The following is a 113,738-nucleotide window of genomic DNA, read 5'->3' on the forward strand; positions in this document are numbered from 1 at the left end:
CAGACGAGCGTCGACTACCTGCGCACGCTCGGCGTCCGCACGGTAGTGCTGCTGCGCGGCCAGGTGGCCGGCACGCCGTGGGAGATCAACATCGACGCCCCGGTCGAGTCACTCGGCATCAGCCGGCAGGAAGTCGGCGACGCTGTCGTCTATCGCCTGTGAAGCTCTGGCGGCTTGTCGCGGCTGCTCTCTAAGGCGGGTTTTCGGGGGAGCCCGCCCGGCTCCGGGCGGTCAGGCTTGATCCCTGCGCCGGACGGGCTCCCCCGAAAACCCTGACGTGGTGCCGGCCGCGGTCGGCCTCAGGGTCAGGTCGTGGGCACCGGTACGGGTGCTTGTTCGCTGTTCGCCGTGGGGCGTCGCCAGCGGTCTGTCCACTGTGCGTCTGGGGCGCCGTCGAGGACGCCACCGTCCGGGTCGTCCGGGTAGGTGGCCCGCACCGCGTCCTGCTCGGGGTGCAGGATCTCCTTGACGACGAAGACGCAGAGCACCACCACAGTGGCCAGTCGCAGCGTCGAGGCCAGCACGAACACCCCCTCCGGGAAGACCGGACGGCTGGTCGCCGCGCCGAGCAACTCCCCGTAGAAGGCGACGAAGTAGCAGACCTCGGCGATCTGCCAGGCCAGGAACGCGCCCCACTTCGGCCGGGCCAGCACCACCAGCGGGAGCAGCCAGAGCACGAACTGCTGCGACCAGACCTTGCTGAAGATGAGGAACGCGGCGACCACCAGGAAGGCGAGCTGACCCAGCCGCGGGCGCCGCGGCGCCCGCAGCGCCAGCACGGCGATGCCGAGGCAGGCCAGCCCGAACAGCGCGTACGAGAGGGTGTTGAGGGTCGGGATGTTGGCGTTGAGCCACTCGAACGGGCCGAGGTTGGCGGGGTCGTTGCCGACCTTGCCGTCCAGGTAGCGCCCGATGTACCAGAGCGTGCCCCAGTCGATCGGCCGGGTGGTGTTCAGCTCGAAGAACCGGTCCCAGTTCTCCGGGTACGCGCGGGCGGCCGGCAGGTTCACCAGCACCACTGCCGCGATCGCCGTCCCGATGGCGACGAGTGCGGCACGAACCCGATCCGCCCGTAGCGCCAGGATGAGGATCGGGCCGAGCAGGAAGAGTGGCCAGAGCTTCGCCGCGCCGGCCAACCCGAGCAGCACGCCGGCCACCGCCGGTCGTCTTCGGGCCCAGGCCAGCAGGCCGAAGGCGGCCAGCCCGATGGCGAGCAGGTCCCAGTTGACGGTGGCGGTGAGCACCAACGCCGGGGCGAGTGCGAACATCGCCGCGTCCCAGGGTCGTCGGCGGCGCAACGCCAGGATCACGGCCACCGTGGCCACCGCGAGCGCGCCCAGCACCAGCGCGTTGAGGTTGTAGAACCACTGACCCTGGTTGATGCTCGGGTCGCCGTCACCGATGGCGTGCACCGGCAGGCCCAGTGCCCCCATGAAATAGCCGGTCAGGACCGGGTACTCGACCGGGTGGTCACGGTAGGGCACCTTGCCCTCGTTGAGCCCTTCGGCGTAGTAGAGGGCGAGGACGTCGGTGTAGCAGAACCGGGTGTACTGGACGTTGTTCTGCCAGGCGCCGTCCTGGCAGGGCGATTTCTGCACCCAGTGCAGCGCGAGCGTGAGGCACACCATCGCCAGCACGATCCGCACGGCGGTCCAGAAGCGACGCTCCCGACCGGCCGGCCGGTTCAGCGCGGTCGCGTGGTCGCCCACCGGCCCGCCGATGACGCTGGAGATGCCGCGGACGAACCCGTCGGAGCGGGACGGGTGATCGGTGGTTCCGGCGTCGTCGATGCCGGGCGTCGACTGGGTGCTCATGAAGAGGCATCCTGCCGTACGACAGGGGTGCCCGTCCCGTCCCGGCACGGAGTTCCGGGTACGAAAACGCCGCCGCCGGCCGGGACAGGTCGTCCGGCCGGCGGCGGCGTCGTGCGCTGGTGTGGGTCAGTCCCGGTTGGGTGGCAGGCTGGGCAACTGCCCGCCGCCACCGCCGCCTGTGCCGCCACCGCCAGGATTGCCGCCGGGGTTACCCCCAGGGTTGCCACCGGGGTTACCGCCGGGATTGCCCCCAGGGTTGCCACCGGGGTTGTTGCCCCCGGGGTTGCAGAGCAGATCGATCAGTGGGTTACAGAGAGGGCCCTGGCCCCCGGGGTTGGTCGGCGGTGGCGGCGGCGGCTCCTTGCCGTTGCCCTTCGTGACGTCACCCTCGCCGGTGACGCTGGGCAGGGGGATCTCCTCCTGGCCCTTGAGGGCGGTGTTCATGTACTTCTCCCAGATCGGGCCGGGGAGCGTCGAACCGCCGATGTCCTTACCGCTGGCGAGCTTGATCTGCGGCTTCCTCGGATCCCGGCTGCCCACCCACACGGCTGTGGCGTTCTGCGGGGTGTAGCCGACCGTCCAGGCGTGCGAGTTGTCCTTGTTGTCGTACTCCCAGGTGCCGGTCTTGGCGGCGGCCTGGCGGCCGTCTTCCAGCGAGATGTTGTTGGGGCGGGGGATCTGCTTCAGGACACCGGTGACCTCGTCGGTGATCTTCTTGGGGATCCGCTGCTCCGGCTTGATGCGCTCGCTGCCGACCACCTTCCACTTGCCGGTGTCCTTGTCCTGCTGCTCGATCTTGACGACGAAGTGAGCCTTGATGTATTTGCCGTCGTTCGCGAACGTGGCCATGGCGTTGGCGTGGTCGAACACGGTGATCGGGTACTTGCCGAAACCGGTGTAGTTGTCGAACGGTTTCGCCCCCTTCTTCGACAGGTCGAAGGCCTGCGGCGGGTCGACGCCCCACATGGTGGTCACGCCGGCCTTCCGGGCCATGTCGACGACCTTGTCGGCGCCGATCGTGTCGGCGACCCAGTAGAAGGGAACGTTGTACGACTGGACCGTGGACTCTTCGAGGGTGCAGTACTTGCCGCACTTGAGGTTGGTGCGGCCGGCGTTGCCGATCGTGTCCCTGGAGCCCTCGGGCTTGTACGGCGTGGGGTCCCAGTGCGACTTGACCGAGATGCCGGCCTCGATCGCGGCGGCCAGGGTGTACACCTTCATCGACGAGCCCGGCTGGTGCCCACCGGTCAGGTCGCCGTTCTTGTCGATGTTCTTGCCGGCGTAGTCGAAGTCGGCGCCGCTGTCACCGCCGTAGTAGGCGAGCACGCGGCCCTTCTTCGGGTCGATCGAGACCACCGCCGCCATCAGGTTCTTCGGCTGGTCGTTGAGCTCGGAACCCTTCTTCGACTGCATCGCGGTGTTCTCCGCGGCGGCCTGGAGCTTCGGGTCGATGGTGGTGGTGATCCGGTAGCCGCCATCGCGCAGCGCGTCGACGCAGCTCGTCTTGCCTTCCGCACCGCTGTCGGAGCAGATACCCATCTCGTCCATCTCTTGACGGACGTAGTTGATGACGTTGCCGCGCGGGCTGTCGACACCGAAGCCGACGCCGTCCTTCTTGAGCGGCAGCACCTTGGGGTACTCGGTGGGCGCCGCGGGGTGGTTGGGGGAGTCCAGCCAGCCCTCTTTCTTCATGCCGCCGATCACGTAGTCCCACCGCGACCTGGCATCGGTCGGGTTGACCCCCGGGTCGAACCCCCTGTGGGTCTCGCTCGGCTGCGGCTGCTTGATCACTGCGGCCAGCACTGCTCCCTCGGCGGGAGTGAGCTTGATGGCCGGCTTGCCGAAGTAGGTCTGTGCCGCCGCCTCGATGCCGTACGCGCCACGACCGAAGTAGATGACGTTCAGGTAGTGCTGCATGATCGTCGGCTTGTCGTACTTGTCGTTCAGCTTGGAGGCGAGGATCGCCTCCTTCACCTTCCGGCCGTACGTGTCGTCCTTGAGGTTCTCGAACGCGTTGCGGGCGTACTGCTGGGTGATCGTCGAGGCGCCCTGCTTGTCGCCGTTGGAGACGTTGTTCCATGCGGCCCGGACGATGCCCTTGTAGTCGACGCCGGAGTGCCGGTAGAAGTTCCGGTCCTCCGCGGCGGCGACCGCGTCCTGCACGTGCTGCGGGATCTGCTGGATGGTCACGAAGGTGCGGTTCTCACTGCCCAGCTTGGCGAGCTGCGTCTTGCCGTCCTTGGCGTACACGGTGGTGGACAGCGGCAGCGGCATCTCGTTCGGCATGACCACGTTTGTCGAGTAGTAGGTGAACCCGACCACGCCGATGCCGGCGAGCATGATGAAGACGGCGAACCCGGCGATCAGCAGGTTCATCCGCTTGCGCTTCTTGGCCCGGGCCGCGCCCGAGTCACCCGCACCGCGGCCGCCTCGACCGGGACCGCCCGGACCGCCCGGCCCACCTGGACCCCCAGGGCCGCCCGGCCCACCGGAGACCGGGGAGACGCTCGCTCGGGCGACAGCCGCACGACCCCCGACCGATGCGGAGCCGACGCTGGCCCGGCCCGCCGAGGCGGTGCCGACCGAGGCCGCGCCGACGGCGGCGGCACCGACAGTGGCCCGACCCGCCGGCGCCGGGGAGACGGGCACCGAGGCCCGGCCGGCGCCAGCGCGGCCAGCGGCCACACCAGGTGCCGGTGACACCGGCACCGAGGCTCGACCGGCCCGGCCGGTAGCTGCCGAACTCACCGAGGCGGACCCGGCGGCCGGCGGCACCGAGGCGGAGCCTCCGACCGTGGCGCGACCACCGGCGGCCCTCGGCGTCACCGAGGCCCGCCCTGGGGTTGCCGCGCCGCCCTCCGAGGCTGACCAGCCGCTCCCGCCGGAGTCACCGCCGGGTCGGCGGTACGCGTCGTCCGCGCCCGGTCCGGGGTCACCGTCCGGACCCGAGTACTGGGTCCGTCCGCGCGCAGAACTGGGATCGCCGTACGAGTTCATTCCTCACACCCTGCCGGTCGCGGTGGGGCGCGACTGCGCCGCCACCGGGTTGCCGTGAGTTGCTTCACCCGGGGCGCCGGCACGGGGGTGCCGGCCGACCGGGGTCATTGCCGTATCAATCGGGCCAATCGGGCCAACAAGCGGTCGGCCGTCCCGGGTTCCGTCTGCGGCCCCGGGGCCCGTCCAACCAGCTGAGATCACCGTTGCGCCTCTCGCCTCCGCCGACCGGCGCCTCCGGCGCCCGCCGCGTCCTGCTCAGTAGTGCCGTCGCTGTCGCCGGTCAGACCGTCCCGGCCGAGCAGGTACTGCTCGACGAGATGGTTCCAGTCACAACCGAGGCACACCTCCACGACGAAGACCTGGAACTCACGCAGCGTCATCGCCAGCACGGGCAACTCGGTAAGTGTCCGAGCCTGGCCGGCGGACTGCTTGAGTTCGTCACCGTAAATGTAGTGGACCAGGGTCAGGTTTTCGCTCCGGCAGATCGGGCAGCGCCGGTCGGTCGGCTCACCGTGGAACCGAGCGGCGTTCTTCAGGTACGGCGACGCGTCGCAGACGTCGTACGTGCCGACCCGGCCGGCCAGGAGCTCACGCAGCACTGCTCGCTTCTGAAGCGAGTAGTCGACGACCTGGCGCTGCGTACGCATGCGGAGAAGGGTACGCGGTCCGACCCGAGCAGGCGACCACGCTCACAATCCGTGACGACAGCATCTCGGAACGGGGGTTTGCCCTGGCCCGCGCGACCCGCTAACGTGCGATGTATCGGTCCGATACATCGCGGCGGTTACCACTCCACGCCGGAGGGTAAAGAGAGGGTGGCCAGTGCTTGAGTTCGCCATCCTCGGCCTCCTGCAGGAGTCTCCGATGCACGGCTATGAGCTGCGCAAGGAGCTGACTGCCAAACTCGGCGCGATCCGGGCGGCGATCAGCTACGGCTCGCTCTATCCCACGCTACGCAGGCTCCAGGCGGCGGGATGGATCACCGAAGCTGCTGAGACACCCGCCACTGCCGAGGAGGTTCCCGCGCTGACCAGCCGACGAGGTCGGGTGGTCTACAAAATCACCGCGGAAGGCAAGGAACGCTTCGCCCAGCTGATCGCACAGGCCGGGCCCGAGACGTATGACGACACGGGCTTCGGGGTGCACTTCGCGTTCTTCGCCCGGACCGACCAGGCGACCCGACTGCGCATTCTGGAGGGTCGCCGCCGCAAGATCGAGGAACGTCGCGAAGGGCTTCGTGACGTGCTGGGCCGGGCGGCCGAGCGCCTCGACGCTTACACGCTGGAACTGCAGCGCCACGGCCTTGATGCCTGTGAGCGCGAGGTCCGCTGGCTGGAGGAGCTCATCGCCAACGAGCGCTCCGGCCGAGCCCCGACGGTCCCGAACATCGGGACAGCCGGCGGCCGACGAGAAGACAACAGCCCGCCTCCGCCTGGAGAGACCAGGAATGAGCGGCCGTGACAGAAAAGAAGGAGGCAGACGCTATGGGCTCCGTCCGCGTCGCCATCGTCGGTGTGGGTAACTGCGCCTCGTCCCTGGTTCAGGGCGTCGAGTACTACCGGAACGCCAACCCGAACGACCGCGTCCCGGGTCTCATGCACGTCGCCTTCGGCGAATACCACGTCAACGCCGTGGAGTTCGTCGCGGCATTCGACGTGGACGCCAAGAAGGTGGGCATGGACCTCGCGGAGGCGATCGTCGCCAGCGAGAACAACACCATCAAGCTCTGCGACGTGCCGCCGACCGGCGTCAGCGTGCAGCGCGGTCCGACCTTCGACGGTCTGGGCCAGTACTACCGCGAGATCGTCGAGGAGTCGGACGCCACCCCGGTCGACGTGACGCAGGCGCTGCGCGACGCGCAGGTCGACGTCGTCGTCTGCTACCTGCCGGTCGGCTCCGAGCAGGCCGCCAAGTTCTACGCCCAGGCCGCGATCGACGCCGGCTGCGCGTTCGTCAACGCCCTGCCGGTCTTCATCGCCTCCGACCCCGAGTGGGCCAAGAAGTTCGAGGACGCGGGCCTGCCGATCGTCGGTGACGACATCAAGAGCCAGGTCGGCGCCACCATCGTGCACCGTGCCCTCGCGAAGCTCTTCGAGGACCGCGGCGTCGAGCTGCTGCGCACGTACCAGCTCAACTTCGGCGGCAACATGGACTTCATGAACATGCTGGAGCGCAAGCGGCTGGTCTCGAAGAAGATCTCGAAGACCCAGTCGGTCACCTCGCAGATCCCGCACGAGATGAGCAAGAGCGACGTGCACATCGGCCCGTCGGACCACGTGCCGTGGCTGGACGACCGCAAGTGGGCGTACATCCGCCTGGAGGGCCGCTCGTTCGGTGACACCCCCCTCAACGCCGAGCTCAAGCTCGAGGTGTGGGACTCTCCGAACTCGGCCGGCGTCATCATCGACGCGGTCCGGGCCGCGAAGATCGCCCTGGACCGGAAGATCGGCGGCCCGATCCTGTCGGCCTCGTCGTACTTCATGAAGTCCCCGCCGGTGCAGTACGCCGACCACGACGCCCACCAGGCCGTCGAGGAGTTCATCGCCGGTGAGGTCACGCGCTGACGCGCTGAATCACCAAGCTTGTCGAAGGGCCGGGTCCAAGCGGACCCGGCCCTTCCACGTGGGTCGGCTCCCGAGGGTGACTCCCGTGCCCGGTCCGACCTCCTCGGCCGCGCATCGTCGCGCTGGCCTGCCTGCTGCTGGCCCTGGCCGCCGTCGCGCAACTGGCCGCACTGCCACTCAGCTACTGGTACCAGGACTTCTTCCACACGGCCGCCGGGTCCTTCGAGCCAACGGGCGGGGTGGCCTTCGCCGCCCATCTACTCCGACGAGAACATGGACCGGATCACCGCGATGGCACGGGACGACATGCCGGTTTGGCTGGAGCCCCTGCTGCTCACCCTGGGCCTGGGCGTGCCGGTGGCGATACTCGTCGCGCTGGTCCTGCTGGCCCTGCCACCGGCCAACGCCTACTTCCAGCCGCGGACCGCGATCGACCCGCCATGGCCCGTCCGGGCCTCACCCGCCGCCGGACCGGAAGGGCCGCCCAGCGCCGGGTAACACCCCCAGCGGGAGCGGACGGCCGCCAGCGTGGGACGACTCAGGACCAGGCGTCTCGCAGCGCGACCCCGGCCTCCAACTCCAACAACGTGACCTTGCGAGGCAGGCCCCCGCCGAAGCCGACCAGCTTGCCGCCCGCGCCGACGATCCGGTGACAGGGCACGATCACCGGGACCGGGTTGCGGTTGCAGGCCACTCCCACCGCCCGCGCCGCTCCGGGATCGCCGACCAGGCGCGCCACCTCGCCGTACGTCAGCGTCTCCCCGTACGGGATCCGGGTCATCTCCCGCCACACGGCGCGCTCGAAGTCGGAGCCGCGCGGCACCGACACCGGAACGGTGAACGCGGTCAGCTCACCGGCGAAGTACGCCCGCAGCTCGTCGACGGCCTGCCGGGACAACGCGTGGTCGGGCTCCTCGGCGGCTGCCTCGACCCGGCCGAAATGGGCGCCGCAGACGCTCGTGCCGTCGGTGGCGACGGAGAACTCACCGATCGGCGAGTCGAGCACAGCCCAGCGCATCCCCCCATTCTCCCCGATGCGGACTCCTTCGCCAGCCCGGCCACCAGCGTCGGGCCGAGCGCCACTCCCAGCCCGCATCGGTAGATCATCTTCGCGTCCTGCCGGGCCGTTCGGCGTTGCGCGACGTCGATACCGTCAAGGTCGTGGCAACGGGGACGCTCATCTTTCTGATCATCGGTGGGGCGGGCATCGGAGTGCTCGCGCTCGCACTGCTCGGCACCGAGCTGCTCCAGTTCGGGCACGCCGACGTGGACGGGCCGATCTCGGTCGAGACGGTCGCCGGCTTCGCCGGGGCGTTCGGGTTCGGCGCGGCCATCGTCAACGAACTGCTCGGTGCGCGTACACCCGGCATGGTCGTCGGGGCGGTGGCCGGCGGCGTGCTCGCGGCCGTGCCCACCGGCTGGTTGGCGTCCCGGCTGAGCCGGGCGGCGCGGAACATGCGCACCGACCCCACCCCCACTCGCGACGACCTGGTCGGCGCGCTCGGCCTGGTCGTCACCCCGGTGCCGGTCAACGGGTACGGCGAGGTCCGCATTCGCCTCGCCGGCCAACCGGTCAAGCTCAGCGCCCGCGCGGACGAGCCGATCCCGATCGGCGCCCAGGTCTTCGTCGTGCAGGCGCTCAGCGAGACCAGCGTGCACGTAGAGACCTACTGACCTCCCCCTCATAGACGGGACTCCTCATATGGCCCTACTCATCGCCATCGGGGGCGCGGTCCTCCTCGCGCTCATCCTGGTGCTCTTCGTGCTCTCCCGGATCAAGGTGGCCGGCCCGAACGAGGCGTTCATCGTCACCGGTCGCAAGGGCCGCACCACCCAGACCGCCGACGGAGGGCGGTCCACCGACAACTCCGGGCAGAAGGTCGTGCTGGGCGCCTCGGTGTTCGTGCTGCCGGTGGTGCAGAAGCTCCAGTCGCTCGACCTGTCCAGCCGCCGGATCGACGTCGGCATCCGGGGCGCCGTCAGCAAGCAGGGCATCCGCGCCGACCTGCACGGCGTGGCGATCGTCAAGGTCGGCGGCACCGAGGACGCGATCCGGGCCGCCGCCCAACGGTTCCTGCACCAGCAGGACGAGATCGACAACTTCACCCGGGAGGTGCTGGCCGGCGCGCTGCGCTCGATCGTCGGTCGGCTCACCGTCGAGGAGGTCATCCGGGACCGGGCGGCGTTCGCCAGCGCGGTCGCCGAGGAGGCCGAGCACTCGATGACCAACCAGGGTCTGGTGCTGGACACCTTCCAGCTCCAGGACATCCTCGCCGAAGGCTCCTACCTTCAGGACCTGGGCCGGCCCGAGGCCGCCCGGGTGCTCAAGGACGCGGCGATCGCCGAGGCCCGGGCGCGGCAGCAGGCAGAGCAGGAGCGGCTGCTCGCCGAGGAGGCCATCGCCGAGGCGAACCGCAACCTGGCCCTCAAGCAGGCCGGCATCCAGGCCGAGATCGACGCGGCGAAGGCGAAGTCCGCAGCGGCCGGGCCGCTCGCCCAGGCCGAGCGCGACCAGGCGATCCTCTCCGAACAGCAGAAGGTGGCCGAGCGCAACGCCGAACTCAAGCAGCGCCAACTCGACACCGAGGTTCGCAAGCCGGCCGACGCGGCCCGGTACAAGGTGGAGCAGGAGGCCGAGGCGTCCCGCAACGCGGCGGTGCTGCACGCCGACGCGCAGCGCCAGTCGGTCATCGCCGCGGCGCAGGCCTCCGCCGAGCAGGCCCGCCTCACCGGTGAGGGCGAGCGGGCCCGGCGAGCCGCGCTCGCCGAGGCGAATGCCATCGAGGGCGCCAAGGAAGGTGAGGCCGAACAGCGGCGGCGCTCCGCCATCGCCGAGGCGGTCGAGCGGGAAGGTCAGGCCGAGGCCGCGGCCATCCTGGCCAAGGGCGAGGCCGAGGCGGACGCGATGGCGCGCAAGGCCGAGGCGTTCGCCGCGTACGGGGAGGCGGCCGTGCTGGACCTACTGGTCAAGGTGCTGCCGCAGGTCGTCGAGGCGGCCAGCGCGCCGATCGGGGCCATCGACAAGATGACAGTGATCTCCACCGACGGCGCGTCGTCGCTGACGAAGTCGGTGGCCGGCAACGTGGCCCAGGGGCTCCAACTCGGCAGTGACCTCACCGGGATCGACCTGCCCGGCCTGCTGGCACGGCTCGGCTCGGCCTCCACCCCGGCCGGCAACGGCGCCGCGTCAGTCGACGGGAAGGCAGTCGAAAGCCGCTGACGCCTTCGCGGTCTGTCGACCGAATCGAAAGACGGCTCCCGCCACCGGTAGAGGTGACGGGAGCCGTCGGTTCACGACACTGACCGAATCAGGCGGGAGGCGCCGGCACCGTGTGACCGGAGAACTTCCCCGCTGATGCGACCGACACACCAGACGAGGGAACCTGACGCTCGTAGACTCGCGTGGCGTCGTTGACGTTCCGGTAGACGATCATCCACCCGTTGCCACCGCTGTTGATGATCGGGCTGACAGTCGGGTCGGTTGCGGCCTGGTCGCTGTGGTCCGGATTGACGCGCGCCCAGTCACCCCAGGCACCCGAGCCGGGGGATGTCTCGAAGACCCGGTAGATCTCGTTGTCCGAACCCCGCGCCACCACCGCCGTCCGTCCGAGTACCGGGTCGAGGATCACGGCGGGTGGCCCGGCGGCGATCTGGGTGCCGATGCCGTTCCAACTGGATGACCACACACCGCTGAGGTTCTGCTGCTTCACCACGACGGAGCCGTCCACGGCACGGGCGAAGATGGCCGTACGGTAACCGGGGTAGACGAGCGCCGCAGGAGCACCGGTAACGGTGCCTCCGAGATCCACCCAGCCCGACAAGGAGCCGTCGTTGGTGTAGACGGCGGTCTTGACCGAACCGGCAGCGGTGGTGCCGATGATTCGCAGGCCAGTGTCGATGTTGACCGCCGTGACCGAACCCACGAGGCCGGCGGTACCCAGGCTCGCCCACGAGGGACTGGTGCCCGACTGTCGGTAGTGCCAGAGCCGCCCGTCGACGTCGGTGCCGAAGATGACACTCGTTCCGTCGCCGAGCACTGCTGACGTCGGCGGGCCAGCCATCGATCCACCGACTGTGGCAATCGGTCCCCAGGTCGCCGCGCCCTCAGCGGTCTGGCTGCCGGCCCAGATGGTGCCGTTGGTGTGCCGGGCGGCCACCTGGACGGGCTTGCCGCCAGGCTGATTCAGCGCCGGCTGCCCGGTAAGAGCCTCGAACCCGGAAGCGGCGGTCCACTGGATGTTGAAGAAATTGTCCGGATCGCTCTGGTGACCGATCCGCAGTTGCCCCAAGTTGTCCACGAAGGCGTACTCGATGGGTCCGACGGCGGTACCGGAAGGCTTGGCCTGGAGCACCGACGTTCGGGAGTACGTGGCGATCGGCAGGGGGGTCACCGCGTCGGCGAACCAGCCCTGAAGATCGACCACCAGATGCACGGTGCCACTGGAGGTGTTGCGGAAGCGCACCTTGCCCTCAGAGTTGACCTTCGCCACCAGGAGGCTGGATCGGGCTGACTGACCGGCGTTGAATCGAAGTACCGGGCCGAGGGTAGGGGGATCTGTCGACCAGGAGCCTTCGGCCACGCTGAAGGCCCCGCCTGCGGTAGGACTGACGGCTGTGGCGTTGAGGACAACGCCAGCGACACCTCGGACCGGCAGGCGATTGGTGCCGCCGACAGCGACCTCAAGAGTGGCACCGGCCGCGATCGGTACCCCGCCATTGATACTGCGGGTGTCGATCAGCCGGCTGGCATCCACCGGGCGCAGGCCGGCCCCCGTCGTCGGGCCGTCGGTGAAATATCCCTGCACCGTGATGACGACGTCGATCGCCGATCCCTCGTTGACGAGCTGGACTACCCGGCTGCCGTCACCCTTGAGCTTTACACTCATCCCCATCGAGGTATTGCCGGGACGATAGTCAATGCCACTGGCGGAAAGACTGTCTGAACCGATGGTCAGCCAGCCCCCGCTGGTTGCGCCGATGACGGCCACGTCCACCAACACTGCCTTGGCAGCGCTCGGGATTGTGATGAGCTCTCCATTCATCCTGCGCTGCGCCAGGGTGACGCTTAGAGTTTCGCCGCTGGCCAGCTTCCGCGGCGGCACACTCGGCTCATCCGGCAGACCCGGCCGGCCCGGCCCGCAGCAGTATGGGAAGCGGGTATCGGTCATCACAATATGATCCATCGGCACGAAGCCGGAGCCGATTCCGCCGGTGTTGGTGGTGAAGTAGCCCTGCACGTCCAGCTTCAGATTGACCTTGCCGGCTTGGTTGTGTAGGGCGATCTTGCCGTTGGCCCCGACCTTCACCACCACCGAATTCGAGATGACCTCACCGGTTGAGGCATTCAGCGATGAGGCCGCTGGCCTCGTGGTCTGGTCCGGGTAGACAGTCACAAAAGTGTTTACCGTCGGGCTGATCGCCGTCACGTCGACCAAGAGCGCGCTGACCCCGTTGGCTGGCACACTGCCAACCCCGAGCGCACTGACAGTGGCCACTGTATTTGCGTCCCGAGGACCGGTGTAGCCGCCAATACCGCTGCGCGTGTCCAGCAGCACAGTCTGATTGATCGGTACGTAGTCGCCGCCCTTGCCTGCGGCGTCGGCGTGTACAGCACCAGCCGGAACGACTACCGTTCCGACGGTCATGAGCAGAAGGACTGCCAATAGCCTTACAACTGTCGTTCGATTACTGACCGGATAATGCAACGGGTACCGCCTCTCTTGAATGTGGACCGAGTTCGCCCCCCGCATGCTTGAGCAGGGAGGCGCAGCACCGCAGCCCGGCACACCAACGGTGCGACAAGACAAACGGAGCCAGGGGAAGAGGAGGCTAGGCCAAAGAGATGCCGACGATCACGGCTTAAGTGCCACGGCCGATCAGCAATCGCCAGATGATTGCCCTCGCGAATGGGCCGGCCAGCAAGATTCCAGCGCGTAGATGGTCACGCGTCACACCCCCGTGTGCTGCTCATCATCAATGTGCCGCTGTACATTGGCAGCGCAGGCGACTCACTGTCAAGAGAAGGTTCCAGCCGGTAAGGTAATGCCCGGAATGACCTGGGGAAATTACCGTGAGTTACCGATAGCTGGTGCGACGCCAAGGCGTACCCCGAGTCGATCGACCCGAGCCGGGCCGGCGGACTAACCGATGAGACCCTCGGCGCGGGCCCAGCGCAGCAGCTCCGCCTCCGCGGCGTCGCGGTCCAGCGGGCCGTGTTCGAGGCGCTGCTCCTTGAGGTGCTTCCACGCCCGCCCGACCACCGGCCCTGGCGGTACGCCGAGCAGTTCCATGATCGCGTTGCCGTCCAGGTCGGGTCGGACCCGCGCCAGGTCCTCCTCGGCGGCGATCCGGGCGATCCGATCCTCCAGCGCGTCGTAGTCCGCCGCGAGCTGGGCGGCCTTGCGCCGGTTGCGGGTCGTGCAGTCGGAGCGGGTCAGCTTGTGCAGGCGGGGCAGCAGGTCACCGGCGTCGGCGACGTAGCGGCGCACCGCCGAGTCGGTCCACTCGCCCCGCCCGTACCCGTAGAAGCGCAGGTGCAGCGCGACCAGCGCGGTCACCTTCGCGGTGACCTCCTTCGGGTACCGCATCGCCTTCATCCGGGCCTTGGTCAGCCGGGCGCCGACCACCTCGTGGTGGTGGAAGCTGACCCGGCCATCGGACCCGACCGCCTTCGTCGCCGGCTTGCCCGCGTCGTGCAGGAGGGCGGCCATCCGCAGGATGAAGTCGCAGCCCTCCTCCTCGTAGGAGACCGCGTTCTCGACGACCGTCAACGTGTGCTCGTACACGTCCTTGTGCTGGGCGTGCTCGTCGATCTCCAGCTTCAGCCCGGTCAGCTCCGGCAGGAACCGCTCGGCCAGCCCGGTGTCGACCAGCAGCCGCAGCCCGGTGATCGGGTCGGCGCCGCAGAGCAGCTTGGTGAACTCGTCGCGGATCCGCTCGGCGGTGATCCGGTCCAGGTCCGCGGCCATCTCGGTCATCGCGAGGTGCACGTCCGGGTGCACGGCGAAACGGAGCTGCGCAGCGAACCGGGCGGCCCGCAACATCCGCAGGGGGTCGTCACCGAACGACTCGCCGGGCGTGCTCGGGGTACGGATCACCTTGGCCGAGAGATCGTCCAGCCCGCCGTGCGGGTCGGTGAACACGTGGTCCGGCAGGCTGACCGCCATCGCGTTGATCGTGAAGTCGCGCCGCTTCAGGTCCTCGTCGAGGCTGGTGCCGTACACCACCACCGGGTTGCGGCTGACCTGGTCGTACGACTCCGCGCGGAAGGTGGTGATCTCCAGCCGGAGGCCGTCGCGCTGAGCGCCGATGGTGCCGAACTCCCGACCGGTCTCCCAGATCGACTCGGCCCAGCCCTTGATGATCCGCAGGGTCTCGTCGGGGTGCGCGTCGGTGCAGAAGTCGAGGTCGTCCCCGAGTCGACCGAGCAGGGCATCCCGCACCGAACCGCCCACCAGGTGCAACTCGTGACCGGCGCGGACGAAGCGACGGCCCAACTCGTCGGCGACCGGGGACACCCGGAGCAGTTCGGCGACGGCGTTGCGCTGCGCGGCGGTGAGTTCGCGGCGGTCGGCGGCGTGAGGTGCGGAGGCTTCGGACATGGGATCGCCAGCTTATCGGGCCGGGGTGTGATCCGATCCGCCGGGCGCGGGTAACGGGTGAGGGGTGACTATGGTCTGTGGCGTGCGGGTCGCTGTCCGACTCGACGTACCCCTGGGAGGCTGGAGATGAGCGGCGGGCTCTACCGCAGCGCCAACGCCGCGAACGATGGCGGCCCTGGCATCCGTCCCGGGGACGGCGCCACCTTCATCTCCGCCGAGCCGCTGAACCAGCCGGCCATGGAGTCGACAGCGCCGCCGCAGGAGCAGGTGGGCGAAGCGAGCGCGGCGGCCAACAGCGCTGTCATGGCGATCGGCAGCCTGGTCAGCCGGGGTACCGGCTTCCTGCGCAACCTGGTGATCGCGGCGGCGCTCGGCGGCGCGCTGGTCGGTGACGCGTACACCACAGCGCAGATCCTGCCCGGCATGGTCTACGAGTTCCTGCTCGGCGGCGTGCTCACCAGCGTGTTGATCCCGGTGCTGGTGCGCCGCCGCAAGGTCGACACCGACGGCGGCCAGGCGTACGCCCAACGGCTGTTGACCCTGGCGATTCTTGCCCTCGGCGTGGCAGCGCTGCTCGCGGTCGCGTCCGCCTCGGCGCTGACCTGGCTGTACGGCAGCGGCGAGTCGACCGACGAGTACTCGAAGCTGGTCACCCCGTTGGCCCGGCTGATGCTGCCGATGATCTTCTTCTCGGGGCTGAGCGCGCTGATCAGCGCCGTGCTCAACACCAGGGGGCACTTCGCCGCCCCGATGTGGGCGCCGATCCTGAACAACCTCGTGGTGATCGGCACCGCCGGCCTCTACATCGCCATATTCGGCGCGGAGATCGTCCGGCCGGCGGACATGACCACCGGGCGGATCCTGCTGATCGGCGGTGGCACCCTGCTCGGTGTCGCCATCCAGGCGATGGGCCTGCTGCCGGCGCTGCGCAGGGTCGGCTTCCGCTGGAAGCTGCGCTTCGACTTCCGCGCGCTCGGGCTGCGCGAGCTGGGCCGGCTCGGCGCGTGGATGATCTGCTACGTCGCGGTGAGCCAGGTCGGCCTGATCGTGCTGTTCAATCTGTTGAACCGGGCCGGCAAGGAGAACGCTGCCGGCCCACTGATCTACAACAACGTCTTCCTGCTGCTGATGACCGCGCACGGCATCATCGCTGTCTCGATCATCACGGCACTCATGCCCCGGATGAGTGCGGCCGCCGCCGACGGCCGGTACGCCGACGTCGCCGCCGACCTGTCGCGGGGCACCCGCACGGTCACGGCGGTGCTCGCCCCGATCGCTGTCTGCTATGCCGTCCTTGCCACCCCGATCGCGTTCACTCTGTTCCGCTTCGGCGCGTTCAACGAGGAGAACGCCACAGCCACCTCCGTCGTGTTGCTCGCCGCCGCGCTGGCGCTGGTCCCGTTCGCGGTGAGCCAGCTCTTCACCTTTGCCTTCTACGCGCTACCGGACACCCGCACTCCCGCGCTGATCAACATTCCAGTGGTGGCACTGCGGGTCGGTGTGCAGATCGTGCTCTTCGTGGCCTTCTCGGCGAGCTTCGCCGGCGCCGGAATGATGATCGGCAACGCGGTCTCCTACCTGGCGGCAGCAATCGCGTCCGCCTGGCTGCTCCGTCCCCGCGTCGGTCGCATCGGCCTCGGCGAGATCATGCGGACCGGCGGCAGGGTGGCCGTCGCGGCGCTGGGTTCGGCAGCGGTCGGCCTTCTGGTGGTGAAGCTGCTACCGGGCGACGACACCCCGAGCCGCCTGGAGGCGATCTTCCAGTTGGTGATCGGTGGCGTGGTGATCGGTGGGACCTACCTGGGTCTGGCCATGCTGCTGAAGATCGGCGAGATCACCGAGGTGGTCGGGATGGTTCGCCGTCGCCTCGGTCGCTGAGCGCCAGCATCTGATTACAACAAGTTGGTATTCATACAGAACGTGACTACGGATCACCAGGCTGGGGATGTACCTGTGGATAACTCCGCGATTCGCCGGTCAACCACCGCTTCAGCCTGTGGATAACCAACCGTACGGCTGAGGGTGGCAACCCAATCGGTGGGAACGTACGAGGCAGCGCGAGCGCCACGCCAGCCCAGCCCCGGCGTCGGTCACTTGCGGTGAAGCCGTAGATTAGCTAGTACATGTGCCAGCAACGTGGCTGACAACGGTCGTAACCGGACGAGCTCTTCGACTGCCGGAACCCCGCCAGGTACGGCGGGAAGATGACATGTCGGAGTGACGGGCAACCCGGGTAAGGTCGCTCTCGACGGGTACGGCAGGGGCCGACGCTGGGCGTCGACACCGGTCGGCCGGTTCCTTCAACGGCAGAGCGGGAAGCCACATGCCCAGCAGTTCGGGTTCATCGATCGACACGATCACCGAGGGAGGACGGGTGACCCAGGTCGGCGAGGGTCAGGAGGCGGACGAAAGCGCTCCTCCGGTTATGACCTTCGGTGCTCCCACGGCCGGTGAAGTCCTCGCCGAGCGGTACGAGCTGGTTGAGCACATCAACAACGACAGCGCGGGTCGGCTGGTCTGGCGCGGGGTCGACGTCATCCTGCGCCGTCCCGTTGCCGTGGTGCTGCGTTACCCGGGTGGCGACTCCGCCACCGAGATGCTTCAGGCCGCCGTCGCGGCCAGCCGGGTCATCCACCCCAACCTGGTCGGCGTCTACGACGCTATCGACGAGGCCGACCGGGCGTACGTGGTGCGCGAGTGGGTCGACGGGCAGTCCCTGCGGGACCTGGCGACCGACGGCCCCCTGGACCCGGCTCGGGCCACCGCCATCGGCAACGCCGTCGCGAGTGCGCTCGCCGCGGTGCACGCCACCGGCATGGTGCACGGCAACGTCCACCCTGGCACCGTCATGATCAGCGATGAGGGCCGAGTGGTCCTGGCCGACGCCCGCACCGACGGCGCCGACAGCCAGGAGAACGACATCCGGGCGGTCGGCGGTGTCCTCTACTTCGCGCTGACCGGTTCCTGGCCGCACGCCGAGGCGCCACTGCACGGCGCCACCGCCGGCCACGGCCGCGCCGCCATCCCGGACGCTGTTCGGGACGCCGGGGGTGCCATCGCGGCACCCCGCCAGGTTCGGGCGGGCGTTCCGGCGTACCTGGACGACCTGACCATGGACCTGCTCGACGCCGAAATCGCGCCGCCGTCCTCCGACGTGCTCGCCGCCGAGTTGGCGCGACTGGACGTGCCGGCCGAGGACGACCACTACCTCGACAACAGCGGGCCGCTGCGGTTCGCCGCCGAAACAGGGGAAGAGCCGTCGCCGCTGGCCGCTGCCGGGGGCCGCAAGGTCGCCGTCGGCATCGCTGGTCTGCTGGCCGTCGCCCTTGTCGGTCTGCTGATCGGAATCATCGCGCTGGGCGGCGACGACAAGGACTCGCAGCCCACCCCGGCCGCCGCGCCGACCTCCAGTGCCCCGGCCGGCGATGCCACCCCGGCCGCCGTGACGGCCCGCAAGCTGACAGTGAAGAACGTCCGGATCATCGACCCGGACAGCAGCAATCGCAGTGAACTCGACGGCGCCGATAAGGTCATCGACGGTGACGAGGACAAGGCCTGGGAGACCGAGACCTACGACAACAAGCCCAACTTCGGCAACCTGAAGAAGGGCATGGGCGTCTGGATCGACCTCGGCGAGCCGCATACCGTCAAGTCGGTGCAGGCGGCGCTGTCGGCCACCGGCGCGTCCGCCCAACTGTTCGCCGGCACGACCAACCCGCCGTCCACCTCCAACGGTGACAAGCAGTTGGTCGCGAGCTACAAGACCGCCATCGGCCAGCCGTTCGAGGACCACGACGGCACCACAATGACGTTCAACGGCTTCGACGCCGACCAGAAATACCAGTACCTGCTGTTCTGGATCACCGAGTTGGCTCCGGCCGAGAGTGCATCCAAGTTCAAGCTGGGGGTGCAGGAGATTACGGTCCAGGGATCGTGAGCCGGGCACCACGATCCGGGCACCGCACGCGGTGATGGACGGGCGCGCCGCCGCAAGTGACCTGGAGTTGCTGCGCGCGCACGTCGCCGGAGACCGGGACGCCTTCGCCGAACTGTTCCACCGGCACCGCGACCGGTTGTGGGCGGTGGCCCTGCGGACGCTCGGCGACCGCGAGGAGGCAGCCGACGCACTCCAGGACGCCCTGCTGTCGGCGCATCGGGCGGCGGCCCGCTTCCGCGGCGACTCCGCCGTCACCACCTGGCTGCACCGGATCGTGGTCAACGCCTGCCTGGACCGGATTCGACGCCGGCAGGCGCATCCCACAGTGCCGCTGCCGGACGGCAACCGGGCCGACGACGGCACCGGCGGGCTCGAGCCGGCGGCACCGGTGACGGACCACGACACCGTGCTGGTGGTCCGCGAGGCGCTCGCCGCGCTGCCCCTTGAGCAACGCGCCGCGCTGGTGCTGGTCGACGTACAGGGCTATCCGGTCGCCGAGGTCGCCCGCATCCTCGGCGTCGCCGAGGGGACTGTGAAGAGCCGGTGTGCCCGGGGCCGGGCGCGGCTGGCCGTGCTGCTGGGGCATCTCCGCCCCGCCGCCGTCGCGACGCCTTCGGCCCGACCGGACCCCGCCGCCCCGATCACTGGCGTGCCCGGCGTCACGTCGGGGAACCCCGGCCCGGTGGAGGGCGTCGGATCGGGGTCAGGTCGATACCGGCGGGACGCCAACCAGGAGGACACGTGACGACCGAGGGGTTCGGGGAGGTCGACGCCGACCTCCTCGCTGACTACCTCGGCGGGGCGCTGGACGGCACCCCGCAGCAGGACGAGGTCGCCCAACTGGTCTCCGCTGACCCGTCCTGGGCCGAGGCGTACGCGCTGCTGGCCCCCGCCGTGACCGAGGTCCGGGCGGCCCTGACGCGCTGGGCCGAGCCGACCCCGGAGATGCCGTCGGCAATCACCGACCGCCTCCTGGCCGCGCTGGCCGCCGCGGAGCCGACGAACGACACCTCGACCGAGGAGGCGCCCGGCGTCGATCGGGACGGCGACGCGGCGACACCGTCGGTCGTACCGGCGCAGGGCGGGGCCGGCCGCCGGCCGCCCGTCCCCACGCGCGGCGGGTCGGAGGGCCGGGCATCCACCGGTCCGGGCCGCCGCCAGCGCGGCTGGGCCCGCCGGGGCGCACCCGTGGCCGCCGCCGCGATCGCCGTCATCGCCGTCGCACTGGGCCTCAACCAGCTCTCGATGCGGGCGTCGGACGACTCCGGTGCGACCAACGCCATGAATCAGCCGGCCAGCGCGCCGGAAGAAGCCGCGGGGGCCGGGACGGCCCGCACCACCGGGCCGGCGCTGCGCAGTGGTACGAACTACACCCCGCAGACCCTCGGCAACGCCTACACCGCGGCCGCGGCGAGCACGCCGGCTGCCAGCCGGGCGACCGGCGATTCCCCTATGCAGCCGGAGATGGATGCCGAGGGCGGACGCCGTCCCTCTCCCGACGGGTCGGACCAGCTGGCCCGGCTGACCGACGAGGCCGCGCTGACCAGCTGTCTGGCCAGCGTCGCTGCGGAACACGGGTCGGCCCCACTGGTGGTCGAGGTGATCGACTACGCGCGGTTCCAGGGCGATCAGGCGCTGGTCATCCACTTCACCGACGCAACCGGAGCGCGGTGGGCCTGGGTTAGTGGTCCGGAGTGCGGAGTGCCTGGGTCCGGCTCGGACAGCTGGTATTCGTCGCGGGTAGGGTGAATCCACGGTCAATGGCACGATGACCCCCCACGTGACCTGACCCACCGGATGCCCGGCTCGGGAATCCCCGGTTCGTACGATGACGTTCTGGAAGTCAGCTGCCGGCCCCACCCAGGCGTCGGCGACTCGGATCAGCATCGGTGCTCGCGCCGACGCCGAACACACACAACTCGGGAGACGGCAGTGGACGAGGTCCGCAACCTGATCATCATCGGCTCCGGGCCGGCCGGCTACACAGCGGCGGTCTACGCCGCACGTGCCAACCTGAAGCCGCTGATCATTGAGGGCGTGCAGTCCGGTGGCGCGCTGATGACCACGACCGAGGTGGAAAACTTCCCCGGCTTCGCCGACGGCATCCTCGGCCCCGAGCTGATGGACAACATGCGCAAGCAGGCCGAGCGGTTCGGCGCCGAGTTCCTCACCGACGACGTGACGCGGGTCGAGCTGGTGGACACCGGTGACGCCGGCTCCGGCGCGGTGAGCACCGTCTGGGTTGGCGAGACCGCCTACCGGGCGCGATCCATCATCCTCTCCACCGGTTCGGCCTGGCGTCCGCTGGGTGTGCCCGGTGAGCAGGAATACCTGGGCCACGGCGTCTCCGCGTGTGCCACCTGTGACGGCTTCTTCTTCCGCAACCAGCAGATCGTGGTCGTCGGCGGCGGCGACTCGGCGATGGAGGAGGCCACCTTCCTCACCCGCTTCGCGGAGTCGGTGACCATCATCCACCGCCGCGACTCGTTCCGGGCCAGCAAGATCATGGCCGACCGGGCGCTGAGCAACGAGAAGATCAAGGTCGAGTGGAACAGCACCGTCGAGGAGATCCTCGGCGAGGACGGCAAGGTCACCGGCGTACGCATCCGTAACGTGCACACCGGCGAGACCAAGGTGATGGACGTGACCGGCGTCTTCGTCGCCATCGGTCACGACCCTCGCAGCGAGCTGTTCCAGGGTCAGGTCGAGCTGGACGACGAGGGCTATGTGAAGGTCCACGCCCCAAGCACCAGCACCAACGTGCCCGGTGTCTTCGCCGCCGGCGACGTGGTCGACCACACCTACCGCCAGGCGATCACCGCGGCCGGCACCGGTTGTGCCGCAGCGCTCGACGCCGAGCGGTTCATCGCGACGCTCAGCTGAAACAAGTAACACATCCCGGAGGAGGGGCATAGTGGGAACAACCAAGGCGGTCACCGACAAGAGCTTCGTCGCTGACGTGCTGCAGGCCGACAAGCCGGTGCTGGTGGACTTCTGGGCGGAGTGGTGCGGGCCGTGCCGCAAGGTGTCGCCGCTGCTCGAGGAGATCGCCCGGGAGATGGGTGACCAGGTCACCATCGTCAAGCTCAACATCGACGAGAACCCGGAGACCGCCCGGGCCTACCGGGTGATGTCGGTGCCGACGCTCACCGTCTTCAAGAACGGCCAGCCGGTGCAGTCGATTGCCGGTGCCAAGCCGAAGGGCGAGCTGGTCCGGCTCATCGAATCGGCCCTCTGACCAGCAATAACATCAACCGAAACCCCGTACCCGCTCGCCGGGTGCGGGGTTCGGTGTCTTCCCGGCCGTACCGCCGACGTATTTCTCGGCCCCAGCCACCTCGCCGCCCCGGAACGCATAGCCTCAAGCCTGGGCCGCCCGGCCAGCCAGCGTCGTGCAGAGGGGGTCGTGCGTGCGTCCGATCCGACCCGGTGACCGGGGACCCGCGGTCACGGAGATCCGTACCATCCTGACCGGCCTCGAACTTCTGGCCGCCGCCGGCCCGCAGACCGACGAGTTCGACCTCGACACCGAGCGAGCGGTCCGCGCGTTCCAGCAGTCGCGGGGGCTCAGTGTGGACGGCCGGGTCGGCGCGGAGACCTGGCGTGCCCTGGACGCCGCCCGTTGGCGGCTCGGCGCCCGCACCCTCTACCACGCGGTCCCTGAGCCGCTCACCGGCGAGGACGTCCGGTCGCTACAGGAGCGACTGCTGGAGATGGGGTACGACGTCGGCCGCGCGGACGCCATCTACGGTGTCCGGACGTCGCGGGCGGTGGCCCAGTTCCAACGTGAAGTCGGGCTCACCCCGGACGGCTCCTGCGGCCCACACACCATGAACGCGCTCCGCCGGATCGGCCGCAAGGTGGTCGGCGGCCGCCCACAGTGGCTCCGCGAGTCCGACGCGATCCGGCAGTCCGGGCCGGCGCTGGTCGGCAAGACGGTCGTCATCGACCCGGGCCACGGCGGCACCGATCCCGGGATGGTGGTGCCCGACGGCTCGCTGCGCTGGACCGAGGCGGACCTGATGCACGACCTGGCCAGCCGACTGGAGGGGCGGCTTGCCGCCTCCGGGGTGCGAGTGCAGCTCACCCGGGGCCCGTCGCCCGACAGTTGCCTGCCGGACGCTGACCGGGCCCTGCTCGCCAACTCGCTCGGCGCCGACGTGTTCATCTCGCTGCACCTGGACGGCCACGCCAACCCCGATGCGGAGGGCGTCGCGACCTACCACTACGGCACCGACAACGGGGTGACCTCGGCGACCGGTGAACGCCTGGCCGGGCTGGTACAGCGGGAGATCGTCGCCCGCACCGGGCTTCGCGACTGCCGTACCCACGCCAAGACGTGGGAGTTGCTGCGACTGACACGGATGCCCGCCGTCCGGGTCGAGGTCGGCTATCTCACCTCGCCGACGGACCGCGCCCACCTTGTCGACCCCCGGTTCCGGGACCGGGTGGTGGAGGCGATCGTGGCCGCGGTGCAGCGGATGTACTACCCGATCGAACGAGACGTCCCGACGGGATCGCTCGATGTCAGCGAACTGCGTGCCGTGGTGACCGCCGGCACCGTGGTGGACTGATTCGCCGCCGGGATTCAGCCGTTGGTGGAGCGGGTGGCCGGAGCCGGACGGACCGGCCGGAGCAGGGTCTCCGGGCTCATCGAACCCAGCAGCTTCTCCAGCGCGTACTCGACGTCGGACTTCCAGCTCAGTGCCGTACGCAGCTCAAGGCGCAACCGAGGGAAGCGCGGATGCGGACGCACGGTCTTGAAGCCCACTGAGAGGAAGAAGTCGACCGGGGCCACGCAACCGCCGGCGGGGTCGTCCGCGTCGCCGAACTTGGCGTCGCCGAACGCCTCGATGGCCTTGATCCCACGCTTGGTCAGATCCCGGGCGACACCCTGCACCAGCATCCGGCCCAACCCGCCGCCGGAGAACGCGGCGACCACGTTGGCGGTCATCAACAGTGCCGCGTCCGCCGAGACCGGTGAGGTCGGGAACGCCATCGAACGGGGCACGTAGGCGGGCGGGGCGTACATCACGAAGCCGGCCGGCATGCCGTCGACGTACGCGAGTTTGCCGCAGGAGCCCCACTCCAGCAGCGTCTGGGAGACCCATGCCTCCTTCTCCAGGCCCGGATCGCCAGCGGCGCAGGCCCGGTCCGCGGAGACCGGATCCAGCTCCCAGTAGACGCACTGCCGGCACGGGCGCGGGAGGTCTTCCAACGTGTCGAGGGTCAGGCTGACCAGACGTCGCGACATATGGCGCATCCCCACAATAGGCTCGGTGGTGAGAGCGGCATGGAACGACAGCGCCGCCTTCCTGCCCCGACGAGCGATCGTACGCCGCCGATCGGCGATACGGGAGGGGACGCGCAGATGCCCACCTCAGCGGGGGACGCCGAGGACGGTCCGCCATGTGGTCGATCTGCCTCGGCACGGCGGCAGCACGACTCTGGCGGACTAGGATCGACAATCGGTGTGTCCGCCGCCATGGTCAGCGGTGTGCGGGGTACCCGGGGCGGGAGCCACTCGAGCAGTGATCGAGGTGAGGTCATGACCGGCACGACACTCGACGACTACACCGACCGGTACGCCCGGCGGGTACGCGGGATGACCGCCTCCGAGATCCGAGCTTTGTTCGCGGTGGCCAGTCGTCCGGAGGTCGTCTCGCTCGCCGGTGGCGCACCGTACATCGCAGCCCTTCCGCTGGACGCGGTCGGCGAGATGCTCGGCCGGCTCGGCTCCGAGCACGGCGTGACCACCCTCCAGTACGGCATCGGTCAGGGCACCCTCGAGCTGCGCGAGCGGATCTGCGAGGTCATGTCGCTCTCCGGGATCGACGCCGCGTGCGGGGCCTCCCCGGAGGACGTCGTGGTCACCGTGGGCGGGCAGCAGGCACTGGACCTCGTGGCCCGGCTCTTCCTCGACCCGGGAGACGTAGTGCTCGCCGAGGGGCCGACGTACGTCGGTGCGCTCGGCGTGTTTCAGGCCGCCCAGGCGCAGGTCGTCCACGTACCGATGGATGCGGACGGACTGATCCCGGAGGCACTGGAGACCGCCATCGCCGACCTGGCCCGCGCGGGCCGGCGGGTCAAGTTCCTCTACACGATCCCCACCTACCAGAACCCGACCGGCGTGACGCTCAGCGAGGAGCGCCGGGAACGGGTGCTCGACATCTGCGAGCGCGCCGGCCTGCTCGTCGTCGAGGACGACCCGTACGGCCAGCTGGGGTTCGAGGGTGAGGCCCCGGCTCCCCTGCGGGCCCGCCGCCGCGACGGCGTCTTCTACCTCGGCACGTTCTCCAAGACCTTCGCCCCCGGGCTGCGGGTCGGCTGGATCCTGGCGCCGCACGCGGTCCGCGACAAACTGGTCATCGCCAGCGAGGCGCAGATCCTCTGCCCCAGCGGTTTCGCCCAGGCCGCGGTGGCCACCTATCTGAGCACGATGCCCTGGCGGCAGCAGCTCAAGGTCTATCGCGAGGTCTACCGGGAACGCCGGGACGCTCTGCTCGACGCGATGGCGGACCTGATGCCCGAGGGCACCAGCTGGACCACACCGGCCGGCGGTCTCTTCGTGTGGGCCAGCCTGCCCGAGGGGCTCGACTCGAAGGCCATGATGCCGCGAGCGGTCGCCGCCCGAGTGGCCTACGTTCCCGGCACCGGCTTCTACGCCGACGGCACCGGCACCGACGCCATGCGGCTCAACTTCAGCTTCCCGCCGCCGGAGCGGATCCGCGAGGGTGTCCGCCGGCTGGCCGGTGTGATGGAGCAGGAGATCGCGATGCGCCGGGTCTTCGGTGCCGTGGGTGGCGCCGCCGGCCGACGCGGCCGGGCCGGCTCCGACGTGCCCGGGCCCGACTTGGCATGATGCCGGCATGGGTACGACCGCCGAGCACCTCCTCGTGACCGATTCCGCCATCTCGGCCGACCTGCGCGTCGTGGTGCTCGCTGGTGGGCTCTCCTACGAACGCGACGTGTCGCTGCGCTCCGGTCGTCGGGTGCTCGACGCGCTACGCGCCGTCGGGGTGGAGGCCGAGCTGCGAGACGCGGACGTGGCGCTGCTGCCGGCGCTCGCGGCCGACCCGCCGGACGCTGTGGTGATCGCACTGCACGGCGCGACCGGCGAGGACGGTTCTCTGCGCGGGGTGCTGGATCTGTGCGACATCCCGTACGTCGGCTGCGACGCTCGGGCCTCCCGGGTCGCCTGGGACAAGCCCTCGGCCAAGGCGGTGCTCCGCGAGGCCGGCATCCCCACCCCCGACTGGGTGGCGCTCCCGCACGATCGTTTCTCCGAGCTTGGCGCGGTCGCCGTCCTGGACCGGATCGTGGACCGTCTGGGCGTACCCCTGATGGTGAAGCCGGCGCAGGGCGGGTCCGGGCTGGGCGGGGCTGTGGTCCGGGACGCGGCCGCGCTGCCCGCCGCGATGGTCGGCTGCTTCGCGTACTACTCCACGGCGCTGGTGGAGCGGTACGTGCCGGGGATGGATGTGGCGGTCTCCGTCGTCGACCTCGGCGACGGCCCGCAGGCGCTGCCGCCGGTGGAGATCGTGCCGCGCAACGGCGTGTACGACTACGCCGCCCGCTACACCGCGGGGCGGACCACCTGGCACGCCCCGGCCCGGCTGGACCCGGAGGTGGCTGCCACTGTGGCTGACGTTGCCCTCGCCGCGCACACCGCGCTCGGTCTACGGGATCTCTCCCGCGTCGACGTGATCGTGGACGCGGCCGGTCAGCCACACGTGCTCGAGGTCAACGTTTCGCCCGGCATGACGGAGACGTCACTGCTTCCGCTCGCCGTGCAGGCGGCCGGGCTGGACTTCGGCCGACTCCTCGGCGCCCTGGTCGCCCGAGCGGCCGCCCGCCTCACCAAGCACTGACCCACCCGTCAACCCGTCGGACGACCATGAGGTTGGCCTGTCGGGGTCAACCTCATGGTCGCCAGATCAGTGGGTCGCGCGTACCTCAGGTGTGTCGCTGCCGTTGGCGCGCGCGGCTGGGCCCGGAGTGCCGGTGCCCCCGACGCCGCTCTCGGGGATGGCCTTGCTGACGGCCTCCCCGTTGACCGGCTCGGACGCGGCCGGGTTGGCGGGAGCCTCGTCAGCGCTTTCGCTTGCCGGGCTGACGTGGAGTCCGTCGGTGGCCGTCGCCGCAGCGCCGCCGGGTGCTGCGGCGGTGGGTGCTGTGGCGGTGGAGTCCCGGGCGGCGGAGTTCGGGGTGCCGGGCAGATCGGCGGCGGACGCCGTCCCACGGGGTTCAGCCGCCGGACCGGCGACCGTGCCGGACCGCGCGGGTTCAGCCGTCCGGTCGGTGACGGTGGTCGTCGAGCCGGCATCGGCATCCGGTTCCACGGCCGGATCGGCCGGGGGCCTGCTGTCGGCGTCGGTCGGATCGGGAGTGGAGTCGAGCGCTGGTTCCGGAATCTCCTCCGCCGCCTCGATGACCGAGACCGACTCCATCCCGGCTGCTGCCGCTGACGCGGCCTCCGCTGCGGCAGCGGCATCCGCGGCAGCGGACTGGGCCAGCAGACTGGACGGCGCCTGCCATTGGATGCGGGGCGGCTCGGCGAGCGGGCGGCCACCGAACTCGGCGAGCCAGGCGGCGACGAGCGCCAGATTTTCCCGCCACTGCGCCTCGGAGATCGGCGGCAGGATCGAGTCCCACAGAGACAGGAACGTGCCCCGCAGCTGAAGGCGGCCGTACGGGCGGGCGAGGAACCACATGTGCAGATGAGCCGAGCCGTCGCCCCAGCGATTGACGTGCACCCGCGCCACGCCGTCGAGCGACCGGATGGCCCGCTCCAGACGTACGGTCATCACCCCCAGCTCGGCGGCCAGTAGGTTCGGCAGGTCACCGAGGTCGAGGTGGGTGCGCGATTCCAGGATGAGCACCATGGGCAGGCCGGTGGGCCGGTCCATGGCGCGGACCCGCCACCGCTCGCCCACCCAGATGTAGGCGTCGTCGGGCGCGTTGCAGGCGGTGCATTCCCGGAGACCCTCGCCCTTCCGGGGCGGTTCGACCGGGACCGGATCATCGAGTTGCTTCACGTGGAGGTCACCCTCGAAGGGAAATGACGGCCACTGGGTGAAGTCCGGGACTGAGGGAGGGTTGTCGTGCACGACGCTGACCCTAACCGAGTCTGGCACCGCTGTCCCTACCTGTTCGAGCGGTCCCGGGCCACCGGATCGGTGCCCGCCGTCGATCAGGTCCGCGTGGTCGCGCGGGCACCGAGAGGCGATATCCACAGGCTGCCGAGATCCTGAACACAGGCCGTCATCCACAGGCTCACACCCGCTCCCACGCGCTGTTTCACGTGAAACGGGGGGTGCCTGTGGACAACGGGTGTGGATAACTTTTCGGCCGGTCGGTCGTTGTCCGCGGACCGCAAATGAGCGGAACCGATGGCCACCGGGGACGGAATTGGACGACGGCTCTCCGATCGGCACCGCATGCCGCCGCCGGGCGCCGTACCCAGCCGCCGATGGCGGCTCGTTGGCCCGTTTGGCACGCGTCTGCGGTGACGGCCCGGGTCCGTTTGCGGACCGTGTCAGCACAGACCTCGGGCCTTGCGGCCTGGACGCCCGGGCGCCCGGACGCCCAAGGACAGGGAGGTCGGTTCGCAGTACCGGCGTCGAGCGTCTGAAGACGGGGAGCGACTCCGCTTGACCGCTGCTCCGACCCTCGTGGTTTTGACCAGGGCCACCGAGGCGCTGGCTCGGTTTCACGTGAAACGGCGCGCCGGGCAGCGAAGTCGGTCCGGCGGTCCAGGGCCGGGCAGCGAGGGCGAGCCGGCAGTCCCGGGGCCGGGCTCCCGCTGGCCTATCGCTCGTACACCCCAGTTCTTGCGGTCCGACGGTTCAGCGGCGCCGGCGGCCCGGCGGACTCCCGTCAAGGTCGTTGTGAGGCTGCTCCGCCAGACTAGCCGCGAGGGTGAACCTCTGCCCGCCTGCGGATGACCACGGAGACGCCGTTTCGCGCCACTCAGCGGCTCGCTGGCGCCTTGATCGACGCAGGGGGTGGTTGCGGTCGAGTGGACCATTCCCGAGCCTTCTGCGACCCGTGTAGAGGATCCGCTCGGCGACCGCACTCACCTCAGCGGCCGCCACCAGTCGGCCGCCACCGCGTCCGCCCCCGCTATTAGCCGCTCGCCACGCCGGAGCTCGTCGCTGATGACCGCGCCCACCGTCACCCCATCGCCGCGAACACCGCCCGCCACGCCTGCTTGCGGCCAGGCGCCGGGTTGGCTGGGTGAGCCGAGGGCAACGACGATCCGCAGGGCATACCGATCCGCTGAGTCAGAGCCGCCGGCTGTTTCACGTGAAACGCGACGGCCCCGGAACGCAGAACGGCCGCGCCCCCAGTGGGTGGCGCGGCCGCGGGCGAGCGGGGGGTCAGTCCTCCCCGCTCGCCTCCTGTTGCACTCCGATGATCCCGACGATCCGCTCAAGGTCGTCCACCGTCGCGAACTCGATCGTGATCTTGCCCTTGCTCCGGCCGATGTCCACCTTCACGCGGGTGTCGAACCGATCGGACAGCCGATCGGCGAGATCGGTCAGGGCCGGCGCGTGCGCCTTGGGTCGCCGTTTCGCGGCCTGGCCCTTCGCCGGCCCGTCGTTGAGCGCCAAGGCCACGATCTCCTCGGTCGCCCGAACCGACAGTCCCTCGGCCACGATCCGCAGGGCCAACTGTTCCTGCGCCTCCGCCTCGTCGAGGCTCAGCAGAGCGCGGGCGTGCCCCGCCGAGAGGATGCCGGCGGCAACCCGGCGCTGCACCTGCGCGGGCAGGTTCAGCAGTCGGATGGTGTTGGAGATCTGCGGACGGCTCCGGCCGATACGGCGCGCCAGCTCCTCGTGGGTGGCACCGAACTCCTCCAGCAGTTGCTGGTAGGCGGCGGCTTCTTCCAGAGGGTTCAGGTTGGCCCGGTGGATGTTCTCCAGCAGGGCGTCGCGGAGCATGGCGTCGTCGCGGGTGTCCCGGATGATCGCCGGGATGCTCTCCCGCCCCACCGCCTGGGCGGCCCGCCAGCGCCGCTCGCCCATCACCAGTTCGTACTTCTCGTCGTCGAGCTGCCGAACGACGATGGGCTGGAGGAAGCCGACCTCCTGGATCGAGGTCTTCAGCTCCTCCAGCGCCTCCTCATCGAAGACCTGGCGGGGCTGCTTCGGGTTGGGCATGATCGCGTCGACCGGGATCTCGGCGAATCGAGCACCGGGCACCGGGCTCAGCACGGGCTCCGGGCTCCGCACGGGCTCCGGCTCGCGGACTGGCGCTCCGGCGGGCACAGCGGCGACGGCGTCGGTGCCGCCGTCGCCCAGGTGCTCGTTCTCCGGCTCGGCCGTCGCGGTGCCAGCGGCACCCGGCGCCGGCCCGGTCGGGATCAGCGCCCCCAGGCCCCTACCCAGACCGCCCCGAGGACGGTTCTTCATGCCACGCCTCCCAGCGACTCGTCCGCACTACGCATTCCGGCCCACCGGCTCCTTGACGCCCCGCTCGGCGATCTCCTGGGCGGCCTCGAAGTAACTCGTGGCACCCCGCGAACCGGGATCGTAGGTCATCACCGACTGGCCGTAGCTCGGTGCCTCGGAGACCCGGACGTTGCGGGGGATGACCGCCTGGAGGACCTTGTCGCCGAAGTGGTTCCGGACATCCTGCTCGACGGCGTCGGCCAACCGGGTGCGGCGGTCGTACATGGTCAGCAGGATGGTGGAGACGTCGAGCTTCGGGTTGAGGTGCTGGCGTACCAGGTTGATGTTGTTGATCAGCTGGTTGAGCCCTTCCAGCGCGTAGTACTCGCACTGGATCGGGATCAGCACCTCCTGCGCGGCAACCAGAGCGTTGACAGTGAGCAGGCCGAGCGAGGGCGGGCAGTCGATGAAGACGTAGTCGAACTCGCCCGGGTAGGCGGCGATCGCCCGGTCCAGGCGCGACTCCCGGGCCACCACCGACACCAGCTCGATCTCCGCGCCGGCCAGGTCGATGGTCGCGGGTACGCACCAGAGGTTGGGGATGCCCTCGACCGCCTGTGCCACCTCGGCCAGCGGCACGCTGTTGATCAGGCAGTCGTACACGTCGGGGATGCCGGTGTGGTGCGGGACGTTGAGCCCGGTCGAGGCGTTGCCCTGCGGGTCGAGGTCGACCACGAGCACCCGGTTGCCGTGCAGGGCGAGCGCCACCGCAAGGTTGACGGTGGTGGTGGTCTTACCCACGCCGCCCTTCTGGTTGGCGACGCACATGACCCGGGTCCGGTCCGGTCGAGGCATGGTCACCTCGCCACTGGGATTCAGGATCTGCACGGCGCGCATCGCCTCCATAGCCAACGGTGGGTCATCCTCTTCGCGCGTCGGGGTTTCACGTGAAACGTACGTGGGGTCGGCCGCCACGGCAGCCAACGACTCGGTCGAAGCGACCGGCGCGTCGGCGACCACCGGCACGGCGTCCCGAACGGCCGCCGCAGTGGGTTGGTGTGGGACGGCCGGCTCGAAGCGAACCGCCGCGGCGGTGTTGCGGCGACCCGAGGTCGGCCGCACCTCGGCGGCGTTGACCGGTCGACTCGACGCCTCCGGCGTTCGACGACCACTCGCCGGCTCCGGAATGGCCGAGCCCTCCGGTCGCCCTACGCCCGACGGCGGGTCGACCGCTGCCGGCGGATCGCCGTCGGTAGGTCGGGTCGATGGCCCGGTCGCACCGGGCGACCAGCTTGGGTAGTCGGTTTCACGTGAAACGGGATCGCTGGTCGACCCGGTCACGCGTGGATCGTCGTACCTGCCGTCGTCATGCACCTGTCATCCCTGCCCGCTTCGGATGGTCGGTCCGCGCCCCGGTCAACTTGCCGCATCCTCGCCCGCAACCCGGAGCGTACGGCCCGCGGGAGCGGTCGGAGACCCGCGACGTCCGTCACCCGCTCCACACTATCGACGCGCGGTCAGCCTACGGCGGACGGGCGCGGCCGGTCCACGTCGGGTTCTCATCCCCTCGTCCATCCGTACCGGTACAACGAGGCAACCCACCGGCCGGAAGCCCGATGGCGCGAAGTGTCAGCCTCGGCGGGAGCGTCCGCCCCGGGCGCGCTTCTTGGCCGCCGGGCGGGCCGGGCCGACCATCCGCTCGCGCACGATCTCCACGACCGTGGTGGGAGGGTCGATCACCCCGACGCCGCAGAGCTGCACGGCCGGCTCTCCGCCGCCGAGTCGCGTGACCACCTCGGCGTGCTCCTGGATCTCGGCGGCGGCGGACGAGCCCTTGAGCGCCAGCAGCCGGCCCCCGCGAACCGCCAGGGGAAGGCTCCAGCCTGCGAGCCGATCCAGGGGCGCGACCGCGCGCGCGGTCACCACGTCTCCGCTGATCGGCTCCCGGCCGCTCGACCCGCTGGCTGCCTCGTCGGCCCGGCCACGGAACACCCGCACCGACTTGGCCAGACCGAGTCGCTCGACGACCTCGATCAGGAACGAGGTCCGTCGGGCCAGCGGCTCGATCAGGGTGACAGTGAGGTCGGGGCGGGCGATGGCCAGGACGAGACCCGGCAGACCGGCGCCGGAGCCGACGTCGAGCACCGTCGCGCCGGACGGAATCCGCTCGGCGACCGCAGCGCAGTTGAGCAGGTGCCGATCCCAGATGCGGGGTGCCTCCCGGGGGCCGATCAGGCCGCGGACCACCCCGTCGGTGGCCAGCAGTTCGGCGTACGCGGCGGCCAGGTCGAGACGGTCACCGAAGAGGGTCAGCGCGGCCGGGGCCAGCTCGGGCGGCAACGCCGCGTCGGCCGGTGACGGGGCGGTGTCACGCCCGGTCGATTCGGCGTCGGCGTCAGCGTCGGCGGGAGCGGGACGGACAGCGGACGGCCCGGGCGGCGTGCCGCCCGGGCCGGACACGGCGTCGGCCGTGATGTCGTCGTGGGTCACCCGGTCAGTCCGCCGGCCGTACGACGATGCGCCGGTTCGGCTCCACACCCTCGGACTCGCTCGCCACGCCGGACATGGCGTTGACGACGTCGTGCACGCACTTGCGCTCGAACGCGGACATCGCATCCAGGCGGACCGGCTCGCCGTACTCCTTGACCTTCTCGACGGCGTTCTTGGCGACCGCGGCGAGTTCCTTGCGGCGGTTCGCCCGGTAGCCACCGACGTCGAGCAGCAGACGGCTCGGCGTACCGGTCTGCCGGAAGACGGCAAGGCGGGTCAGCTCCTGGAGAGCCTCCAGGGTGGCACCGCGCTGACCGACCAGATTCTGCAGCCGCTCGCCGACAACCTCGACCATCGGACGGCCGGCCGCGACCAGCTCGTCGATGTCGCCGTCGTAGTCGAGGATGTCGAGCAGGCCCTCTACGTAGTCGGCGGCGATCTCGCTCTGCCGGAACAGGTCGCCCTCGCCCACAGCCTTTTTCACCCGTGTGCCAGCGGCGGCGGTGTCGGTGTCGTCGTCCGCCTCGGTGTCATCGGCTTCGGTGTCGTCGCCGTCCACCGCGAGCGTGGCGGTCTCCTCCTCGTCCAGGGACTGCTCGGCGCGGGGGATGCTGGTCTCGGTCACGGTCTCATCTCCGTACTCGCTCGGCCGGACCGTCGGGTCCGACTGGTTTCCCGGGGCCGGCGGGAGGTCGCCGGTGCCCACAGGCACGTCTGTACGGGCAGTGTCGCCCGTGGCCGCGCGGTGCGCGGTCGGTTCCGCCCGGCGCCGGCCGTACGGCGGCTGCGCGGTGCGGAACGGGCCGCCGCCGGATCACCGGCGGCGGCCCTCGCAGGTCAGCCCTGCCGCTTGGCGGGGCGGCTCTTCTTCGGGTTGTTCACCGGCTTGGCGCCCGGCTTCGGCCCGGCAACCTTGGGCGCGGTCGCCTTGACCGGCGCCGGCGGGGCCGCCTTGCCGCGGCCGAACAGGCCACCGGACTTGGCGGGCTGCACCGGGTTGCGGGTGGCGGCGGGGGCGACGGCCTTCTTGGCGGTCACCGGCGGCGGGAACTTCCGCAGCACCCACTGCTGCTGGCCGAGGGTGAAGAGGTTGTTGGTGACCCAGTAGATGATGACGCCGATCGGGAAGATCGCGCCGGAGATCAGCAGCGACGCGGGGATGCCGTAGAGCATCAGTCGCTGGATCATCCGCTGCTGCGGGTCCTCGGCCCAGCCGGTCTTGAGGATCATCTGACGGCTGGTCAGGTAGGTGGTCGCGATCATGACCAGGACCAGGACGCCAGCAATGATCTTCACGGTGGTGCCGTTGGCGCCAAGGCTGGCCAACTCGTCGGCCGTGGAGCCGAACTTGCCGGCGATCGGGGCGGTGAAGAGCTTCGCCTGCGAGGCGCTCTGGAACTGGTCGACGGTCCAGCCGTAGAGGGTCTTGTTCTGCTTGTCCGGGTCGAGCCGGCGCAGCACGTGGAAGAGACCCAAGAAGACCGGGATCTGAAGGAACATCGGAAGGCAACCCATCAGCGGGTTGGCCTTCTCCTTCTTGTAGAGCTCCATCATTTCTTTCTGGAGCGTCTCCCGGTCACCCTTGTGCTTCTCCTGAAGCTCCTTGACCTTGGGCTGGAGCGCCTGCATCGCCCGCTGCGACTTGATCTGCTTGACGAAGACCGGGAACAGGATCACCCGGACGGTGACCACCAGGAAGATGATGGACAGGATCCAGGCGAAGTTGGTGCCGATCACCGCGCCGACGGGCACCCCGATGGCGTCCCAGGCAGAGTGCCAGGTCAGCAGGATCCACGAAATCGCGTAGTAGATCCAGTCGAGACTCAGACTCAATTCGGGGCTCCAGTCACATCAGCACGACGGCGGCCGCCCGGCTCCGGCACCGGGTCATATCCACCAGGGTGAAAGGGGTGGCAGCGCAACAACCGCCGGGCCGCCAGCACGGCTCCCCGGAGCGCGCCGTGCCGGACGACCGCCTCCTGGGCGTACGCACTGCACGACGGGTAGAACCGACAGCGAGCCGGCAGTGCCGGACTTATCCACCGACGGTACGCGATGATGGGCGCGATCAGCACCTTGGCACCTGTTGTCGACGGCCGTGGGCTGCTCTGCTCGGTGCCGGTCATCGGGACCGCCGTTCGCGGGGCGACCGGGCGACCGCGATGGCGGCGTCCAGGTCGGTGGCGAGCCGGGGGTACGACGCCTGCGCCGCGGCGGGGAGCGCCCGGACGACCAGGGTGCTGCCGGCGGGCAGGTTGGCCAACCGTTCCCGGACCAGCGCCCGCAGTCGGCGCCGGACCCGGTTACGGGTCACCGCGTTGCCGACCGCCTTGGACACGACGAAGCCGGCACGGGAGGGCACGGACGACTGCTCCGCACTGTTGTCCCGTACCGGCTCCGGCGAGGTCGGTGTGCTGGGGTCGGCGGTCACCGCCACGGCCAGGTGGACCACGACGGCACCACGTCCGGCGCGTCGGCCACCGCGAACCGCTGCGGCGAAGTCAGTGCTGCGCCGCAGTCGCTGTGCGGCGGCCAGCACGACTACCCACGTCCCCTGGACCGGCCCGGTCGGCTCAGGCCGACAGGGTGGTGCGACCCTTGGCGCGACGGCTCGACAGGATGGCACGGCCGGCACGGGTGCGCATGCGCAGCCGGAAGCCGTGGGTCTTCGCGCGCCGGCGGTTGTTCGGCTGGTAGGTGCGCTTGCTCACGTCAGGCTCTCCGTTTTCGTACGCGCCCCGCGCGACGGGATCGCCGGGGTCGTGTGGTGGTCCAGGCCACCTCGACGGTGGCCCACGATCGGTGCTGTCCAGCGGAGCGGGGACCTCGGCGATGCGGGGATGCGACCGCGGACAGCAAGCACCCATCACCCTAGCAGAGGGCGAGAAAGCAGCCGTTCCAGCCTACGCAGGGGGGCAATGACCGTCAAACACCCCGAGCAGCGCAGAACGGGACGCGCCCGAGGCCGAAGGGCGGTTTTCGCTGATGCCGACAAGGGCGCCGCCGCGTCGCCGGTTGATGGCGCAGGGACAACGCTGTTACCGTGCCCGATTGCGGTGAGCGTCGGAAGCTCCGGTCGTCGCGCAGGCAAGACCGGACAAGGCAGTGAATCGTTCGGCACGGTGAACCCGCTTCAGCGCCCGTTCAGGCAGGGGCAGGTCCCACCCGCGTCCGGCGGCGGCCACAATCGGTCGGTACACAGGCTGTGGATAACTTGTGGATGACCACCGGTCGACCGTCCGGGTGGGTGTTGTTCCACCCGCGAACGCGGCGGGCCCGGGACGGCCGGCTGGCAGACAGCGGCGGCCGGGAGCAGAAGCGAGGGGGTGGCACGACGGTGGCCGGTACGACCGACCTTGCCGCAGTGTGGTTAGCGGCGACCGACGAGCTCGCCGACGAGATCATCTCCGCCCAGCAGCGTGCCTATCTCCGCCTGACCCGGCTGCGGGCGATCGTCGAGGACACCGCACTGCTCTCCGTTCCGGACGCGTTCACCCGCGACGTGATCGAGTCACGACTGCGCCCGGCGATCACCGAGGCGCTCACCCGCCGGCTGGGCCGACCGATCCAGGTCGCGGTCACCGTCCGGGTGGCCGAGGACGCCACCGGCCGACCGGCCGGCACCGTCTACCGCAGCGCCCCGGAGACCGGGCAGCTCGACATCGACGGCCCCGGCATGGCGCAGTTCGACGACGACCAGGGCTCTCGACCGTCGGCCGACGCGATGATCCCTGAGCAGTCACCCGCGCCGCGTACGCCCGATCCGGTGGCGCCGCCCGCGCCGGCAGGTCCGCCGCTCGCACCGCCAGTGGACGCGCATCGCGCCGGGCTGATTCCCGCCAGCAGGGACGGACAGGAGGCGTTGTTCAGCGCCGCCTTCGCGGAGCCCCTGCGGCCTTCCCGCCCGGGCCCGGACCGGCGCGGCTACGACGAGCAGGCAGCCCGCCTGGACCCGCCCGGCCCGGACACCCGGCCCTACGAGCCCCGCTACCGGGACGACTCGGCGTCGCCGCGCGACCAGCACGTGATCCGTTCGCTCCCCCGGGACAGCGGAACGGACAGCGGGCCGGGTCGCAGCGCGGTGGACCATCGGACCGGTGGTCGTGACGACCGTCGGTTGCCCGGTGCCGACACCGGCGGCAACCGGCTCAACCCGAAGTACATGTTTGAGACGTTCGTCATCGGCTCGTCCAACCGCTTCGCCCACGCGGCGAGCGTGGCGGTGGCGGAGTCGCCGGCCAAGGCGTACAACCCGCTGTTCATCTACGGGCACTCCGGGTTGGGTAAGACACACCTTCTGCACGCCATCGGGCACTACGCCACGACACTCGGCAACGCCCGCTCGGTCCGGTACGTCTCGACCGAGGAATTCACTAACGACTTCATCAACTCGCTCCGGGACGACAAGACCAGCGCGTTCCAGCGGCGCTACCGCGACGTCGACATCCTGTTGATCGACGACATCCAGTTCCTGGAGAACCGCGAGCGCACCCAGGAGGAGTTCTTCCACACCTTCAACACGCTGCACAACGCCAACAAGCAGATCGTGATCACGTCCGACCGGTCGCCGCGCCAGCTCGCCACCCTCGAGGACCGGATGCGAACCCGGTTCGAGTGGGGGCTGCTGGCCGACATCCAGCCACCGGATCTGGAGACCCGGATCGCGATCCTGCAGAAGAAGGCGGCGCAGGAGCGGATGTACGCCCCGCCGGACGTGTTGGAGTTCATCGCCTCCCGGGTGTCGAACTCGATCCGGGAGTTGGAGGGCGCGCTGATCCGGGTGACGGCGTTCGCCAGCCTGACCCGGTCGACAGTCGAGCTGTCGCTGGCCGAGGAGGTGCTTCGGGACTTCATGCCCGACGGCGCCGGTCCGGAGATCAACGCCGACCAGATCATGGCGTCGACCGCTGACTACTTCGGGGTGAGCCTGGAGGATCTGCGCGGCCAGTCCAGGTCGCGGGTGCTGGTAAACGCCCGCCAGGTGGCCATGTACCTGTGTCGGGAGTTGACCGAGCTGTCCCTGCCCCGGATCGGGCAGGCGTTCGGTGGCCGGGACCACACCACTGTGATGCACGCCGACCGCAAGATTCGTCAGCAGATGGCGGAGCGCCGCTCGCTGTACAACCAGATCGCCGAGCTGACCAACCGGATCAAGCAGAACAGCTGAGGCGTACGACAGCCCTCACGGCGGCGCACAGCCGCGGAACACGCCCGACCGGATCTCCGGTCGGGCGTTCTTTTTGGGTCAGTCAGCTGGACTCTCGACATGGTGGAGACCACAGCATTGAGGCCGTGACCGCCTCGATCCCCACTCGTTGTCCACAGCTCGTTGTCCACCGTCGGTGGATAACTACGGTCCGTCCTCCGCCAGTTACCCACAGGCTGTGGAGAAACCCTGTGTACGAAGCTGTGGACGCCTGGGGACGACAGTCAGGTTATCCACCGATCATCATCAACCTGTGTACGAGCTGTTGAAGGTTCTGGGGATGACGGCAATGGTGATCTTCCCCGCGATCCACAGGCTTGGGGAGAAAGTCGGTGGATTACCGGTGGACAACCGGTGGACAACGGTGGACAACCGGTGGACGAGACCGGGCTGTGGACACGCAGGCCGGTTGTACCCCCGGTTCTCCACAGCTAAATCACCGGTGGATAACCTGTCTGACCTGCGCAGACCTCGGTTTTCCACAGTTTGCACAGGTGCGATGAAGACGATGAGTTATCTCTTCTAAGAGAACAAAAACCAATCATCACCGTTGGGCTTTCTGTGGATCGGGTCGAACGCTGTCGGATCAGCCGGTCAGCATCGACACGATCCATGGGGTCGGGCGCACAGCCGATGTCCCCGCGCCCTAAGGTGCGATGGGTACCCGCACGGTCGGGCGGGACGGTAGGCAGCGGTCGGCATGAGAGAGTTGTCGCTGACGTCGACGCGGAGGCATTGATGAAGTTCCGAGTGGAGCGCGACGCGCTCGCCGAGGCTGTGGCGTGGACCGCGAAGAGCCTGCCAAACCGGCCATCCGTACCGGTGCTCGCCGGGGTGATGCTCCGCGTCACCGACGGCAACCTGCGGGTCTCCGGGTTCGACTACGAGGTCTCCAGCCAGGTGACCGTCGAGGTGCAGGGCGACGCCGACGGCGCCGCGCTCGTCTCCGGCCGCCTGCTCGCCGAGATCACCAAGGCGTTGCCGGCCAAGCCGGTCGACATCGCCGCGGTCGGCGCGCACCTCGAGCTGGTCTGTGGGAGCGCCCGGTTCACCCTGCCCACCATGCCGGTGGAGGATTACCCCGCGCTGCCCGAGATGCCGCAGAGCGCCGGCACTGTCGACGCCGCCGCGTTCGCCACCGCCGTGGCCCAGGTGGCCATCGCTGCCGGTCGCGACGAGACGCTGCCGATGATGACCGGTGTCCGCGTCGAGCTGTCCGGCGACACCCTGTCGATGCTCGCCACCGACCGTTACCGGTTGGCGCTGCGCGAGATCCAGTGGCGGCCGGACGACCCCGAGGTGAGCATCAACGCCCTGGTGCCGGCCCGCACCCTGAACGACACCGCCAAGGCCCTCGGCCCGCTGGGCGGCGAGGTCACGCTCGCCCTGGCCCAGGGCGCTGCGGGCGAGGGCATGGTCGGCCTTGCCGGCGGCACCCGACGCACCACCAGCCGGCTGCTCGACGGCGCCAACTACCCGCCGGTGCGGTCGCTCTTCCCGGCCACGCACAACGCCGCGGCCCGGGTGCCGGTCAGCACGCTGATCGAGGTGGTCAAGCGGGTCGCGCTGGTCGCCGAACGCACCACCCCGGTGCTGCTCAGCTTCAGCGCCGACGGCCTGGTGGTCGAGGCCGGCGGTTCCGAGGAGGCACGGGCCAGCGAGGCGATGGAGGCCACCTTCACCGGTGAGCCACTGACCATCGGCTTCAACCCGCAGTACCTCATCGACGGTCTGGCAAACCTGGGCGCCCAGACGGCCGTGCTCTCGTTCGTCGACGCCTTCAAGCCCGCGGTGATCTCTCCCGCTGGCGAGGATGGCGAGGTCATTCCGGGGTACCGGTACCTCATCATGCCGATCCGCGTCTCGCGCTGATCGCGCCCAGCAACACCCAGATCCACGGAGGTAGAAACACATGCAGCTCGGGCTGGTAGGACTCGGCCGTATGGGCGGCAACATGCGGGAGCGGTTGCGTTCGGCCGGGCACGAGGTGGTCGGCTTCGACCACAACGCGCAGATCAGCGACGTCACGACCATCGCGGGCCTGGCAGAGAAGCTTGAGTCGCCGCGCGCGGTCTGGGTCATGGTGCCCGCCGGTGTCACCGACGCCACGATCGACGAGCTCGCCGAGGTGCTCGGCGAGGGCGACATCATCATCGACGGCGGCAACTCACGCTTCAGCGACGACGCGCCCCGCGCGGAGCGGCTCAACAAGCGGGGCATCGGCTACCTGGACGTCGGGGTCTCCGGTGGCGTCTGGGGCCGGCAGAACGGCTACGGGCTGATGGTCGGTGGCGCCCAGGAGCACGTGGACCGCCTGATGCCGATCTTCAACGCCCTCAAGCCGGAGGGTGAGTTCGGCTTCGTGCACGCCGGCCCCGTCGGTGCCGGGCACTACTCGAAGATGGTGCACAACGGCATCGAGTACGGCCTGATGCACGCCTACGCCGAGGGCTACGAGCTGATGGCCGCCTCGGAGCTGGTGACCAACGTGCCGGGTGTCATCAAGTCCTGGCGGGAGGGCACCGTCGTCCGTTCCTGGCTGCTCGACCTGCTGGACCGGGCGCTCGACGAGGACCCGGAGCTGGCCGACCTGAGCGGCTACACGGAGGACACCGGCGAGGGCCGGTGGACGGTCGACGAGGCGGTCCGGCTGGCGGTGCCGCTGAACGTCATCACCGCTTCGCTGTTCGCCCGGTTCGCCTCACGGCAGGACGACTCGCCCGCCATGAAGGCCGTCTCCGCGCTGCGTCAGCAGTTCGGTGGCCACGCCGTCCACAAGCGCTGAGCGGTATCCACAACCTGTGTACGTTCACCGGCTGGAACTGGTCGACTTCCGCTCGTACGAGCGGGTGGCCGTCGACCTCCAGCCGGGAGCGAACGTCCTGATCGGCGCCAACGGCGTCGGCAAGACCAACCTCGTCGAGGCGCTGGGCTATGTGGCGACCCTGGACTCGCACCGGGTCGCCACCGACGCGCCTCTGGTCCGGATGGGCGCCACGTCAGCGGTGATCCGCTGCGCGGTGGTGCACGACGGCCGCGAGCTCCTGGTCGAGCTGGAGATCGTGCCCGGCAAGGCCAACCGGGCCCGACTGGGCCGCTCACCGGCGCGGCGGGCCCGGGACGTGCTCGGGGCGCTCCGGCTGGTGCTCTTCGCCCCGGAAGATCTTGAGCTGGTCCGTGGCGACCCGGCCGAGCGCCGCCGCTACCTGGACGATCTGCTGGTCAACCGGCAGCCCCGGTTCGCCGGCGTGCGGGCCGACTACGAGCGGGTCGTCAAGCAGCGCAACGCCCTGCTGCGCACCGCGTACCTGGCCCGCAAGACCGGTGGGTCCCGGGGCGGCGACCTCGGCACCCTCGCGGTCTGGGACACCCACCTGGCCCAGCACGGGGCCGAGCTGCTCGCCGGCCGCCTGGAGCTGGTGGCCGCGCTCACCCCGCACGTGGCCAAGGCGTACGACGCGGTGGCCGCCGGTCGAGGCGCGGCGAGCATCACCTACCGGCCCTCGATCGAACTGGCCGAACCGACCACCGACCGGGCCGCGCTGGCCGAGGCGCTGACGGCGGCCCTGGCCGCGTCCCGCTCCGCCGAGATCGAGCGGGGCACGACCCTGGTCGGCCCACACCGCGACGAGTTGGCCCTGAGTCTCGGCCCACTGCCCGCCAAGGGGTACGCCAGCCACGGCGAGTCCTGGTCGTTCGCCCTCGCGCTGCGGCTGGCCGGGTACGACCTGTTGCGCGCCGACGGCATCGAGCCGGTGCTGGTGCTCGACGACGTCTTCGCGGAGTTGGACACCGGCCGCCGGGAGCGGTTGGCGGAGCTGGTCGGCGGGGCGAGTCAGCTGCTGGTCACCTGCGCGGTGGACGACGACGTGCCGGCCGCCCTGCGCGGCACCCGCTATCAGGTCGGCGAAGGGGCTGTACGCCGTGTCGGATGAGCCAGGCACCAAACGCCCAGCGGCCGGCGACGGCCCTGCTGCGCGTACCCCCAAGGCGGCGGAGGGATCGGCGGGCGGTGAGCCGGCGGCGGCCGCCAGCGGGCCCGAGCTGGCCCGGGCGGTCCTCGACGCGGCGCTGTCCCGCCGGCAGGCGGCGGCCCGCGCCCGGCGTACCCCCGGCGGCGGCGGCGACGCTGCCGGTGGCTCGGGGCGGCGGTTGCGCGGCTACTCCGGCCCCGGCCCCGACCCGCGCGATCCGCAGCCGCTCAGCGCCGTGCTGAACCGGCTGGTGAAGGCGCGGGGCTGGCAGCAGCCGGCGGCCGAGGCCACTGTGTTCGGCGCCTGGGAGCGGGTCGTCGGCGCGGAGGTCGCGCAGAACAGTCGCCCGGTGAAGTTGGAGAACGGCGAGCTGACCGTGGAGGCGCGCTCGACCGCCTGGGCCACCCAGTTGCGGCTGCTCGCCGGCTCACTGCTAAAGCAGATCGCCAGCGAGGTCGGTCACAACGTGGTGCGCAAGCTGCACATTCACGGGCCGGCCGCGCCCTCCTGGGGGAAGGGCCCACGCCGGGTACGCGGCCGGGGCCCGCGCGACACCTACGGCTGAGCCGGCTTCAGCCGCGCCGGTCGGCCGCGCGGGCTGCTCGCTTGCGTTCCCGCTGCTCCCGGGTGAAGCGCTTGCGTTCGGCCAGGTCGCGTTTCCACGCCTCGCGGGCCTCGGCGGAGCCGCCCTGCACCGCGCCCTGCACGCCCTCGGCCGGGCCGGCGAGGTGCCGGAAGGCCCAACGCATCAGTCGGCCACCCTCGCCCGGGGCCCTGGTGATCGCGCCGTCCTCGCTCATCTGCCGCCCTCTTCCCCGCGTCGCCTCGCCGGTTCTCGTCCGTGGCACGAGCCTACCTTTGGGGCACCAATGGTTGGTGTACCAATGATCGGTACGATAGTCACCGTGCGGAGAGAGGGCAACCGATGAGCGAACGACCGGACGGCGTCGACCCGCTGGCTCTGGAGCAGCAGGTCTGCTTCGCCCTCTCGGTCGCCGCGCGCAGCGTGGTGGCCGTCTACCGGCCGCTGCTGGAACCGATGGGGCTGACCCACCCGCAGTACCTGGTGATGTTGGCGCTCTGGCAGCACGCGCCGTTGTCCGGCCGCGACCTCAGTCGCCTGCTCCAGCTCGACCCGGGCACGCTGTCACCCCTGCTCAAGCGACTGGAGGCGGCCGGCTACCTGCGCCGGGAACGGGACCCGAGCGACGAGCGCAGCCTCGCCGTCACACTCACCGCCAGCGGTGCCGCGCTGCGGAGTCAGGCCGAGCTGATCCCAGCCGGGATCGTGCAGCGGCTCGGGCTGCCCGTCGAGGACCTGCAACACCTGCACGCTGTGCTCACGCAGCTGATCTCGGCCGCCAACCGGCCGGCCGCCTCGGAAACCGACGCGGCTGCTCAGGCGTCGGCGTAGACGGCGAACCCGCGCTCGGCGCAGCGCCGGTAGAACGCGGCCAGCACGCCCAGCTCGGCGCAGGTGAAGTTCCACTGCGGCGGGTCACCGCGCTCGTCGCGCAGCGCGTCGAGCCGACTCTCCAGCCAGCGCAACTGCTGCTCGGCCAACCGACCGTCGCCGAGCAGGGAGCGCAGCACTGTGCTCACCGACTCGAAGGTGACCGACTCGCCTGTCGCGCGGTGCGCTGCCACGAACCGCTCGATGCCGCTCGCGATCCAGGAGCAGCCGTCCGGGTCGATCACCGGGTCCTCGTCCTCGGCGGCGGCGTCTGTGGCGTACAACACACCTTCGAGGCCGAGCAGCAGATCCACCAACTCGGTGTAAGCGGTCGCCCGGATGGTGCCGGTCTTCGCGATCAGCTCGGCCAGCGCCGCCGTCGGCGCGGAGATGCGCGGCAGGTCGACGATCTCGCCGAAGTCGACGAACTCGGCCGGCGCGACCGGATCGTAGAAGCGGCCGGTCCGCGGCCAGTGCACCGCGACGTTGTCCAGCCCCATCTGTCACCTCTTAAAGAGCACGTGTCGGGTCGATCGGGTCGATCGTCCCGGTTCCAACCGGTAAAGATCAAGGTTGGTTCCGGGGCGCCGCAAACGTACGGCACGGACGCTTTGGCCGCGACCCCCGACCCGCCCGACCGCGGGTCAACCCGTTCCGGGGCGGCGCGTGCGATGGGGGCGTGGCGTGTGGGGGGAGTCGTGGGCGGCGGGGTTCTGCCGGCTACGGACTTCTCAGCCGCCTCTCTGAGGGTGCCGAGTGGTGGTTCTGTCCTCCGGGCACAGTAGGATTGACAGCGAGACGAAGACCCGGTGCGGGAGTGGGACGGGGCCGGTGGCCCCAGATTCATTCTCCACGTCGGGTCGAGCCGATCGCGATCCGCGGGCAACCGCGGCGACCGGCGCGTTCGACCCGCTGTCCGGAGTTCTCCGGTGCCGGTCCGCGCGCCGACGTCGCGTCCTGTCCGCCGAACCCGCGCCCGACGCGCCCTAGCGGCGCGGCTGACGCGAGAAAGTGGCCGAGGGTGGCAGCGCAGGACAAGCAGGAGTACGGCGCAGAGTCGATCACCGTTCTCGAGGGGTTGGAGGCGGTTCGCAAGCGGCCCGGTATGTACATCGGGTCCACCGGCGAGCGCGGTCTGCACCACCTCGTCTGGGAGGTCGTCGACAACGCTGTCGACGAGGCGCTGGCCGGATACTGCGACACCATCGACGTGGTGCTGCTCGCCGACGGCGGCGTCCGGGTCACCGACAACGGCCGTGGTTTCCCCGTCGACCTCCACCCGAAGCTCAAGAAGCCGGGTGTCGAGGTCGCGTTGACCATCCTGCACGCGGGTGGCAAGTTCGACGGCAAGGCGTACGCGGTCTCCGGCGGTCTGCACGGCGTCGGTGTCTCAGTGGTGAACGCGCTCTCCACCAAGATGTTCGTCGAGATCCACAAGTCCGGCTCCGTGTGGCGGCAGCACTACACCAACTCCAAGCCCGGCTCACTGGAGAAGGGCGAGACCACCGACCGCACCGGCTCGGCGGTCTCCTTCTGGCCCGATCCCGACGTCTTCGAGACCGTCGACTTCGACTTCCAGACCATCTACCGGCGCCTGCAGGAGATGGCCTTCCTCAACCGTGCCCTCCGCATCCACCTGCTCGACGAGCGGGTGGCCGAGGAGGAGGACGGCCGGCAGCGCGAGGTCACCTTCTATTACGAGGGCGGCATCGCGGACTTCGTCCGGCACCTCAACGCCTCGAAGAGCCCGATCCACAAGACCGTGGTCGAGTTCGAGGCCGAAGAGGAGGGCATGTCCCTCGAGATCGCCATGCAGTGGAACGAGTCGTACGGCGAGTCGGTCTACACCTTCGCCAACACGATCAACACTCACGAGGGCGGCACCCACGAGGAGGGCTTCCGGTCCGCGCTGACCAGCGTGGTCAACCGGTACGGCACCGACAAGAAGCTGCTCAAGGGCGACGAGAAGCTCTCCGGCGAGGACATCCGCGAAGGGCTCGCGGCGATCATCTCGGTCAAGCTGGCCAATCCGCAGTTCGAGGGTCAGACCAAGACCAAGCTGGGCAACACCCCGGTGAAGAGCTTCGTGCAGCGGGTCTGCAACGACCGGTTGGTCGACTGGTTCGACCGCAACCCGGCCGAGGCCAAGATGATCATCACGAAGGCCTCCCAGGCGGCGCGGGCCCGGATCGCCGCGCAGCAGGCGCGCAAGCTGGCCCGACGCAAGTCGCTGCTGGAGTCCGGCTCGATGCCGGGCAAGCTGGCCGACTGCCAGTCGACCGACCCCCGCGAGTCCGAGGTGTTCATCGTCGAGGGCGACTCGGCCGGCGGCTCGGCCAAGCAGGGTCGCGACCCTCGGACCCAGGCGATCCTGCCGATCCGCGGCAAGATCCTCAACGTGGAGAAGGCCCGGATCGACCGGGTGCTGAAGAACAACGAGGTCCAGGCGCTGATCACGGCGCTGGGCACCGGCATCCACGACGACTTCGACATGGAGAAGCTGCGGTACCACAAGGTGGTGCTGATGGCCGACGCGGACGTCGACGGCCAGCACATCCAGACGCTGCTGCTCACCCTGCTGTTCCGCTTCATGCGTCCGCTGGTCGAGATGGGCAACGTCTACCTGGCCGCCCCGCCGCTCTACAAGATCAAGTGGAACAAGAAGGGCGACGACGCCCAGTACGCATACTCCGACCGCGAGCGGGACGGTCTGATCGCGCTGCGCCAGCAGAAGAAGCCGAACGCCAAGCCGGACGACATTCAGCGCTTCAAGGGCCTCGGCGAGATGAACTATCCCGAGCTGTGGGAAACCACGATGAACCCGGCGACGCGTACCCTGCGTCAGGTCACTCTCGACGACGCGGCGACCGCCGACGAGTTGTTCAGTGTGCTGATGGGTGAGGACGTCGAGGCGCGCCGGTCGTTCATCCAGCGCAACGCCAAGGACGTGCGGTTCCTGGACATCTGACGGACTGCGCCGGGTCGGCCGGGCGATGCCCGGCCGACCCGGCGCAGTCCACAGAGTTATCCACAGCTTGGCCGGTATCCACAGCCGTTATCCACAGCACGAAAACGACTCTGAGTCTGATAAGGGTATACAGTGACCGATTCTCCCGAGTCCACACCGAACGAGCCCGAGGTTCCCGCCGAGGCCATCGCCGCGGTGGTCGCGCACGACCGGATCGAACCGGTCGGGCTCGAGGTGGAGATGCAGCGCTCCTACCTCGACTACGCGATGAGCGTCATCGTCGGTCGCGCGCTGCCGGACGTCCGGGACGGCCTCAAGCCGGTCCACCGCAAGATTCTCTACGCGATGTTCGACTCCGGCTACCGTCCGGACCGCGGCTACGTGAAGTGCTCCCGCGTCGTTGGCGACGTGATGGGTCAGTTCCACCCGCACGGCGACTCGTCGATCTACGACGCGCTGGTCCGGATGGCGCAGCCCTGGTCGCTGCGATACCCGCTGGTCGACGGCAACGGCAACTTCGGCTCGCCCGGTAACGATCCGGCTGCGGCGATGCGATACACCGAGTGCAAGCTCGATCCGCTGGCCATGGAGATGCTGCGGGACATCGACGAGGACACCGTCGAACTGCAGAACAACTACGACGGTCGGGCCAAGGAGCCCACGATCCTGCCGTCGCGGATCCCCAACCTGCTGCTGAACGGTTCCGAGGGCATCGCGGTCGGCATGGCGACCAAGATCCCGCCGCACAACCTGCGGGAGATCGGCGCGGCGGTGCAGTGGTGCCTGGAGCACCCCGAGGAGGACGAGGAGGCCACCCTCGAGGCGTTGCTCGGCATCGTCAAGGGTCCGGACTTCCCGACCCACGGTCTGATCGTCGGCACCACAGCAATTCAGGACGCGTACCGCACGGGTCGTGGCTCGATCCGGATGCGTGCCGTGGTGGAGGTCGAGGAGGACAAGCGGGGCCGGCCATGCCTGGTCGTCAGCGAGCTGCCCTACCAGGTCAACCCGGACAACCTCGCGGAGCGGATCGCCGAGCTGATCAAGGAGGGCAAGCTCGCCGGAATCGCGGACATCCGCGACGAGTCCTCCGGGCGTACCGGCATGCGCATCGTGCTGGTGCTCAAGCGCGACGCCGTCGCGAAGGTCGTGTTGAACAACCTGTACAAGCACACCCAGCTCCAAGAGACCTTCGGCGCCAACATGCTGGCCCTGGTCGACGGGGTGCCGCGCACGCTCAACCTGGCGCAGTTCATCCGCTACTACGTCGAGCACCAGATCGACGTGATCCGCCGGCGGACCGCGTTCCGGCTGCGGAAGGCCGAGGAGCGGGCGCACATCCTGCGCGGTCTGGGTAAGGCGCTGGACGCGTTGGACGAAGTGATCGCGCTGATCCGGCGCTCGCCGACGGTGGACGACGCCCGGCAGGGCCTGATCCGGCTGCTGGATATCGACGAGATCCAGGCGACCGCGATCCTCGACATGCAGCTGCGCCGGCTCGCCGCGTTGGAGCGGCAGCGGATCGTGGACGACCTGGCCAAGCTCGAGATCGAGATCGCTGATCTCAAGGACATCCTCGCCAAGCCGGAGCGCCAGCGGAGGATCATCTCGGAGGAGCTCGGCGAGATCGTCACCAAGTGGGGCGACGACCGGCGGACGCAGATCATCCCGTTCGACGGCGAGGTCTCGATGGAGGACCTCATCGCTCGCGAGGACGTGGTCGTCACGATCACCCGGACCGGGTACGCCAAGAGGACCAAGGTCGATCTCTACCGCTCGCAGCGGCGCGGCGGCAAGGGTGTCAGTGGCGCTACCCTGCGGCAGGACGACATCGTCAGCCACTTCTTCGTCTGCTCGACCCACGACTGGATCCTGTTCCTGACGAACAAGGGCCGCGTCTACCGGGCCAAGACGTACGAGTTGCCGGAGGCCAGTAGGGTAGCCAAGGGCCAGCACGTGGCCAACCTGCTCGCCTTCCAACCTGACGAGCAGATCGCGCAGATCATCGAAATTCCGAACTACCAGGTAGCCCCCTATCTGGTACTGGCCACGAAGAACGGCCTGGTGAAGAAGACGCGGCTCGAGGAGTTCGACTCCAACCGTTCCGGCGGCGTCATCGCGATCAACCTGCGCGATGAGGACGAGCTGGTCGGTGCTGCGTTGGTTGCGCCGGAGAACGACCTGCTGCTGGTCTCGAAGAAGGCACAGGCGATCCGGTTCAACGCTTCGGACGAGGCGTTGCGGCCGATGGGCCGGGCCACCTCGGGCGTGATCGGCATGCGCTTCACGGACGACGACGTCCTGCTCGCCATGGAAGTCGTGCGGGAAGGTTTGGACGTTCTGGTGGCCACGAACGGGGGATACGCGAAGCGGACCCCGATCGAGGAATACCCGGTGCAGGGCCGGGGAGGTAAGGGCGTGTTGACTGCAAAGATCACCGAACGGCGCGGTGGTCTGGTTGGCGCGGTGGTGATCGATCCGGACGACGAACTGTTCGCGATCACCAGCAACGGTGGTGTCATTCGGACTCCGGTGAAGCCTGTACGGCGTACGCGTGACCGGAACACAATGGGGGTCAAGCTGATGGACCTCCCGGACGGCGTGACTATCGTGGCGATTGCTCGCAATGCCGACGAGCCTGACGAACAGGACTAGTTGAATGACGGAGACACAGGCGAAGTCGGGGAACACGGGGACCTCGGCCAAACCGGTCGACGAGGAGGCCGCCAAGGGCGGCACACCAGCGACCGGCCGCGCGGCCGTGGGCCGGGCGACGGTCCCCGCCGACGCGCCTGCCCCGAAGTTCACCAGGGCTCCCGGAATGACACCCCCGCCGGAGCAGCAGGGCGACGATGGCGAGTCCGGCGACAAGACCGAGACGGCCAGCGCCGAGGCGCCGACGTCGGCCGCCGCCAATCCTCCGGGTCCGGCGGCGGCACCCTCGGCACGTCCGGCGACCACCCAGCCGATCGGTCTCCGGGCCGGTCAGGCGACGTCAACCGGGTCCACCGGCACTCAGCCGCGAATCACACCCGGGATGACCCAGCCGCAGCCGGACGCGGCGCGGGCGGCCGCCACTGCCGGCCGCCCGGCCAGCGGCGGTGGCCTGCCACCGGGGATCGGCAACGCGTCAGCCGTCGGGGCAGCCCGAGTCGGTGACGCGGTGCGTTCGGCGCGTACGTCGGTCAGTTCGGCCGCCTCCCGCGGACCGCGTCGGGCCCGGCTGAACCTCAAGCGGATCGACCCGTGGTCCGTGATGAAGTTCGCATTCGCGGTGTCGGTGGTGCTCTTCATCGTCGTGGTGGTCGCCACCTCGGTGCTCTACCTGGCGCTGGACGCGATGGGTGTGTTCCAGAGCGTCAACGAGAGCCTGAGTGACCTGGTCAACGCCGGCGGTGGGCAGAGCACCAGCGGCTTCCAGATCACCGCCAAGGGCGTGATTCTCAGCTCGGCGCTGATCGGTCTGGTCAACGTGGTGCTGTTCACCGCGCTGGCCACCCTGGGCGCGTTCGTCTACAACGTCTGCGCCGACCTGGTCGGCGGGATCGAGCTGACCCTCGCCGAGCGGGACTGAGTGACCGGGACGCCGGGGCACCGCGGAAAGCGGTCGCTCCGGCGTCCCGTACTCGGGTAGGTTTTGCAGGCGGCGACGGCCTGGCTCGCAAGCGCGGACCCCGATTTGGGGCCGGCGGAGCGGATGGGTTAATCTTGCTCGTCGCAACGCGGGGCTATAGCTCAGTCGGTTAGAGCGCAGAGCTGATAACTCTGAGGTCGATGGTTCGATTCCATCTAGCCCCACCGCATGTCGTCCGACGGTAGTCGAGCGCGAGGGGTCGCCCCATGTTCAAGAAGCTGCTGATTCTGGCTGGCGTCGTCGGTGTGGCCGCCGTCGTGTTCAACAAGATCAAGGCGTCGAACGACGAGCGTGCTCTGTGGCACGAGGCGACCACCGCGCCCGACCTGCGCTGACGTTCGGCCCGGCGCGAGCGGTCGTCGCCGCGGCACCTCACGGGGCCCTAGCTCAACTGGCAGAGCACTGCCTTTGCAAGGCAGGGGTTAGGGGTTCGAGTCCCCTGGGCTCCACCAAGCTCCGGTGCAGGTCACCGGGCATCTTTCCCTTCTGATTCGGGGCCATCGGATCGATGGCCATCGTTTTTCGTCAGCGGATCGTCAGCGGGGTCCGCGAAAACGCCTCGGATGACCCGGTGGAAGTCGGCCGGCGTGTGCGTGTAGCGATTGAGTGTTGTGGATGCCTGCTCGTGGCCCATGACCGCCTGTACGACGTTGACCGGTACACCGCTTGAGATCAGGTACGTCGCGTATCCGTGCCGCAGGTCGTGGAAGCGCAGCCCACCCGCCGCCTTCGCTGCGACGTGCGCCGCCGCCTCCCGATGCGTGGTGAACTCCGCTGACCACTCAACGCTTTCCCGGTCGCGCCAGGTGGCCCGGAAGCGGTGCGGGCCGGTCTCCGTGACCTTGCCAAGCAGTCCGGCCCGTACCAGCGACGGTCGCCAGACCTGGCGCCGGAAGTTGCTGCGGAGCATCGGGTCGCCTGCCTGGTTGGTGAACACCCGATCTGCCTCGGCGGGGCTCGTCCGCTTGCGGTGACGCGCCAGCTCGGCCCGCAGGAACGGCGGGACCGGGACGACGCGCCGGCTCTGCGCTGTCTTCGGGTACGGCTTGTCCGTCGCGTGCCCGTTGACCTCGATCACCACTCGCCGCACGGTCAACGTCGCATCCTGGTCGTCCTCGTCCGGCAGGACGATATCGGCCCACCGCAGCCCGAGGCACTCACCCCATCGCAAGCCAGCGCCAGCCGCCGCAGCGACCACCGGCCGATGCCAATCCGGAACGCTCGGCAACAGCAGTTCCGTCACCTGGTCGAGCGTGAGCGGGACAAGCCCTCCCGCACGCTTGCGCTGTGCTGGTAGCCGCACGCCCTCGCACGGGTTGAACGCGATCAGTCGGCCGCGCACGGCCGACGCGAGAATGGACGACAGCAACGAGTGGCACGAGGCGACGGTGGCCGGTGACAGCTCACGGCTCATCCGCGTTACCCACTCCTGAACGGCCAGGTGATCAATTCGCCCGACCTGCCAGGTGCCCCAGTGCGGCAGCAGTCGCGCCCGGAGACGCGATGTCCAGCCAGCGAGCGTCGTCGTCTCCACCGACCGCGATGCCAACCACCGTTCGGCGTAGGTACTGAACCGGATCTTTCCTGCTGCGGGATCGACGTAGGTGCCCTGACTGACGGTCGTCTCGGTGGCCGCGAGGTACGCGGCGGCTTCCTTGCGTGTGCGGAAGGTCTTCGCGCGCTGGCTGCCGGATGGGTCTCGCCAGTTGGCGCGGAACGTGCCTGCGGGTGTCTTGATGATGTGTCCCACGGTTGTGGATCTCCTTGCGTCGGTGACGGTGGGTTACCTGTGGCGCGGCCGGTGGTCGGCCGTGCTAGCAGGGCTTGCGGGGGTGGTGATTCGCGTTCTGGGCGGGGTTTCGGGAGTTGGTGCTGGTGGGCTGCTATCTGCTATGCCGCTGATGGGGACTGGGATTGGCTGCTAGCACATCTGCTATCGCTAGCAGGGCGGGGTGCTATCGATTGCAGCTCTGCTAGCCGGTCGCCGGCTGATGGGTTGGTGACGGAGCGTGTACCTGGCGGCTGAGTCGTCGCGGTCGCCTAGCGGCGCTTGCCCCTGGTCGGAAGTGCCGCTGGGGCGGGATTCGGGGGTTGGGGCTGTGGTGCCGCTAGGCCGCTAGGTGCCAGGTCGCGGCCGGGAATCAGGGGCTAGCGGGTCCGCTAGGCCTAGCGGGGGTGGCCGCTAGGCCTAGCGGCTGGTTGGCGGTTACGCGCCGTTGTCGTGGCGCTGCTGGCGTTGCTCCCGACGCTCGATCGCGGCCAGCTCCCGCCCGACGTCTTCGACGCTGGCGGTGGGCAGGTCGTCGAGCCATCGGTGAAGCCGGCCCCTCGGGATGACCCACCGGCCGCCGAGCTTGAGCGCGGGGATCTCGCCGGAGCGGACGAGGGCGTAGGTGGAGCCGAGGGACAGGCGCAGGATCTCGGCGGTTTCGGCGACGGTGTAGACGGCGCTGACGACGGGCGCGGTGCGGCCGGTGGAGATGCCCCCCGCCTCGGTGGGGGTGGTCGGGGTCGGTCGCTGTGGGAAGGGGATGACGGTGCTCACGTCGGTGTCCTCCGGGTAGCGGTAGCGGCTGGCGGGGGTCGGTGAGGGGCTGTAGAGCGGGTTTTCGGTCTGCGGTGGTGGTGGCCGCGACCCGCGACCTCGGGGTGTTGGTGCTGGCTGGGTCGGTCGCGGCGTGGGTCGCGTCGGCGCGACCGGTCGCGGTCGGGCCGCGACCCGGTGTGGTGACGGTTGCCGCCTGGCCGTGACGCAACGCCTGCGGTCGAGCTGGCGGCGCGGGTGACAACCGGGGTTGTCGCCAGGTGGCTTCCGTCGTCCGGGTTTCGTCACGCGGGTCGCGTTGGCCGTGACGAAGCGCCCGCGTGGTCGAGCTGCCGGCGCGGGTGACAACCGGGGTTGTCGCCAGGCAGCTAGGAGGTGCCCGGTCGTCGGGGTGGCCGCCAGGGCGGGCCGGGCGGGTGGCCGGCGGGGTGGTCCTAGACCGCTAGATCGCTGGTCGGCTGCCGTGTCGGCTCCTAGGGGTGCTCCTAGGTCTAGGAGGGTGCCGGTCCTAGGGCTAGGAGGGCTGGCAGGCCGGTCCCTGCCGGCCGTCCGCCGCTTGACCGTCTTTTGTGGAGGGTTGGTGGGTCGGTTCGGCAGAAGGGCGCAGGGCGGGCCGTTGAGAGGGCCGTAGGCGCATGATCTGGCTTGGGTGGGGGTTAGGCCATGCGTCGATGTGTCTGTGTGGCTCTGAGCGGGTCGGTTTTCGGTCGCCTGGCCGCGTCGTGCGGCCGGCGGGGGTGGTGGTGGCGCTGACACGTTGACACTCCCTCGTGATCGGTGGTGTTTGTGCTGGTCGGGGCCGGTGTCGCGCTGTCAGCGCCGGGTGTTGACAGGCGTTGACAGCGCTGACACCTGGCCGCGCCTAGTGGAGTGACGGACCGTGATCGGGGATCGGCAGTGACGCCACTTCGGGGCCAGTCGCGCCAGTCGCGCCACGTTCCGGAAGCTGGCGCGACTGGCGCGACTGTGGCGCGACTGGCGCGGCTGGTGACGGTCCGTGACTCGGGTTCAGACACCACACGGTGGTCGAGGGGAAGCCGTGCCGCTCGACGGTGACCCCGGCGCGGCTGCGAGCGCGTTGGATGGTCCGCTCGGCGATGCCCTCAGCGCGGGCCGCCTTGCGCACGTCGGCCCATGCCGCCTCGCCGCCCTGGGCGATCAAGAAGTCTTTGAGCCACGCGGCGGCCCCGTCGCGCTCCGAGCGGGTGTCGCCGTCGCCGGCCCCGTCGCCGAGGATGTCCGCGACCGACCGGTCAGACTCCCCGGTGATGGTCAGCTTCCCGACGAACGCCGGTCCCTCGTCGGTGGGGATCTCCACCGACTCCACGACGTAGCGCAGCGACGGCAGATCCAGCGGGCCGAGGTTGTTCTTCGCCTGGCTCATGACGCAGGAGCCGTCTCCGGCGTCGTCGTCGCGGGCGATGGCGATCACGGCACGGGCGACCGCTGAGAATGCCCGTGACCCGGTGATCAGGTTCAGGGCGTCAGGGCTGGCTGACTTGTTGAAGTGCGCCAGCCCGACCACGGCGCACCCGGTGCGGTCGGCCATGTTGACCAGCGGTTCCAGGGCGGTGCGTAGGTCGCGGTCGCGGTGGGTGTCGATCCCCGCGTGGATCAGCGACAGCAGCGGGTCAGCGGCCAGCAGCGCCACACCGAGACGGCTGATCTCCCGACCGAGCGCCGTGCAGTCGCGGGGCAGGGTGAGCGAGTCAAAGCCGCCGTCGTGCTGCACGTCGACCCGGTACACCATGTCCATGTCGGCGCCGGCCGCGAACAGTCGCGGGCCGATGGTCTGCGACCACGAATCCTCGGTGGCCGCGTAGATGACCGGGCGCGGCGTGCCGTGGTGCCGGCCCGGCAGGATGCCTCGGGTAATCTGCGCGGTCAGCCACGCCAGGGTGAGGGACTTCCCGATGCCCTCACGGCCAGGAATCACGGTCAGCGCACCGGAGGGAATGCGGTTGGTCCACGTCCACGCCACGGGGCGCATCCGGATCTGCGAGGCCGGGGTCAGCAGGATCGTGCGGCCGTGCTCGGCGTTCCCGCCGGGCTCAACCTGACCCGTGCTGGCCGGTTCATGGACCGGTTCACCATCCGGGGCGTGACCGGCGGCAACGCCGTCCAGACCACCCGAGGCGGGGGGCATCTCCGGGTCAGATCGGCTGAAACACTCGGCAGCGGGATCAGGTCCGCCCGTGACGCCGCTGCGGAGTGTTTCAGCCGGTTGTGGTGGTCGGACACCCGGGGCCGAAGATCCGCCCAGCGTGGTCGGTGGTGGTGGAGAGTCCGGCGTCAGCCGGTCCATTCGGCCCTTGTTCGTGGCGGTCACAGCGGGAACTCCCGTCCGTTGGTGCGGGTGGCGGTCTGGGGTTGCCGGACCCGGGTCCGGAACGTGTGCGGTGTGCCGGTTCGATCGCGTGACGCAAGCCGCCTGGTGGCATTCGTCGTCGCGTTGTGGTCGGCCGGGCGCAGCGGCGGCACCCGTCCGGCGTGACGCAGGTAGACCTGCGGGAGCTGACCGGACTTGCGCTGGTTGCACGGTCGGCACGCCAACACGAGGTTGTGCAGCGCCCACCCGGGCAGCACGCTCTGCGGGATCAGGTGATCTACCGTCGCCGTGATCAGGGCGGGAAACGGCAGAGCGCAGTAGAAGCACACCGCGCCGTCACGCTCGGCCAGCGCACGCTTGATCTGCCGCATCCGGGTCGAGTTCGGCCGCGCCATCACGCCACCGCCGTGAGGCCGTGACGGGTGAAGGTCTTACGCGCCCGGTCCCACGCGTTGGCGACCGCCGACGTGCTGCGGCCGGTGGCGCGGACGATGTCGCACGAGCGCATGCCGTCGAGCCGCATCAACGCCACCTCGCGCTGCGCGGCCGGCAGCGTGGCCGCCGCCGCGCGCAGCGCGACCAGGTCGCCCGGCGTCATCTCCTGCCTCGCGGCGGTGGTGAAGCCGGCCATCTCGTCGCGCATGGCGCGCTTGGCCCGCTCCCACGCCCCGCTGACCGCCTTCTTGCTGCGACCGGTGGCCCGCACGATGTCGCACTCGCGCATCCCGTCGAGCCGCATCAGCACCACCTCGCGCTGCGCGGCCGGCAGCGTGGCCGCAGCGGCGCGCACCGCGTCCCGGTCGGCGAACAGGTCGTCATCCCCACCGGTCAGGCGAGCGCGCAGGGCGTGCTGCGCGGCTTCCCACACCCGAGTCACCCGCCGGTAGTCCCAACCGGTCAGGCGGGCCACGTCGCACAACGCGGCACCTTCCAGCCGCAGCCGCAGCACCGTCTGCTGCTCGACCGGCAGATCGCTCACCCCGTCGCGCAGGCACGCCAGCATGCGCAGCTTCTCGGCCGTCTCCGGCATCTCGCCACTGTCGGCAACGGCGTGCCCCACCGCCGGCCGGTGATCCCACAGAGCCGTTTCGGTGTCGTCGCTGACCGGCGTTTCGACCCTGAGCCGGTCCATCATCCGGGCGCACTCGTACCGGGCGATGGTCAACAGCCACGCCTTGAACGGGTCACCATCGACCCGGGGTTGGTAGCGGCCGATCGCGCCCATGGCCTTCATCCAGGTCAGCGAGGCCACGTCATCCGCGTCGGCCGTGCGGCCCACGATCCGCAGCCGGTTCTCCGCGTAGACCCGCACCGCCCGGGAGTAGCGCCGGTACAGCGGGTCGAACGCGTCTCGGTGACCCGCCTGCGCCAACGCCACCAGGGCCGCAGTCGGCAGCTCCTGCCACCGCCGCACCGTCGCCGCGTCCGGCGGCACCTTCGCCCCGAACGCGGCTACCGCCGACGCCAGATCGGCCAGGTCCGAAACCTCGGCACTAAGCCGCTTCCAGTCAACCTCCGTACCGTTTCCGGGCAGCATCGAGCTACGCTTGACCAGCATCTTCGTACTCCCTCGCCTGGAGATCCGTTGATGTACTGGCCTCGGCGGGGTTGCACCCCCGCCGGGGCCGCTTTCATAGGTGATACGGTAACCGGCTAGCCGGTAGCTGTCTAGTCGTATCGCTGGTAGCTGTCTAGTAGCTAGACTGACCGCATGACGGCTCTTGAAGACCTTGAAAAGCTCGGTGCCCGCGTACGCGAGGCCAGTCAGGCGCTTGAAGACCTGCGGCAGCAGCGGGATCAGCTCATCCGCGACGTGCGCCGCTCCACTGACCACACCGTTCCCGAGATTGCCGACGCGGCCGGCGTGTCGCAGGCGACCGTGAAGACGGTCATTCGCGGTGTCCGTTGATCTCGCTGCCATGCAACGAGGAAACCTCGTGTTGGCAGTGGTCAGCACCATGTGAAGACCCGTGTGAAGTGCGCTAACCCATGTGGGCGTATCCCGGCGCGCCCTTCGGCCGGTACCGTCCGAGGCAGGCCCATGGGGAGGCGGAAACGTGAACGAACCGAATGACGCGCTTGCGGCGCTCGTTGTGGAGGCAGGCTTTTCGTGGGCCGGACTGGCGAGGCGAGTCAACGATCTCGGCGCACACGAAGGGCTAGCTCTGCGGTACGACTACACCGCCGTCAACCGCTGGGTGAAGCGCGGAGAGACGCCACGCTCGCCGGTTCCAACGCTGCTCTCACGGGCACTTACAGAGCGCGTGGGCCGGCGGATTAGCCCATCTGACTTCGGCATGACTGAGGAAGAAACCCTTGCCGCGCGAGGGTTGGAGTACGGAGACGATCCACACACGACCGTGGACACGATCATCGATCTCGGGAGAGCTGACGTGAAACGCCGCGACATCGTGAAAGCGCCGTTCGTGCTGGCCGCGCTGGGTGCACCTAGCCGAGACTGGCTCCTTGCCACGCTTGACGAGACGACGACCGAGCGCGGGCCGCGCCAGGTGGGCATGCGCCAGGTGGCCGGTATCCGGGAGATGTTCGCGCTCTTTCAGGACATGGACGTAATGCGCGGTGGTGGGCACGCACGGACCGCGCTGGTCGAGTACATGCAGAGCTACGTTCTGCCCTTGCTCAAGCGAGAGCACGAACCAGCCGTTCAGCGCGCGCTCTATGAAGCCGCAGCGGAGCAGTCGTACCTGGTGGGCTGGATGGCGTACGACGATGGCGAGCACGGGCTGGCGCAGCGGTACCTGATCCAGGCGCTACGCCTGGCGCAGGCGGCCGGCAGCGCTGCTCTCGGGGCGCACGTACTCGCCGGCATGTCCGATCAGGCGAACCTACTCGGCCACCCGCGTGAGGCGCTGATGCTGGCTCGCGCCGGCCGTCACGGTCTGACCGAAGGTGACTCACCTGCCTGCCTCGCTGATCTTCATGTCCTTGAGGGGCGTGCACTCGCAGCTCTCGGAGAGTCGTCCGCCGCCGCTGCATCGGTAGTCAGGGCCGAGCAGGTGTTTGGGCGGGTGGTTCACGACGATGAACCAGCCTGGGCGAAGTTCATCGACGCGCCGTACATCTTCGGCGAGGCTGCGCACTGCTTCCGCGACGTCGGCCAGCCTTCTGAGGTTGAGCGCTTTGCCAAGGAGTCGGTTGCTGGCGCTCAGCGGCAGGGGCGCGCCCGTCGGGGGGCGCTCAGCGAGGCAGCGCTCTCGATTGCTGACCTCGACCGGGCGAACGTTGAAGCCGCCGCGTCCCGGGCGACACGCGTTGTCGAACTGGCCGCGTCGGTCAATTCGACGCGCGCTATTGAGACAGTGCGCGATCTGTTAGGGCGTATGCAGCCGTTCGGCGCGGTTAAGGAAGTTCAGCGCTTTAATGCGCAAGCCGGAGCATTGTTAGGCCTTGCTGCCTAGCGCCGCTAAGTCTAGTTCCTAACTAGACTTCTCAGGGTTGGGCGGGGTGAAAGGTGATGGATATTTTTGTTCCGCCCAGGAGGGGATTGGCCGCCCTGCCTGCCTGAGGTACATCTTGAGAGACTTAAGGTGGAATTCTCGTAATTCTATGATGGGGTCGGGGTCGCTCAACTCGTAATTTGCTGAAGCAACGAAAGCACCTTCAAATGCTCTGAGTTCCGCCTTGTCGGCACCTCGTTCCCTGGCTTCGATCCAACACTGGCTGGCCTGCTGCATTCCAACCGAGCCCAAGAATATTATGTGTGTTAAAGCCTCCACCTGGCGTTCGGTCACCTTGGTAACTTCTTCTTTAGCCTCTTCAAGGCGCGCCGTTGCCACTTTCCTTTCTTGGGCATGTCCTTCATCGTCGGGGATATCGTTAAGAATTTTCTTTTGTTTTTCAACATTTCTTTTCTTGAGTGTGAGGTCATGACTTGAGCGCCAGAATTCGATGTAAGTATCTCGGCGAATGTCGTGTGTCCGATTCTCGCGCTCCCTCCTATGCTCCGCTTCCCGGGACTCCCGATCACGACTTAGCTGATCTTGTCGGGCCTTTTCGTTCTCGGAAGCCTGAATTCGGAGTAGTCGCTCTCCGTTCCGCTTCTGGTATACAGAGGTAATCCAGCCTGCCGAGATGGCTGCCGCCAAAGTTCCACCCGCTGGAATCGCTAGTTCCCACCACTGCGCCATATGGGCAACTTACCGATACCACGCAAGGCATTCCTAGATGAGCATGCAGCGCGGCCAGCCACCTCGGACCGGGCCGTGCCGGTCCGTTCAGAGGTGGCTGGCCGTCGTCAGCAGATAGTCAGCAAGACTGGCAACAGAGGTTGATAGTCGTTGACACGGGGCGGCAACGTCTTGGACGTAGACGCCACTCGCTGGCCTTGCAGAACAACCGTTGGTCAGCTTGAGCCGCCTTTGCAAGGCAGGGGTTAGGGGTTCGAGTCCCCTGGGCTCCACCAGCACTCCCCGGTTGACCTCCGTCCGAGTACAGCCATCCGTACAGTCAAGCCGGTCACGCTGGCCCCCACCTCCACCGCGAGTCCGGGCGAAGCCGTTCCACGATGTGTGGACTCACGGCGGAGATGGGCTTCAAGCGGGGGCCAAGGACGGCATCGATGTGGCGCAGGGCCGGCTAAGTGCGGGCCTGGCGGCGCAGGCCGAGGGCGCCGGCGGTTAGCAGGGCGATGGCCCCGATGACGACCGTCCAGAACCACGTGGCCTCGATACCCTCGGGTTGACCCCAGGCGCCCAGTGCTCTGAGTGACAGCATGGCGATGATCAGTGGGATGAGGAGCACGGCGGCCGCCATGGTCGCCCGGGCGTCGACGGCAACCCAGAGCAGAAAACCGGCCATGACGACGACAGTGGCCCCCGGCTGCAGGCCGATCGTCACGTCGTAATCCGTGGGCAGCAGAAACACCGCTACCGGCACGGCGGACAGCCAGGCCACAGGCCGCCGTGTGCCTGACGCCGGCCAACGGATCAACGGCACGATCAACAGCACGGCGAGCGGCAGCGGCCAGAGGGTCGAGTCGGTCATGGCGATGTCGCGGATGAGCTCAATCGGAGGGTAGTGGCGCTCGCCGGTGACGTTGTCTACGCCGACCAGGCCGAGGCACAGAACGACCAGCGCGGCGGCGAGCGCGCCGAGCGTGGCCAGTAGGCCCAGTACGTATCGGCCGCCGGCTACCGCGACGACCGCCAAGGCGGCAATGACGGTTACCAGTGGATAGATGAGTTCAGACGGATAGGCCACGCCGTCCGTGACCATGCGGGGGACGACCCTCCCGGTCTCGGCCAGGCTGCCGGCCGTGGCGTAGACCAGCAGGAGGAGCACAGCCAGGCGCAGCGACCCACGGAATCCACGGCTTGTCGAACGCGCGTCGTGCGTCCTGGCGCGGGTCTGCAATCCCCGCAGTACCAGCATCGCCGCCTCTCGCAGCGTCGGGCGCCGCTGATCAGGGCCGGCCGCCTCCATGAGTGTGCCGATCATTTCAGCGCCGCGCTCACGCCGGTAGCGCTTCGGGTACGCGGACAGCAGCAGCCGGTATCGCGCCTCCAGTGCCTCCTGACTCATGCCGGCCTCACCGCCCGAACGCGCAGAGCCGGTCGGTCGATCACGACGTGCGCAGCCTGAATCATCCGATCGGCCTCGGCCCGGAGCACGCCAACGCCCTCGTCCGTGAGGTTGTAGTAGCGCCGGGCCCGACCGTTGACCACCTCCTCGTCGACGACGCGGAGAAGCCCTTCGGTGCTGAGCCGGTCGAGTGCCGCATAGAGAGTGCCGGCCGCCATGCGTACCCGACCGCCCGACAGCTCCTCGGCGCGCTTGATGATCGCGTACCCGTGCAGTGGGCCGTCCATCAGCGCGGCGAGCGCAAAATAGCTCTGTTCGCGGATAGTCATGACAGCATAATACTCAGCCAAGGTGAGCATGGCTAGGCTGGCGTGGCAGGGTGGGAGCGCGATGCTTGCTGCCAACGAATGAACACCGGCCACAAGCCGGCGAGGAGGCGAGGCGGGTGACGGGGTCTGCCGGATGCTCCTACGGCTTCCGCGTCGGGGAATCGGCGGTCGCGGCGATTGCCTCCGCGACGCACTCATAGTCCTTGACCAGCCGGCCGACCAATCTTGGTTCAGGCTCGACTGCCTCGACCAACCCACGCACCAGGTCGCGAATCCTGGCCTCGCGCGATGGATCTCCATTGCGGGGGTGCCGCCGATGAAAGCTGTGCCACCGGCGTAGGCCGACGTCGACGAGCCGATCACGGCCATCGGGTGCGGCGACAGGGCAACCCTGCTCCCACAGCTCAGCCAACGCCGCCAGGGCGGCCGCACGAGTTGGTTCGGGCATCCTCGCCTCCACACTGCTTCCAGCAGATCAGTGACGCCCTGTCATCTGGCCGCCGGAACCGGCAGGCGGTCACCAGAGCACGCGCGTGGCTTCAGGGGTCGGCGCGTGCGATGCGGACGGCGATGCCGTCGAGGATCAACTCCAGCCCGAGTGAGAAGTCCGCGTCGGCGATCGCCGCGTCGGGGATGGCGGACGGCGGCGCTTCGAACAGCGTCGAGGAGAACAGCCTGGCTGCCTCGGGAAAGCGGTCGGGGTTGACGAGTCGCGCCAGCGCCCGGCCGTAGTCGCGTTCGGCGTCGGCCTGACCCTGGCCTTCGGCCCTGCCCTCGGCGAGTTCGCTGAACTGCCGTACCGACTGGACCACGTAGCCGCTGATCAGTGACATCGCGCCGACCTTGTGCGCCCAGTCCAGGAGGGTGCCGGACATGATTGCCAGCGCGGCCTCCATCCAGGCGATCTGGTGCGGCCCGGAGGGCGGTCCGGCGACGGGCACGCGCGTCAACCACGGCCGACGCTGAAGCACCGCGCGGTGCGCGGAGGCCCAAATGCGCAACCCTTCCCGCCAGTCGGGGGCATCGATGTTCGGCGGTGGGCCCAGTGCGGCGTCGGCCATGAGGGTGAGCAACTCGTCCTTGGAGCCGACGTGCCGGTAGAGCGACATGCTCGTGAAGCCGAGGCTCTTGGCGACCTTGGGAAGCGTGACGCCGTCGAGCCCGTCCTGGTCGGCGATCCCTACCGCCGCCTCGACGACCGCCTTGACGTCGAGGGACGCGGGCCGTCCGAGACGCGACGACTCCGACATCCCCCACAGCCGGCGCAGCGGCGCCGGAACGAAATCGTCGCTGGTCATGGGTTCCCACGTTCGCCCGGAAGGTTACGTCCACATCATGACAGACAGCATTAGTGTACGTCTGATACTTTCTCTCTAAAACTAAAGCTGAGTCACGGGGAGAGCCGACCATGAGCATTGACAGCGCAGTGCGGACATCGAGGGGGCCGGTGCTGCGCACCGAGCGTGCCCTCGCGCCGGACCTGGCCCGGGGAGCGATGCTGCTGATAATCGCGCTGGCCAACGTCGCCGGAGTCGTCTTCGCCGGCGAACCCGGCCTCGACGCCACGCCAGAAGGCGTCGACCGCGGCCTCAACTTCCTGCTCTTCGAACTCGCCCATGCCCGCGGCTATCCGGTCTTCGCCGTGATGTTCGGCTACGGGCTCGTCCAGCTTGCCCGCCGCCAGGACGCCTCCGGCGCCACTCCGAAGCGGGTCCGCTCGGTGTTGTTGCGTCGTAACCTCTGGCTCGTCGTGTTCGGGTTCGCGCACGCCACGCTGCTGTACTACGGCGACTTCCTCGGCGCGTACGGGGTCGTCGGGATTGCTATGACAGTGTTGTTGCTGCGCCGCGGCGACAGGTTCCACCGCATCGTGCTGGTGCTCTGGGCGCTGTCGGCGGTCGAGGTGCTGGCCATCGGTGCCCTGGTGGTGAGCGGCATTCTCGGAGGGTCGGGCGGCTCCGCGCCGCTGCCGTCGAGCCACGTCGACTCTCTCGCCGCGCCCGGTTACGTCGCGGCCCTGCTGGATCGCCTCGGCGAATGGCCGATGCACACGCTGACCGTCCTGCCCTTCATCATGATCGCCTGGCTGGGCATGTGGGCCGCTCGCCGTCGGATCCTCGAAGAGCCGGCTCAACACCGGGCCCTGCTCACCTGGACCGCCGTCCTCGGTCTCGGCGTCGCAGTCGCCGGCGGCCTCCCGGCCGCCCTGGTCAGTGCCGGCTGGCTGCACGTCGACGAGTCAGCCGCCAGCCTGATGATGCTGCTGCACGGGGCCAGCGGCATGTTCGCCGGGCCGGGTTACGTGGCCGTCTTCGGCCTGATCGCCATGCGGGCCAGCCGGTCCGGCAACGTCGTCGGCGCTCTCGCGGCCCTGGGCCAGCGTTCCCTGTCGGGATACCTGTTTCAGTCAGTGGCCTGGCTCGTCCTCCTGGCGCCCTTCACGCTCGCCCTCGGCGACCGGTTCGGCAACCCCACGGTGACCGGCCTGATCATCGCGGTGACCGTCTGGCTCGCCACCGTCCTGATCGCCCGTCGACTCGACAAGCGCAAGCAGCCCGGCCCGGCTGAGATCGTCCTGCGCCGCCTCACCTACGGGCCACGGACGTGATCGCCACCCCGGCCGGAGTCGCGGTCAACCCCCGGAGGCGCTGTCCATCGACGGCTGCCCGGCGTCCGCATCGGCGGATTTGGGTGGATGTGCCTCCGGGAGGTGTTCCATCAGTTTCGTGAGCGCGCCGTTGGCGAAGGTCGCGCCGAGCGCCGACCCGGCCCCGATGGTCCAGCCCACCGGCCCGAGCGGGGTACAGCCGAAGAACTGGCTCACCCCCGGCGTCTGCACCACCACGACCAGCACGCCCAGCGACGCCGCCGTGGAGGCCAGCACGGCCGGGCTGGTGCCGCCGGCCAGGATGGTCTGCCCGAGTTGCGTGCCGACCAGGGCGACCAGGGCGACAGTGCCGGCCCGCTGCCGGCGTCCGGTGTAGCGGGCCAACGTCCAGCCAGCTGTCGCGCCCAGCGTGGTGGCCGCCGCCCGCAGCCCGATCTCCCTGGTGAGGCTCTCGCCGAGCGCAGTGTCAGGGCCTTCCCGGAGCAGCGCGTCGGTGCGGTCAGACGCGGGTGGTCGGACCGCGATGGCCAGCGCCGGTGCCAAATCGGTGAGCAGGTTGACAAGCAGCAGTTGTCGTCCGGTGAGCGCGGAGCGGCCGGTCGCCGCGGCGGTGAGCACACTGAACGCGATCTCGCCGAGGTTGCCGCCGACCAGGATGCTCAGCGCGTGCCGCACCGACGACCACATCGCCCGCCCCTCGATCAGGGTGGCGATGATGGTTTCCAGTCGGTCGTCGGTGACCACCAGGTCGGCTGCGGCGCGGGCGGCCGGGGTGCCCCGTTGGCCGAGGGCGATGCCGACGTCGGCCAGCCGGATCGCCGGTGCGTCGTTGGCGCCGTCGCCGGTCATCGCCACGGTCCGCCCGCACTTCTGCAACGCCTGGATGATCCGCACCTTGTGCGCCGGGGTGCAGCGGGCCACCACGTCGGTGTTGGCCAACCGCTCGGCGAGCGCGTCGTCGTCGAGTTGGTCGAGTTCGGCGGCGGTGACCACCCGCTGTTCGTCGTGCTCGCTGATGGTGGCGGCGATCGCCTCGGCGGTGGCCGGATGATCACCAGTGATCATGATGGTGTGCACGCCGGCCTGCCGGATCCGGCGTACCGCCGGGGCGGCGCTCTCCCGAACGCCATCCGCGAGGGCCAGGAAACCCACGAAGGTCAGCCCTCGAACGTCCCCGTCGGTCACCTTCGGGTGGTCGACTGGGCACTCCGCGACGGCCAGGATCCGGTTTCCCGCCCCGGCCCGGTCGGCGAGCATCCGCTCCAACTCCGCGCGGCCGGAGTCGTTCAGTGGCTCCTGACGACCGTCGGTGCGTCGGGACGAACAGCGCGGCAACACCGTCTCCGGAGCACCCTTGACGCTCAACAGCAGGTGACCGTCGGTCTGTCCGATGCTCGCGTGGTAGCCGCGGGACGGTTCGAACGGCAGCCCACCGGCGGCCCGCCACCCGGCGGCACCGGTCTGCTCCACGACCCCGGCCTCGCCGGCACCCCGCCGGACCGCCCGGTCGGTCTGCAACGCCAACTCCTCCGGGTTCTTCGCAGCGGGGGTGGCCCGCAGCGCCGCGGCCAGCGTCATCCGGAGCCGGTCGTCCAACCGGTCCAGCGGGGCGTACCGGTCGCCCACGCCGTCGCCGACCCCGGCGAGCAGCAGCTTGCCCTCGGTGAGGGTGCCGGTCTTGTCGAAGCAGAGCACGTCCACCCGGCCCAGCGCCTCGATCGTGCGCGGGTTGCGAACCAACGCGCCGTGCTCGGCCAGCCGCCGGGCCGCGGCCAGTTGCGCCGCGCTGACCAGGAACGGCAGCCCCTCCGGCACCGACGCCACGGCGAGGTTCGCGGCGGTCGCCGCCGTTTCGGCCAGGGGTACGCCTCGAAGCAGGCCCGCGCCGGCCACCGCCACCGCGGATCCGGCCGCCAACGGGATGGCGGCGCTGGTCAACGAGCCGAGCCGAGCCTCCACCCCACTGGTGGGGGGTGCCTGCCGCACCAACGCCAGGCCACGCCCGGCCTCGGTGTCGTTGCCGGTCGCCACCACCACGGCGGTGCCGTGCCCGGCGGCGACGGTGGTGCCCTCGTAGAGCATCGAGTGTCGGTCGGCGATGGCGGCGGCGACCACCGGCCGGTTGGACTTGGCGACCGGCAGCGACTCACCGGTCAGCGACGACTCGTCGGCCTCCAGGCCCACCGACTCGAGCACCCGGCAGTCGGCGGGCACCGAGTCGCCCGGTTCGAGGGCGATGACGTCCCCGAGGACAAGGTCTTCGGCGGCGAGAACCTGCTCGGCACCGTCCCGGCGGACCCGTGCTGTCACCGCCGACCGCGACAGCAGCTCCGCCAGCGACTTCTCCGTGTTGCGCTCGTGCACCGCCCCGATCAGGGCTGACCCACCGACCACGCTGCCCACCAGCGCGGCGTCGACAAGCGAGCCGAACGACGCGGAGAGCACCGCCCCGGCGGCCAGCACCGGCGTGAGCGGGTTGGACAACTCGTCCACGAAGGCGCGCAGCAGCCCACCAGTTCCGGGCGCGGCGCCGTTGCCATCGGAACCGTGGCGTCGGTGCTGCGCCTCGGCGCTGGCCAGGCCGTCCGGGGTGGAGTGCAGGTGGTTTAGCACGGTGCCGACAGGCATCAGGTGCCAGGCGGTTGCCACCGGCGCCGGGGTGTCCGACTGGTCGTGCAACCGGCGGGCCTGCCAGACCCCGTTGGCGAAGGCCAGCCCGGCCGCGCCGTTGACCGCGACGAGCGCTCGGTGCGGCAGCTGGGCCGGTGGGGCGGTGAAAGCGCCAAGCGCCCCGAGGCCGGTACCGGCCATGGCCAGCCGGATGTTCTGCTGGGCCGTGCGCCGGGCCACCCCGGTTGCCTCGATCACCAGCGCCACCACCCGCAGGTCGGCGCCGACCAGCAGGTGCGCTCCCCACGGCGGCAGCTCCTCCGGCGCGGCGAACCCGAGGCCGCAGTCGGACGCACCGAGTGCCTTCCGGTCCGCGGAAACCAGCATCACCACAGCGCCGTCGCGCTGCAACGCGCGTACCGACTCGGCCAACTGGTCCCCGCCGGGGAGCATCGCGTCGGCGAAGCCGTACCGCTGCTCGTCACCGCCGGCGACGACCAGGCGCAGGCCGGCATGTCGGGCGGCGGCGGGCAGGCCGTCGACGCCGGGTGCGGGTTCCGGCTCGACCCGCAACAGGGCGGCGAGCCGGTCGCCGTGGGCGAGGCCGAGGAGTTGGCCGCCGGCGGAGCGCAGCCGGGCCGCGTCCGGGATGGCGTCCGGGTCGTTCGCGGGCATCCGGTCCAGCGGCCCGAGCCGCCAGCCGTCCGCCGAACGGGAAGCGGCCGGGTCGTCCGGGTCGAACAGCGCGAAGGCCCGCTCGGCCACCTGGTCGACGTCCGCGTCAGGCGCCGGCGCCAGATCGGCCAGTACGCCCCGGTCCGAGCCAAGCACCGCGGCGTCGAGCACTAGCGTGTCGATCCGGTCCAGTTCGCGCAGCACACTCCGGTCCATCGCGATCACACCACGCCGGGCCAGCATCCGGCCGAGCTGGGCCGCGTACCCCTCGCGACCGCTGCCCGGTGCCTTGGGTAGCGCGGACAGCCCCAGCGCGGTGGCCCGCTTCGGCCCGGCGAACGGCACTGCCGCCGCGCCGGCCGCCGTGCCCGCGGCGAGCATGCGGTTGATGTACCGCTCGACCGGGCCGTCCGGCTTCGGCCGCGGACGTTCGACCACCGGCCAGCGGGCGGTGGCCCGTTCGGCGTCGCCGGTCAGCCGTGGCTCGGCCTTCTCCCAGGCGGAGAGTTGGGCCCGATCCTCACCCCACTGCACGATCCGCTGGGCGCCGTCCAGGACGATCCCCGTCCAGCGGCCGGTCAAGCCCTGCACCACCGCCTCAGCCAGCGGAAACAGGACGTCGGCGCGCGGGTCGGAGCGCAGCCGCTTGCCGATGAACTGGTGCAGCTTCGGCTGAAGATCCACTGCGGAGAGCAGGCCGGCGACCTCACCGGGCAGCGGCGCGAACGGCAGGATCCGGGTGGCCGCCGAGATGGTCAGGCCCAGCGCGTCCGAGGCGAGCGCGCCGAGAGTGCGCGGGGTGCGCGGTCCTTCCTCCGGTGGGTGCGGCGGTGGGATCTCCGGGTCGGGCTCGTGGTCGCAGGTCCGCTCGATCCGGTCAATCGTGGCGATCAGGTCGCGCAACGTCGGCTCGGGGTCCTGGACGGCGACCACCACCCGACCGGAGGGTGCGTTGACCCGGGCCCAGGCCACCCCGGGCATCCGCTCCAGCGCGCCCTCCACCTGCCGGGCCAGCCGGTTTCCGCCGTCCTGGCAGACACCGTGAACCTCGATGTGGTGGCGGCCCGGCCGGGACCAGACCCGACGCCGCGTCAGCCCGGCCGTCCGGGCCAGCCGGGTCGCGGCCGAGCTCACCGACCGGGACGCCTCGCCGACGAGGTGCGGCACGCCGAAGGACGGCAGGATGCGGCCGGCAGCGCGACCCGCCGCCGTCATCGAGGCGTACGGCTGGACGGGCGCCGGCCCGGCTCCCTGTTGCCGCCCGTCCTGACCTTCGCCATGTCGTCCTCCCACCGCACTCACGTCCGGCGGCCTGGCTTCCCGACCTGCCATCCGTTATGCCCCTGAGCGGCGGAATTTTCCGCAGTCGCTCGGCGCATGGACAGGGTGGGCCGTGGAATCCGACGACCATCACCGGACATGGGGAGGCCGGCATGAGCACGCTGACGCGACATCTGAACGGTTCACGGGAGAACGTCACGATGTACAACCGGCGGGTGCAACTGCCGATGCTGGGTGAGGTGGCGGTGCCGCCACCGGACAAGGTCGTCTACTACGCCGGGCTCGGAGTGCTCGCCGCGCTACAGGTCATCGAGTGGCCGATCGCCGTGGTGATCACCGCTGGTCACCTGCTGGCAGACCAGCATTTTTCCGGACTGGTGCGCGGGGTCGGGGAGGCGCTGCAGGACGCCTGACGAGAGCCGGGTCACCGTACGGTTGACATGAATCCTGGTTGAAGTCGCATGCTCGGTCGATGCCGAGCACAACCGTCACCGCCGTACCCGCCGCACCGGGACTCTTCGCACCCCGGCTGCGCGCGATGACGGTGGGCAGCGTCGCGTTGATCTCACTCCTCGCGTTCGAGGCGTTGGCGGTCGGTACGGCGATGCCGACCGTCGCGCGCAGCCTGGACGGGCTGGCGCTCTACGGGATCGCGTTCGGTGGCCCGTTCGCCACCGGTGTGCTGGCCATGGTGGTCTCCGGCATCTGGTGCGACGCCAGGGGTCCTCGGGGGCCGATGTGGCACGGCGTCGCCTGGTTCGTGGTGGGGTTGCTGATCGCCGGGACGGCCCCCGTGATGAGCGCGCTGGTCGTCGGGCGGGTCGTCCAGGGCTTCGGCTCCGGGCTGCTCTCGGTGGCGCTCTACGTGATCGTCGCGCAGGCGTACCCGCAGGAGCTGCACCGGCGGATCTTCGCGGCCTTCGCGGCGGCGTGGGTCGTACCGTCGCTGGTCGGGCCGGCGGTTGCCGGCCTGATCGTGCAGTACCTGGGCTGGCGGTGGGTCTTCCTGGCGGTGCCGGCGGTGGCGGTACCGGCGGTGCTGCTGATCCATCCCGGCCTGCGGTCGCTGGGCCGGCGTGCGGCGACGAGCCCGCCGACGGGTGCCGCGGCACGGATCGGTTGGGCGTGCGGGGCCGCGGTGAGCGCCGCACTGCTGCACATCGGGGGACAGCAGCGCGGTGCCACAGCCCTGGTGCTTGTCGCGTTCGCCGTGGTCGGCCTGTTGGTCTGTGCGCCGCGCCTGCTGCCGGCGGGGTTCCTCCGGGCGGCGCGAGGGTTGCCCACGGTGGTGGGGCTGCGTGGTCTGGCGTCGGCGGCCTTCGTCGGCGCCGAGGTGGTCATCCCGTTGATGCTCTCCCGGGAACGGGGCCTCTCGCCGACTGCGGCCGGGCTGGTCCTCACTGTCGGCGCGCTGGCGTGGTCGGCGGGCTCGTGGTTGCAGGGCCGGATCCCGGTGCCGGCGTCGCGGGCCAGCCTGCCGCGCGCTGGGTTGACCTGCATCACCGTCGGCACCGCCACTGTGGCGTTGGCCGTCCGGCCCGAACTGCCGGTGGCCGTCGCCGTGCTTGGCTGGGCGATCGCCGGCCTGGGTATGGGGCTGCTCTATCCGTCGTTGTCGGTGCTCACCCTGGAGCTGTCCGCGCCCGGTGAGCAGGGCCGCAACAGCTCGTCACTGCAACTGAGCGACTCCCTCTTCGCGGCGACAGTGCTCGCGCTGACCGGGGCCGTGTTGGCGGCGGGGAGTGCGCCGGGCCCGGCCAGTTACACGACGACGCTCGTGGTGACCGCGGGGTTGGCGCTGTTCGGGGCGCTGCTGGCCGGCCGGGTCGTGGTGGGCGGAGGTGTGCGACAGGCCGGGTGATCCGCGGATTCGGCCGCGTCCCACCTGCTCGTGCCGGAAGGATGGCGGGCGATGAACCTCCTGACCATCCTGCCGCTGGCCGTGGTCATGGTCGCCGGGACGCAGTTGGTGGTGGCGGTCTTCCTGGCCTCGTCGGACCGGCCCCAGGCGGCGTCGCTGGGCTTCCTCGCCGGGGCGGGGCTGGTGGTCGCCGCCGGGGTGACGGTGGCCTGGTTGTTCACCCGCCTGGTCGGCGGAGTGGCCGCCGACGCCAGCGCCGTCGCCGGAACTGTCGATCGCGGTCCCGTCATCGACCTGGTGGTGCTGGCCCTGCTGGTGTGTCTGGCAGTGCTGATCTGGGTACGCCGGGACCGCTCCGGACCGCCGCGCTGGCTGGGGAGCATCGAGCACGCCGGTCCGGCGCGGGCGCTGCGGCTGGGTGCGCTGCTCTTCGTGGCGACGCCCACCGACGACCTGACAATGGCCACCGTCGGGGCGAGTGTGGCCCGCCACGACCTGCCGTGGTGGCACCTGGTGCCGTTCGTGCTGCTCACCGTGCTTCTGCTCGCGCTGCCTCTGCTGGCGTTGCTGCTGCTCGGGAGCAGGGCGTCGCGGGTGCTGACCCGGATGCGGGAGTGGGCCGAGGGGCACGCCTGGATCGTCAACGAGATCGTGATCGCGTTCTTCGCGCTGCTCACCGTGTTGGACCTGATCCGGTCGGGGTGACCCGCCGCGCGCTGTCACGGGTTGCCGCGCTGTTTCGCCGACACCGGGTAAGGATCGGACCGGTCAGCGGGAGGACGAGATGAGGGTTCTGGTCACCGGGGCGTCCGGCAATCTGGGCCGCGCCGTGCTGGGCCGGTTGCGCGACGACGGGATCAGCGTCCGGGCCGCCAGCCGCCGGCCGCCCGCCGGCACGGACGTGGAGTGGGCGGCGACCGATCTGACCACCGGCGACGGGCTGGTCGAGGCGGTGACCGGGGTGGACGCCGTGCTGCACCTGGCGTCCGCGCCTCGGGGTCGGCAGACCTACCAGGTGGACGTGCTGGGCACCCGCCGACTGGTGGTGGCCGCCGCCGCGGCCGGTGTACGGCACATCGGCTACATCTCGATCGTCGGGGTTGATCGGGTGCCGATCCCGTACTACCGCCACAAGCTCGCCGCCGAGCGGGTGATTGCGGCCGGTCCGGTGCCGTGGTCGGTGCTGCGGGCCACCCAGTTTCCCCAGTTCCTGGACGAACTGCTGACGGCCAGCGCGCGCCTGGGCCCGGTGATCGGGGACTGGGCGGTGCTCGCCCAACCGGTCGACCCGGGCGAGGTGGCGGGGCGGCTGGCGGCCCGACTGGTCGCCGGCCCGCTGGGCGGCATCGAGGAGCTGGGCGGGCCGCAGGTGCTCCGCTTCGACGAGGCCGCCCGGGCATGGCGGGCGGCCCGAGGCTCCCGTCGGCCGTTGCTGCCGGTACGGATTCCCGGCCGACTCGGTAGCGAGCTGCGCGCCGGTGGCCTGGTCACCGAGGCGCTGCCCCGGGGCGTGCGCACCTGGGCCAACCACCTGGCCGACACGTACGGGGGAACCGGCCGGAAATGAGAGCAACAACGGTTCACGTTCGTCTTACCGTGACGCCATGTTCGCTGTCGTCACCACTGTGATCCTCTACGTCTTCGGCTTCGTCTTCCTCTACGGCGTGATCCGGCTGGGTGTCCGGCACGCGTTCGAGGATCTGGAGCTACAACGGGCCAAGGCCCAGCGCGAGGAGGAGTTGGCGGCTGCCCGCGACCGCTCCTTCATGCGCGACAACGCTTTCCTCGCCGGCAGTTGAGCGCCGGATCGATCCGGCCCGGGCCGGTGGCGTCGCCGGGCGGTCGGGGAGCCGCCGGGCGGTTCAGCGTCGCGGATGCGAGGATCGCACCCGTGATGGGAACGCTGAAGACCGAACCGGCCCGCGCCCGCCTTGATCTGCTCGCCCCGCCGGTTGCGGAGGCCATCGCGCAGTGGCCGGCCGACGCGCCAGTGGACGTCAACGACGTGCTGGTCGCGCCGATCGACGCCGACCTCGCCGACACCGCGGCGTTCTGTGCGGCGTACGAGGTGGGGTTGGACGTGTCGGCCAACTGTGTAGTGGTGGCGGGCAAGCGCGAAGGCGTGGTCCGTTACGCGGCCTGCATCGTCCTGGCCACCACGCGCGCCGACGTGAACGGGGTGGCCCGCCGGGCGTTGGACGTCCGCAAGGCGAGCTTCGCCCCGATGACCGACGCCGTCGAGTTGACCGGCATGGAGTACGGCGGCATCACCCCTATCGGGCTGCCGGCGCAGTGGCCGATCCTGGTGGACGCGCGGGTCATCGCCACACCGCACGTGATCGTCGGGTCCGGCGTACGGCACAGCAAGATCGCGCTGCCGGGGCCGGCATTGGGCGCGCTGCCCGGCGCTCAGGTGGTGGAAGGCCTGGCCAGGCCCGCCTGACCAGGCATCGGCATCGATGTTGTTGCACGTGAAACATCGTGATCATCGATGCCGGACGCCCGACCGTTGGTGACTCAGTGTGAGTGGGCGGCCGACTCGCGCTGCTCGACCTCGGCGAGCGCGGCGAGCAACGTCTGCACCTCCTGCGCGCCGGAGACCGCGTACTTTCCGGCCAGCACGAAGGTCGGCACGCTGGTGATGCCCAGATCACGGGCGGCGGCCAGGCCGGCGGCGACGTCGGCGACGCGCTCGTCGGAGTCCAGGAACCGGCGCGCGTCGGCCGCGTCCAGACCGATCTCGCCGGCCAGGGTGGCCAGTGCCTCCCGTGACCCGACGTCGACCCCGTTGTTGAAGTGCGCCTGGTACAGCGCCTCCACCATCTCGGCCGCCCTGCCCTGGTCGGTCGCCCAGGAGACCAACCGGTGCGCGTCGAAGGTGTTGGCGATCACCGCGCGGTCGTAGTCGAGCCGCAGCCCGTCGGCCGCCGCGACCTGGGTCACGTGGTCGACCATCTGCCGGGCGCGCTCCGGGCCGCCGAACTTGCCGGCCAACGCCTGCACCAGTGGCAGGGGCTGCGGGACCGGCGACGGGTCGAGCTGGAACGGTCGGTAGCGGACCGTCACCTCGCCCTCGTAACTGGCCAGGGCCTCATCCAGGCGGCGCTTGCCGATGTAGCACCACGGGCAGATGACGTCCGCGTAGATCTCGATCTCCATGATCGGTGGCAACCTCGCGGTCAGGCCAGTTGTTCCCGGATCTGCCGCTTGAGGCGGCCCAGGATCGCCGTGCCGCCGCGAATCCGCAGCGGGCTGATCGCCTGCGCCAGCCCCATTCGCTGGTAGAGGTCGTCCGGCACGGCCAGCACCTGTTCGGCGCTCGCCCCCGCCAGCCCTTCGGCGAGGATCCCGGCGAACGCCCGGGTGGTGGGCGCCTCCGGCGGGCAGTCGAAGAGCGTCTCCACTGTGCCTTCCGGGGTCACCCGGGCGCGCAGGAAGAACGCCGTCTGACACTCGGGCACCTGCTCCATGCCCTCGCGCTCCGCGGTGCCCTCGGGCAGCGCCGGGAGCACGTCCGAGTACTCCAGGAGCAGCTCCAGCACCAGGTCGCGCGGCGCGGCGGCGAACTCGTCGACGATCTCGGCCAGTCGGGCCGGCATGTCAGCCATGCGTCGAGGCTACCGCCGTCGTGCGGAAGGCCCGGTCACACGGTGGGCGACTGCTCGCTGATCTCGCTGAGCGCGCTGGTGGGGTCGAGCTGCATGGCCAGGTCGCCGAGCGAGACGATCCCCACCAGCTTGCGGTCACTGTCACAGACCAGCACCCGTCGGATGCCCCGATCCCGCATGAGCGCCGCCGCCTCACCCGCCGTGCAGTGCTGCTCGATCATGACGACCTCGCGGGTGACTATCGAACCGATGGTGGTGGCCGCAGGGGAGCTGTTCTCCGCCACGGCCCGCACCACGATGTCCCGGTCGGTGAGCATGCCGGCGAGGCTGGCGCCGTCGGTGACCACCACATCACCGATGTCGGCCTCCTTCATCACCCTGGCCGCCTCGTCCAGGGTGGTCTCGGCCGGCAGGTACACGACCTGCTTGGTCATCACGTCACTGACCCGGTAACCGGTCATGAGAGCCTCCGAAGACGTTTCCACCCGATCCGACAGCACTACCCAGTGACGCGGCAGCTACACCAGGCTTGCACGAACCTGGCGTACCTCGTGGACGAGTCGCTCCACCAGACCGTCCAGCGGCAGCTCGGTGCGCCCGTCGCCGGCCCGCTCGCGCAGCTCGACGTACCCGTCGGCGAGTCGGCGGCCGACCACGACGGCCCGGGGGATGCCGATGAGCTCGGCGTCGGTGAACTTGACCCCGGCCGAGACGTGCGTGCGGTCGTCGACCAGCACCCGCAGGCCGGCGGCGGCGAGACGCCCGCCGAGCTCCAGCGCCGCATCGAGTTGCGGGCCCTTGCCCGCAACCACCAGGTGTACGTCACACGGCGCGATCGCCGCCGGCCAGACCAGACCCCGGTCGTCGTGGTGCTGCTCGGCGACGGCCGCCACCGCCCGGGAAACGCCGATGCCGTAGCAGCCCATTGTCGGCCGGACGGGCTTGCCGGCCGGCCCGAGCACGTCGACCGCGAAGGCGTCGGTGAAGCGGCGGCCGAGCTGGAAGATGTGCCCGATCTCGATGCCCCGCCGGATGGTCAGCTCGCCCGCCTCGCACTCCGGGCAGGGGTCGCCGGCGCGGACGTCGGCCGCCTCGATGGTGCCGTCGGCTGTGAAGTCCCGTCCGCACACCACGTCGGTGGCGTGTCGACCCGGCTCGTTCGCCCCGGTCAGCCAGGCCGACCCGGTCACCACCCGAGGATCGACCAGATAACGGATGCCCAGCTTGTCGAGCAGTTGCGGCCCGATGTAGCCGCGAACCAACTCCGGATGGTCGGCCCAATCCTCGAAGACTGTCACCTGTGCGGGGTGCAGTGCGGCACCGACCCGCTTCAGGTCGACCTCCCGGTCACCGGGCAGCCCGACGACAAGGGGTTCGGCCCGGTCGGCACCCGGCTGACGGACGGACAGCACGACGTTCTTCAGGGTGTCGGCGGCGGTCCAGCCGTCCCGACCGCCCAACCGACGGGCGTTGGCCAGCTCCACCAGGCTCGCGATCGTCGGGGTCTCCGGAGTGTCGTGCACCTCGACGGCCGGCTTCGTGCTCGGGTCACCGGCGCTCGGCGCCCGGGTGGCCACCGCCTCCGTGTTCGCCGCGTAGTCGCAGGAGGTGCAGCCGACGAAGGTGTCCTCGCCGACCGGCGTCGCCGCCAGGAACTCCTCCGACGCGGAGCCGCCCATCGCGCCGGACATCGCCTGCACCACCGCGTAGTCCAGCCCCAACCGGTCGAAGATCCGCCGGTACGCGGCCCGATGCCGCCCGTACGCCTCCCGCAGCCCCGCCTCGTCCAGGTCGAAGGAGTACGCGTCCTTCATCAGGAACTCCCGGCCGCGCAGCAGCCCGGCACGCGGCCGCGCCTCGTCGCGGAACTTCGTCTGCACCTGGAACAGCGTCACCGGGAAGTCCCGGTACGAGGTGAACAGGTCCTTGACCAGCAGCGCCGCCATCTCCTCATGGGTGGGCGCCAACAGGTGCTCGGCACCGCGCCGGTCGGCGAGGGTGAAGATGTCGTCGCCGTACTCAGCCCACCGCCCGCTGGTGCGGTACGGCTCGGCGGGCAGCAGCGCCGGGAAGTGCACCTCCTGGTCGCCGATCGCCATCAGCTCGGCCCGCACCACCTCGGTGATCCGATCCAGCACCAGCTTGCCCAGCGGCAGCCAGGTGTAGCCGCCCGGTGCGGCCCGACGGATGTAGCCGGCGCGCAGCAGCAGCCGGTGGCTCGGCACCTCCGCGTCGGCCGGATCCTCGCGCAGGGTCCGCAGCAACAGGGTCGACATGCGTAGCAGCATCCGCGCAGCCTAGAGCGGGCGCGCCCGGCCCGGCGATCCAATTCGCTCCGAGGCGGGCGTCACTGTCGGAAGTTGGCGCCCAGGGCAGACTGACCGACCGGGCGGAGGCCCAACCCGCTACTACGCCGGACGATCTGGCCCCGCCAATGACCTCCGCCACGTCGCCGGATCGGGGCACCGTCCGCAGCGCCTGCGGTGACAGACTGGTCGCCGCAGGCAACGATGGCGTGAGGGGGCGCGGTGCGCTGGGGCAGTTTTGTCGCGGTCGGGGACAGCTTCACCGAGGGCATGGACGACGCGTACCCGGATGGCACCTTCCGGGGGTGGGCGGACCTGGTGGCGACCCGGCTCGCCGCCGACGCGGGCCCCGACTTCCGGTACGCGAACCTGGCCATCCGGGGCCGGCTCTTCCCGGGCGTGGTCGCCGAGCAGGTGCCCTCCGCAGTGGCGATGAAACCGGATCTGATCAGTTTCGCGGCCGGCGGCAACGACGTGCTGCGGCGCACCTTCGACCCGGGCACCCTGGTCGCCCGCTTCGACGAGGTGGTTCGGCAACTGCGCTCCGGCGGCGCCGACGTGCTCCTCTTCCGATTCGCGGACGTGATGGCCCGCCTGCCCGGCCAACGCCTCGTCGCCCCCCGGGTGCAGCTGCTCAACCAGGCGGTCGGTGAAACCGCCGAGCGGCACGGCGCCATCATGGTCGACCTGTACGCCGACGACACGTTCCTCAACCCGATGCTCTGGAGCACCGACCGGTTGCACCTCTCCCCGGCCGGGCATCGCCGGGTCGCCGGGCAGGTGTTGAACGCCCTCGGGGTCGGTTGCGACGAGGAGTGGCTGATGGTTCCGCCGCACCCGGCGCCGTCGCCGTGGCTGGCCGCCCGCGCTTCCGACCTGCGGTGGGCCGGTCAGTACCTCGCCCCCTGGGTAAAGCGTCGGCTGACCGGTCGGTCGTCCGGCGACACTGTCACGGCGAAGCGCCCGCAACTCGGCCCGCTCGTCGACTGAGCGTGCTCACCCTGCACTCGGCGGCCCTGCTGCGCCGCGACCCGGACGGCGAGCCGCTGCCCGAGCACGCCGTGCTGGTCAGTGGCGACCGGATCGAGGCCGTCGGTCCGCTGGCCGAGCTGAGGTCCGTGTACGCCAACGCCCGGGTTCGCCGCTGGCCCGGCACGCTGGGGCCGGGTCTGCTGCACGACGGCCCGCTGCCGGCGGCGCCCACCCCACGTGAGCGGGTGCACGCGCTGCTGCGAGGCGGCGTGACGGCGGTGCTGGTGGAGCACCTGGCCGATCCCGCCCTGCGGGCCGCCGCCGAGCGCAGTGACCTGCTGGTACTGGCCACCGCCGTGGCACCGACGCTGCGGCCGGCCGGGCGGGCCGACCTCGCGGTGCACGGCGTCGACGGGGCCTGCCTGGTGACAGTGGTCGCCGGTCGGATCGCCCACCGTCGCGCCTGAACGGCGTACCTTGGGGATCATGTCTGTGCCGAACGATCCCGATCCCCGCCTCCAGTCGTACGCGGACCCGCAGCGGCTGGTCACCACCGAGTGGCTGGCCGAGCATCTGGGCGACGAGGGCCTCGTCGTCGTCGAGTCCGACGAAGACGTGCTGCTCTACGAGTCCGGTCACATTCCCGGTGCGGTCAAGGTCGACTGGCACCTGGAGCTGAACGATCAGGTGACCCGGGACTACCTGGACGCCAAGAGCTTCGCCGAGATGTGTGCCGCGAAGGGTATCGGCCGGGGCGACACTGTCGTCTTCTACGGCGACAACTTCAACTGGTGGGCCGCGTACGCCCTCTGGGTCTTCTCGCTCTTCGGCCACGCCGATGTGCGACTGCTCGACGGTGGCCGGCAGAAGTGGATCGCCGAGGGACGCGAGGTGACCCGCGACAAGCCGGCTCGCCCGCGCGCCGACTATCCGGTACCGCTCCGCGACGACGCCCCCCTGCGGGCCTTCCGCGAGCAGGTCATGGCGCACATCGCCTCCGGCCGGCCGCTGGTCGACGTCCGGTCGCCGGGTGAGTACACCGGCGAGATGCTGCACATGCCGGACTACCCGCAGGAGGGCGCGCTGCGCGGCGGGCACATCCCGGGCGCGGTCAGCAAGCCGTGGAAGTCCGCCGCCAACGAGGACGGCACGTTCAAGTCCGCCGACGAGTTGAAGGCGATCTACGCCGACCAACTCGGGTTGAGCCCCGACGACGACGTGATCGCCTACTGCCGTATCGGCGAGCGGTCCAGCCACACCTGGTTCGTGCTGCGGCACCTGTTGGGCTACCCGCAGGTGCGCAACTACGACGGCTCGTGGACCGAGTGGGGCAACCTGGTCCGGGCGCCTGTCGTCCAGGGTGACCAGCCCGGCGGCCTGGCCGTCTGAGCGGCACGACAGTCCCCGCGTGACGGTGAACGTCGCGCGGGGACGGTGTTTCAGCCAGCCAGCGCGAACACGCCGCGCAGGTCGCGGACGATACCGGTGATCTCGCCGGTCTCCGGGTGCCAACGGGCCAGGTCGGCCGGTTCCAGTCGGAGCAGCACCGCGCCCTTGTTGTCCCAGCCCAGCACCTCGCAGCAGCCCTTGCTGCGCTCCCGGCCGAGGTCGAGCAGGTGGAGCACGGCACCGGTCCGCGAGTCCAGCACCGCCGCCCCCTCGGCGCCGTCGATCTCGCTGTTGATGATCCAGGCAGCCCGCGCCAGGCGCTCGCCATGCAGCCAGCCCCGGCCGTAGAACTCGTTGACCTGGTAGGGCGAGGGCAGCGCCGAGGCGTTGACCGGCTGTTCGGAGCGGAGTTCGCCCTTCCGGGCGGTCAGGCTGCGTAGCTTCAGGCCGGTCCGCTCGCCGTACATGTCGATCAACGGGGCCTCGCGGCCGGCGGCTGGGTCGGGTGCGATCAACTCCCAGGTCGACACGTCGATCGTGCTGGCCGCTCCGGTGACCCGATCTACCGCGTACGTCCGGTCGTCGCCCCCGACCAGCACCCGGTCGTGCGCCCACACCACCAGCTCCAGGTAGCCGTCGAGCGGTATCCGGCGGACGGCTGCCGTGGTGAGGTCGATCATGATCAGCTCTTTGGTCTGCGCGAACGCGGCCGTCCGGCCGTCCGGCGACAGCATCCCCGGCTTCAGCGCGGGCGCCTCGTTGCCGCTCGCGTCCCGAGTCGGCGCCAGCGTCACCACGTCGAGGCTGCGTACCACGCCGTCGTTGCCGAGCACCCGGACCGGGCCGTTCGCGTGATACTCCTCGTCTATTGGCTGGAACAGCGCCAGTGCCCGCTGGACCGGTCGCTCGGAGAGCGGCACTGTCGCCGGGTCGCCGAGCCGGGCCAACGGATCGGGAGGATAGGTCAGCTCGGCGGGCGGTTTCTGCACCGGACCCGCGTGGGAGGGCTCGACGGTCGGGGTCACCGTCGGGCCGACCGGAGGGGCCGGCGACGGGTCGGCGGGCGGTCGCAGCGCCGCCACCGTGCCGCCACCGACCAGCAGCACGGCCAGGGCGACCAATCCGACGGCCCGCCGGGTACGCCGGGTACGCCGAGCCCGCTCCCATCCGGCGGCGGCCGGCTGGCTGGGGAGCACGTCCTCGACGCTGACGGTCAGCAGTCGACGCAATTCCTGCTCGTTCACGGGTTCACCTCCAGGCCGCTGGCCAGATCGGCCGAGCCCCGGCTCGGTCGGGCATCGCGGGCGAGGTCCGGGGCGACCTCGCGGAGTCGGCGCAGCGCCGCGTGGCACTGGCTCTTTACGGTGCCGACGGTCACCCCGAGCGCCTCGGCGGTGGCGACTTCGGTCAGGTCCTCGTAGTAGCGCAACACCAGCACGGCCCGCTGCCGTGGTGGCAGCAGGCCCAGCGCGTCGTGCATCATCAGCCGCAACGCGCCGTCACGGTCGTGGGCGACCTGGTCCGGCGGCGCGGCGCTGAGCCATTCCCGCCGCCGGCGGCGCCACCACGACACCGAGTCCCGGTAGAGGATGGCGCGCACGTACGCGGAGGGGTCGCCGTCGCGGACCGAGGACCAGCGCAGCGCCAGCTTCAGCAGCGCGTCCTGGAGGAGGTCTTCGGCCTGATGCCGGTTGCCGCAGATCAGGTAGGCCGCACGGAGCAGCCGGTGCTGGTGGTTCTCCACGAAGGCGAGGTAGCCGTCGCGTCCGTCGTCCCTCGTCGGCGCCATCCGCCCCCCTCCCGGCCGTCGCGCTGTACGCGTCATCTGGCAGACGCACGGGAGGTGGGAAAAGGTTGGGTCAGCCCGGTGGCGTTCCGGTCAGATATCGCTGGAGGGTCGGCGCGATCCAGGTGACCAGCTCATCCGGCGGGGTGTCCACCATGGGCGGCAGGCGGACGATGTACCGGGTGAAGGCGAGGCCGAGGATCTGGCTGGCCACCAGGCCCGCCCGTCGGGCGGTCAGCGCCGGATCGCTGCCGAACGTGGCCACGGCGGCGGTGAGCTGGTCGGCGAAGATGCCGCGCATGCGTTCGGCAGCGCCGGGGTTGGTGCTGGCGGCCCGCAGCAGCGCCACCAGGGTCTCGTCGCCCTCCCAGCGGGCGAGGAAGTGCCGGACCAGCACCTCACCGAGCTGGGCGGGCGGCACCGGGGTCAGGTCGGGCAGGCGTAGGTCGAACTCGGCCGCCGCCGCGAAGAGCCCCTCCTTGCTGCCGTAGTAGCGCATCACCATCGACGGGTCGATCTGGGCGTCGGCGGCGATGGCCCGGATCGTGGCGCGCTCGTAGCCGTCCGCCGCGAACCGTTCCCGGGCCGCTCGCAGGATCGCCGCCCGGGTGGCGTCGGAGCGGCGGGGCTGGGTCGACGGGGCGGTCGGGGTCATGCCAACGACCGTATGCCAACAAGTGTTGACATGCAATCGAGCGGACCCTAGCGTTGCCAACAAGTGTTTGCCAACATGTGTTGGCAACGGTCTTCTGGAGGTGGCCATGCTGCCCACGAGCACCGACGTCCTGGTGGTGGGCGCCGGCCCCACCGGTCTCGCCACAGCGTTGACCCTGGCCCGGCGCGGGGTCGAGGTGACAGTGCTGGACCGGTTGGCCGCGCCGCCGACGACCTCCCGCGCCGCCGTCGTGCACGCGTACACCCTGGAGGTGCTGGACCGGATCGACGCCGCGGCGCCGTTGATCGCCCAGGCGGTGCGGACGCCGCGCTTCACAGTGCGCGACCGGGACAAGGTGTTGCTGTCGGTGCCGTTCCACGAGCTGCCGTCCCGCTTTCCCTACGCGCTGCTCGTCTCCCAGGCGGTCACCGAGGCCGTGCTCACCGAGAAGTTGGCTGAACTCGGTGTCCAGATACGACGGCCGTGCCAGCTCACCGGGCTGAGCCACGCCGGTGACGGCATGCTCGCGCAGGTCGACGGGGAGGCGCTGCGAGCCCGGTTCGTGGTCGGTGCGGACGGGCTGCACAGCACCGTCCGGAAGTTGGCCGGCATCGGCTTCACCGGCGGCAGCGACGAGGAGTCCTTCGTGCTCGCCGACGTGCGGGTACGCAGCGTGCTGCCCCGCGACGAGGCCGCGCTCTTCCTCGCCCGGCCCGGGCCGCTGGTCTGGGCGCCACTGCCCGGCGGGGTGGTCCGGTTGGTCGCCGCAGTGGAGAGCGCCCCGGCCGAACCGGATGCGGCCTACCTTCAGGCGTTGCTCGACGAGCGCGGCCCGGCGCGACGACCCGACCGGGTGATCGAGGTGCTCTGGGGCTCCCGGTTCCGGGTGCACCACCGGATCGCCGACACCTTCCGAGCCGGGCCGGTGCTGCTGGCCGGCGACGCCGGTCACGTGCACAGCCCGGCCGGTGGGCAGGGGATGAACCTCGGCATCTGCGACGCTGTCGCGCTCGGCACCGCCGTGGCGGACGTGCTTGACGGTGGTCCGGAGACACTGCTCGACGACTACACCGCCCGGCAGCGGCCGATGGCCGAGGACGTGCTCAGCTTCGCCGCCGGGCTGACCAGGTTGGCCGGCGTCTCCCCGGCTCGTCGGCCCGCCCGCGACGTGCTGCTCCGGCTGCTCGGTGCAGTTCCACCGGCCCGTCGGCGCATCGCGCTGCGCCTGTCCGGGCTGTCGCACCGGGAGCGGACGCCGGGCTAGCCCGCGCGGCTCAACACGGCGGGCGCGGCCGGCCGCAGTGAACGCCACGCGGCGAGGGTGACCAGCGCGAACGTCCCCGCCGCCGCGCCCGCCACCGGCGCCGTGCCGTACGCCGCGGCGGCCAGCCCGGCGAGCGCCGCCCCGAGCGGTGCGGTGAGCAGACCGACCATCCGCTGGGCCGCACCGACCCGGCCCAGCAGTTCGCTCGGCACGTGCCGCTGCCCGTACGAGGCCCACAGGCTGTTCCACACCACGGTGCCGGCGGCGAAGACGGCCAGCGCGATCCCGCCCGACACCGGATGCCGAGCCAGCGCGAAGCCGGTCAGCGCCACGGTCTCCACGGCCAGCACCGCGCGCAGTGCCGGCACCGTGCCGAGCCACGCGGCGAGCCGCCCCGCCCCGAGCGCCCCCGCCACGCCCCCGACGATGGCGGCGGCGGCGAACAGCCCGTACCCGGCCGGCGGCACCCGCAGCACGTCCAGCGCGTAGAGCACGAGCACCGCCATGATTCCGCTGATCGCCAGGTTGCTCGCGGCGGTGAGCACTGTGACCCGCCACAGGGTCCGGTGCGCCCGCAGCCACCGCAGCCCCTCGACGATCTCGCTCCACACCGAGCCGCGCCGGGCTCCGGGTCGCGTTGCCATGTTTGCTGCGGGAGCCGGGGCGAGGGCCAGCACGAGCAGGGCGGCCACCGCGAAGGTGACGGCGTCGAGGGCGAACGGGAGGGCCGGAGCCACTGCGAACAGGACACCGGCGGCCGGCGCTCCGAGGAAGCCACCGGCCACGGCGGACCCCGCCTGGAGCCGCCCGTTCGCCCGGGGTAGCGCGTCCGCCGGCACCAGCGCGGGGAGCAACGCGAACGAGGCGGAGTCGAAGAGAGTGCCCAACGTGGCGAGCAGAAACGCCGCCACCAGCAGCACCAGGACGCTGACCCGGTTGAGCGCGACCACCACGGCCAGTGCCGCCACCACTGCCGCGCGTACCCCGTCGACCACTGCCATCGTCCGACGGCGGTCCCAGCGGTCCGCGTACACGCCGCCGAGCAGGCCGAAGAGCAGCGGCGGCAACTGCCCGGCCACTGTGACCGCCGCGATGATCCGGGGATCCCGGGTCACCGTCGCGGCCAGCAGGGCCAGTGCCGGGGTACGCAGCGCATCCCCGAACCGGGACGAGACGGCCGCGGACCACAGGAGCCGGAAGTCCCGGCCCAGAGCGGAGGAAGTCATGCCGGCGACCGTGCCGGTTCGACCGGGTCGAGGGTCAAGCCGCCGGACGTAAAGGGGACCGCGCCTGTCGGTGATCATCGGTACGGTGAGCGCCGGCATCGGGACCGGGGAGACATCAGGCGTGGACCACACTTTCCAGGTCGACCTACGTGGCGTGGTCGACCTGCTCAGTCATCACCTCTATGGCAGCCCGCGGGTCTACGTCCGCGAGCTACTCCAGAACGCGGTGGACGCGATCACCGCCCGACGCCGGGTCGAGCCGGACGCGCCGGCGCTGGTACGCATCGAACCCCCGGAGAACACCGGCGACGGCACCCTGCGGGTGCACGACACCGGCATCGGCCTGACCGAGGCGCAGGTGCACGAGCTGCTGGCCACCATCGGGCGCAGCTCGAAGCGCGACGAGCTGGGCTTCTCCCGGCACGAGTTCCTCGGCCAGTTCGGCATCGGCCTGCTCTCCTGCTTCCTGGTGGCCGACGAGATCCAGGTGCTCACCCGGCACGGCGACAACCCCACCGTCCGCTGGACCGGGTACGCAGACGGCCGCTACGCGGTGACGGTGGCCCCGCCGGAGGCCGCCCGCGCCGAGCCGGGCACCACTGTCACGCTGGTGCCCCGCCGCGACGCGGACCAGTGGTTCACCACAGCGACCGTCACCGACCTGGCCCGGCTCTTCGGTGCGCTGCTGCCGGTCACCGTCCGCGTCGGCGACGTCGTCACCACCACCGGGGAGCCGCCCTGGCCGACCACGCCGGGTGCGCCACTGGACCGCGCGGCGCTGATCCGGTACGCCCGGGAGACGCTCGGCGTGGACCCGTTCGACGTCCTGCCGCTGGCAGTGCCGGAGGCCGGGCTGACCGGTGTCGCCGTCATCCTCCCGACCCCGGTGAACCCGGCGGCCCGGGCCGGGCACCGCGTCTACCTCAAGCGGATGCTGCTCACCGAGAACGCCGACGGGCTGCTGCCGGAGTGGGCGTTCTTCGCGCACTGCGTGGTGGACGCGACCGAGCTGCGCCCGACCGCCAGCAGGGAGGCCCTCTACGAGGACACACTGCTGACGGCCACCCGGGAGGCGCTCGGCGACCAGGTGCGCGGCTGGCTGGTCCGGCTCGCCCGGCACGACCCGCGCCGGCTGGCCGAGTTCCTCCAGGTGCACCACCTCGGCGTGAAGGCCCTGGCGCTGCACGACGACGAGATGCTCCGGCTGGTCGACAGGTGGTGGCCCATGGACACCAACGTCGGCACGCTCACCCTCGCCGAGTTCCGGGAGCGTTACGGCGTGGTCCGCTACGCGGCGAGCCTCGACGAGTTCCGTCAGCTCGCCGCGGTCGCCGCCGCGCAGGACCTGGCGGTGGTCAACGCCGGCTACACGTACGACACCGAGCTGATCGAGCGGCTGCCGGTGGTGGACCGCTCGGTGCTGATCGAGCGGCTGGAGCCGAGCGACCTGACCACCCGGTTCGACGCGCTCGACCCGCAGGTGGAGTTGGCGCTGCGACAGTTCCTCGCGGCGGCGCAGCGAGCCGTCGAGCGTTCCGGCTGCGAGGTGGTCATCCGGGCGTACGACCCGGTCTCGCTGCCTGCGCTCTACCTGGTCAGCCGGTCGGCCGCGTTCAACGACCAGCTCGCCGCCAGCCGGGACCGGGCCGACGAGCTGTGGGGCGGAGTGCTCGACGCGCTCGCCGCCACCGCCCCGCCGGACCGCCCGCAGTTGGTGCTCAACCACCGCAACCCGCTGGTACGACGGGTGGCCAACTTGAGCGACCCGGAGCTGGTCGGCCTCGCCATCGAGGCGCTGTACGGGCAGGCGCTGCTGCTCGGCCACCATCCGATCCGCGCGGCCGACGCGGCGCTGCTGAACGATTCCTTCCTCGGCCTGCTCGGCCGGGCTGTTCCGGGACGGGAGTGAGCATGAGCGACGAGGATCTGTGGCGGGTGCTGCACGGCATCGCCGACATGCCGTACGGGGCGGGGCAGATCGCCGCGCTGGAGCAGCTGCTGCGCCGGGTGGACGCCGCCGACGACAGGCACCTCGCGTTCGTCACCCGGATGCAGGCCACCACCGGCTACATCTACGGCGGTGAGCCGGCGAAGTCCTTCGTGACGTTCTCCTGGTGTCTGTCCGAGTTCGACCGGGACCCGCAGCCCTACCATCAGCGCCACCTGCACCAGTTGCTGTGGCACTTCAAGTACATGGCGTCCGGCCTGCTGAAGTTCCCCGAGGTGCCACTGGACCGCACGTACGCGGTGCTGGACGACATGGAGCGGCGCTACCGGGCCGGCGGGCACAGCCTTCAGGCAGTGCACAAGCACCGGTTCCGGGTTGCCGAGCACGTGGGCGACGTCGAGGCCGCCGCGCACTGGTACCGGCTCTGGCAGACCACCCCACGTGACGAACTGTCCGACTGCGCCGGTTGTGATCCGACGAGCCAGGTGGGCTACCTCGCCGACACCGGCCGGGACGCCGAGGCGGTGGCGCTGGCCGAGCCGGTGCTCGCCGGTCGGCTCACCTGCACCGAGCAGCCGCAGGCGATCCTCACCGCGCTGCTCCTGCCGTACCTGCGTACCGGGCGGGGTGACCAGGCACGGGACGCGCACCGGGAGGCGTACCGCCGGCTGCGCGGCAACCTCGCGGACCTCTGGGACATCGCGGACCACATCGAGTTCTGCACGCTGACCGGCAACGAGGCGCGGGCGGTCGAGCTGGTCGAGCGCCACCTGGACTGGCTGGACCGGCCGCCGTCGCCGGCCGCCGCCATGCACTTCGCCGCGGCGGCCGCCGCCGCGCTTCGGCAGGCCGGCCCGTCGACCGTCTACCGCCGGGCCGCCGAGGGCCGGCCCGCCGCCGAGGTGTCGGCGGCGTCGTTGGCGGACGAGCTGGCCGAAACCGCGACCGGTCTGGCCGCCCGCTTCGACGCTCGTAACGGCACCACCCACCAGTCGGAGTGGATCGCTCGCCGGCTGGCCACGCAGGCGAGCGGGGAGCACGTGCCGCTGTCGGCGAGCGTCCGCCGCCGCCCGGCCCGCCCGGTCGGGGACGAGCCGGTCGTCGAGCAGAGCACACCAGCGTCGTCGGCCGACCGGGCCCGGCGAGTGCCATCCGGCAGGGCTGAACCACAGGTCGTGACCCTGCCGGTCGACGCCGGCCCGGACGATCTGCTGGACCTCGCGGAGCAGAGCTGGGGCCGGCACGACCGGGCCACCTTCCGGGCGGCACTTGTCGCCTTCGACGACCGGTTCGGCTCCGCCGAGCTGCCCGCACGCACGTCCGCGCACCGGCTGGCGCTGCGCGCGTCGGAGCGCGGCGACGGGGACGACATCGATGGTGCGATCAAGCTGAATCGGGCCGCGTTGGAGCTGTACCGGGAGGCTGGCGAGGAGGTGGCCGCCGAGACGGTCGCCGGGCGGCTCGGCGTGCTGTTGACCCGGTCCGACGAGGACACCGATGAGGGTCTGCTGCTGGCCCGAGAGGCGGCCGAGGTCCTGGACCGGCTCGGCGACGCCGGGCAGCGGGCGGCCGGGCACGACCGGGTGGCATTGGCGCTGCTGCACCGCGAGCGTTGGGCGGACGCGCTCGCCGCGCTCGACCGGGTACCGGCCGACGCGGGCGGCGACCAGCACCTGGCGGCCCGGATCGCACTGCACAGGGGGCACCTGCTGGAGCAGTTGGACCGCGTCGACGAGGCACGCACCGTTGTCGACGAGGCTCGCCAAATCGGCCGGGAGCTGGGCGTCGGCGAGGTGGTCACGGGTGCCTGCCTGGCGTACGCGCGGCTCGTCGACGATCCGGCGGATGCCGTGGCCGCCTGCGACGAGGCGTTGGCGGCGGCACCGGCGGACGCGGAGTTGCCGGTCCGGGTCACCCGCGCCCGGGCACTGTTGGCGGCTGGCCGGGCCCCGGACGCAGTTGACGACTTCGTCGAGGCGGTGACGCTGTGCGTGGAGCGGGGCGCCGAGGGGGACGCGTTCCTGCGGTGGGAGCTGGCGAACGCGTACCAGATGGTGGGCCGGCTCGCCGAGTCTGCCGAGGTCGCCGAGGAGGCCGTGCTCGGTCTGGATCGGCTGGGCGCCCAGGCGGAGGCCGATCGCTGTCGACACCTGCTGGCCGGTGTCTACGCCGGCCTTGGTGAAATCGACCCTGCGTTGGCCCTGCTGGAGCAGTTGGCCAGCAATCTGGACGGACCGGACAACCTTCCGCACCGGGCGCAGGTGCTGGAGGAGGCCGGCGGGATCCTCTACGACGCCGACCGGGACGCGGCGGCGGGCGAGCGGTTCGCCGCCGCGGCCGAGGCGTACCGGCTCGGTGACCTGCCGCTGGACGAGCTGCGTGCCCACCGGCGGGAGGCGTACGCCTGGTTCTGGGCCGACGACCCGGACGCGGCATTGCGCGCCGTCGAGGTGGTGGACGGGCTGGCGGCGAAGCTGGCCGGGCAGGCCGAACCACCGGTGCTGTACGAGCTGGCGATGGCGGCCGAGGCCGGAGCACGCGTGCTCACCGGGCAGGACCGACTGGACGAGGCGCTGTCCCGCCTCACCGGGGTGCCGGACCGGTTGCGCTCGATCGAGGCGTTCGGCGAGGCCGCCCAGGTGGAAATCCTGATCGGTGAGCTGCTGCTGCGCATGGACCGGCCGGCCGAGGCGGAGCCGCTGCTGCGCCGCGTACTCGGTGGGTTGCCGGCCGCCTCGCGGCAGGTCCGCCAGACGGCCTGGCTGCTGGCTCGGGCGCTCGATCTGCTCGATCGACCCGCGGAGGCCGCCGCGCTGCGCGCGGAGCACGACCTGGACGAGGACGACTGACCTGGCTGGCCGCCCCTGGCCAGGTCAGGGGCGGCCAGCAAGGTCAGGTGCGAACGGAACTGACCGGCAACCATTGCGGGCTCCTCGCGGTCTAGGCTTGCCCGGTGACGGTGGAGCAGCAGGCACGGGGTGCGGCGGGTGCGGGCCGGCGCAGGTCCCGCAAGGACGAGATCCTGGAGATCGCGGTAGGTCTGTTCGCGGCGCGTGGCTATCACGGCGTGTCGATGGACGACATCGGCGCGGCCGCCGGGGTCACCGGTCCGGCGCTCTACCACCACTTCGCCGGCAAGGAAGCCATGCTGGCCGCCGCGCTGATTCCGGTCAGTGAGGGGTTGCTGGCCGGTGGGCGGGAACGCGCCGTCGGGCGCTCGGACGACCCGCGCGGCGTGCTGGAGTCGCTGATCGACTTCCACGTCGAGTTCGCGCTGGCCAATCCGGCGGTGATCGCATTGCACCTGCACGAGCTGGACCGCCTGCCCGAGGAGCCGCGGCGCCGGATTCGTCGCCTGCAACGGCTCTACGTCGAGGAGTGGGTAACAGTGCTCACCGCGCTGCACCCGGGCATGCCCGACGGTGAGGCGCGGGTGCTCGCGCACGCCGCGTTCGGCCTGATGAACTCGACGCCGTTCCTCGGTGGTGAGGTGGACCGGCGACGCCGCGCCGAGCTGCTGCGCGGCGCGGCCCTGGCCGCGCTGCTCGCCTGAGCCGACTCGTCAGAACCGTACCGGTCATGATTCCCTGACATCGTCCCACCATCCGGACGCCGGGAGGAAACATGATCGAGTCACTGCTGGTCGCCAATCGGGGCGAGATCGCCCGCCGGATCATCCGGACCGCCAAGCGGCTCGGCATCCGCGTGATCGCTGTGCACTCGGAGGCCGACGCGGACCTGCCGTTCGTCGCGGAGGCGGACGAGGCGGTCCTCATCGGCCCACCGAACCCGGCGCTGAGCTACCGCAACACCGAGGCGATCCTCGCCGCCGCGAAGTCGACGGGCGCGCAGGCCATCCACCCCGGGTACGGCTTCCTGTCGGAGAACGCCGAGTTCGCCCGTACCGTCGAGGCGAGCGGCCTGATCTGGGTCGGACCCGACGCGGACGCGATCACCGCGATGGGCGACAAGATCAACGCCCGAAACTTGATGGCGGCGGCAGGTGTTCCGGTCGCGCCCGGCACCACCGACCCGGCCGCCGACCTGGACGCGGCGGTGACGGCCGCAGCCGGGATCGGCTACCCGGTGATGGTCAAGGCCGCCGCTGGTGGCGGCGGCATGGGCATGGGCGTGGCCGTCGACGAGGCCGCGCTGCGCACCGAGTACGACAAGGTGCGCGCGTTCGCCGAGCGGATGTTCGGCGACGGCTCGGTGTTGATCGAGCGGTACTTCCCCCGGGTGCGGCACGTCGAGGTGCAGATCCTCGGCCTGGCCGACGGCCGGGTGGTGGCGCTCGGCGAGCGGGAGTGCTCGGTGCAGCGGCGCAACCAGAAGCTGGTGGAGGAGTCCCCGTCGCCGGCGGTGTCGCCGGAGCTGCGAGCCCGTCTCCTGGCGGCGGCGGTGCGGGCCGGCGAGGCGGTCGGCTACCGCAACGCGGGCACTGTGGAGTGTCTGCTCGACCCAACCACCGGCGAGTTCTTCTTCTTGGAGATGAACACGCGGTTGCAGGTGGAGCACCCGGTGACCGAGTACGTCTACGGCATCGATCTGGTCGAGGAGCAGCTGCGGGTGGCCTCCGGGCTGGCGCCGACGTTCGACCCGGACGCGTTGACCCCGAGTGGGCACGCCATCGAGATGCGGATCAACGCGGAGGACCCGAAGCGCTTCCTGCCCGGCCCCGGTGTGATCAGGACGTGGGTGGAGCCGACGGGCGAGGGCGTCCGGGTGGACTCCGGCTACACCGAGGGCAACACTGTCACACCGTTCTACGACAGCCTGCTGGCCAAGCTGATCGTGAGCGGCGCGACGCGTGACGAGGCGCTCGATCGCGCAAAGGCAGCCGTCGCGGCGTTCCAGATCGAAGGCCCGAAGAACAACGTCCCCTTCTTCGCCGAGCTGCTCACCAACGACGAGTTCCTCTCCGGCGCCTACGACACCGGCATCGTCTCCCGCATGCGCTAACCCCCACCCCACCCCACCCCGCTCCGCTTCGGTGATCAAGAGGTTTGCGTCAGGATTCGCGCTGCGGATGACGCAAACTTCTTGATCAACAGCGGGGTGGCATGCTGGGAGGAACCCCTAAGCACTGCTTTCGTCACAGTGAGGTGACCCCTTATGGCGGACCTGCCGAGTTTCGTCTCCATTCGTGAGGTTGGACCGCGGGACGGGTTGCAGAACGAGGACCCGATCCCGACCGACGCCAAGGTGCGGCTGCTCGACGCCCTCTCCGGCACCGGCGTACGCCGGATCGAGGCGGTGTCGTTCGTGCACCCCAAGGCGATCCCGCAGATGGCCGACGCCGACGAGGTGTGGCAGCGGGCGGTGAAGGCCGACGGGGTGCGCTACTCCGCGCTGGTGCCGAACACCCGGGGCGCCCAGCGGGCCCTCGCCGCCGGATTCACCGAGATCGAGGTGGTGGTTTCGGCCAGCGACACGCACAACCGGCGCAACGTCAACCGGTCCACCGACGAGTCGCTGGACGACATCGCCGAGCTGATCGACCTGCTGCACGGTGCGTCGGCGCGGGTCGAGGTGATCGTGGCGACCAGCTTCGGCTGCCCGTACGAGGGGGACATCGGCCCGCAGCGGGTGGCCGGGATCGTGGACCGGGTCGTTCGCGACGGCGCGGACCGGGTCGCGTTCGGCGACACCACCGGCATGGGCACTCCGCGTCGGGTCCGCGAGCTGTTGACAGCGGTACGCGACAGCAACGCGCACGTGCCGGTCCTGCTGCACTTCCACAACACCCGGGGTACGGCGTTGGCCAACCTGCTGACCGCGCTGGAGCTGGGGGTGACCGAGTTCGACGCCAGCGTCGGTGGCCTCGGTGGCTGCCCGTACGCGCCGGGGGCGAGCGGCAACCTGGCCACCGAGGAGGCCGTGCACATGCTGCACGACATGGGCATCGACACCGGCATCGACCTGCCGGCGCTCATCGAGGCGGCGGAGTTGGCCGAGGAGTTGCTCGGCAAGAAGCTGCCGTCCGGTGTGCTGCGCGCCGGTCCGCGTACCCGGCTGACGCCGCTGCCGAGCTGAGGACGCGACGAAGGGGCCGGCGCACGCGCCGGCCCCTTCCACGTGCCCGGTCGATCAGCTCACGGAGGTGAGCATGCTCGGCCAGCTGTCGCGGAAGATGTCAGCCCCGGCGCTGTCAGTGCTGCGCTCGGTGGCGATGCGGGTGCCGGCGAAGAGGTTGCTGACCCGGTTCGCCTCGGCGGTGCTCGGGTAGGCGTTGGTGCAGCTGGTGCCAGCGCTGCCGCCGGACATCAGCAGGGCGCAGTTGCCGTTGTAGTTGTCCGGCAGGCCGAGGATGTGCCCGATCTCGTGGGTCATGATCCGCAGGACGCTGTACTGGGCGGCCTGCTGGGTGTCGATGTAGACCCGGCCGTTGCCGAGGCTGGTCCGCTGGGCGTACGAACCGCCGCCGGTGATCCGGTAGATGCGCAGGTTGGAGCCGCAGTTCGCCGAGAGCGTCAGGTTGACGGTGGCGTTGTTCCAGATCGAGGCGGCCTGGTTGGCGACGCTGGCGTAGCTTCCCGCCTGGCTGGTGTTGTAGCAGATGGTCATGGCGGCGGACGCGGGCGACGGGTTGGCGACCGTGATGCCGAGGGTGGCGAGTGTCGTCGCGAGCAACGCGACGGCGAGCCGGTTGAGTCGTGAGGTCATCGCTGACTCCGATCTGGGAGGAGGGGTGCCAGGAGCCTAGCGATGTGTATTCATGTTTTTCAATGTCTTGCTCTCGGCTTAACTGTCTGGTTCGCTCGTAGGTCGCCGACAACCGCGCCGATGCGCTAGCCTAACGATCGTTCAGGTCAGTATGGCGGAGGAGTCGGCGTGACGCTCGACGGTGAAGCACTGGAGCAGCTGCGCAAGCGGGCCCGGTCCGGCGGCGCGGACAAGTACCACGCGGCCAACGCGGCCAAGGGCAAGCTCTTCGCCCGTGAACGGGTTGCGCTCCTGGTCGACGAGGGCTCGTTCGTCGAGGACGGCCTCTACGCCAACACGATGGCCGAAGGGCTGCCCGCCGACGGCGTGGTGACCGGCACCGCCACGATCGACGGCCGACAGGTCTGCCTGATGGCCAACGACTCCACCGTCAAGGCCGGCAGCTGGGGTGCCCGCACCGTCGAGAAGATCATCAGGATCATCGAGCGGGCATACGGCGCCGGGGTGCCGATGGTCTACCTGGTCGACTCGGCCGGTGCCCGGATCACCGACCAGGTCGACCTCTTCCCCGGCCGGCGTGGCGCCGGCAAGATCTTCTGGAACCAGGTCCGCGCCTCGGGCTCGATCCCGCAGGTCTGCGCGCTGTTCGGCCCGAGCGCCGCCGGTGGGGCGTACATCCCGGCATTCTGCGACGTGGTGGCGCTGGTCGACGGCAACGCGAGCATGTATCTCGGCTCCGACCGGATGGTCGAGATGGTCACCGGCGAGAAGACCACCCTGGAGGCGATGGGTGGGGCCAAGGTGCACACCGCCGAATCCGGCGTGGGGCACTTCCTCTGCAAGACCGAGGCCGACGCGCTCGACGTCGTGAAGACCTACCTGTCGTACCTGCCGGCGAACTGGACCCAGGCGCCGCCGACCGCACCGGCGGTCGCCGCGCCCGCGAAGGCCGACCTGGCCGCGCTGGTGCCGGCCAGTGAGCGGCAGGCGTTCGACATGCGGCGGTACGTCAAGGGCCTGCTCGACGAGGGTTCGTTCTTCGAGATCCAGGCCCTCTGGGCCAAGGAGCTGACTATCGGCTTCGGCCGTCTCGACGGTCAGGTCGTCGGCGTGGTCGGCAACAACTCGATGTTCAAGGGCGGCGTGCTCTTCGTCGACTCGGCCGACAAGGCCACCCGGTTCGTGCAGCTCTGCGACGCGTTCAACGTGCCGCTGCTGTTCCTCAGCGACGTGCCCGGCTTCATGGTCGGCAGCGTGGTGGAGAAGCAGGGCATCATCCGGCACGGCGCCAAGATGATCACCGCGATCTCCGAGGCGACAGTGCCGAAGATCTGCGTGGTGGTCCGCAAGGCGTACGGCGCCGGCCTCTACGCGATGGCCGGCCCCGGGTTCGAGCCGGACGCCACGATCGCGCTGCCGACCGCGAAGATCGCCGTGATGGGCGCCGAGGCTGCCGTGAACGCTGTCTATGCCAACAAGATCGCCGCCATCGCGGACGAGGACGAGCGGGCCGCCTTCGTCGCCGCCAAGCGGGCCGAGTACGAGCAGGACATCGACGTCGTCCGGCTCGCCAGCGAGCTGGTGGTGGACGCCATCGTCGAGCCGCACGACCTGCGCACCGAGCTGGTCCGTCGATTCGCGGCGGCGCGTACCAAGGATCGGCACTTCTCCCGCCGTCGGCACGGCGTCACCCCGGTCTGATCATCGAGTCAGGCCCGCACAGCGACCCGCCCCCGGCGTCACGAGCGCCGGGGCGGACCGTCCTTACAGGAGGATGAGATGGATTTCCGGCTCACCGACGAACAAGCGGCGCTGCGCGAGAGCGTGCGGGAATTCGCCCGCGAGGTGGTCGCCCCGGTCATCGCCGAGCACTACGAGCAGCACACCTTCCCGTACGAGGTGATCCGGCAGATGGGCAAGATGGGCCTGTTCGGTCTGCCCTTCGCCGAGGAGCACGGCGGCATGGGCGGCGACTACTTCGCGCTCTGCCTGGCCCTGGAGGAGCTGGCCCGGGTCGACTCCAGCGTGGCCATCACGCTGGAGGCGGCGGTCTCGCTGGGCGCGATGCCGATCTACCGCTTCGGCACCGAGGAGCAGAAGGCGACCTGGTTGCCCCGGCTGCTCAGCGGCGAGGCGCTGGCCGGCTTCGGTCTCACCGAGCCGGGCACCGGATCGGACGCCGCCGGCACGCAGACCCGGGCGGTGCTGGACGGCGACGAGTGGGTGATCAGCGGGTCGAAGGCGTTCATCACCAACTCGGGCACCGACATCACGGCCATGGTCACTGTCACCGCGGTGACCGGCACGAACCCGGACGGCTCCAAGGAGTTGTCGACGATCATCGTGCCGACCGGCACGCCCGGGTTCGCCGTCGCGCCCGGCTACTCCAAGGTGGGCTGGACCGCCTCGGACACCCACGAGCTGACCTTCGACGACTGCCGGGTGCCGGCCGCCAACCTGCTCGGCGCCCGGGGTCGGGGTTTCGCGCAGTTCCTGCGGATCCTCGACGAGGGCCGGATCGCCATCGCCGCGCTCGCCGTCGGCCTCGCCCAGGGCTGTGTCGACGAGTCGATCAAGTACGCGAAGGAGCGGCACGCCTTCGGCAAGCCGATCGGCGCCAACCAGGCCATCCAGTTCAAGATCGCCGACATGGAGCTGAAGGCACACACCGCTCGCCTGGCGTACTACGACGCCGCCGCGCGGATGCTGGCCGGCGAGCCGTTCAAGCGGCAGGCCGCCATCGCCAAGCTGCACGCCAGCACGATCGCTGTGGACAACGCACGGGAGGCCACCCAGATCCACGGCGGGTACGGCTTCATGAACGAGTACCCGGTGGCCCGGTTCTGGCGGGACTCCAAAATCCTGGAGATCGGCGAGGGCACCAGTGAGGTGCAGCGCATGATCATCGCCCGGGATCTGGGCCTCTGATTGGCCCAGCCGCACTGATCCGCCGGTCGTCCCGGACGGACTGTCCGTACGGCTGTCGGGTTTCGGCGAGCGGGCGTCAGTAGCCCGACGTTCGACTGCCGACGGTCGGAGTCCATCCGTACTCTTCGTGCCCATGACTCCGGATCATGACTGGTCGCGGAGCCCGGCTGGACGTACCACTCTGCCGGAGCTGCTCCGCGGGCATCGACGCGCAGCCGGCCTGACCCAGGCCGAGCTGGCGTCCCGGGCCGGGGTGGGTGTGCGGACGGTGCGTGACCTGGAGCGTGGCCGGTCGATCCGGCCGCAGCGCACCACTGTCGAGCTGCTCGCCGGGGCACTGGCGCTGACCGGCACCAGCCGGGCGGCGTTCCTGGCCGCGGCCCGCGGCGCCGGTGCCGAACTGGCCCCGTCAGACGCCACCTCGACGGCGTTCGCGGTCGGCGGCAACGCCACGTCGGCGGCCGCACCCGCCGACCCGTCGGTCGCGCTCCCGCCGCCGGTCGCGTTGATCGGCCGAGAGCGCGACCTCACCGAGCTGGCCGGAATGCTGACCGCGGAGCGAGGGCCCCGGTTGGTGAGCCTCGTCGGGTTGGCCGGCGTCGGCAAGACAGCCCTGGCGACGTCGGTGGCGCACCTGGTGGCATCCGCCCACCCGGCTGGTGTGGCCGGGGTGCTGGTGGGCGAGGGCGCGGACGGTCCGGACGTGCTCGCCGCCTCGATGGCCGTGCTCGGCGTGGCGCGCCTGTCCGAACTCGTGGCGCTGCTCGCCGGGCGGCCGACGCTGCTGGTGATGGACGCGGTGGAGCGCGCCCCGGGCCCGGTGGCCGCTACCCTGCACCGGCTGATCGGCGCACTGCCCTCGCTGCGGGTGCTGGTCACCGGGCGACACCCGGTCGGGTTGCCCGGTGAGCGGGTCTGGCCGGTCGCGCCGCTCGACGTGCCACCACCGGAGGCCGAACACTCCGGACTCGAATCGTGGCCGGCGGTCGCGTTGTTCACCGCACGGCTCGCTCAGGTCCGCCGGGAGCCACCCACCCCCGCCGAGCTGCCGGCGCTCGCCGCGTTGGTGCGCCGGTTGGGCGGGCTGCCGTTGGCCATCGAGCTGATGGCCGCCCGGGGCCGACTCCTCGACCTCACCGAACTGCTCGACCGGTACGGCGACCGGGTGCTCGACCTGGCCACTCCCGTCGACGCGTCCGCCCATCCGGCCTGGGACGCACCGGAGGCGCTCGGCAGCCGGACGGGCGGACCCGACACCCGTGCGGCCGTCTCGGTCGCCGTCACCCTGCGGGACGCGGTGGCGTTCAGCTACCGCCTGTTGGCGTCGGACGAGCAGGCCGCGCTGCGGCAGTTGGCAGTCTTCGGTAACCGCTGGTCGGTCGAGTTGGCCGAGGAGATGCTCGCCGACGAGGCCGATCGGGACGGCACCGTGGCGATCGACCCGGTTCCGCTGTTGGATCGCTTCGTCGAGTTGGGGCTGCTGAGCGTACGCGGAACCGGGTCGTTCCGGTTCCGGCTGCTCGACGCGGTCCGCGACTACGCCGTCGAGCAGGCGGCCGGTGCGGGTGAGCTGACCTGCATCCGGCGTCGACATGCGGAGGTCATCGCGCGCCTGGTGGCCCGGACCGCCACCGACCTGATCGGCCCACGGTTACCCGACGCGGTGCACCGGCTGGACGAGATGAGCAGTGACATCAGCTCGTCGCTGGCCCATGCGGCCACCGACGACCCGTTGACAGCGCTGCGGTTGGCGGCCTGCCTGACCCGCTGGTGGCGGTTCCGTGGACGCGATGTGGTGGGGCGGCAGTGGCTGCGGCGGCTGCTGGCGGACCCGCGGACCGCCGACGCCGATCCTCTCCTGCGTGCCTGGGCCGCCCTCGGGGTCGCTCGGCTGGCGGCGGAGCACGGCGCCGGCGCCGAGGAGTTGTCGACGGCCCGTGCGGCGTTGGACAGCTTCCGGCAGGCCGGCGACGTCACCGGGGAGTTGGAGGCGCGCAACGTGCTCGGCACCCTGCTGATCTCCGTCGGGCGGCAGGACGAGGCTCGCGAGCAGGCCGAGGCACTGCTGCGGTTGGCCGCCCGCAACGGGCGGACCCGGGACCTGGCGGTGGCGCAGAACAGTCTCGCCTGGCATGAGATCCGTACGGGTGACCTGGCTGCGGCCCGCCGCCGGCTCGCCGCCGTGGACCGACTCGCCGCCGAGAGTGGGGAGCAGCGACTGCGGGTGCTCGGCTGGGCCAATCGAGCCGAGGTCGCCCGACTGGAGGGCTGGTACGCGGACGCCATCGATCGGGGCCGGCGGGCGATCGCTGCGCTGTCCGAGCCGGGTGATCCCGGGCGTCGCCGTCGGGTGCTCGGGACCGTCGGGTTGGCGCTCGCCCAGGACGGGCGGGTCGCGGAGGCGACCGAGGTGCTGACCGAGTTGCGTGCCGGGGGCGTGGAGGCGCTGCCGGCGCGGCCGACAGTGCCGCGACCGCGCTCGGACGACGCTGGGCTGGCCTGGGGTGGCCCGGAGGCCGGGCTCTGTGCGCTGATCGAGGGGAACCTGGCGCTGCACCGGGGTGACCGGGAGTTGGCTGCCGAGTGGTTCGCGGCCGCCGCCGACCATGCGGGGCAGGAGCGCCGCGACGTGGTGGAGGCGCTGGTGGGGCTGGCCGCGAGCACTGCGGACCCGGCGGTGCTCGATCGACTGGACCGGGTCTGTGTCGAGGGCGGCATCCGGCTGTTGCCGCAGGAGTCGGGCCTGCTCTACGCGCTGATCGCCGCTCGGGGTGGACCGGCTCGGTAGCCTGCGCTTTTCCCGAGCGGATCGCACGGGAGAGTGGCGCGGGCGAAGAGCCCCCTTTGGTGCTACCCCTCGCTGATCGCCCGCGCCGTCACCCCCCGGTGATCCCCGGTGCGGGAAGCCTGCCACCGCTGCGGTGGCAGAAAGTCGGCTTGGACCGAATCCTCCAGCTTGGCTGGGTCAGTTCTGCCGGTCTTTCTGCCGCTGCCGCCGTCCGACAGCGGTGCTTGTCAGTGCCGCCGGGCGGCGTTGTCGGTGGCGGCGACCTGCTCCGGGCTGACGTCGTTACTGCCGGCGGTGGCGCACGGATGCGCGGCGTCGCGGACTCGGCGCAACCCGTCGAGAAGAGCCGCCAGCGCCTCGGGGTCGAGCTGACCGGTGAACCACTGCTCGATCATTTGCAGGTGGCCGGGCAGCGTCTCGTTCAGGCGCTGCATTCCAGAGGCGGTGACCACCGCGTACGAGCTGCGTCGGTCGTTCGGGCAGGCCCGGCGGGTGAGTAACCCGTCGCGCTCCATCCGGTCCACCACCCGGGTCACTCCGCTGGTCGACAGGGAGGTCTGCGCGGCGAGGTCGGTCATGCGTAGTTGGTTGCCCGGCGAGCGGGCCAGTCGGGTGATGACCTCGAACTCGACCGCGGAGAGGCCGTGCTCCTCGAGCTGGGCGTTGAACCGGGCGGACAGCCCGGCGTGTGCCTCGAAGAGCAGGCCGACGGCGGTGATCCGGGGATCGTCGAAGACGTTGGTCACCGGTTCATCATACCAGTGCTTGACACGGGGAATGTTGTTGCAGTTATAGTTGCTCAAGCAGTCGTTGGGCTATTCAACAATCCCCCTGGAGGGCAGCAGCATGACCAGCAGCATCGACACGGTTACCCGCGACTGGGACGGCCTCACCATCCCGGCGGCCGGCACCTACGCGCTCGACGTGGCGCACAAGCGGGTCGGCTTCGTTGCCCGGCACATGATGGTGAGCAAGGTTCGCGGTGAGTTCAACGAGGCGACCGCCACCATCACCGTCGCCGAGGACCCGCTGCAGTCGTCGGTCGTCGCCACCATTCAGGCCGCCAGCGTCGACACCACCCAGGCCGACCGGGACGCTCACCTGCGCAGCCCCGAGTTCCTGGACGCCGAGAAGTTCCCGACGCTCGAGTTCCGCAGCACCGGGGTCAAGTCCCGTCGCGGCGGCGAGTTCGTGCTCACCGGTGAGCTGACCATCAAGGACGTCACCCGCCCGGTCGAGCTGGAGGTGGAGTTCGAGGGTGTCGGCCGCAGCCCGTTCGGCCAGGACATCTTCGGCTTCTCCGCGAGCACCGAGATCGATCGCGAGGAGTTCGGCCTGACCTGGAACGTCGCCCTGGAGACCGGGGGCGTGCTGGTCAGCCGCAAGATCAAGATTGAGATCGAGGGCGAGGCCGTCCGTCAGGCCTGATCCCCGGGGATCGCCGGAGGGCCAGGGGGGATCCTCCCGGCGATCCGGTACGCAGGGCCCGCGCCGTACGTCGGCGCGGGCCCTGCGTCGTTCTCGCTCGTGGTAATTGTCACGGGTTGTTCGCACCGCCATCGGGTCCAGCCGGTCGACGACGGGGTACAGAAGGCGCCACGAGCGCGTCCGCGCCGGTCGACGTCGGATCACCGCCGTCGGCCTCTGGCCCCGGTCAGGTGGGCGCTCTTACCGTGGATGCTTCACAAAGCGCTTCCGGGACGGCAGGATCCCGACCGCGCCGGCCGTCGGGGAGGACACATGGGCAGGGACGTCTCAGGGGGCGCCTTCACCCGGGATGATCGCGTCCGATATCGGCAGAAGGTGCGGCGATGCCTGGACGTCTTCGCCCTGATGCTGGACGACTTCGGCTTCGACGCCGACCGGCCGATGACCGGTCTGGAGATCGAACTCAACCTGGTCGACTCGGCCGCCGAACCGGCGATGCGTAACGAGGAGATCCTCGCCGACATCGCCGACCCCCTCTTTCAGACCGAGTTGGGGCAGTTCAACCTGGAACTCAACGCCGAGCCCCGACTGATCGAGGGCGCCGGCTTCGCCGACTACGAGCACGACCTGCGCGGCAGCCTCTCCCGGGCCGACGAGCGTGCCGCCAGATCCGACGCGAAGATCGTCCTGGTCGGCATCCTGCCCACCCTCACCGAGGGGCACCTGGTCGAGGACAACCTCTCCACCAACGAGCGGTACCGGGTGCTCAACGACCAGATCGTCGGCGCCCGGGGCGAGGACATCGAACTGGACATCCGCGGCGTCGAGCAGTTGCGGACGCACACCGACTCGATCGCCCCCGAGGCCGCCTGCACGAGCCTCCAGTTCCACCTCCAGGTCGCCCCGGACAGCTTCGCCGACTACTGGAACGCGTCCCAGTCCATCGCCGGAGTGCAGGTGGCGGTCGGGGCGAACAGCCCCTTCCTGTACGGCCGCCAACTGTGGGCCGAAACGCGGATCGCCCTGTTCCAGCAGGCCACCGACACCCGCCCGGACGAGCTGAAGGCCCAGGGCGTACGGCCGCGGGTGTGGTTCGGCGAACGGTGGATCACCTCGATCTTCGACCTGTTCGAGGAGAACGTCAGGTACTTCCCGCCGCTGCTGCCGATCTGCGAGGACGAGGACCCGGTGGAGGTCCTGCACGCCGGTGGTGTGCCACAGCTCGGTGAGCTGCGGTTGCACAACGGCACTGTCTACCGGTGGAACCGTCCGGTCTACGACATCATGAACGGCCGCCCCCATCTACGCGTGGAGAACCGGGTGCTGCCGGCCGGTCCGACGGTGGTGGACATGCTGGCCAACGCTGCCTTCTACTTCGGGCTGGTACGCGGTCTGGCCGAGGCCGACCGCCCGATCTGGAGTCAGCTCACCTTCAGCTCCGCCGAGGAGAACTTCCACGCCGCCGCCCGACGTGGCCTCGACGCCGTGCTGCACTGGCCCGGGCTCGGCGACGTGCCGGTCACCAAGCTTGTCCTGGACCAACTACTGCCCACCGCCGCCACCGGCCTGGACGGGTTCGGTGTCGCCCCGGCGCAGCGGGACCGGCTGCTCGACATCATCGAGCAGCGCTGCCGTACCGGCCGCAACGGCGCCGTCTGGCAGACCGAGGCGGTCTGGGCGGCGGAGCGGCACCACGGCATGGACCGGTCGGCCGCGCTGCACCACATGGTCCAGCGCTACGCCGAACTCCAGCGCACCAACCAACCCGTCCACACCTGGCCAACCACCTAACCCACGCCCCACACTCCGCCCCGGACGCGTTGATCATGAAGTTGTTGCCATGACACGCCGATCGAGGTGGCAATAACTTCATGATCAACAGGGTGGGTCGGGGGCCGGGGGGCCGGGGGCGGGGCCGGGGTTAGTCGGTGGTGGGGCGGGTGGCGCGGCGGGCTGCTCGGGTGCGCCGGCTGGTGGGGGCCAGGTCCTCCGCCGCTGGTGCTTCGGTGGGACGGGCCGGATCCGCGAGGTCCGGGTCCGTACGCGGTGCGGGAACCTGCGGTGCGGCGGTGGCGTCGCCCGGCAGCGAGCCCGTCCGGGGCGTCTGCGGTGGGGCGTCGGCCCTCCTGCGCCGCGCCGCGGTTCCCGCCGTCGAGGCCGAGGTCCCGGCCGTCGAGCCGAAGGCCGGCGGCTCGGTCTCGGCGACCGGCGCCGGGTCGGCCACCGTGTCCCGAGCGACTGCACTCGGCTCGGCCGGGCGGCTCCCTGCGGCCGGGCGGTTCCGCTCACTTCGCTCGCCGAGGCGGGCGGCCAGCACCGAGCCGCCGAGACCGGCGATCACCGCGTACGGGGCGATCAGCTGGGTGGACAACTGCGCGGGGCCCAGCGTCGACCAGTGCGGCAGGGTGGTCAGGTAGGCGAGCGCGACGAGCACCGGGCCCGCCGCTCCGGAGGCCGCCGCACCCACGAGGTGCCCGCCCGAGCGGGCGGACCGCCGGGCGGCCAGTACGCCGATCAGCAGCGCTGGCACCAGTGCCAGCAGCGCGCCGGGCCAGTAGAGCTGGCCCCCGATCCAGTACCGGGCGTGGTCCGGGTCGAACTGCCAGGTGCCGAGTTGCGCGCCGGTCAGCCCTCGTCCGACGCGTACCCCGTCGATCACGGAGATCACCGCGAGCAGCCAGAGCCAGGCGGCCGTCGCTGTCACGTTGGCCGCGGCGGCTCGGGAGCGAAGCGCCCAGATCGCGACGAGGACGCCGATCAGGATGCCCAGCGTCGCCTGTACGGCGGCCGTCCGTTGCGGGGCGCCGGTGTCCGCGCCGGTCGCTACCCGCGCGGGTACGGCGATCAACAGCACCGTGACCAGCCCGCCCAGCCCGGCGCCAAGCGCCAGGGCCACCCGGCGCAGCAGGCCACCTCGGTCGTGGACCGGCGGCTCGGCCACCGGTGGTGGTGTGCCTGCCACCTCCGGCCGGGCAGTGTCGACGGCCGGTGGAGGCCCGTCAACCGGGCTTTCGTGCTCCGGCGCCCGATCGCCGAGCTGCGGGCCCTCGCGACGGGCAACACCGCCGGGCGGCGAGTTCACGGTCTTCGCCGGGGCGTTCCGTTGGTGCAGCCGCTGCGCGCAGACCGCCCCGAGGACCGTCGAGCTGGCGGCGAGCCAGGTGGCCCAGGCGAGGCCGTCCGCCCAGGCTGTGTCGGTCGCACCGGCGTCGGTGGGCGTCCAGGTGATGACGCCGAGCCCGTAGCCGAAGCCCAGTTGTGCGGCACCCGCGCCGGCAGCGACCCCGATCGCCGTCGCGATCGACACTCCCCAGCCCTGTCTGGCCATGCCGGGCAGCGTAACGTCCCGTCGTCGGCGCGGCGAGTCGCAATGACCCGCCGGTGTGGACCGCCAGTGCGGCGGATTGGGCGGCGGGCGGTACGGTCGCCGGTGATGAGGCGGTGGGCGTTATGACGGACACGAACACGGGCCAGCAGAATGCCGCCGGTGGCGGTGCGGGCCGGGCCAGCGTCGTGCTCGGTGGTGGGTTGGCGGCGGTGCTGCTCGCCGCCGTGGGCGCTACCGGTGGCTGGTTGCTGGCCGGCGAGGACGACACACCCTCGGGTGATCCGCTGGCCGTCGCGACCACGGCTGGCGCGTCGACCACCCGGGCCACCGCACCCCGACCGAGCAGCGGGCGGCCGACACCGTCGGCGGTCCAGACCTCCGCCACCCCGACCAAGGGCGCTGGCCTGACCGTGCCGCCGGTGATCGGCACCGACTTCGAGCAGGCCCGGGAGACGCTGCGCGAGAAGCGGCTGGGTTGGCGGCTGGTCTTCGGTGGCGGCGTCGGCCGCACGGTCGAGAGCACCACGCCGGACGTGGGCACCGAGGTCGCCCGGGGGACGACTGTGCAACTACAGGTCGCCGGGCCGGCGCCGGCCGCCGAGGTGCCGGACGTGGTCGGCAAGAGCTGCGCGGACGCCGCCGACGAGTTGGTCGACGAGGGCCTCTACCCGCGCTACGTCAGCGGACGCACTGGGAAGGTCAGCCGGCAGGAGCCCGCCGAGGACGGCCCGGCCCGGTGGAACGACCAGGTCAGCATCTGGTGTGGCTCCGACGGCCAGCCGACCGCGAAACCCACGCCCTGATTCCAGGCCGGCGGGTTCGAGCCTCCCGGCGCGTAACCGCCGTCCTGTCTCGCCGGCAGTCGGCGCGGCTCGGCACGCTGATCCCCACCGATGGCGGTGTGGGCGACTAGGTTGGCGGTCGAGGGGCCATGACGCCCGTCCGGTTCGGGAAAGGACGTGCGATGAGCGACGACCGTCAGGAGCCTCCCGCCGGCGAGCACGACGACGACCGGACCCGCCCCCTGCCCCCCGCCGCTGACCGGCCCGGGCCTACCGGGGCCGCCGCCAATCGGCCGGCCCCGACCGGACCCGCCGCTGACCGACCGGAGCCGACGCAACCGACCCCACCCACCAACCCGGACGACACGGCACCGATCGACCGTACTGTCCCGGCTCGTCCCGACCTGTCGCCCGACCAGACCATGGCGATCGACCGGCCCGCCGGCACCCGGCCGGGCCCGCCGGCCGATCGGACGGCGCCGATACCGCCGTCCTGGTCCGGTAGGGCCGAGGTGCGCTCGCCCCGACCGGACGACGCCGGCGGTGAGTGGTACGTCGAGGAGCAGGGTGGTCGGCGGTGGTGGTCGCCGATCCTCTGGGGCGTACTGGCGCTGTTGCTCGCCGGCCTGCTCGGGGGCGCGCTCTGGTTGGTGCTCGCCCAGCAGGACGACGACCGGGACGATCGTGGGCCCACCCCGTCCCCTCCGCCGACCAGTGCCCCCAGCGCCCCGCCGACCAGCGCAGCCCCCACGTCGGCGGCGCCCAGCAGTGAGTCGCCGAGCAGCTCGCCGACCACTGACGCGCCGGACGAGGTGCCTGTGCCTCCGCTCGCCGGCCTGCCGCAGGCCACCGCCGAGGGGCTGTTGACTCGGCTCGGTCTGCCCTACCGGGTGGTGTACCGCCCGTCGGAGCTGCCACCGGGGACGGTGGTGGGTACCGAGCCGGAGGCGGGCACGTCGGTGACCACCGACGACGAGGTGTTGTTGATCATCTCCCAGGCCCCACCCTTGACCGGTGTGAGCCCGACCACGCCGAGCCCTACTGTGACGAGCACGTCCTGACCGCTGGTCACCACATCCGGCGGCGGGTGCCGACGAGGCCGATGCCGGCGAGCGAGATGGCGAGGCCGAAGATGCCGGACCAGAAGAGGGAGCGGCGGATGTCAGTGGCGCTGTGCCCGGCCGGAGCTGCTTCGGCGAGGTCCTGACGGCCGTCGGACTGGCCACCGGCACCAAGGCCGGACACCGGCCCGGTCGGGTCGGCGCCACCGGCGTGGTCGGCCGGGGGGCCGGTGTCGACCCAGCCGGGCCCCTCGTAGATCGACCGACCGTCGCCCGTCTGCGGGTCGGAGTCGAGCACGGTGATCTCCGGTGCGGGCACCGGTGTGGTCAGCCGGGTGGACGACATCGCCGGGTCGCGGACGAGGACCAGGAGTGTCGCCATCGCCCCGAGGAGGGCGAGGAGTCCGAAGGCGTAGGCGGTACGGGAGCGGTGGTGCCGCCGCAGGGCGGGCTGATTGACCATGACCATCCCAGGGTCAGGGTCCTGGACGAGCGGGTGGAACGGTGCCGGGGTGGGCGTACCAATTCTATGGCGACGGCACGCCCACCGGCGGCGGATCGGGTCGGTCAGCCCACCCGGAGCGGAGTACGCGCGACCGGGCGGCGGGCCCGCACGGTGTGCGGACGGGGTTCGGGGGCGGCCTGCAGTTGCTGCAACCCTTCCCGCTGGACGAAGATCGACCGTCGGGTGACCGCGTCGCCCGCGGCGTTCAACTCGTAGCCGTCGAGCCAGAGCCAGCCGTCGTAGGTCGGCCAGTCGAGCACCCGGATCACCCGGAACTTGATCGGCCTGAGGAACTGGACACTCGCCGCGCGTGTCACGTGCAGTACGTCACCGGTGCGGGGAAGCACATGGGCTCCTGGGGAGGATCGGCCGGCGGCTGCGCCGGCGGTGCCTGAACGGGGGACGTCTCGGCCGGTGACGGGGTCGTGCCTCGTGAACCGGTGGTGCGGATGGCAGTGGTCGGGCCGTACCCGCTGGTGACGTGCCGCCACCCGACCACCACCCGGTTGCTTCCGGGAACCGCGCCCGCCGCCGCAGCTTGCCGGCTTGCAGCGGCGGGGTCCTTACCCCGGAGCAGGTCGCGTTGTCGTGGGCCGGGCCCGCGCCGTGCCCGGCTTCCCCAGCGCGGTGGGGTCACCACTCCGAGGGACCGAACGGAGACGCTGAGTGATCCGTGCCATACGGACAGAGTGCATCAGGGATGTGCTTCATGCAAGTTGCACGTCGACTTTTGCCGATACGTGAGCGTGTCGCGCGAAAGGCCTATTGAAGCCATCGGCGTCCGGGCGGCAGACTGAGGGCCGGTTTCGCCCGTCGCGGCCGGCCGAGGACCGGCACCACCCCCTTCGTCGCGAACGCTCGCCGGTCGACGGTCGCGCCCCCGGCGGGTGTCACCCAGTGGCGCGTTACCGGAGGTAGCCCGAGTGGGGTCGAGCAGCCAGCGGCGGGGACCAGTGGCTCACGGGTTGCGCCATGAGTGAGCGGCGCAGTCCCACCATCAGACGGCGGCGGCTCGGGGCCGAGTTGCGCCGCCAGCGGGAGTCCGCCGGAATCACCATCGAGGTGGTCGCCGAACAGTTGGAATGCTCGGCGTCGAAGGTCTCCCGGATCGAGACCGGGCACACCACGGCCACCCCGCGCGACGTGCGGGACATGCTGCGGATCTACGGGGTGGTCGGCGCCGAGAGCGACGAGCTCGTGCAGATCGCCCGGGAGGCCCGCCAGAAGGGCTGGTGGCACCCCTACAGCACCGTGCTCGTCGGCGCGTACGTCGGGCTGGAGGCGGCGGCGAGTTCGATCCGGGCGTACGAACAGCAGGTCGTTCCGGGTCTTCTGGAGACCGAGGAGTACGCCGGGGCCATGATCCGCGCCGCTCGGCCGGACTTCACCGCCGATCAGGTGCATCAAAGGGTGCGTGTCCGTTTGGGCCGTCAGTCGTTATTGACCCAGGACGATCCGGTCGATCTGTGGGTGGTGCTCGATGAGGCGGTGGTAAGTCGGCCGGTGGGCGGGGACGAGGTGATGCGCGGTCAACTCAAGCGGTTGGTCGAGGTGGCCGAGTTGCCGAACGTGACGCTGCAGATCCTGCCCTTCGAGGTGGGTGCGCATGCCGGCATGGACGGCACGTTCACGATCCTCAGCTTCCCTGAGCCCGGTGATCCGGATGTTGTGTACGCGGAGAACGCCACGGGTGGGCTTTTCCTCGAGAAGAGCGACGAACTACAGAAGTACAGCTTCATCTTCGATCACATCCGCGCTGCGGCCATACGTCCGGAGGAGTCCGTCGCACACATCGCAAAACTGGCAGAGGAGCCGTTGTGGAAATGGCGACCAAAGGGTTCCCCGTGGACCTGACGCAGGCAGCATGGTTCAAGAGCTCGAAGAGCGGGCCGAACTGTGACAACTGCGTGGAGGTGGCGTACGTGACGGGGGCGGTCGGAGTGCGGGACTCGAAGGACAAGGCGGGCCCCGCCCTGGTCTTCGCGCCGGGTAACTGGCACTCCTTCGTTGCCGGCACCCGGGGTGGTGTGTTCGGCGCGGTCTGACCGACTGGTCAGTGAAGTCCCCGTCCGGTTCGCCGGACGGGGACTTTGCCGTGTCAGCGGTAGGCGCGGCTGACTGTCGCGTCGCGACGTGGGCCGGCGAGGTTCCGTCGGGAATCCCGTCGCCAGAGCGTCCCCGTCTCGTTGAACCGGTCGGTACGGCGCTGGTCGACGACCCGCCGCACCGACCCGCAACCGAGCGAGTAGGCGAGACGGATGACGACGATCGGTTCAGACAACCTCACCACCGGTCCGGCAAAGCCGGAGCGGTTCGGTGGCAAGTACCGCGGCGCTCGTCGGGACACGGTTCTGACCGAGGTGGTCTCGACCGACCAGGAGTTGAGCGGGCGGGAGGGCTCTTCCGAGACGACGGATCCTCCGCTCTCGCTGCCCTCACTGGACCCGAACCCGCTGATCGAGCCGTCGTTCCCGCCGGCGGGCTGGCCGATGGAGCCGCCCGAGTCCCTGGCTGACCACCCGTTGCTGCGCGGTCTGCTGATGGAGTTGCCGCCGAAGGGCACGGTGCCCTCGCAGGACTGGCTGGACCGCTGGTTCGAGGCGACCAGGTCGATCCTGGAGTTGCTATACGTGCAGAGCGCCAGCCGTCCGCGTTGACCGTGTGACGGCGGCGGGCTGGGCCCGCTCCGCGAAGCGGTTGTGACGGAGCGCGTGCCGGACCCCGATGGCGACGACCGCGAGCGCGCCCACTGTGATCGCCGGCCCGGTGACGCCGGGGTCGGCCCCGAGGTCGGCACCGGCGGCGGCGATCAACGCCGGCACCGTGGCCAGAGCGGTGACCTGTAGTGGCAGCCCGACGAGCGGGTGAGCTGCGGCGGCGCGCAGACCGTGCGGCGCGGGGGTGGCGGGGGCACTGGCGAACGCGCCCGCACCGGCCCACAGCCGGCGGATCCGTCGTACCGAGCAGACCGTCGCCACGAGCGCCGGGCCGGCGGCCAGGGTGAGCCCGGCGGCGGCCCGGTCGACCGGCGCGGTGCCGGCGCTGAGCAGCCCGCCGCCGAGCACGACCGCGGTGAGCGCCACGCCGGTGAGGGCCAGCATCAGCAACCATCCGGTACGCCGACGCAGCATGCGGGTGTTGCGCAGCCGGGGAAGGCCGTCGGCAACGACGCCGGCGGCCAGCCAGACGGCGGCGACCGGGAGCAGGATGGTGAGCTGACTCTCCATGTTCGAAAGTCTTTCCCGAATCCCGGCGAGGCGAATCCGGGCCTGTCCCCCGTTCGCCCCGGACGCCGGGCCCGTAGGGGGCCATCACTCGAAGGTATGGCCGTTTCGACATGTTCAACTGCCCGACGGCTGACTTACCCTCAGCTAGATCGGCGCGTGTCGATTGATGTTGGGACCGGTGGTCTCGTTCCGCTGCCGGTCAGAGGGAGGTAGGAGATGGGTCTTCCACGAAGGTCCGTACTGATCGGGGTGGCCGCGGCGACAGTGCTGGCCGTCGGTACCCCGGCCCTGGCCGCCGAACCCGTGGGTGTGGTTCGGGCCGCCGGCGGAGCCACCGCCGTGCCGGACAGCTACATCGTCGTACTCAAGGACAGCGCCGTGGCCCGGGACCGGGTCGGCGACACCGCGAAGCGGCTCTCCGGCCGCCACGGCGGCACCGTGGCCCGCACCTACGGTGCGGCGCTGCGCGGCTTCGAGGTCACTGTGAACGCGAGCGCGGCGGCGCGGATCGCGGCCGACCCGGCGGTGGCGTACGTCGAGCAGAACCACACCGTCTCGATCTCCGGCACGCAGGCCAACCCGCCCTCCTGGGGCCTCGACCGGATCGACCAGCGCAACCTGCCGCTGGACAGCTCCTACACCTACCCGAACACGGCGAGCAACGTGCACGCCTACATCATCGACACCGGCATCCGGTTCTCCCACAACGACTTCGGCGGCCGGGCCACCTCGGGCTACGACGCGGTGGACGGCGGCTCGGCCGACGACTGCAACGGGCACGGCACGCACGTGGCCGGCACCGTCGGCGGGTCCGCGTACGGGGTGGCCAAGGCCGTCCAGCTCGTCGGCGTCCGGGTGCTGAACTGCTCGGGCAGTGGCACCAACGCCGGTGTGATCGGCGGCGTCGACTGGGTCACCGCGAACGCGATCAAGCCGGCGGTGGCGAACATGAGCCTCGGTGGCGGCGCGAACAGCTCCTTGGACAACGCCGTCCGCAACTCGATCGCCTCGGGCGTCACGTACGGCCTGGCGGCCGGCAATGACAACGGTGCGAACGCCTGCAACACCTCGCCGGCGCGTACCACGGAAGCCATCACTGTGGGCTCGACGACCAGCTCGGACGCCCGGTCGTCGTTCTCCAACGTCGGCACCTGCCTGGACATCTTCGCGCCCGGCTCGTCGATCACCTCGGCCTGGTACAACAGCAACACCGCTACCAACACGATCAGCGGCACCTCGATGGCCACCCCGCACGTGGTCGGAGCTGCGGCCCTGGTGGCCAGCGCCAACCCGAGCTGGACCCCGGCTCAGGTCCGCAACCAACTGGTGGCCAACGCCACCCCCAACGTGGTGAGCAACCCCGGCTCGGGCTCGCCGAACCTGTTGCTCTACGTGGGCACCGGCAGCACCCCGCCGCCGCCCACCGGCTGCACCGGCACCAACGGCACCGACGTGTCGATCCCGGACGCCGGCTCGGCGGTGACCAGCTCGATCACCATCTCCGGCTGCGGTCGCAACGCCTCCTCGGCCTCCACCGTGGCGGTGAACATCGTGCACACCTACCGCGGTGACCTGGTCATCGACCTGCTCGCCCCGGACGGCAGCTCGTACCGGCTGAAGAACAGCAGCACCTCGGACAGCACCGACAACGTCAACGCCACGTACACGGTCAACGTGTCCGGTGAGGCCGCCGACGGCATCTGGCGACTTCAGGTGCGGGACACCTACTCGGCCGACACCGGCTACATCAACACCTGGACCCTGACCGTCTGACCGGTCTCCTACGACCGAGGCCCCACCCGGCACGCCGGGTGGGGCCTCGCGTCGTACGGATCGGGCTCAGACCGAGAAGGTGGCCGGCCGCTCGGTGGCCGGGGCCGGCGGGCGGGCCTTCCACAGGCCGATCTTCTGCGCGGTGAGCCGGCTCAGGTAGGCCGGGTTGAGGATGACGTAGCGGCGCCAGAGCCGCTTCGGCTCCAGACCGAGGCGCCAGAACCACTCGAGACCGGCGCGCTGCATCCACGGTGGGGGCTGGCGCAGCAGCCCGGCGTGGTAGTCGAAGGCCGCGCCGACAGCCATCAACGGCATGTCGAGCAGCGGCCGCATGGCGTACGCGAAGACCTCCTGGCGCGGGCAGCCGAGCCCGACCAGGACCAACCGGGCACCACTGGACCGGATCCGGTCGGCGATCTCGGCGTCCTCACCGGGCTGGACGGCACGGAATTTGGACGGCTCCACCCCGGCGATCTTCAGCGCCGGGAACATCCGCTCCAGGGCCGGGATCAACCGGGTGAGGGTTTCCTCGGTCGAGCCGTACAGGTAGACCGGTAGCCCCTCGTCGGCGAAGCGCGACAGCACGTGCAGGGTCAGGGTCGGCCCGTACACCCGGTCGCTGAGCCCGGCGTGGTGCAGCAGGTTGAGTGCCCACCGCACCGGCTGCCCATCCGGCGTGACAACGTCGAAGGAGTTGAGCCGCGCGTTGTGCGCCGGGTCGAGCACCCCGGTCATCACACCGTGCACTGCCAACGCGGTCAGCGCGAGGGGACGCCGCTCGTGTGCTGCGGTGACCACCGCGTCGGTGGCCGTGGCGTAGTCGGTGGCGTCGACCAGGACGCCGAGCACGTTGCGCTTCGTCCGGGCGCTCATGGCTGGGCCATCCACTTGTCCACGTTGGCCTCGTAGATCTCCCGCAGGATCATCGGCACGTCGTATGTGATCGTCCAGTCCGGATACTGCGCCTCGAACCGGGCCATGCTGCTGACGTACCACTGGTGGTCGCCGGTGCGGTTCTGCTCGACGTAGTTGATCCGCGCCTCGCGGCCGGTGATCTCCTCGGCGATCCGGAACGCCTCGATGTGCGAGGTGTTGGAGTGCCGGCCGCCACCGAGGTTGTAGACCTCCGCGGATCGCGGGGCCCGGAAGAACGCCTCGAACGCGGTCAGCACGTCGTGCGAGTGGATCGCGTCCCGGACCATCTTGCCCTTGTAGCCGAAGAGGTTGTACGTCCGGCCCTCCATGACGCAGCGCATCAGATAGGCCAGGAACCCGTGCAGCTCGGCCGCGGAGTGCGCCGGGCCGGTCAGCGTGCCGCCCCGGAAGCAGGCGGTCTTCATGTCGAAGTAGCGACCGTACTCCTGGACCATCACGTCCGCGGCGACCTTGGAGGCGCCGAAGACCGAGTGCAGCGAGTGGTCGATCGACATCTCCTCGGTGATGCCCTGGTACCAGCGGTGGTCCTCGGGCAGCTCGTACCGGGTTTCCAGCTCGATGAGCGGCAGGCTGTTGGGCCGGTCGCCGTACACCTTGTTGGTCGAGCAGTGGATGAACGGCGCGTCGATCGCGTGCCGGCGGGTGTTCTCCAGGATGTTGAGCGTGCCACCGGCGTTCACGTCGAAGTCCGTGTACGGCTCCTTGGCTGCCCAGTCATGGCTCGGCTGGGCTGCGCTGTGGATCACCACGGCGATGTCCGAGCCGTACTTCTTGAACACCTGCTCCAGGCCGTCCCGGTCCCGGATGTCCACCGCGAAGTGGGTGTACGCGGTACCCAGGTCACGGCCGAGCCGTTCCAGGCTCCACGAGGTGGAGCCGTCCTCGCCGAAGAAGTACCGGCGCATGTCGTTGTCGATGCCGACGACGTCCAGACCGAGGCCGGCGAAATGCCGGACCGCCTCGGAGCCGATCAGACCACCCGACCCTGTCACCAACGCGACACTCACACGCCACTCCTGGTCCATCGGAGGCAGAATCCATCGGAGCATAGCGTGGCGTCCCGCACGCCCCGATATGACGGAAGGGCCCCGCGTGAAGCGGAGCCCTCGTCGGTGGTGGGGATGGGGGGAGTTGAACCCCCACGCCCTTTCGGGCACACGGACCTGAACCGTGCGCGTCTGCCATTCCGCCACATCCCCGTGGCACAACCCGGAACACTCTAGCTTCCCGGCCCCGCTGTCTCCAACGGGCCTCGGGAATACTACGCTGTCCCTGGCGCTCGCCACGAGCGATTACCGTTCGTGGCGGACGAAAGATTAGCACGACAGTCCCGGCCCTTCCGAACGGGCCGAGAGCGGCCGGCCGAGCGGCGTGTGAGCTGCGCGCGCGCCGGCCGGATACCATCATGTCCTCGGGACCCGAGGAGGAGCCGGTGAGCGTGCTGCAACGCTTCGAGAAGCGTCTGGAAGGCCTGGTCGAAGGGGCCTTCGCCAAGGTCTTCAAAGGGGTGGTCCACCCCGTGGAGATCCTCAACGCCATGCAGCGGGAGGCCGAGGCGCACAAGGCGATCCTGGCCGGTGGGCGCACGTTGGTGCCCAACCGCTACGTGATCGATCTCTCGCCGTTCGACCACAGTCGGCTGGCGCCGTACGCCGCCGCGCTGGCCCAGGAGTTGGCCCAGTCGCAGGCGGAGTTCATCGGCGAGCAGGCGTGGACGGTCTACGGCGACGTGATCGTCGAGATCGAGCGAGGCGAGGGTCTGGACACGGGCATGTTCCGTGTCACGGCCGAGGTCTACACCGGCGGCGAGGTCGCCCCGGTGTCGGCACCCGGCTACGACGCCGGCCCGCCCGCCTACCCCGCGTACGACCAGGGCGGTGGCTACGGCCCGCCGCCCGGGCACGGTGGCGGTCGCAACGTGCGGCTGGTCTCCGGCGACGGTCGTACCTACCCCCTCCAGATGGGGTCGACGGTGATCGGTCGCGGCGACCAGGCCAACCTGCGTCTGCCCGACGTCGGCATCTCCCGGCGACACGCCCGGCTGGATTTCGACGGGGGCCAGGTCGTGCTGACCGACCTGGGTTCGACCAACGGCACCATGGTGAACGGGCAGCGGGTCTCCGCCGTCGCGCTCAACCCTGGTGACATGGTCCAGCTCGGGACGACGACGCTGACCTTCCGCGTGGACGGCTGACCCGCCTTGCCGGAACTGGTCATCACCGTTGCCCGGTTCGGGTTCCTGATCCTGCTGTGGATCTTCGTGTTCACGGTGGTCGGCGTGATCCGCCGGGACCTCTTCGCGGGCGCCCGGTCTGGTCGTCTGGTGGCCGCGCCGCGCGCGGTGGGCGCCTCGACGGGGCAGGCGGCCAAGCCAGCGAAGGTGAAACGGGGCAGAGCGGCACATCAGCTGGTGGTGACGGCTGGTCAGCTGGCCGGCACCAAAATCACTCTCGGTGAAGCGCAGATCACCATTGGTCGGGCTGAGGACTCCACCCTGGTCATTACCGACGACTACGCCTCCGCGCGACACGCCCGGCTCCTGCCGCGCGACGGGCAGTGGTACGTCGAGGACCTCGGCTCGACTAACGGCACGTACCTCGATCGCGCTAAGGTCTCCGGACCAACCCCCGTCCCCCTCGGCGTGCCGATCCGGATCGGCCGCACTTCCCTCGAATTACGGCCATGACTCTGACCCTGCGCTATGCGGCCCACAGCGACCGCGGTCTGATCCGAGACGGCAATCAAGACTCCGTCTACGCCGGGCCGCGGTTACTCGCCGTTGCCGACGGCATGGGCGGTATGGCCGCCGGTGACGTCGCCAGCAACATCGTCATCGGTGCCATGGCGCCGCTCGACGAGGACGTCCCAGGGGACGCTCTCGTCGATGCGTTGCGTTCGGCCGTGGGCACCGCCAACCAACAACTCCGCGACACGGTGGACGCCAACCCACAGCTGGAGGGGATGGGCACCACGCTGACGGCGACCCTCTTCACCGGCAGCAAGCTGGGGATGGTCCACATCGGCGACTCGCGGGCCTATCTGCTGCGCAATGGCGAGTTCGCGCAGATCACCAAGGACGACACGTACGTCCAGATGCTTGTCGACGAAGGCCGGATCAGCGCCGAGGAGGCGAGCAGCCACCCGCAGCGGTCGCTGCTCACCCGAGCCCTCGACGGTCGGGACATCGACCCGGAATACTCGGTCCGCCAGGTCATGCCCGGCGACCGGTATCTGATCTGCAGCGACGGCCTCTCGGGCGTGGTCAGCGCCGAAACCATCGGCGAGACCCTGCGGGAGTACGCCGACCCGCAGCAGTGCGTCGAGCGGCTGGTGCAGCTCGCGCTGCGCG

103 protein-coding genes and 3 tRNA genes (2 of these 106 only partly in view) are annotated in these 113,738 nt (G+C 70.4%); 60 read left to right on the forward strand and 46 right to left on the reverse strand.

Features of this window, described 5'->3' with window-relative positions:
- On the forward strand, positions 1-162 hold the 3' portion of the coding sequence (locus ACLJOK_RS15745; protein ID WP_410819602.1) for a hypothetical protein. It extends 2,064 nt beyond the left edge of the window; only the last 162 of its 2,226 coding nucleotides appear in the window; its start codon lies beyond the left edge, outside the window; its stop codon occupies positions 160-162.
- Positions 163-305: 143 nt separating this feature from the next.
- On the opposite strand, the gene ACLJOK_RS15750 is transcribed toward ACLJOK_RS15745, so the two are convergent.
- Positions 306-1,814, reverse strand: a complete 1,509-nt coding sequence (locus tag ACLJOK_RS15750) for a glycosyltransferase family 87 protein (RefSeq protein WP_410819603.1) — start codon at positions 1,812-1,814, stop codon at positions 306-308.
- Between the two features lie 126 nt (positions 1,815-1,940).
- Positions 1,941-4,190, reverse strand: a complete 2,250-nt coding sequence (locus ACLJOK_RS15755; RefSeq protein ID WP_410819604.1) for a transglycosylase domain-containing protein — start codon at positions 4,188-4,190, stop codon at positions 1,941-1,943.
- Positions 4,191-4,389: 199 nt separating this feature from the next.
- Here ACLJOK_RS15755 and ACLJOK_RS15760 point away from each other — a divergent pair, with 199 nt between their 5' ends.
- Positions 4,390-4,869: a hypothetical protein gene (locus tag ACLJOK_RS15760; protein ID WP_410819605.1), complete on the forward strand. Its 480-nt coding sequence runs from the start codon at positions 4,390-4,392 to the stop codon at positions 4,867-4,869.
- A 139-nt stretch (positions 4,870-5,008) separates the two neighbouring features.
- Here the strand turns inward: ACLJOK_RS15760 and ACLJOK_RS15765 are convergent, their stop codons facing one another.
- The gene (locus tag ACLJOK_RS15765; RefSeq protein ID WP_410819606.1) at positions 5,009-5,458 is read right to left on the reverse strand and encodes a DUF5318 domain-containing protein; all 450 of its coding nucleotides are present in this window, start codon (positions 5,456-5,458) and stop codon (positions 5,009-5,011) included.
- 175 nt (positions 5,459-5,633) lie between these two features.
- Between ACLJOK_RS15765 and ACLJOK_RS15770 the strand changes: the two genes are divergently transcribed.
- The 3 genes from ACLJOK_RS15770 to ACLJOK_RS15780 all read left to right on the forward strand — a co-directional run bounded on the left by ACLJOK_RS15770 (position 5,634) and on the right by ACLJOK_RS15780 (position 7,873).
- Positions 5,634-6,272, forward strand: coding sequence for a PadR family transcriptional regulator (locus ACLJOK_RS15770; protein ID WP_030331823.1), 639 nt, complete (start codon positions 5,634-5,636; stop codon positions 6,270-6,272).
- Positions 6,273-6,295: 23 nt separating this feature from the next.
- Complete coding sequence (locus tag ACLJOK_RS15775; protein WP_410819607.1) at positions 6,296-7,375, forward strand: inositol-3-phosphate synthase; 1,080 nt, start codon at positions 6,296-6,298, stop codon at positions 7,373-7,375.
- A gap of 273 nt (positions 7,376-7,648) precedes the next feature.
- Positions 7,649-7,873: a hypothetical protein gene (locus tag ACLJOK_RS15780; RefSeq protein WP_410819608.1), complete on the forward strand. Its 225-nt coding sequence runs from the start codon at positions 7,649-7,651 to the stop codon at positions 7,871-7,873.
- A 40-nt stretch (positions 7,874-7,913) separates the two neighbouring features.
- Here ACLJOK_RS15780 and ACLJOK_RS15785 read toward each other — a convergent pair whose 3' ends face one another.
- Positions 7,914-8,393 carry a methylated-DNA--[protein]-cysteine S-methyltransferase gene (locus ACLJOK_RS15785; protein ID WP_410819609.1) on the reverse strand — a complete coding sequence of 160 codons (480 nt, stop codon included), beginning with the start codon at positions 8,391-8,393 and terminating at the stop codon, positions 7,914-7,916.
- A 98-nt stretch (positions 8,394-8,491) separates the two neighbouring features.
- On the opposite strand from ACLJOK_RS15785, the gene ACLJOK_RS15790 reads away from it, so the two are divergent.
- Positions 8,492-9,049, forward strand: a complete 558-nt coding sequence (locus tag ACLJOK_RS15790) for a hypothetical protein (protein WP_410821506.1) — start codon at positions 8,492-8,494, stop codon at positions 9,047-9,049.
- Positions 9,050-9,077: 28 nt separating this feature from the next.
- Positions 9,078-10,595 (forward strand): flotillin family protein, encoded by a 1,518-nt coding sequence (locus tag ACLJOK_RS15795; RefSeq protein ID WP_410819610.1) that lies wholly within the window; start codon positions 9,078-9,080, stop codon positions 10,593-10,595.
- 88 nt (positions 10,596-10,683) lie between these two features.
- Here the strand turns inward: ACLJOK_RS15795 and ACLJOK_RS15800 are convergent, their stop codons facing one another.
- On the reverse strand, positions 10,684-13,020 hold the full coding sequence (locus ACLJOK_RS15800; protein WP_410819611.1) for a hypothetical protein: 2,337 nt from the start codon (positions 13,018-13,020) through the stop codon (positions 10,684-10,686).
- 495 nt (positions 13,021-13,515) lie between these two features.
- Entirely contained in the window at positions 13,516-14,976 is a 1,461-nt protein-coding gene (locus tag ACLJOK_RS15805; protein ID WP_410819612.1) for a CCA tRNA nucleotidyltransferase, read from the reverse strand.
- Between the two features lie 126 nt (positions 14,977-15,102).
- On the opposite strand from ACLJOK_RS15805, the gene murJ reads away from it, so the two are divergent.
- From murJ to ACLJOK_RS15840, 7 genes are all read left to right on the forward strand, one after another.
- Complete coding sequence (murJ, locus tag ACLJOK_RS15810; protein ID WP_410819613.1) at positions 15,103-16,854, forward strand: murein biosynthesis integral membrane protein MurJ; 1,752 nt, start codon at positions 15,103-15,105, stop codon at positions 16,852-16,854.
- A 445-nt stretch (positions 16,855-17,299) separates the two neighbouring features.
- The gene (locus tag ACLJOK_RS15815; RefSeq protein WP_410819614.1) at positions 17,300-18,913 is read left to right on the forward strand and encodes a protein kinase family protein; all 1,614 of its coding nucleotides are present in this window, start codon (positions 17,300-17,302) and stop codon (positions 18,911-18,913) included.
- 34 nt (positions 18,914-18,947) lie between these two features.
- The gene (gene sigM, locus ACLJOK_RS15820) at positions 18,948-19,658 is read left to right on the forward strand and encodes an RNA polymerase sigma factor SigM (protein WP_410819615.1); all 711 of its coding nucleotides are present in this window, start codon (positions 18,948-18,950) and stop codon (positions 19,656-19,658) included.
- Positions 19,655-20,662, forward strand: coding sequence for a hypothetical protein (locus tag ACLJOK_RS15825; RefSeq protein ID WP_410819616.1), 1,008 nt, complete (start codon positions 19,655-19,657; stop codon positions 20,660-20,662). The genes sigM and ACLJOK_RS15825 overlap by 4 nt, the downstream gene beginning before the upstream one ends.
- 183 nt (positions 20,663-20,845) lie before the next feature.
- Complete coding sequence (gene trxB / locus ACLJOK_RS15830) at positions 20,846-21,796, forward strand: thioredoxin-disulfide reductase (protein WP_410819617.1); 951 nt, start codon at positions 20,846-20,848, stop codon at positions 21,794-21,796.
- Positions 21,797-21,827: 31 nt separating this feature from the next.
- On the forward strand, positions 21,828-22,151 hold the full coding sequence (gene trxA / locus ACLJOK_RS15835) for a thioredoxin (RefSeq protein ID WP_030331849.1): 324 nt from the start codon (positions 21,828-21,830) through the stop codon (positions 22,149-22,151).
- 172 nt (positions 22,152-22,323) lie between these two features.
- A complete protein-coding gene (locus tag ACLJOK_RS15840) occupies positions 22,324-23,487 on the forward strand; it encodes an N-acetylmuramoyl-L-alanine amidase (protein ID WP_410819618.1) in 1,164 nt (387 codons plus the stop codon).
- Positions 23,488-23,501: 14 nt separating this feature from the next.
- On the opposite strand, the gene ACLJOK_RS15845 is transcribed toward ACLJOK_RS15840, so the two are convergent.
- Entirely contained in the window at positions 23,502-24,167 is a 666-nt protein-coding gene (locus ACLJOK_RS15845) for a GNAT family N-acetyltransferase (protein ID WP_091396576.1), read from the reverse strand.
- Positions 24,168-24,461: 294 nt separating this feature from the next.
- Here ACLJOK_RS15845 and ACLJOK_RS15850 point away from each other — a divergent pair, with 294 nt between their 5' ends.
- Positions 24,462-25,775: a PLP-dependent aminotransferase family protein gene (locus ACLJOK_RS15850; RefSeq protein WP_410819619.1), complete on the forward strand. Its 1,314-nt coding sequence runs from the start codon at positions 24,462-24,464 to the stop codon at positions 25,773-25,775.
- 7 nt (positions 25,776-25,782) lie between these two features.
- Entirely contained in the window at positions 25,783-26,784 is a 1,002-nt protein-coding gene (locus tag ACLJOK_RS15855; RefSeq protein WP_410819620.1) for a D-alanine--D-alanine ligase, read from the forward strand.
- A 66-nt stretch (positions 26,785-26,850) separates the two neighbouring features.
- On the opposite strand, the gene ACLJOK_RS15860 is transcribed toward ACLJOK_RS15855, so the two are convergent.
- From ACLJOK_RS15860 to rpmH, 9 genes are all read right to left on the reverse strand, one after another.
- Positions 26,851-28,023, reverse strand: coding sequence for a hypothetical protein (locus ACLJOK_RS15860; protein WP_410819621.1), 1,173 nt, complete (start codon positions 28,021-28,023; stop codon positions 26,851-26,853).
- A 1,272-nt stretch (positions 28,024-29,295) separates the two neighbouring features.
- Positions 29,296-30,330 (reverse strand): ParB/RepB/Spo0J family partition protein, encoded by a 1,035-nt coding sequence (locus ACLJOK_RS15865; protein WP_410819622.1) that lies wholly within the window; start codon positions 30,328-30,330, stop codon positions 29,296-29,298.
- Positions 30,331-30,357: 27 nt separating this feature from the next.
- A complete protein-coding gene (locus ACLJOK_RS15870; RefSeq protein ID WP_410819623.1) occupies positions 30,358-31,683 on the reverse strand; it encodes an AAA family ATPase in 1,326 nt (441 codons plus the stop codon).
- 255 nt (positions 31,684-31,938) lie between these two features.
- The gene (gene rsmG, locus ACLJOK_RS15875) at positions 31,939-32,649 is read right to left on the reverse strand and encodes a 16S rRNA (guanine(527)-N(7))-methyltransferase RsmG (protein WP_410821507.1); all 711 of its coding nucleotides are present in this window, start codon (positions 32,647-32,649) and stop codon (positions 31,939-31,941) included.
- A gap of 154 nt (positions 32,650-32,803) precedes the next feature.
- Positions 32,804-33,424 carry a protein jag gene (locus tag ACLJOK_RS15880; protein WP_410819624.1) on the reverse strand — a complete coding sequence of 207 codons (621 nt, stop codon included), beginning with the start codon at positions 33,422-33,424 and terminating at the stop codon, positions 32,804-32,806.
- Positions 33,425-33,636: 212 nt separating this feature from the next.
- Positions 33,637-34,626 carry a membrane protein insertase YidC gene (gene yidC, locus ACLJOK_RS15885; RefSeq protein ID WP_410821508.1) on the reverse strand — a complete coding sequence of 330 codons (990 nt, stop codon included), beginning with the start codon at positions 34,624-34,626 and terminating at the stop codon, positions 33,637-33,639.
- Between the two features lie 2 nt (positions 34,627-34,628).
- The gene (gene yidD, locus ACLJOK_RS15890) at positions 34,629-34,925 is read right to left on the reverse strand and encodes a membrane protein insertion efficiency factor YidD (protein ID WP_354943817.1); all 297 of its coding nucleotides are present in this window, start codon (positions 34,923-34,925) and stop codon (positions 34,629-34,631) included.
- Positions 34,922-35,338 carry a ribonuclease P protein component gene (gene rnpA / locus ACLJOK_RS15895; RefSeq protein WP_410819625.1) on the reverse strand — a complete coding sequence of 139 codons (417 nt, stop codon included), beginning with the start codon at positions 35,336-35,338 and terminating at the stop codon, positions 34,922-34,924. Before rnpA ends, yidD begins: the two co-directional genes overlap by 4 nt.
- A 34-nt stretch (positions 35,339-35,372) precedes the next feature.
- Positions 35,373-35,510 carry a 50S ribosomal protein L34 gene (gene rpmH / locus ACLJOK_RS15900; RefSeq protein ID WP_007453904.1) on the reverse strand — a complete coding sequence of 46 codons (138 nt, stop codon included), beginning with the start codon at positions 35,508-35,510 and terminating at the stop codon, positions 35,373-35,375.
- A gap of 509 nt (positions 35,511-36,019) precedes the next feature.
- On the opposite strand from rpmH, the gene dnaA reads away from it, so the two are divergent.
- From dnaA to ACLJOK_RS15925, 5 genes are all read left to right on the forward strand, one after another.
- Complete coding sequence (gene dnaA, locus ACLJOK_RS15905; protein ID WP_410819626.1) at positions 36,020-37,966, forward strand: chromosomal replication initiator protein DnaA; 1,947 nt, start codon at positions 36,020-36,022, stop codon at positions 37,964-37,966.
- Between the two features lie 777 nt (positions 37,967-38,743).
- A complete protein-coding gene (gene dnaN / locus ACLJOK_RS15910) occupies positions 38,744-39,877 on the forward strand; it encodes a DNA polymerase III subunit beta (protein WP_210782097.1) in 1,134 nt (377 codons plus the stop codon).
- A gap of 40 nt (positions 39,878-39,917) precedes the next feature.
- The gene (gene gnd, locus ACLJOK_RS15915) at positions 39,918-40,790 is read left to right on the forward strand and encodes a phosphogluconate dehydrogenase (NAD(+)-dependent, decarboxylating) (RefSeq protein WP_410819627.1); all 873 of its coding nucleotides are present in this window, start codon (positions 39,918-39,920) and stop codon (positions 40,788-40,790) included.
- A gap of 16 nt (positions 40,791-40,806) precedes the next feature.
- On the forward strand, positions 40,807-41,940 hold the full coding sequence (recF, locus tag ACLJOK_RS15920; protein WP_410819628.1) for a DNA replication/repair protein RecF: 1,134 nt from the start codon (positions 40,807-40,809) through the stop codon (positions 41,938-41,940).
- Positions 41,930-42,544: a DUF721 domain-containing protein gene (locus ACLJOK_RS15925; protein WP_410819629.1), complete on the forward strand. Its 615-nt coding sequence runs from the start codon at positions 41,930-41,932 to the stop codon at positions 42,542-42,544. Before recF ends, ACLJOK_RS15925 begins: the two co-directional genes overlap by 11 nt.
- Positions 42,545-42,551: 7 nt before the next feature.
- Here ACLJOK_RS15925 and ACLJOK_RS15930 read toward each other — a convergent pair whose 3' ends face one another.
- Positions 42,552-42,779 carry a hypothetical protein gene (locus ACLJOK_RS15930; RefSeq protein WP_238677495.1) on the reverse strand — a complete coding sequence of 76 codons (228 nt, stop codon included), beginning with the start codon at positions 42,777-42,779 and terminating at the stop codon, positions 42,552-42,554.
- A gap of 125 nt (positions 42,780-42,904) precedes the next feature.
- Between ACLJOK_RS15930 and ACLJOK_RS15935 the strand changes: the two genes are divergently transcribed.
- Positions 42,905-43,393, forward strand: coding sequence for a MarR family winged helix-turn-helix transcriptional regulator (locus ACLJOK_RS15935; RefSeq protein ID WP_410819630.1), 489 nt, complete (start codon positions 42,905-42,907; stop codon positions 43,391-43,393).
- Here ACLJOK_RS15935 and ACLJOK_RS15940 read toward each other — a convergent pair.
- Positions 43,378-43,932 carry a hypothetical protein gene (locus tag ACLJOK_RS15940; protein ID WP_238677497.1) on the reverse strand — a complete coding sequence of 185 codons (555 nt, stop codon included), beginning with the start codon at positions 43,930-43,932 and terminating at the stop codon, positions 43,378-43,380. The two genes, ACLJOK_RS15935 and ACLJOK_RS15940, sit on opposite strands and share 16 nt — an antisense overlap.
- A 521-nt stretch (positions 43,933-44,453) precedes the next feature.
- On the opposite strand from ACLJOK_RS15940, the gene gyrB reads away from it, so the two are divergent.
- From gyrB to ACLJOK_RS15970, 6 genes are all read left to right on the forward strand, one after another.
- The gene (gene gyrB / locus ACLJOK_RS15945) at positions 44,454-46,400 is read left to right on the forward strand and encodes a DNA topoisomerase (ATP-hydrolyzing) subunit B (protein WP_238677498.1); all 1,947 of its coding nucleotides are present in this window, start codon (positions 44,454-44,456) and stop codon (positions 46,398-46,400) included.
- Between the two features lie 132 nt (positions 46,401-46,532).
- Positions 46,533-49,055, forward strand: coding sequence for a DNA gyrase subunit A (gene gyrA / locus ACLJOK_RS15950; RefSeq protein WP_410819631.1), 2,523 nt, complete (start codon positions 46,533-46,535; stop codon positions 49,053-49,055).
- 4 nt (positions 49,056-49,059) lie between these two features.
- Positions 49,060-49,974 carry a DUF3566 domain-containing protein gene (locus ACLJOK_RS15955; RefSeq protein ID WP_410819632.1) on the forward strand — a complete coding sequence of 305 codons (915 nt, stop codon included), beginning with the start codon at positions 49,060-49,062 and terminating at the stop codon, positions 49,972-49,974.
- 150 nt (positions 49,975-50,124) lie between these two features.
- Positions 50,125-50,198, forward strand: a tRNA-Ile gene (locus tag ACLJOK_RS15960).
- Between the two features lie 42 nt (positions 50,199-50,240).
- Entirely contained in the window at positions 50,241-50,369 is a 129-nt protein-coding gene (locus tag ACLJOK_RS15965) for a DLW-39 family protein (RefSeq protein WP_209444550.1), read from the forward strand.
- A gap of 41 nt (positions 50,370-50,410) precedes the next feature.
- Positions 50,411-50,486, forward strand: a tRNA-Ala gene (locus ACLJOK_RS15970).
- Positions 50,487-50,500: 14 nt separating this feature from the next.
- Here ACLJOK_RS15970 and ACLJOK_RS15975 read toward each other — a convergent pair.
- From ACLJOK_RS15975 to ACLJOK_RS15995, 5 genes are all read right to left on the reverse strand, one after another.
- Complete coding sequence (locus ACLJOK_RS15975) at positions 50,501-51,784, reverse strand: tyrosine-type recombinase/integrase (protein WP_410819633.1); 1,284 nt, start codon at positions 51,782-51,784, stop codon at positions 50,501-50,503.
- Between the two features lie 456 nt (positions 51,785-52,240).
- Complete coding sequence (locus ACLJOK_RS15980; protein WP_410819634.1) at positions 52,241-52,579, reverse strand: helix-turn-helix domain-containing protein; 339 nt, start codon at positions 52,577-52,579, stop codon at positions 52,241-52,243.
- Between the two features lie 862 nt (positions 52,580-53,441).
- Positions 53,442-54,725 (reverse strand): AAA family ATPase, encoded by a 1,284-nt coding sequence (locus ACLJOK_RS15985; RefSeq protein ID WP_410819635.1) that lies wholly within the window; start codon positions 54,723-54,725, stop codon positions 53,442-53,444.
- Between the two features lie 179 nt (positions 54,726-54,904).
- Positions 54,905-55,303: an HNH endonuclease gene (locus tag ACLJOK_RS15990; protein WP_410819636.1), complete on the reverse strand. Its 399-nt coding sequence runs from the start codon at positions 55,301-55,303 to the stop codon at positions 54,905-54,907.
- A complete protein-coding gene (locus ACLJOK_RS15995) occupies positions 55,303-56,466 on the reverse strand; it encodes an RNA polymerase sigma factor (RefSeq protein WP_410819637.1) in 1,164 nt (387 codons plus the stop codon). The genes ACLJOK_RS15990 and ACLJOK_RS15995 overlap by 1 nt, the downstream gene beginning before the upstream one ends.
- A 153-nt stretch (positions 56,467-56,619) precedes the next feature.
- Between ACLJOK_RS15995 and ACLJOK_RS16000 the strand changes: the two genes are divergently transcribed.
- On the forward strand, positions 56,620-56,817 hold the full coding sequence (locus ACLJOK_RS16000; RefSeq protein ID WP_410819638.1) for a hypothetical protein: 198 nt from the start codon (positions 56,620-56,622) through the stop codon (positions 56,815-56,817).
- 148 nt (positions 56,818-56,965) lie between these two features.
- A complete protein-coding gene (locus tag ACLJOK_RS16005) occupies positions 56,966-58,327 on the forward strand; it encodes a hypothetical protein (protein ID WP_410819639.1) in 1,362 nt (453 codons plus the stop codon).
- An 18-nt stretch (positions 58,328-58,345) separates the two neighbouring features.
- Here ACLJOK_RS16005 and ACLJOK_RS16010 read toward each other — a convergent pair whose 3' ends face one another.
- From ACLJOK_RS16010 to ACLJOK_RS16025, 4 genes are all read right to left on the reverse strand, one after another.
- Entirely contained in the window at positions 58,346-59,056 is a 711-nt protein-coding gene (locus ACLJOK_RS16010) for a hypothetical protein (protein WP_410819640.1), read from the reverse strand.
- Between the two features lie 448 nt (positions 59,057-59,504).
- Positions 59,505-60,449 carry a hypothetical protein gene (locus ACLJOK_RS16015; RefSeq protein WP_410819641.1) on the reverse strand — a complete coding sequence of 315 codons (945 nt, stop codon included), beginning with the start codon at positions 60,447-60,449 and terminating at the stop codon, positions 59,505-59,507.
- A complete protein-coding gene (locus tag ACLJOK_RS16020; protein ID WP_410819642.1) occupies positions 60,446-60,778 on the reverse strand; it encodes a PadR family transcriptional regulator in 333 nt (110 codons plus the stop codon). Before ACLJOK_RS16020 ends, ACLJOK_RS16015 begins: the two co-directional genes overlap by 4 nt.
- Positions 60,779-61,317: 539 nt before the next feature.
- A complete protein-coding gene (locus tag ACLJOK_RS16025; protein WP_410819643.1) occupies positions 61,318-62,076 on the reverse strand; it encodes a TetR/AcrR family transcriptional regulator in 759 nt (252 codons plus the stop codon).
- Between the two features lie 110 nt (positions 62,077-62,186).
- Between ACLJOK_RS16025 and ACLJOK_RS16030 the strand changes: the two genes are divergently transcribed.
- Complete coding sequence (locus tag ACLJOK_RS16030) at positions 62,187-63,386, forward strand: DUF418 domain-containing protein (RefSeq protein ID WP_410819644.1); 1,200 nt, start codon at positions 62,187-62,189, stop codon at positions 63,384-63,386.
- A gap of 24 nt (positions 63,387-63,410) precedes the next feature.
- Here the strand turns inward: ACLJOK_RS16030 and ACLJOK_RS16035 are convergent, their stop codons facing one another.
- A complete protein-coding gene (locus ACLJOK_RS16035; protein WP_410821509.1) occupies positions 63,411-67,886 on the reverse strand; it encodes an HAD-IC family P-type ATPase in 4,476 nt (1,491 codons plus the stop codon).
- A 218-nt stretch (positions 67,887-68,104) separates the two neighbouring features.
- On the opposite strand from ACLJOK_RS16035, the gene ACLJOK_RS16040 reads away from it, so the two are divergent.
- The 6 genes from ACLJOK_RS16040 (at position 68,105) to ACLJOK_RS16065 (ending at position 72,256) form a co-directional block, all read left to right on the forward strand.
- Positions 68,105-68,365 (forward strand): hypothetical protein, encoded by a 261-nt coding sequence (locus tag ACLJOK_RS16040; RefSeq protein ID WP_410819645.1) that lies wholly within the window; start codon positions 68,105-68,107, stop codon positions 68,363-68,365.
- Between the two features lie 59 nt (positions 68,366-68,424).
- Positions 68,425-69,813: an MFS transporter gene (locus ACLJOK_RS16045; protein ID WP_410819646.1), complete on the forward strand. Its 1,389-nt coding sequence runs from the start codon at positions 68,425-68,427 to the stop codon at positions 69,811-69,813.
- Between the two features lie 51 nt (positions 69,814-69,864).
- Positions 69,865-70,518 (forward strand): GAP family protein, encoded by a 654-nt coding sequence (locus ACLJOK_RS16050; protein ID WP_410819647.1) that lies wholly within the window; start codon positions 69,865-69,867, stop codon positions 70,516-70,518.
- A gap of 79 nt (positions 70,519-70,597) precedes the next feature.
- Positions 70,598-71,380 (forward strand): SDR family oxidoreductase, encoded by a 783-nt coding sequence (locus ACLJOK_RS16055; RefSeq protein WP_410819648.1) that lies wholly within the window; start codon positions 70,598-70,600, stop codon positions 71,378-71,380.
- A 37-nt stretch (positions 71,381-71,417) separates the two neighbouring features.
- On the forward strand, positions 71,418-71,612 hold the full coding sequence (locus ACLJOK_RS16060) for a hypothetical protein (RefSeq protein ID WP_030331904.1): 195 nt from the start codon (positions 71,418-71,420) through the stop codon (positions 71,610-71,612).
- 95 nt (positions 71,613-71,707) lie between these two features.
- Positions 71,708-72,256, forward strand: a complete 549-nt coding sequence (locus ACLJOK_RS16065; protein ID WP_410821510.1) for a YbaK/EbsC family protein — start codon at positions 71,708-71,710, stop codon at positions 72,254-72,256.
- Between the two features lie 74 nt (positions 72,257-72,330).
- On the opposite strand, the gene ACLJOK_RS16070 is transcribed toward ACLJOK_RS16065, so the two are convergent.
- The 4 genes from ACLJOK_RS16070 to ACLJOK_RS16085 are packed head-to-tail and all read right to left on the reverse strand — an operon-like array spanning position 72,331 to position 75,709.
- Entirely contained in the window at positions 72,331-72,972 is a 642-nt protein-coding gene (locus ACLJOK_RS16070) for a DsbA family protein (RefSeq protein WP_410819649.1), read from the reverse strand.
- A gap of 20 nt (positions 72,973-72,992) precedes the next feature.
- The gene (locus ACLJOK_RS16075) at positions 72,993-73,421 is read right to left on the reverse strand and encodes a SufE family protein (protein ID WP_238677511.1); all 429 of its coding nucleotides are present in this window, start codon (positions 73,419-73,421) and stop codon (positions 72,993-72,995) included.
- Positions 73,422-73,456: 35 nt separating this feature from the next.
- Entirely contained in the window at positions 73,457-73,882 is a 426-nt protein-coding gene (locus ACLJOK_RS16080) for a CBS domain-containing protein (protein WP_030487636.1), read from the reverse strand.
- A 57-nt stretch (positions 73,883-73,939) separates the two neighbouring features.
- On the reverse strand, positions 73,940-75,709 hold the full coding sequence (locus ACLJOK_RS16085; RefSeq protein WP_410819650.1) for a proline--tRNA ligase: 1,770 nt from the start codon (positions 75,707-75,709) through the stop codon (positions 73,940-73,942).
- A 240-nt stretch (positions 75,710-75,949) separates the two neighbouring features.
- On the opposite strand from ACLJOK_RS16085, the gene ACLJOK_RS16090 reads away from it, so the two are divergent.
- The 3 genes from ACLJOK_RS16090 to ACLJOK_RS16100 are packed head-to-tail and all read left to right on the forward strand — an operon-like array spanning position 75,950 to position 78,088.
- Entirely contained in the window at positions 75,950-76,717 is a 768-nt protein-coding gene (locus tag ACLJOK_RS16090) for an SGNH/GDSL hydrolase family protein (RefSeq protein ID WP_410819651.1), read from the forward strand.
- 2 nt (positions 76,718-76,719) lie between these two features.
- A complete protein-coding gene (locus tag ACLJOK_RS16095) occupies positions 76,720-77,166 on the forward strand; it encodes an imidazolonepropionase-like domain-containing protein (RefSeq protein ID WP_410819652.1) in 447 nt (148 codons plus the stop codon).
- Between the two features lie 19 nt (positions 77,167-77,185).
- Complete coding sequence (locus ACLJOK_RS16100) at positions 77,186-78,088, forward strand: sulfurtransferase (protein WP_410819653.1); 903 nt, start codon at positions 77,186-77,188, stop codon at positions 78,086-78,088.
- Positions 78,089-78,138: 50 nt separating this feature from the next.
- On the opposite strand, the gene ACLJOK_RS16105 is transcribed toward ACLJOK_RS16100, so the two are convergent.
- The 3 genes from ACLJOK_RS16105 to ACLJOK_RS16115 all read right to left on the reverse strand — a co-directional run bounded on the left by ACLJOK_RS16105 (position 78,139) and on the right by ACLJOK_RS16115 (position 80,529).
- The gene (locus ACLJOK_RS16105; protein WP_410819654.1) at positions 78,139-79,332 is read right to left on the reverse strand and encodes a hypothetical protein; all 1,194 of its coding nucleotides are present in this window, start codon (positions 79,330-79,332) and stop codon (positions 78,139-78,141) included.
- A complete protein-coding gene (locus ACLJOK_RS16110) occupies positions 79,329-79,877 on the reverse strand; it encodes a SigE family RNA polymerase sigma factor (RefSeq protein ID WP_410819655.1) in 549 nt (182 codons plus the stop codon). Before ACLJOK_RS16110 ends, ACLJOK_RS16105 begins: the two co-directional genes overlap by 4 nt.
- 70 nt (positions 79,878-79,947) lie before the next feature.
- Complete coding sequence (locus tag ACLJOK_RS16115; RefSeq protein WP_410819656.1) at positions 79,948-80,529, reverse strand: TetR family transcriptional regulator; 582 nt, start codon at positions 80,527-80,529, stop codon at positions 79,948-79,950.
- A gap of 106 nt (positions 80,530-80,635) precedes the next feature.
- Between ACLJOK_RS16115 and ACLJOK_RS16120 the strand changes: the two genes are divergently transcribed.
- The gene (locus ACLJOK_RS16120; protein ID WP_410819657.1) at positions 80,636-81,793 is read left to right on the forward strand and encodes an FAD-dependent oxidoreductase; all 1,158 of its coding nucleotides are present in this window, start codon (positions 80,636-80,638) and stop codon (positions 81,791-81,793) included.
- Here ACLJOK_RS16120 and ACLJOK_RS16125 read toward each other — a convergent pair.
- Entirely contained in the window at positions 81,790-83,019 is a 1,230-nt protein-coding gene (locus tag ACLJOK_RS16125) for an MFS transporter (protein ID WP_410819658.1), read from the reverse strand. The two genes, ACLJOK_RS16120 and ACLJOK_RS16125, sit on opposite strands and share 4 nt — an antisense overlap.
- A gap of 121 nt (positions 83,020-83,140) precedes the next feature.
- Here ACLJOK_RS16125 and ACLJOK_RS16130 point away from each other — a divergent pair, with 121 nt between their 5' ends.
- The 5 genes from ACLJOK_RS16130 (at position 83,141) to ACLJOK_RS16150 (ending at position 91,003) form a co-directional block, all read left to right on the forward strand.
- Positions 83,141-84,928, forward strand: a complete 1,788-nt coding sequence (locus ACLJOK_RS16130; RefSeq protein ID WP_410819659.1) for an HSP90 family protein — start codon at positions 83,141-83,143, stop codon at positions 84,926-84,928.
- A 2-nt stretch (positions 84,929-84,930) separates the two neighbouring features.
- Entirely contained in the window at positions 84,931-87,816 is a 2,886-nt protein-coding gene (locus ACLJOK_RS16135) for a hypothetical protein (protein WP_410819660.1), read from the forward strand.
- A 104-nt stretch (positions 87,817-87,920) separates the two neighbouring features.
- Positions 87,921-88,520, forward strand: coding sequence for a TetR/AcrR family transcriptional regulator (locus tag ACLJOK_RS16140; protein ID WP_410819661.1), 600 nt, complete (start codon positions 87,921-87,923; stop codon positions 88,518-88,520).
- Positions 88,521-88,591: 71 nt separating this feature from the next.
- Positions 88,592-89,929, forward strand: coding sequence for an acetyl/propionyl/methylcrotonyl-CoA carboxylase subunit alpha (locus tag ACLJOK_RS16145; protein ID WP_410819662.1), 1,338 nt, complete (start codon positions 88,592-88,594; stop codon positions 89,927-89,929).
- Between the two features lie 153 nt (positions 89,930-90,082).
- Positions 90,083-91,003, forward strand: coding sequence for a hydroxymethylglutaryl-CoA lyase (locus ACLJOK_RS16150; RefSeq protein ID WP_410819663.1), 921 nt, complete (start codon positions 90,083-90,085; stop codon positions 91,001-91,003).
- Between the two features lie 54 nt (positions 91,004-91,057).
- Here ACLJOK_RS16150 and ACLJOK_RS16155 read toward each other — a convergent pair whose 3' ends face one another.
- Complete coding sequence (locus tag ACLJOK_RS16155) at positions 91,058-91,633, reverse strand: snapalysin family zinc-dependent metalloprotease (protein ID WP_410819664.1); 576 nt, start codon at positions 91,631-91,633, stop codon at positions 91,058-91,060.
- A gap of 168 nt (positions 91,634-91,801) precedes the next feature.
- Here ACLJOK_RS16155 and ACLJOK_RS16160 point away from each other — a divergent pair, with 168 nt between their 5' ends.
- The 3 genes from ACLJOK_RS16160 to ACLJOK_RS16170 all read left to right on the forward strand — a co-directional run bounded on the left by ACLJOK_RS16160 (position 91,802) and on the right by ACLJOK_RS16170 (position 97,349).
- A complete protein-coding gene (locus ACLJOK_RS16160) occupies positions 91,802-93,334 on the forward strand; it encodes an acyl-CoA carboxylase subunit beta (protein WP_410819665.1) in 1,533 nt (510 codons plus the stop codon).
- A gap of 78 nt (positions 93,335-93,412) precedes the next feature.
- Complete coding sequence (locus tag ACLJOK_RS16165; RefSeq protein ID WP_410819666.1) at positions 93,413-94,561, forward strand: acyl-CoA dehydrogenase family protein; 1,149 nt, start codon at positions 93,413-93,415, stop codon at positions 94,559-94,561.
- Positions 94,562-94,694: 133 nt separating this feature from the next.
- A complete protein-coding gene (locus ACLJOK_RS16170) occupies positions 94,695-97,349 on the forward strand; it encodes an ATP-binding protein (protein ID WP_410819667.1) in 2,655 nt (884 codons plus the stop codon).
- Positions 97,350-97,576: 227 nt separating this feature from the next.
- On the opposite strand, the gene ACLJOK_RS16175 is transcribed toward ACLJOK_RS16170, so the two are convergent.
- Positions 97,577-98,095, reverse strand: a complete 519-nt coding sequence (locus ACLJOK_RS16175) for a MarR family winged helix-turn-helix transcriptional regulator (protein WP_410819668.1) — start codon at positions 98,093-98,095, stop codon at positions 97,577-97,579.
- 100 nt (positions 98,096-98,195) lie between these two features.
- Here ACLJOK_RS16175 and ACLJOK_RS16180 point away from each other — a divergent pair, with 100 nt between their 5' ends.
- On the forward strand, positions 98,196-98,777 hold the full coding sequence (locus tag ACLJOK_RS16180; protein ID WP_410819669.1) for a YceI family protein: 582 nt from the start codon (positions 98,196-98,198) through the stop codon (positions 98,775-98,777).
- Between the two features lie 312 nt (positions 98,778-99,089).
- Positions 99,090-100,568 (forward strand): glutamate--cysteine ligase, encoded by a 1,479-nt coding sequence (locus ACLJOK_RS16185; RefSeq protein WP_410819670.1) that lies wholly within the window; start codon positions 99,090-99,092, stop codon positions 100,566-100,568.
- Positions 100,569-100,698: 130 nt separating this feature from the next.
- Here ACLJOK_RS16185 and ACLJOK_RS16190 read toward each other — a convergent pair whose 3' ends face one another.
- Positions 100,699-102,105: a hypothetical protein gene (locus ACLJOK_RS16190; RefSeq protein ID WP_410819671.1), complete on the reverse strand. Its 1,407-nt coding sequence runs from the start codon at positions 102,103-102,105 to the stop codon at positions 100,699-100,701.
- Positions 102,106-102,227: 122 nt separating this feature from the next.
- On the opposite strand from ACLJOK_RS16190, the gene ACLJOK_RS16195 reads away from it, so the two are divergent.
- On the forward strand, positions 102,228-102,908 hold the full coding sequence (locus ACLJOK_RS16195) for a PASTA domain-containing protein (protein WP_410819672.1): 681 nt from the start codon (positions 102,228-102,230) through the stop codon (positions 102,906-102,908).
- Between the two features lie 161 nt (positions 102,909-103,069).
- The gene (locus ACLJOK_RS16200; protein WP_410819673.1) at positions 103,070-103,948 is read left to right on the forward strand and encodes a PASTA domain-containing protein; all 879 of its coding nucleotides are present in this window, start codon (positions 103,070-103,072) and stop codon (positions 103,946-103,948) included.
- A gap of 7 nt (positions 103,949-103,955) precedes the next feature.
- On the opposite strand, the gene ACLJOK_RS16205 is transcribed toward ACLJOK_RS16200, so the two are convergent.
- Both ACLJOK_RS16205 and ACLJOK_RS16210 read right to left on the reverse strand, forming a co-directional pair.
- The gene (locus tag ACLJOK_RS16205; protein WP_410819674.1) at positions 103,956-104,417 is read right to left on the reverse strand and encodes a hypothetical protein; all 462 of its coding nucleotides are present in this window, start codon (positions 104,415-104,417) and stop codon (positions 103,956-103,958) included.
- 98 nt (positions 104,418-104,515) lie between these two features.
- Complete coding sequence (locus ACLJOK_RS16210) at positions 104,516-104,800, reverse strand: hypothetical protein (RefSeq protein ID WP_091396374.1); 285 nt, start codon at positions 104,798-104,800, stop codon at positions 104,516-104,518.
- A gap of 625 nt (positions 104,801-105,425) precedes the next feature.
- Here ACLJOK_RS16210 and ACLJOK_RS16215 point away from each other — a divergent pair.
- A complete protein-coding gene (locus tag ACLJOK_RS16215) occupies positions 105,426-106,307 on the forward strand; it encodes a helix-turn-helix domain-containing protein (RefSeq protein WP_091396372.1) in 882 nt (293 codons plus the stop codon).
- Positions 106,277-106,498: a DUF397 domain-containing protein gene (locus tag ACLJOK_RS16220; RefSeq protein WP_410819675.1), complete on the forward strand. Its 222-nt coding sequence runs from the start codon at positions 106,277-106,279 to the stop codon at positions 106,496-106,498. Before ACLJOK_RS16215 ends, ACLJOK_RS16220 begins: the two co-directional genes overlap by 31 nt.
- Positions 106,499-106,551: 53 nt before the next feature.
- Here ACLJOK_RS16220 and ACLJOK_RS16225 read toward each other — a convergent pair whose 3' ends face one another.
- Positions 106,552-106,734, reverse strand: a complete 183-nt coding sequence (locus ACLJOK_RS16225; RefSeq protein ID WP_410819676.1) for a hypothetical protein — start codon at positions 106,732-106,734, stop codon at positions 106,552-106,554.
- On the opposite strand from ACLJOK_RS16225, the gene ACLJOK_RS16230 reads away from it, so the two are divergent.
- Entirely contained in the window at positions 106,712-107,110 is a 399-nt protein-coding gene (locus ACLJOK_RS16230; protein ID WP_410819677.1) for a hypothetical protein, read from the forward strand. The genes ACLJOK_RS16225 and ACLJOK_RS16230 overlap by 23 nt on opposite strands.
- Here the strand turns inward: ACLJOK_RS16230 and ACLJOK_RS16235 are convergent.
- On the reverse strand, positions 107,078-107,680 hold the full coding sequence (locus ACLJOK_RS16235) for a hypothetical protein (RefSeq protein ID WP_410819678.1): 603 nt from the start codon (positions 107,678-107,680) through the stop codon (positions 107,078-107,080). The genes ACLJOK_RS16230 and ACLJOK_RS16235 overlap by 33 nt on opposite strands.
- 216 nt (positions 107,681-107,896) lie before the next feature.
- On the opposite strand from ACLJOK_RS16235, the gene ACLJOK_RS16240 reads away from it, so the two are divergent.
- Positions 107,897-109,453 carry a S8 family peptidase gene (locus ACLJOK_RS16240; RefSeq protein ID WP_410819679.1) on the forward strand — a complete coding sequence of 519 codons (1,557 nt, stop codon included), beginning with the start codon at positions 107,897-107,899 and terminating at the stop codon, positions 109,451-109,453.
- Positions 109,454-109,519: 66 nt separating this feature from the next.
- Here the strand turns inward: ACLJOK_RS16240 and ACLJOK_RS16245 are convergent, their stop codons facing one another.
- The 3 genes from ACLJOK_RS16245 to ACLJOK_RS16255 all read right to left on the reverse strand — a co-directional run bounded on the left by ACLJOK_RS16245 (position 109,520) and on the right by ACLJOK_RS16255 (position 111,588).
- Complete coding sequence (locus tag ACLJOK_RS16245; RefSeq protein ID WP_410819680.1) at positions 109,520-110,326, reverse strand: WecB/TagA/CpsF family glycosyltransferase; 807 nt, start codon at positions 110,324-110,326, stop codon at positions 109,520-109,522.
- Positions 110,323-111,438 (reverse strand): NAD-dependent epimerase/dehydratase family protein, encoded by a 1,116-nt coding sequence (locus ACLJOK_RS16250; protein WP_410819681.1) that lies wholly within the window; start codon positions 111,436-111,438, stop codon positions 110,323-110,325. Before ACLJOK_RS16250 ends, ACLJOK_RS16245 begins: the two co-directional genes overlap by 4 nt.
- 64 nt (positions 111,439-111,502) lie before the next feature.
- Positions 111,503-111,588 (reverse strand) — tRNA-Leu (locus ACLJOK_RS16255).
- Between the two features lie 206 nt (positions 111,589-111,794).
- Here ACLJOK_RS16255 and ACLJOK_RS16260 point away from each other — a divergent pair.
- The 3 genes in view from ACLJOK_RS16260 to ACLJOK_RS16270 are tightly spaced (at most 6 nt apart) and all read left to right on the forward strand, a layout consistent with a single transcriptional unit that may run on beyond the window.
- On the forward strand, positions 111,795-112,583 hold the full coding sequence (locus tag ACLJOK_RS16260) for an FhaA domain-containing protein (protein WP_007454122.1): 789 nt from the start codon (positions 111,795-111,797) through the stop codon (positions 112,581-112,583).
- A gap of 6 nt (positions 112,584-112,589) precedes the next feature.
- Positions 112,590-113,075, forward strand: coding sequence for an FHA domain-containing protein (locus ACLJOK_RS16265; protein WP_238677542.1), 486 nt, complete (start codon positions 112,590-112,592; stop codon positions 113,073-113,075).
- On the forward strand, positions 113,072-113,738 hold the beginning of the coding sequence (locus ACLJOK_RS16270; RefSeq protein ID WP_410819682.1) for a PP2C family protein-serine/threonine phosphatase. It continues 818 nt past the right edge of the window; 667 of the gene's 1,485 nt are visible here — the first part of the coding sequence; its start codon is at positions 113,072-113,074; the stop codon falls past the right edge of the window. The genes ACLJOK_RS16265 and ACLJOK_RS16270 overlap by 4 nt, the downstream gene beginning before the upstream one ends.

Origin of the sequence: Micromonospora sp. 050-3 (assembly GCF_046549335.1) — a bacterium.
GTDB classification, from domain to species: domain Bacteria; phylum Actinomycetota; class Actinomycetes; order Mycobacteriales; family Micromonosporaceae; genus Micromonospora; species Micromonospora trifolii.

Coding starts and splice junctions, on each gene's coding strand:
- ACLJOK_RS15750 (WP_410819603.1), bottom strand. CDS start 1,814: ATGAGCACCCAGTCGACGCCCGGCATCGACGACGCCGGAACCACCGAT.
- ACLJOK_RS15755 (WP_410819604.1), bottom strand. CDS start 4,190: ATGAACCTGCTGATCGCCGGGTTCGCCGTCTTCATCATGCTCGCCGGC.
- ACLJOK_RS15765 (WP_410819606.1), bottom strand. CDS start 5,458: ATGCGTACGCAGCGCCAGGTCGTCGACTACTCGCTTCAGAAGCGAGCA.
- ACLJOK_RS15775 (WP_410819607.1), top strand. CDS start 6,296: ATGGGCTCCGTCCGCGTCGCCATCGTCGGTGTGGGTAACTGCGCCTCG.
- ACLJOK_RS15780 (WP_410819608.1), top strand. CDS start 7,649: ATGGACCGGATCACCGCGATGGCACGGGACGACATGCCGGTTTGGCTG.
- ACLJOK_RS15785 (WP_410819609.1), bottom strand. CDS start 8,393: ATGCGCTGGGCTGTGCTCGACTCGCCGATCGGTGAGTTCTCCGTCGCC.
- ACLJOK_RS15795 (WP_410819610.1), top strand. CDS start 9,078: ATGGCCCTACTCATCGCCATCGGGGGCGCGGTCCTCCTCGCGCTCATC.
- ACLJOK_RS15800 (WP_410819611.1), bottom strand. CDS start 13,020: ATGACCGTCGGAACGGTAGTCGTTCCGGCTGGTGCTGTACACGCCGAC.
- ACLJOK_RS15805 (WP_410819612.1), bottom strand. CDS start 14,976: ATGTCCGAAGCCTCCGCACCTCACGCCGCCGACCGCCGCGAACTCACC.
- murJ (WP_410819613.1), top strand. CDS start 15,103: ATGAGCGGCGGGCTCTACCGCAGCGCCAACGCCGCGAACGATGGCGGC.
- ACLJOK_RS15815 (WP_410819614.1), top strand. CDS start 17,300: ATGCCCAGCAGTTCGGGTTCATCGATCGACACGATCACCGAGGGAGGA.
- sigM (WP_410819615.1), top strand. CDS start 18,948: ATGGACGGGCGCGCCGCCGCAAGTGACCTGGAGTTGCTGCGCGCGCAC.
- ACLJOK_RS15845 (WP_091396576.1), bottom strand. CDS start 24,167: ATGTCGCGACGTCTGGTCAGCCTGACCCTCGACACGTTGGAAGACCTC.
- ACLJOK_RS15850 (WP_410819619.1), top strand. CDS start 24,462: ATGACCGGCACGACACTCGACGACTACACCGACCGGTACGCCCGGCGG.
- ACLJOK_RS15855 (WP_410819620.1), top strand. CDS start 25,783: ATGGGTACGACCGCCGAGCACCTCCTCGTGACCGATTCCGCCATCTCG.
- ACLJOK_RS15865 (WP_410819622.1), bottom strand. CDS start 30,330: ATGAAGAACCGTCCTCGGGGCGGTCTGGGTAGGGGCCTGGGGGCGCTG.
- yidD (WP_354943817.1), bottom strand. CDS start 34,925: ATGACCGGCACCGAGCAGAGCAGCCCACGGCCGTCGACAACAGGTGCC.
- dnaA (WP_410819626.1), top strand. CDS start 36,020: ATGACCACCGGTCGACCGTCCGGGTGGGTGTTGTTCCACCCGCGAACG.
- dnaN (WP_210782097.1), top strand. CDS start 38,744: ATGAAGTTCCGAGTGGAGCGCGACGCGCTCGCCGAGGCTGTGGCGTGG.
- gnd (WP_410819627.1), top strand. CDS start 39,918: ATGCAGCTCGGGCTGGTAGGACTCGGCCGTATGGGCGGCAACATGCGG.
- ACLJOK_RS15930 (WP_238677495.1), bottom strand. CDS start 42,779: ATGAGCGAGGACGGCGCGATCACCAGGGCCCCGGGCGAGGGTGGCCGA.
- ACLJOK_RS15935 (WP_410819630.1), top strand. CDS start 42,905: ATGAGCGAACGACCGGACGGCGTCGACCCGCTGGCTCTGGAGCAGCAG.
- ACLJOK_RS15940 (WP_238677497.1), bottom strand. CDS start 43,932: ATGGGGCTGGACAACGTCGCGGTGCACTGGCCGCGGACCGGCCGCTTC.
- ACLJOK_RS15955 (WP_410819632.1), top strand. CDS start 49,060: ATGACGGAGACACAGGCGAAGTCGGGGAACACGGGGACCTCGGCCAAA.
- ACLJOK_RS15965 (WP_209444550.1), top strand. CDS start 50,241: ATGTTCAAGAAGCTGCTGATTCTGGCTGGCGTCGTCGGTGTGGCCGCC.
- ACLJOK_RS15985 (WP_410819635.1), bottom strand. CDS start 54,725: ATGCCCCCCGCCTCGGGTGGTCTGGACGGCGTTGCCGCCGGTCACGCC.
- ACLJOK_RS15990 (WP_410819636.1), bottom strand. CDS start 55,303: ATGGCGCGGCCGAACTCGACCCGGATGCGGCAGATCAAGCGTGCGCTG.
- ACLJOK_RS15995 (WP_410819637.1), bottom strand. CDS start 56,466: ATGCTGGTCAAGCGTAGCTCGATGCTGCCCGGAAACGGTACGGAGGTT.
- ACLJOK_RS16000 (WP_410819638.1), top strand. CDS start 56,620: ATGACGGCTCTTGAAGACCTTGAAAAGCTCGGTGCCCGCGTACGCGAG.
- ACLJOK_RS16010 (WP_410819640.1), bottom strand. CDS start 59,056: ATGGCGCAGTGGTGGGAACTAGCGATTCCAGCGGGTGGAACTTTGGCG.
- ACLJOK_RS16015 (WP_410819641.1), bottom strand. CDS start 60,449: ATGAGTCAGGAGGCACTGGAGGCGCGATACCGGCTGCTGCTGTCCGCG.
- ACLJOK_RS16020 (WP_410819642.1), bottom strand. CDS start 60,778: ATGACTATCCGCGAACAGAGCTATTTTGCGCTCGCCGCGCTGATGGAC.
- ACLJOK_RS16025 (WP_410819643.1), bottom strand. CDS start 62,076: ATGACCAGCGACGATTTCGTTCCGGCGCCGCTGCGCCGGCTGTGGGGG.
- ACLJOK_RS16030 (WP_410819644.1), top strand. CDS start 62,187: ATGAGCATTGACAGCGCAGTGCGGACATCGAGGGGGCCGGTGCTGCGC.
- ACLJOK_RS16035 (WP_410821509.1), bottom strand. CDS start 67,886: ATGACGGCGGCGGGTCGCGCTGCCGGCCGCATCCTGCCGTCCTTCGGC.
- ACLJOK_RS16040 (WP_410819645.1), top strand. CDS start 68,105: ATGAGCACGCTGACGCGACATCTGAACGGTTCACGGGAGAACGTCACG.
- ACLJOK_RS16045 (WP_410819646.1), top strand. CDS start 68,425: ATGCCGAGCACAACCGTCACCGCCGTACCCGCCGCACCGGGACTCTTC.
- ACLJOK_RS16050 (WP_410819647.1), top strand. CDS start 69,865: ATGAACCTCCTGACCATCCTGCCGCTGGCCGTGGTCATGGTCGCCGGG.
- ACLJOK_RS16055 (WP_410819648.1), top strand. CDS start 70,598: ATGAGGGTTCTGGTCACCGGGGCGTCCGGCAATCTGGGCCGCGCCGTG.
- ACLJOK_RS16060 (WP_030331904.1), top strand. CDS start 71,418: ATGTTCGCTGTCGTCACCACTGTGATCCTCTACGTCTTCGGCTTCGTC.
- ACLJOK_RS16065 (WP_410821510.1), top strand. CDS start 71,708: ATGGGAACGCTGAAGACCGAACCGGCCCGCGCCCGCCTTGATCTGCTC.
- ACLJOK_RS16070 (WP_410819649.1), bottom strand. CDS start 72,972: ATGGAGATCGAGATCTACGCGGACGTCATCTGCCCGTGGTGCTACATC.
- ACLJOK_RS16075 (WP_238677511.1), bottom strand. CDS start 73,421: ATGGCTGACATGCCGGCCCGACTGGCCGAGATCGTCGACGAGTTCGCC.
- ACLJOK_RS16080 (WP_030487636.1), bottom strand. CDS start 73,882: ATGACCGGTTACCGGGTCAGTGACGTGATGACCAAGCAGGTCGTGTAC.
- ACLJOK_RS16085 (WP_410819650.1), bottom strand. CDS start 75,709: ATGCTGCTACGCATGTCGACCCTGTTGCTGCGGACCCTGCGCGAGGAT.
- ACLJOK_RS16100 (WP_410819653.1), top strand. CDS start 77,186: ATGTCTGTGCCGAACGATCCCGATCCCCGCCTCCAGTCGTACGCGGAC.
- ACLJOK_RS16110 (WP_410819655.1), bottom strand. CDS start 79,877: ATGGCGCCGACGAGGGACGACGGACGCGACGGCTACCTCGCCTTCGTG.
- ACLJOK_RS16115 (WP_410819656.1), bottom strand. CDS start 80,529: ATGACCCCGACCGCCCCGTCGACCCAGCCCCGCCGCTCCGACGCCACC.
- ACLJOK_RS16120 (WP_410819657.1), top strand. CDS start 80,636: ATGCTGCCCACGAGCACCGACGTCCTGGTGGTGGGCGCCGGCCCCACC.
- ACLJOK_RS16125 (WP_410819658.1), bottom strand. CDS start 83,019: ATGACTTCCTCCGCTCTGGGCCGGGACTTCCGGCTCCTGTGGTCCGCG.
- ACLJOK_RS16135 (WP_410819660.1), top strand. CDS start 84,931: ATGAGCGACGAGGATCTGTGGCGGGTGCTGCACGGCATCGCCGACATG.
- ACLJOK_RS16145 (WP_410819662.1), top strand. CDS start 88,592: ATGATCGAGTCACTGCTGGTCGCCAATCGGGGCGAGATCGCCCGCCGG.
- ACLJOK_RS16150 (WP_410819663.1), top strand. CDS start 90,083: ATGGCGGACCTGCCGAGTTTCGTCTCCATTCGTGAGGTTGGACCGCGG.
- ACLJOK_RS16155 (WP_410819664.1), bottom strand. CDS start 91,633: ATGACCTCACGACTCAACCGGCTCGCCGTCGCGTTGCTCGCGACGACA.
- ACLJOK_RS16165 (WP_410819666.1), top strand. CDS start 93,413: ATGGATTTCCGGCTCACCGACGAACAAGCGGCGCTGCGCGAGAGCGTG.
- ACLJOK_RS16170 (WP_410819667.1), top strand. CDS start 94,695: ATGACTCCGGATCATGACTGGTCGCGGAGCCCGGCTGGACGTACCACT.
- ACLJOK_RS16180 (WP_410819669.1), top strand. CDS start 98,196: ATGACCAGCAGCATCGACACGGTTACCCGCGACTGGGACGGCCTCACC.
- ACLJOK_RS16185 (WP_410819670.1), top strand. CDS start 99,090: ATGGGCAGGGACGTCTCAGGGGGCGCCTTCACCCGGGATGATCGCGTC.
- ACLJOK_RS16190 (WP_410819671.1), bottom strand. CDS start 102,105: ATGGCCAGACAGGGCTGGGGAGTGTCGATCGCGACGGCGATCGGGGTC.
- ACLJOK_RS16195 (WP_410819672.1), top strand. CDS start 102,228: ATGACGGACACGAACACGGGCCAGCAGAATGCCGCCGGTGGCGGTGCG.
- ACLJOK_RS16200 (WP_410819673.1), top strand. CDS start 103,070: ATGAGCGACGACCGTCAGGAGCCTCCCGCCGGCGAGCACGACGACGAC.
- ACLJOK_RS16205 (WP_410819674.1), bottom strand. CDS start 104,417: ATGGTCATGGTCAATCAGCCCGCCCTGCGGCGGCACCACCGCTCCCGT.
- ACLJOK_RS16215 (WP_091396372.1), top strand. CDS start 105,426: ATGAGTGAGCGGCGCAGTCCCACCATCAGACGGCGGCGGCTCGGGGCC.
- ACLJOK_RS16220 (WP_410819675.1), top strand. CDS start 106,277: ATGGCGACCAAAGGGTTCCCCGTGGACCTGACGCAGGCAGCATGGTTC.
- ACLJOK_RS16230 (WP_410819677.1), top strand. CDS start 106,712: ATGACGACGATCGGTTCAGACAACCTCACCACCGGTCCGGCAAAGCCG.
- ACLJOK_RS16235 (WP_410819678.1), bottom strand. CDS start 107,680: ATGGAGAGTCAGCTCACCATCCTGCTCCCGGTCGCCGCCGTCTGGCTG.
- ACLJOK_RS16240 (WP_410819679.1), top strand. CDS start 107,897: ATGGGTCTTCCACGAAGGTCCGTACTGATCGGGGTGGCCGCGGCGACA.
- ACLJOK_RS16245 (WP_410819680.1), bottom strand. CDS start 110,326: ATGAGCGCCCGGACGAAGCGCAACGTGCTCGGCGTCCTGGTCGACGCC.
- ACLJOK_RS16250 (WP_410819681.1), bottom strand. CDS start 111,438: ATGCTCCGATGGATTCTGCCTCCGATGGACCAGGAGTGGCGTGTGAGT.
- ACLJOK_RS16260 (WP_007454122.1), top strand. CDS start 111,795: ATGTCCTCGGGACCCGAGGAGGAGCCGGTGAGCGTGCTGCAACGCTTC.